Origin of the sequence: Altericroceibacterium xinjiangense (assembly GCF_003958635.1) — a bacterium.
In the GTDB taxonomy this organism is placed as follows: Bacteria; Pseudomonadota; Alphaproteobacteria; order Sphingomonadales; family Sphingomonadaceae; genus Altericroceibacterium_A; species Altericroceibacterium_A xinjiangense.
In genome coordinates this window covers 57,414-164,289 of sequence record NZ_RSEK01000005.1, presented here as the reverse complement: position 1 = coordinate 164,289, position 106,876 = coordinate 57,414, and the positions used below count along the sequence as shown (strand labels likewise).

Annotated in this window: 120 protein-coding genes (2 of these 120 only partly in view); 58 read left to right on the top strand and 62 right to left on the bottom strand. The window is 66.1% G+C overall.

From position 1 onward, the window contains the following. A protein-coding gene (locus tag ELY13_RS07905; protein ID WP_164549742.1) for a hypothetical protein crosses the window boundary here: on the bottom strand, positions 1-402 show its 5' portion. It extends 399 nt beyond the left edge of the window; only the first 402 of its 801 coding nucleotides appear in the window; the start codon lies at positions 400-402; its stop codon lies off the left edge, out of view. Between the two features lie 293 nt (positions 403-695). After that, complete coding sequence (locus ELY13_RS07900; RefSeq protein WP_126173352.1) at positions 696-1,760, bottom strand: ribonucleotide-diphosphate reductase subunit beta; 1,065 nt, start codon at positions 1,758-1,760, stop codon at positions 696-698. 235 nt (positions 1,761-1,995) lie between these two features. Here ELY13_RS07900 and ELY13_RS07895 point away from each other — a divergent pair, with 235 nt between their 5' ends. The 3 genes from ELY13_RS07895 (at position 1,996) to mnmA (ending at position 4,585) form a co-directional block, all read left to right on the top strand. Further along, the gene (locus ELY13_RS07895) at positions 1,996-2,853 is read left to right on the top strand and encodes a hypothetical protein (protein WP_126173351.1); all 858 of its coding nucleotides are present in this window, start codon (positions 1,996-1,998) and stop codon (positions 2,851-2,853) included. 218 nt (positions 2,854-3,071) lie between these two features. After that, the gene (locus ELY13_RS07890; protein ID WP_126173350.1) at positions 3,072-3,347 is read left to right on the top strand and encodes a DUF2171 domain-containing protein; all 276 of its coding nucleotides are present in this window, start codon (positions 3,072-3,074) and stop codon (positions 3,345-3,347) included. An 86-nt stretch (positions 3,348-3,433) separates the two neighbouring features. Continuing rightward, positions 3,434-4,585: a tRNA 2-thiouridine(34) synthase MnmA gene (mnmA, locus tag ELY13_RS07885; RefSeq protein WP_126173349.1), complete on the top strand. Its 1,152-nt coding sequence runs from the start codon at positions 3,434-3,436 to the stop codon at positions 4,583-4,585. Here the strand turns inward: mnmA and ELY13_RS07880 are convergent. Further along, positions 4,582-4,941, bottom strand: a complete 360-nt coding sequence (locus ELY13_RS07880; protein ID WP_206436007.1) for a hypothetical protein — start codon at positions 4,939-4,941, stop codon at positions 4,582-4,584. The two genes, mnmA and ELY13_RS07880, sit on opposite strands and share 4 nt — an antisense overlap. Positions 4,942-4,971: 30 nt before the next feature. Between ELY13_RS07880 and ELY13_RS07875 the strand changes: the two genes are divergently transcribed. After that, entirely contained in the window at positions 4,972-6,105 is a 1,134-nt protein-coding gene (locus ELY13_RS07875) for a serine hydrolase domain-containing protein (protein WP_126173348.1), read from the top strand. A gap of 72 nt (positions 6,106-6,177) precedes the next feature. Here the strand turns inward: ELY13_RS07875 and ELY13_RS07870 are convergent, their stop codons facing one another. Genes ELY13_RS07870 through pdxH form a run of 3 tightly spaced genes read right to left on the bottom strand, consistent with a single transcriptional unit; the run spans position 6,178 to position 8,548 of the window. Further along, positions 6,178-6,975: a PhzF family phenazine biosynthesis protein gene (locus ELY13_RS07870; protein ID WP_126173347.1), complete on the bottom strand. Its 798-nt coding sequence runs from the start codon at positions 6,973-6,975 to the stop codon at positions 6,178-6,180. Next, on the bottom strand, positions 6,972-7,949 hold the full coding sequence (locus tag ELY13_RS07865; protein WP_126173346.1) for a cation diffusion facilitator family transporter: 978 nt from the start codon (positions 7,947-7,949) through the stop codon (positions 6,972-6,974). Before ELY13_RS07865 ends, ELY13_RS07870 begins: the two co-directional genes overlap by 4 nt. Further along, on the bottom strand, positions 7,946-8,548 hold the full coding sequence (pdxH, locus tag ELY13_RS07860; RefSeq protein ID WP_126173345.1) for a pyridoxamine 5'-phosphate oxidase: 603 nt from the start codon (positions 8,546-8,548) through the stop codon (positions 7,946-7,948). The genes ELY13_RS07865 and pdxH overlap by 4 nt, the downstream gene beginning before the upstream one ends. A gap of 98 nt (positions 8,549-8,646) precedes the next feature. Here pdxH and ELY13_RS07855 point away from each other — a divergent pair, with 98 nt between their 5' ends. Genes ELY13_RS07855 through fabI form a run of 3 tightly spaced genes read left to right on the top strand, consistent with a single transcriptional unit; the run spans position 8,647 to position 11,452 of the window. Beyond that, positions 8,647-9,615, top strand: coding sequence for a DnaJ C-terminal domain-containing protein (locus tag ELY13_RS07855; RefSeq protein ID WP_126173344.1), 969 nt, complete (start codon positions 8,647-8,649; stop codon positions 9,613-9,615). Then, the gene (locus tag ELY13_RS07850; protein WP_126173343.1) at positions 9,615-10,652 is read left to right on the top strand and encodes a YihY/virulence factor BrkB family protein; all 1,038 of its coding nucleotides are present in this window, start codon (positions 9,615-9,617) and stop codon (positions 10,650-10,652) included. The genes ELY13_RS07855 and ELY13_RS07850 overlap by 1 nt, the downstream gene beginning before the upstream one ends. After that, positions 10,649-11,452, top strand: coding sequence for an enoyl-ACP reductase FabI (gene fabI / locus ELY13_RS07845; RefSeq protein WP_126173342.1), 804 nt, complete (start codon positions 10,649-10,651; stop codon positions 11,450-11,452). Before ELY13_RS07850 ends, fabI begins: the two co-directional genes overlap by 4 nt. Before the next feature lie 78 nt (positions 11,453-11,530). On the opposite strand, the gene ELY13_RS07840 is transcribed toward fabI, so the two are convergent. The 10 genes from ELY13_RS07840 to ELY13_RS07795 all read right to left on the bottom strand — a co-directional run bounded on the left by ELY13_RS07840 (position 11,531) and on the right by ELY13_RS07795 (position 19,572). Beyond that, positions 11,531-11,926 carry a four-helix bundle copper-binding protein gene (locus ELY13_RS07840; protein ID WP_126173341.1) on the bottom strand — a complete coding sequence of 132 codons (396 nt, stop codon included), beginning with the start codon at positions 11,924-11,926 and terminating at the stop codon, positions 11,531-11,533. 126 nt (positions 11,927-12,052) lie between these two features. Continuing rightward, a complete protein-coding gene (locus ELY13_RS07835; protein ID WP_206436006.1) occupies positions 12,053-12,760 on the bottom strand; it encodes a hypothetical protein in 708 nt (235 codons plus the stop codon). 131 nt (positions 12,761-12,891) lie between these two features. Continuing rightward, positions 12,892-13,389: a demethoxyubiquinone hydroxylase family protein gene (locus tag ELY13_RS07830; protein ID WP_126173445.1), complete on the bottom strand. Its 498-nt coding sequence runs from the start codon at positions 13,387-13,389 to the stop codon at positions 12,892-12,894. A 17-nt stretch (positions 13,390-13,406) separates the two neighbouring features. Then, positions 13,407-13,883, bottom strand: coding sequence for a disulfide bond formation protein B (locus ELY13_RS07825; protein WP_126173340.1), 477 nt, complete (start codon positions 13,881-13,883; stop codon positions 13,407-13,409). Next, on the bottom strand, positions 13,883-15,232 hold the full coding sequence (locus ELY13_RS07820) for a S41 family peptidase (protein WP_126173339.1): 1,350 nt from the start codon (positions 15,230-15,232) through the stop codon (positions 13,883-13,885). Before ELY13_RS07820 ends, ELY13_RS07825 begins: the two co-directional genes overlap by 1 nt. Positions 15,233-15,323: 91 nt before the next feature. Beyond that, on the bottom strand, positions 15,324-15,746 hold the full coding sequence (locus ELY13_RS07815) for a 23S rRNA (pseudouridine(1915)-N(3))-methyltransferase RlmH (RefSeq protein WP_126173338.1): 423 nt from the start codon (positions 15,744-15,746) through the stop codon (positions 15,324-15,326). 250 nt (positions 15,747-15,996) lie between these two features. Next, complete coding sequence (rsfS, locus tag ELY13_RS07810; protein WP_126173444.1) at positions 15,997-16,398, bottom strand: ribosome silencing factor; 402 nt, start codon at positions 16,396-16,398, stop codon at positions 15,997-15,999. 69 nt (positions 16,399-16,467) lie between these two features. Continuing rightward, positions 16,468-17,130 (bottom strand): nicotinate-nucleotide adenylyltransferase, encoded by a 663-nt coding sequence (locus ELY13_RS07805; protein WP_126173337.1) that lies wholly within the window; start codon positions 17,128-17,130, stop codon positions 16,468-16,470. Between the two features lie 28 nt (positions 17,131-17,158). Next, positions 17,159-18,211 (bottom strand): aldo/keto reductase, encoded by a 1,053-nt coding sequence (locus ELY13_RS07800; RefSeq protein ID WP_126173336.1) that lies wholly within the window; start codon positions 18,209-18,211, stop codon positions 17,159-17,161. A gap of 74 nt (positions 18,212-18,285) precedes the next feature. Next, the gene (locus ELY13_RS07795; protein ID WP_126173335.1) at positions 18,286-19,572 is read right to left on the bottom strand and encodes a glutamate-5-semialdehyde dehydrogenase; all 1,287 of its coding nucleotides are present in this window, start codon (positions 19,570-19,572) and stop codon (positions 18,286-18,288) included. A 315-nt stretch (positions 19,573-19,887) separates the two neighbouring features. Between ELY13_RS07795 and ELY13_RS07790 the strand changes: the two genes are divergently transcribed. Beyond that, positions 19,888-20,883: a M23 family metallopeptidase gene (locus ELY13_RS07790; RefSeq protein ID WP_126173334.1), complete on the top strand. Its 996-nt coding sequence runs from the start codon at positions 19,888-19,890 to the stop codon at positions 20,881-20,883. Between the two features lie 151 nt (positions 20,884-21,034). Here ELY13_RS07790 and ELY13_RS07785 read toward each other — a convergent pair whose 3' ends face one another. The 4 genes from ELY13_RS07785 to ELY13_RS07770 form a co-directional block, all read right to left on the bottom strand. Beyond that, positions 21,035-21,745 (bottom strand): DUF1013 domain-containing protein, encoded by a 711-nt coding sequence (locus ELY13_RS07785; RefSeq protein WP_126173333.1) that lies wholly within the window; start codon positions 21,743-21,745, stop codon positions 21,035-21,037. A 95-nt stretch (positions 21,746-21,840) separates the two neighbouring features. Further along, entirely contained in the window at positions 21,841-22,458 is a 618-nt protein-coding gene (locus ELY13_RS07780; RefSeq protein ID WP_126173332.1) for a glutathione S-transferase family protein, read from the bottom strand. Further along, positions 22,455-23,471 carry an LLM class flavin-dependent oxidoreductase gene (locus ELY13_RS07775; RefSeq protein WP_164549741.1) on the bottom strand — a complete coding sequence of 339 codons (1,017 nt, stop codon included), beginning with the start codon at positions 23,469-23,471 and terminating at the stop codon, positions 22,455-22,457. The genes ELY13_RS07780 and ELY13_RS07775 overlap by 4 nt, the downstream gene beginning before the upstream one ends. Beyond that, entirely contained in the window at positions 23,471-24,502 is a 1,032-nt protein-coding gene (locus ELY13_RS07770) for an NAD(P)H-quinone oxidoreductase (RefSeq protein WP_241233595.1), read from the bottom strand. Before ELY13_RS07770 ends, ELY13_RS07775 begins: the two co-directional genes overlap by 1 nt. Positions 24,503-24,600: 98 nt before the next feature. Here ELY13_RS07770 and ELY13_RS07765 point away from each other — a divergent pair, with 98 nt between their 5' ends. From ELY13_RS07765 to ELY13_RS07750, 4 genes are all read left to right on the top strand, one after another. Next, complete coding sequence (locus ELY13_RS07765) at positions 24,601-24,804, top strand: DUF1192 domain-containing protein (protein ID WP_126173442.1); 204 nt, start codon at positions 24,601-24,603, stop codon at positions 24,802-24,804. A 183-nt stretch (positions 24,805-24,987) separates the two neighbouring features. Continuing rightward, positions 24,988-27,360 (top strand): ATP-dependent Clp protease ATP-binding subunit ClpA, encoded by a 2,373-nt coding sequence (clpA, locus tag ELY13_RS07760; protein ID WP_126173330.1) that lies wholly within the window; start codon positions 24,988-24,990, stop codon positions 27,358-27,360. A 133-nt stretch (positions 27,361-27,493) separates the two neighbouring features. Continuing rightward, a complete protein-coding gene (locus tag ELY13_RS07755) occupies positions 27,494-28,495 on the top strand; it encodes a ligase-associated DNA damage response exonuclease (protein ID WP_126173329.1) in 1,002 nt (333 codons plus the stop codon). Further along, the gene (locus tag ELY13_RS07750; protein WP_126173328.1) at positions 28,496-30,106 is read left to right on the top strand and encodes a cisplatin damage response ATP-dependent DNA ligase; all 1,611 of its coding nucleotides are present in this window, start codon (positions 28,496-28,498) and stop codon (positions 30,104-30,106) included. Here ELY13_RS07750 and ELY13_RS07745 read toward each other — a convergent pair. From ELY13_RS07745 to hemB, 4 genes are read right to left on the bottom strand one after another with little or no spacing between them, the layout of a single operon-like run. Then, on the bottom strand, positions 30,103-30,387 hold the full coding sequence (locus tag ELY13_RS07745) for a DUF167 domain-containing protein (protein WP_126173327.1): 285 nt from the start codon (positions 30,385-30,387) through the stop codon (positions 30,103-30,105). The two genes, ELY13_RS07750 and ELY13_RS07745, sit on opposite strands and share 4 nt — an antisense overlap. Further along, a complete protein-coding gene (locus ELY13_RS07740; RefSeq protein WP_206436004.1) occupies positions 30,368-30,931 on the bottom strand; it encodes a gamma carbonic anhydrase family protein in 564 nt (187 codons plus the stop codon). The genes ELY13_RS07745 and ELY13_RS07740 overlap by 20 nt, the downstream gene beginning before the upstream one ends. Further along, positions 30,921-31,499, bottom strand: coding sequence for a GNAT family N-acetyltransferase (locus ELY13_RS07735; protein ID WP_126173325.1), 579 nt, complete (start codon positions 31,497-31,499; stop codon positions 30,921-30,923). Before ELY13_RS07735 ends, ELY13_RS07740 begins: the two co-directional genes overlap by 11 nt. Next, positions 31,492-32,487 carry a porphobilinogen synthase gene (gene hemB / locus ELY13_RS07730; RefSeq protein ID WP_126173324.1) on the bottom strand — a complete coding sequence of 332 codons (996 nt, stop codon included), beginning with the start codon at positions 32,485-32,487 and terminating at the stop codon, positions 31,492-31,494. Before hemB ends, ELY13_RS07735 begins: the two co-directional genes overlap by 8 nt. 192 nt (positions 32,488-32,679) lie before the next feature. Between hemB and ELY13_RS07725 the strand changes: the two genes are divergently transcribed. The 6 genes from ELY13_RS07725 (at position 32,680) to ELY13_RS07700 (ending at position 37,904) form a co-directional block, all read left to right on the top strand. After that, a complete protein-coding gene (locus tag ELY13_RS07725) occupies positions 32,680-35,103 on the top strand; it encodes a helicase-related protein (RefSeq protein ID WP_126173441.1) in 2,424 nt (807 codons plus the stop codon). Next, positions 35,103-35,414, top strand: a complete 312-nt coding sequence (locus ELY13_RS07720) for an RNA-binding S4 domain-containing protein (RefSeq protein ID WP_126173323.1) — start codon at positions 35,103-35,105, stop codon at positions 35,412-35,414. Before ELY13_RS07725 ends, ELY13_RS07720 begins: the two co-directional genes overlap by 1 nt. Next, positions 35,411-35,749, top strand: a complete 339-nt coding sequence (fdxA, locus tag ELY13_RS07715; protein WP_126173322.1) for a ferredoxin FdxA — start codon at positions 35,411-35,413, stop codon at positions 35,747-35,749. The genes ELY13_RS07720 and fdxA overlap by 4 nt, the downstream gene beginning before the upstream one ends. Before the next feature lie 120 nt (positions 35,750-35,869). After that, the gene (locus tag ELY13_RS07710) at positions 35,870-36,715 is read left to right on the top strand and encodes a YihY/virulence factor BrkB family protein (RefSeq protein ID WP_241233594.1); all 846 of its coding nucleotides are present in this window, start codon (positions 35,870-35,872) and stop codon (positions 36,713-36,715) included. A gap of 216 nt (positions 36,716-36,931) precedes the next feature. Continuing rightward, the gene (locus ELY13_RS07705; RefSeq protein ID WP_126173321.1) at positions 36,932-37,462 is read left to right on the top strand and encodes a CarD family transcriptional regulator; all 531 of its coding nucleotides are present in this window, start codon (positions 36,932-36,934) and stop codon (positions 37,460-37,462) included. Between the two features lie 112 nt (positions 37,463-37,574). Further along, positions 37,575-37,904, top strand: coding sequence for a hypothetical protein (locus tag ELY13_RS07700; RefSeq protein ID WP_126173320.1), 330 nt, complete (start codon positions 37,575-37,577; stop codon positions 37,902-37,904). Here ELY13_RS07700 and ELY13_RS07695 read toward each other — a convergent pair. After that, complete coding sequence (locus ELY13_RS07695; RefSeq protein ID WP_126173319.1) at positions 37,901-38,836, bottom strand: L-threonylcarbamoyladenylate synthase; 936 nt, start codon at positions 38,834-38,836, stop codon at positions 37,901-37,903. The genes ELY13_RS07700 and ELY13_RS07695 overlap by 4 nt on opposite strands. Before the next feature lie 26 nt (positions 38,837-38,862). Here ELY13_RS07695 and ELY13_RS07690 point away from each other — a divergent pair, with 26 nt between their 5' ends. Then, positions 38,863-39,735, top strand: coding sequence for a DUF815 domain-containing protein (locus ELY13_RS07690; RefSeq protein WP_241233593.1), 873 nt, complete (start codon positions 38,863-38,865; stop codon positions 39,733-39,735). Positions 39,736-39,742: 7 nt separating this feature from the next. On the opposite strand, the gene ELY13_RS07685 is transcribed toward ELY13_RS07690, so the two are convergent. Then, complete coding sequence (locus ELY13_RS07685) at positions 39,743-41,221, bottom strand: PQQ-dependent sugar dehydrogenase (RefSeq protein ID WP_126173318.1); 1,479 nt, start codon at positions 41,219-41,221, stop codon at positions 39,743-39,745. Between the two features lie 60 nt (positions 41,222-41,281). On the opposite strand from ELY13_RS07685, the gene ELY13_RS07680 reads away from it, so the two are divergent. Further along, a complete protein-coding gene (locus tag ELY13_RS07680) occupies positions 41,282-41,764 on the top strand; it encodes a GAF domain-containing protein (protein ID WP_126173317.1) in 483 nt (160 codons plus the stop codon). 4 nt (positions 41,765-41,768) lie between these two features. Here ELY13_RS07680 and ELY13_RS07675 read toward each other — a convergent pair whose 3' ends face one another. The 6 genes from ELY13_RS07675 to ELY13_RS07650 all read right to left on the bottom strand — a co-directional run bounded on the left by ELY13_RS07675 (position 41,769) and on the right by ELY13_RS07650 (position 47,629). After that, positions 41,769-42,737, bottom strand: coding sequence for a ParB/RepB/Spo0J family partition protein (locus ELY13_RS07675; protein ID WP_126173316.1), 969 nt, complete (start codon positions 42,735-42,737; stop codon positions 41,769-41,771). Continuing rightward, positions 42,734-43,510: a ParA family protein gene (locus ELY13_RS07670; RefSeq protein WP_126173315.1), complete on the bottom strand. Its 777-nt coding sequence runs from the start codon at positions 43,508-43,510 to the stop codon at positions 42,734-42,736. The genes ELY13_RS07675 and ELY13_RS07670 overlap by 4 nt, the downstream gene beginning before the upstream one ends. Positions 43,511-43,515: 5 nt before the next feature. Then, positions 43,516-44,139 carry a 16S rRNA (guanine(527)-N(7))-methyltransferase RsmG gene (rsmG, locus tag ELY13_RS07665; RefSeq protein WP_126173314.1) on the bottom strand — a complete coding sequence of 208 codons (624 nt, stop codon included), beginning with the start codon at positions 44,137-44,139 and terminating at the stop codon, positions 43,516-43,518. Beyond that, on the bottom strand, positions 44,136-45,983 hold the full coding sequence (gene mnmG, locus ELY13_RS07660) for a tRNA uridine-5-carboxymethylaminomethyl(34) synthesis enzyme MnmG (protein ID WP_126173313.1): 1,848 nt from the start codon (positions 45,981-45,983) through the stop codon (positions 44,136-44,138). Before mnmG ends, rsmG begins: the two co-directional genes overlap by 4 nt. A gap of 67 nt (positions 45,984-46,050) precedes the next feature. Continuing rightward, positions 46,051-47,328: a tRNA uridine-5-carboxymethylaminomethyl(34) synthesis GTPase MnmE gene (mnmE, locus tag ELY13_RS07655; protein ID WP_126173312.1), complete on the bottom strand. Its 1,278-nt coding sequence runs from the start codon at positions 47,326-47,328 to the stop codon at positions 46,051-46,053. A 10-nt stretch (positions 47,329-47,338) separates the two neighbouring features. After that, a complete protein-coding gene (locus ELY13_RS07650) occupies positions 47,339-47,629 on the bottom strand; it encodes a DUF6489 family protein (RefSeq protein WP_126173311.1) in 291 nt (96 codons plus the stop codon). An 83-nt stretch (positions 47,630-47,712) separates the two neighbouring features. Between ELY13_RS07650 and ELY13_RS07645 the strand changes: the two genes are divergently transcribed. After that, positions 47,713-48,420 carry a dienelactone hydrolase family protein gene (locus ELY13_RS07645; RefSeq protein WP_126173310.1) on the top strand — a complete coding sequence of 236 codons (708 nt, stop codon included), beginning with the start codon at positions 47,713-47,715 and terminating at the stop codon, positions 48,418-48,420. Positions 48,421-48,480: 60 nt separating this feature from the next. Here ELY13_RS07645 and rho read toward each other — a convergent pair whose 3' ends face one another. The 3 genes from rho to hemE all read right to left on the bottom strand — a co-directional run bounded on the left by rho (position 48,481) and on the right by hemE (position 51,467). Then, positions 48,481-49,737, bottom strand: coding sequence for a transcription termination factor Rho (gene rho, locus ELY13_RS07640; RefSeq protein ID WP_126173309.1), 1,257 nt, complete (start codon positions 49,735-49,737; stop codon positions 48,481-48,483). Positions 49,738-49,966: 229 nt separating this feature from the next. Then, positions 49,967-50,410, bottom strand: a complete 444-nt coding sequence (locus tag ELY13_RS07635; protein ID WP_126173308.1) for a CopD family protein — start codon at positions 50,408-50,410, stop codon at positions 49,967-49,969. 31 nt (positions 50,411-50,441) lie between these two features. Further along, a complete protein-coding gene (gene hemE / locus ELY13_RS07630; RefSeq protein ID WP_126173307.1) occupies positions 50,442-51,467 on the bottom strand; it encodes a uroporphyrinogen decarboxylase in 1,026 nt (341 codons plus the stop codon). Between the two features lie 298 nt (positions 51,468-51,765). Here hemE and ELY13_RS07625 point away from each other — a divergent pair, with 298 nt between their 5' ends. The 10 genes from ELY13_RS07625 (at position 51,766) to ELY13_RS07580 (ending at position 58,351) form a co-directional block, all read left to right on the top strand. Then, complete coding sequence (locus tag ELY13_RS07625; protein WP_126173306.1) at positions 51,766-52,611, top strand: pyruvate, water dikinase regulatory protein; 846 nt, start codon at positions 51,766-51,768, stop codon at positions 52,609-52,611. Between the two features lie 10 nt (positions 52,612-52,621). Then, a complete protein-coding gene (locus tag ELY13_RS07620; protein ID WP_126173305.1) occupies positions 52,622-53,200 on the top strand; it encodes a Maf family protein in 579 nt (192 codons plus the stop codon). After that, positions 53,197-54,072, top strand: coding sequence for a shikimate dehydrogenase family protein (locus ELY13_RS07615; RefSeq protein WP_126173304.1), 876 nt, complete (start codon positions 53,197-53,199; stop codon positions 54,070-54,072). Before ELY13_RS07620 ends, ELY13_RS07615 begins: the two co-directional genes overlap by 4 nt. Next, positions 54,069-54,668 (top strand): dephospho-CoA kinase, encoded by a 600-nt coding sequence (gene coaE / locus ELY13_RS07610; protein WP_126173303.1) that lies wholly within the window; start codon positions 54,069-54,071, stop codon positions 54,666-54,668. The genes ELY13_RS07615 and coaE overlap by 4 nt, the downstream gene beginning before the upstream one ends. Positions 54,669-54,709: 41 nt before the next feature. Beyond that, entirely contained in the window at positions 54,710-55,393 is a 684-nt protein-coding gene (gene dnaQ, locus ELY13_RS07605) for a DNA polymerase III subunit epsilon (RefSeq protein WP_126173302.1), read from the top strand. A 51-nt stretch (positions 55,394-55,444) separates the two neighbouring features. Beyond that, the gene (gene hpf, locus ELY13_RS07600) at positions 55,445-56,035 is read left to right on the top strand and encodes a ribosome hibernation-promoting factor, HPF/YfiA family (RefSeq protein ID WP_126173301.1); all 591 of its coding nucleotides are present in this window, start codon (positions 55,445-55,447) and stop codon (positions 56,033-56,035) included. Positions 56,036-56,148: 113 nt separating this feature from the next. After that, positions 56,149-56,610, top strand: a complete 462-nt coding sequence (locus ELY13_RS07595; protein ID WP_126173300.1) for a PTS sugar transporter subunit IIA — start codon at positions 56,149-56,151, stop codon at positions 56,608-56,610. After that, on the top strand, positions 56,585-57,115 hold the full coding sequence (locus ELY13_RS07590) for a PaaI family thioesterase (RefSeq protein ID WP_126173299.1): 531 nt from the start codon (positions 56,585-56,587) through the stop codon (positions 57,113-57,115). Before ELY13_RS07595 ends, ELY13_RS07590 begins: the two co-directional genes overlap by 26 nt. Then, positions 57,112-57,453 (top strand): DUF1491 family protein, encoded by a 342-nt coding sequence (locus ELY13_RS07585; protein ID WP_126173298.1) that lies wholly within the window; start codon positions 57,112-57,114, stop codon positions 57,451-57,453. The genes ELY13_RS07590 and ELY13_RS07585 overlap by 4 nt, the downstream gene beginning before the upstream one ends. Positions 57,454-57,646: 193 nt before the next feature. Continuing rightward, positions 57,647-58,351, top strand: coding sequence for a cell wall hydrolase (locus tag ELY13_RS07580; protein WP_241233592.1), 705 nt, complete (start codon positions 57,647-57,649; stop codon positions 58,349-58,351). A gap of 16 nt (positions 58,352-58,367) precedes the next feature. On the opposite strand, the gene xth is transcribed toward ELY13_RS07580, so the two are convergent. From xth to ELY13_RS07565, 3 genes are read right to left on the bottom strand one after another with little or no spacing between them, the layout of a single operon-like run. Further along, positions 58,368-59,141, bottom strand: coding sequence for an exodeoxyribonuclease III (gene xth, locus ELY13_RS07575; protein ID WP_126173297.1), 774 nt, complete (start codon positions 59,139-59,141; stop codon positions 58,368-58,370). 2 nt (positions 59,142-59,143) lie between these two features. Next, the gene (gene erpA, locus ELY13_RS07570) at positions 59,144-59,473 is read right to left on the bottom strand and encodes an iron-sulfur cluster insertion protein ErpA (RefSeq protein WP_126173296.1); all 330 of its coding nucleotides are present in this window, start codon (positions 59,471-59,473) and stop codon (positions 59,144-59,146) included. Positions 59,474-59,513: 40 nt separating this feature from the next. Further along, positions 59,514-59,942, bottom strand: a complete 429-nt coding sequence (locus tag ELY13_RS07565; RefSeq protein WP_126173295.1) for a CBS domain-containing protein — start codon at positions 59,940-59,942, stop codon at positions 59,514-59,516. Positions 59,943-60,068: 126 nt separating this feature from the next. Between ELY13_RS07565 and ELY13_RS07560 the strand changes: the two genes are divergently transcribed. After that, positions 60,069-60,359 carry a hypothetical protein gene (locus ELY13_RS07560; RefSeq protein WP_126173294.1) on the top strand — a complete coding sequence of 97 codons (291 nt, stop codon included), beginning with the start codon at positions 60,069-60,071 and terminating at the stop codon, positions 60,357-60,359. On the opposite strand, the gene ELY13_RS15340 is transcribed toward ELY13_RS07560, so the two are convergent. From ELY13_RS15340 to ELY13_RS07540, 4 genes are read right to left on the bottom strand one after another with little or no spacing between them, the layout of a single operon-like run. Next, complete coding sequence (locus tag ELY13_RS15340) at positions 60,353-60,736, bottom strand: (2Fe-2S) ferredoxin domain-containing protein (protein ID WP_126173437.1); 384 nt, start codon at positions 60,734-60,736, stop codon at positions 60,353-60,355. The genes ELY13_RS07560 and ELY13_RS15340 overlap by 7 nt on opposite strands. A gap of 7 nt (positions 60,737-60,743) precedes the next feature. Then, a complete protein-coding gene (locus ELY13_RS07550; RefSeq protein WP_126173293.1) occupies positions 60,744-61,163 on the bottom strand; it encodes a DUF2497 domain-containing protein in 420 nt (139 codons plus the stop codon). Between the two features lie 8 nt (positions 61,164-61,171). Continuing rightward, positions 61,172-62,743 carry a TolC family outer membrane protein gene (locus ELY13_RS07545; protein WP_126173292.1) on the bottom strand — a complete coding sequence of 524 codons (1,572 nt, stop codon included), beginning with the start codon at positions 62,741-62,743 and terminating at the stop codon, positions 61,172-61,174. Positions 62,744-62,745: 2 nt separating this feature from the next. Further along, positions 62,746-63,345, bottom strand: coding sequence for a protein-L-isoaspartate O-methyltransferase family protein (locus ELY13_RS07540; RefSeq protein WP_126173291.1), 600 nt, complete (start codon positions 63,343-63,345; stop codon positions 62,746-62,748). A gap of 245 nt (positions 63,346-63,590) precedes the next feature. Between ELY13_RS07540 and ELY13_RS07535 the strand changes: the two genes are divergently transcribed. Together ELY13_RS07535 and ELY13_RS07530 are read left to right on the top strand one after the other, a co-directional pair. Beyond that, positions 63,591-64,817: a sensor histidine kinase gene (locus tag ELY13_RS07535; RefSeq protein WP_126173290.1), complete on the top strand. Its 1,227-nt coding sequence runs from the start codon at positions 63,591-63,593 to the stop codon at positions 64,815-64,817. Then, positions 64,814-65,551 carry a LytR/AlgR family response regulator transcription factor gene (locus ELY13_RS07530; protein WP_126173289.1) on the top strand — a complete coding sequence of 246 codons (738 nt, stop codon included), beginning with the start codon at positions 64,814-64,816 and terminating at the stop codon, positions 65,549-65,551. Before ELY13_RS07535 ends, ELY13_RS07530 begins: the two co-directional genes overlap by 4 nt. 120 nt (positions 65,552-65,671) lie before the next feature. Here the strand turns inward: ELY13_RS07530 and ELY13_RS07525 are convergent, their stop codons facing one another. Next, on the bottom strand, positions 65,672-65,974 hold the full coding sequence (locus ELY13_RS07525) for a UrcA family protein (RefSeq protein WP_164549739.1): 303 nt from the start codon (positions 65,972-65,974) through the stop codon (positions 65,672-65,674). Positions 65,975-66,153: 179 nt separating this feature from the next. On the opposite strand from ELY13_RS07525, the gene ELY13_RS07520 reads away from it, so the two are divergent. From ELY13_RS07520 to ELY13_RS07510, 3 genes are read left to right on the top strand one after another with little or no spacing between them, the layout of a single operon-like run. Continuing rightward, the gene (locus tag ELY13_RS07520; RefSeq protein ID WP_241233591.1) at positions 66,154-66,459 is read left to right on the top strand and encodes a hypothetical protein; all 306 of its coding nucleotides are present in this window, start codon (positions 66,154-66,156) and stop codon (positions 66,457-66,459) included. Positions 66,460-66,494: 35 nt separating this feature from the next. Beyond that, positions 66,495-67,349: a diacylglycerol kinase family protein gene (locus ELY13_RS07515; protein WP_126173287.1), complete on the top strand. Its 855-nt coding sequence runs from the start codon at positions 66,495-66,497 to the stop codon at positions 67,347-67,349. Continuing rightward, the gene (locus ELY13_RS07510; RefSeq protein WP_126173286.1) at positions 67,342-68,199 is read left to right on the top strand and encodes a metallophosphoesterase family protein; all 858 of its coding nucleotides are present in this window, start codon (positions 67,342-67,344) and stop codon (positions 68,197-68,199) included. The genes ELY13_RS07515 and ELY13_RS07510 overlap by 8 nt, the downstream gene beginning before the upstream one ends. Positions 68,200-68,217: 18 nt before the next feature. Here the strand turns inward: ELY13_RS07510 and ELY13_RS07505 are convergent, their stop codons facing one another. From ELY13_RS07505 to ELY13_RS07480, 6 genes are all read right to left on the bottom strand, one after another. Continuing rightward, entirely contained in the window at positions 68,218-68,892 is a 675-nt protein-coding gene (locus tag ELY13_RS07505; protein ID WP_126173285.1) for a protein-L-isoaspartate(D-aspartate) O-methyltransferase, read from the bottom strand. Positions 68,893-68,984: 92 nt separating this feature from the next. Next, a complete protein-coding gene (locus ELY13_RS07500) occupies positions 68,985-69,701 on the bottom strand; it encodes an SIMPL domain-containing protein (RefSeq protein ID WP_164549738.1) in 717 nt (238 codons plus the stop codon). 154 nt (positions 69,702-69,855) lie between these two features. Continuing rightward, the gene (rpsI, locus tag ELY13_RS07495; RefSeq protein WP_126173283.1) at positions 69,856-70,428 is read right to left on the bottom strand and encodes a 30S ribosomal protein S9; all 573 of its coding nucleotides are present in this window, start codon (positions 70,426-70,428) and stop codon (positions 69,856-69,858) included. After that, positions 70,428-70,907, bottom strand: coding sequence for a 50S ribosomal protein L13 (rplM, locus tag ELY13_RS07490; protein ID WP_126173282.1), 480 nt, complete (start codon positions 70,905-70,907; stop codon positions 70,428-70,430). The genes rpsI and rplM overlap by 1 nt, the downstream gene beginning before the upstream one ends. A 133-nt stretch (positions 70,908-71,040) precedes the next feature. After that, complete coding sequence (gene cutA / locus ELY13_RS07485; protein WP_126173281.1) at positions 71,041-71,388, bottom strand: divalent-cation tolerance protein CutA; 348 nt, start codon at positions 71,386-71,388, stop codon at positions 71,041-71,043. Continuing rightward, positions 71,385-72,470 carry a COX15/CtaA family protein gene (locus ELY13_RS07480; RefSeq protein WP_126173280.1) on the bottom strand — a complete coding sequence of 362 codons (1,086 nt, stop codon included), beginning with the start codon at positions 72,468-72,470 and terminating at the stop codon, positions 71,385-71,387. Before ELY13_RS07480 ends, cutA begins: the two co-directional genes overlap by 4 nt. Positions 72,471-72,570: 100 nt before the next feature. Here ELY13_RS07480 and ELY13_RS07475 point away from each other — a divergent pair, with 100 nt between their 5' ends. The 3 genes from ELY13_RS07475 to ELY13_RS07465 all read left to right on the top strand — a co-directional run bounded on the left by ELY13_RS07475 (position 72,571) and on the right by ELY13_RS07465 (position 74,937). Then, complete coding sequence (locus ELY13_RS07475; protein ID WP_126173279.1) at positions 72,571-72,984, top strand: MerC domain-containing protein; 414 nt, start codon at positions 72,571-72,573, stop codon at positions 72,982-72,984. Then, complete coding sequence (thiS, locus tag ELY13_RS07470; protein WP_126173278.1) at positions 72,959-73,939, top strand: sulfur carrier protein ThiS; 981 nt, start codon at positions 72,959-72,961, stop codon at positions 73,937-73,939. The genes ELY13_RS07475 and thiS overlap by 26 nt, the downstream gene beginning before the upstream one ends. Positions 73,940-74,370: 431 nt before the next feature. Continuing rightward, the gene (locus ELY13_RS07465; protein WP_126173277.1) at positions 74,371-74,937 is read left to right on the top strand and encodes a DUF1993 domain-containing protein; all 567 of its coding nucleotides are present in this window, start codon (positions 74,371-74,373) and stop codon (positions 74,935-74,937) included. A gap of 61 nt (positions 74,938-74,998) precedes the next feature. On the opposite strand, the gene ELY13_RS07460 is transcribed toward ELY13_RS07465, so the two are convergent. The 3 genes from ELY13_RS07460 to ELY13_RS07450 are packed head-to-tail and all read right to left on the bottom strand — an operon-like array spanning position 74,999 to position 79,649. After that, positions 74,999-76,798: an AMP-dependent synthetase/ligase gene (locus tag ELY13_RS07460; protein WP_126173276.1), complete on the bottom strand. Its 1,800-nt coding sequence runs from the start codon at positions 76,796-76,798 to the stop codon at positions 74,999-75,001. Between the two features lie 56 nt (positions 76,799-76,854). Beyond that, the gene (gene ggt / locus ELY13_RS07455) at positions 76,855-78,594 is read right to left on the bottom strand and encodes a gamma-glutamyltransferase (protein ID WP_126173275.1); all 1,740 of its coding nucleotides are present in this window, start codon (positions 78,592-78,594) and stop codon (positions 76,855-76,857) included. A gap of 11 nt (positions 78,595-78,605) precedes the next feature. Further along, positions 78,606-79,649, bottom strand: a complete 1,044-nt coding sequence (locus ELY13_RS07450) for a quinone-dependent dihydroorotate dehydrogenase (RefSeq protein WP_126173274.1) — start codon at positions 79,647-79,649, stop codon at positions 78,606-78,608. A gap of 179 nt (positions 79,650-79,828) precedes the next feature. On the opposite strand from ELY13_RS07450, the gene ELY13_RS07445 reads away from it, so the two are divergent. The 9 genes from ELY13_RS07445 to ELY13_RS07405 are packed head-to-tail and all read left to right on the top strand — an operon-like array spanning position 79,829 to position 86,308. Next, entirely contained in the window at positions 79,829-80,293 is a 465-nt protein-coding gene (locus ELY13_RS07445) for an RrF2 family transcriptional regulator (protein ID WP_126173273.1), read from the top strand. Next, entirely contained in the window at positions 80,290-81,771 is a 1,482-nt protein-coding gene (sufB, locus tag ELY13_RS07440; protein ID WP_126173272.1) for a Fe-S cluster assembly protein SufB, read from the top strand. Before ELY13_RS07445 ends, sufB begins: the two co-directional genes overlap by 4 nt. Then, complete coding sequence (locus ELY13_RS07435; protein WP_126173271.1) at positions 81,768-82,283, top strand: endonuclease domain-containing protein; 516 nt, start codon at positions 81,768-81,770, stop codon at positions 82,281-82,283. Before sufB ends, ELY13_RS07435 begins: the two co-directional genes overlap by 4 nt. Continuing rightward, positions 82,267-83,010 carry a Fe-S cluster assembly ATPase SufC gene (gene sufC / locus ELY13_RS07430; RefSeq protein WP_126173270.1) on the top strand — a complete coding sequence of 248 codons (744 nt, stop codon included), beginning with the start codon at positions 82,267-82,269 and terminating at the stop codon, positions 83,008-83,010. Before ELY13_RS07435 ends, sufC begins: the two co-directional genes overlap by 17 nt. Beyond that, a complete protein-coding gene (locus ELY13_RS07425) occupies positions 83,007-83,759 on the top strand; it encodes a SufD family Fe-S cluster assembly protein (protein ID WP_126173269.1) in 753 nt (250 codons plus the stop codon). Before sufC ends, ELY13_RS07425 begins: the two co-directional genes overlap by 4 nt. After that, positions 83,756-84,970, top strand: a complete 1,215-nt coding sequence (locus tag ELY13_RS07420; protein WP_126173268.1) for an aminotransferase class V-fold PLP-dependent enzyme — start codon at positions 83,756-83,758, stop codon at positions 84,968-84,970. The genes ELY13_RS07425 and ELY13_RS07420 overlap by 4 nt, the downstream gene beginning before the upstream one ends. Then, positions 84,967-85,446, top strand: a complete 480-nt coding sequence (locus tag ELY13_RS07415) for an SUF system Fe-S cluster assembly protein (protein ID WP_126173267.1) — start codon at positions 84,967-84,969, stop codon at positions 85,444-85,446. Before ELY13_RS07420 ends, ELY13_RS07415 begins: the two co-directional genes overlap by 4 nt. Next, positions 85,443-85,955, top strand: a complete 513-nt coding sequence (locus ELY13_RS07410; RefSeq protein WP_241233590.1) for a GNAT family N-acetyltransferase — start codon at positions 85,443-85,445, stop codon at positions 85,953-85,955. The genes ELY13_RS07415 and ELY13_RS07410 overlap by 4 nt, the downstream gene beginning before the upstream one ends. Next, positions 85,952-86,308: a HesB/IscA family protein gene (locus ELY13_RS07405; RefSeq protein ID WP_126173266.1), complete on the top strand. Its 357-nt coding sequence runs from the start codon at positions 85,952-85,954 to the stop codon at positions 86,306-86,308. Before ELY13_RS07410 ends, ELY13_RS07405 begins: the two co-directional genes overlap by 4 nt. Here the strand turns inward: ELY13_RS07405 and ELY13_RS07400 are convergent. After that, positions 86,298-86,765 (bottom strand): hypothetical protein, encoded by a 468-nt coding sequence (locus tag ELY13_RS07400; protein WP_126173265.1) that lies wholly within the window; start codon positions 86,763-86,765, stop codon positions 86,298-86,300. The two genes, ELY13_RS07405 and ELY13_RS07400, sit on opposite strands and share 11 nt — an antisense overlap. A 104-nt stretch (positions 86,766-86,869) precedes the next feature. On the opposite strand from ELY13_RS07400, the gene ELY13_RS07395 reads away from it, so the two are divergent. Next, positions 86,870-87,865 carry an adenosine kinase gene (locus ELY13_RS07395; protein ID WP_126173264.1) on the top strand — a complete coding sequence of 332 codons (996 nt, stop codon included), beginning with the start codon at positions 86,870-86,872 and terminating at the stop codon, positions 87,863-87,865. Between the two features lie 52 nt (positions 87,866-87,917). On the opposite strand, the gene purD is transcribed toward ELY13_RS07395, so the two are convergent. Then, positions 87,918-89,192 carry a phosphoribosylamine--glycine ligase gene (gene purD / locus ELY13_RS07390; RefSeq protein WP_126173263.1) on the bottom strand — a complete coding sequence of 425 codons (1,275 nt, stop codon included), beginning with the start codon at positions 89,190-89,192 and terminating at the stop codon, positions 87,918-87,920. Between purD and xseA the strand changes: the two genes are divergently transcribed. The 3 genes from xseA (at position 89,191) to ELY13_RS07375 (ending at position 91,909) form a co-directional block, all read left to right on the top strand. After that, a complete protein-coding gene (gene xseA, locus ELY13_RS07385) occupies positions 89,191-90,654 on the top strand; it encodes an exodeoxyribonuclease VII large subunit (protein WP_164549737.1) in 1,464 nt (487 codons plus the stop codon). The genes purD and xseA overlap by 2 nt on opposite strands. Before the next feature lie 107 nt (positions 90,655-90,761). Beyond that, positions 90,762-90,965, top strand: coding sequence for a DUF2093 domain-containing protein (locus tag ELY13_RS07380; RefSeq protein WP_126173261.1), 204 nt, complete (start codon positions 90,762-90,764; stop codon positions 90,963-90,965). After that, the gene (locus ELY13_RS07375) at positions 90,962-91,909 is read left to right on the top strand and encodes a M23 family metallopeptidase (protein ID WP_126173260.1); all 948 of its coding nucleotides are present in this window, start codon (positions 90,962-90,964) and stop codon (positions 91,907-91,909) included. The genes ELY13_RS07380 and ELY13_RS07375 overlap by 4 nt, the downstream gene beginning before the upstream one ends. Before the next feature lie 20 nt (positions 91,910-91,929). Here the strand turns inward: ELY13_RS07375 and ELY13_RS07370 are convergent, their stop codons facing one another. Continuing rightward, entirely contained in the window at positions 91,930-92,448 is a 519-nt protein-coding gene (locus ELY13_RS07370) for a hypothetical protein (RefSeq protein ID WP_126173259.1), read from the bottom strand. Positions 92,449-92,701: 253 nt separating this feature from the next. Here ELY13_RS07370 and ELY13_RS07365 point away from each other — a divergent pair, with 253 nt between their 5' ends. The 4 genes from ELY13_RS07365 (at position 92,702) to ELY13_RS07350 (ending at position 100,334) form a co-directional block, all read left to right on the top strand. Next, positions 92,702-95,848 (top strand): TonB-dependent receptor domain-containing protein, encoded by a 3,147-nt coding sequence (locus ELY13_RS07365; RefSeq protein ID WP_126173258.1) that lies wholly within the window; start codon positions 92,702-92,704, stop codon positions 95,846-95,848. Positions 95,849-95,955: 107 nt separating this feature from the next. After that, entirely contained in the window at positions 95,956-97,482 is a 1,527-nt protein-coding gene (locus ELY13_RS07360) for a putative 2OG-Fe(II) oxygenase (RefSeq protein WP_126173257.1), read from the top strand. Next, entirely contained in the window at positions 97,479-99,338 is a 1,860-nt protein-coding gene (locus ELY13_RS07355) for a tetratricopeptide repeat-containing sulfotransferase family protein (protein WP_126173256.1), read from the top strand. Before ELY13_RS07360 ends, ELY13_RS07355 begins: the two co-directional genes overlap by 4 nt. A gap of 21 nt (positions 99,339-99,359) precedes the next feature. Further along, entirely contained in the window at positions 99,360-100,334 is a 975-nt protein-coding gene (locus ELY13_RS07350; protein WP_126173255.1) for an esterase-like activity of phytase family protein, read from the top strand. Between the two features lie 70 nt (positions 100,335-100,404). Here the strand turns inward: ELY13_RS07350 and rpmB are convergent, their stop codons facing one another. Beyond that, the gene (gene rpmB, locus ELY13_RS07345; protein WP_126173254.1) at positions 100,405-100,692 is read right to left on the bottom strand and encodes a 50S ribosomal protein L28; all 288 of its coding nucleotides are present in this window, start codon (positions 100,690-100,692) and stop codon (positions 100,405-100,407) included. A 145-nt stretch (positions 100,693-100,837) separates the two neighbouring features. On the opposite strand from rpmB, the gene ELY13_RS07340 reads away from it, so the two are divergent. Further along, complete coding sequence (locus ELY13_RS07340) at positions 100,838-101,260, top strand: nucleoside deaminase (RefSeq protein WP_126173253.1); 423 nt, start codon at positions 100,838-100,840, stop codon at positions 101,258-101,260. Between the two features lie 12 nt (positions 101,261-101,272). Here the strand turns inward: ELY13_RS07340 and ELY13_RS07335 are convergent, their stop codons facing one another. The 6 genes from ELY13_RS07335 to ELY13_RS07310 all read right to left on the bottom strand — a co-directional run. Then, positions 101,273-101,701: a hypothetical protein gene (locus ELY13_RS07335; protein WP_126173252.1), complete on the bottom strand. Its 429-nt coding sequence runs from the start codon at positions 101,699-101,701 to the stop codon at positions 101,273-101,275. Between the two features lie 70 nt (positions 101,702-101,771). Beyond that, positions 101,772-102,626, bottom strand: coding sequence for a carboxylating nicotinate-nucleotide diphosphorylase (gene nadC, locus ELY13_RS07330; RefSeq protein WP_126173251.1), 855 nt, complete (start codon positions 102,624-102,626; stop codon positions 101,772-101,774). 327 nt (positions 102,627-102,953) lie between these two features. Further along, a complete protein-coding gene (locus ELY13_RS07325) occupies positions 102,954-103,748 on the bottom strand; it encodes a LytR/AlgR family response regulator transcription factor (protein WP_126173250.1) in 795 nt (264 codons plus the stop codon). Then, positions 103,745-104,926 (bottom strand): sensor histidine kinase, encoded by a 1,182-nt coding sequence (locus ELY13_RS07320; protein WP_126173249.1) that lies wholly within the window; start codon positions 104,924-104,926, stop codon positions 103,745-103,747. The genes ELY13_RS07325 and ELY13_RS07320 overlap by 4 nt, the downstream gene beginning before the upstream one ends. 80 nt (positions 104,927-105,006) lie before the next feature. Next, positions 105,007-105,702: a DsbA family protein gene (locus tag ELY13_RS07315; RefSeq protein ID WP_241233589.1), complete on the bottom strand. Its 696-nt coding sequence runs from the start codon at positions 105,700-105,702 to the stop codon at positions 105,007-105,009. 9 nt (positions 105,703-105,711) lie between these two features. Further along, positions 105,712-106,876: the 3' portion of a M48 family metalloprotease gene (locus ELY13_RS07310; RefSeq protein ID WP_126173248.1), read on the bottom strand. Its footprint extends 191 nt past the window's final position; the window shows 1,165 of its 1,356 coding nt (coding positions 192-1,356); the start codon falls outside the window, past its right edge — the gene reads right to left on this strand; its stop codon occupies positions 105,712-105,714.

Here is a 106,876-nt window from a genome sequence, read left to right as displayed (position 1 = left end):
AATGAACTCCGCAGCCGCTGGAAACTTTGTTCTGAGCGAAGCCTTTTGGATGACGGCTTCTACGCTTTCGGGATTCCCCCGGGGGAGCGTACCCTTACCGGCTTCACTATCGATCGCACGCCTGAGCCCCATCCAGCAACAGTCTAGGGCAGATCGCAAGCTAAACACGATATCGCCAGCAAGGCAGGAATAGAAAGGATCGACAGGAGCGTTTCCAATTGCGAATTGTCCCGCTTTACTGTTGTAGCTTGCGCCGCCGCTTTTCTGAAACTCCTTAGTAAGATCGGCAAATTTTTTCTCTAGGTAAATGAGATTAAACTTTGCCCAACTGACCTTAGCTCTTGCGTCTGCGAATGACCGCTCGGGTTCGTCCGGATCTCCTACTCGAGATGATTCCTGCATAGCCATCTCCCGCCATTGATGAGCGCATTCACGAGTGGCCTTATCGCCACAGCGCCTGTTGATCAGGCACCCTTCGCTTCTATCTTCAAACCTCCAGCTTCCAGACCTCAAAGGTTTTGCACAGTCGCTTTTGGAGGAACTGCCCCTTGGCCTCAGAGTGCAAAAAGGCTTCATGATGAATGTGGTACGGCTAAGCAGCCGCACTGGCCTTCGTCCGTGACCTAAAAAGAACAGGGTCATCGAGTCCGGGGCGTAGTCGATCTCGCGGATCGCCCCGGACTCGACGGTGACCGTTACTCGGCGGCCTGGATGCCGCTGATCGCGCCGAACATGTCGGGTTCGCCGGCTTCCTCCACCTCGTTGGCGGCGTCGGAATTGCGGGCGTTGCGGCGCTGGTCGAAGTTGGACCACACGTCGTTCCAGTTGCCGCGGGTGGCCGCCTTGGAATATTCGGTGGCGCGGGTTTCGAAGAAGTTGGCGTGCTCCACGCCGTTCAGCAGCGGGGCGAGCCACGGCAGCGGGTGATCCTCCACCATGTAGATCGCCGGCAGGCCCAGCTGGCCCAGCCGCCAGTCCGCGATGTAGCGGATGTACTTCTTGATCTCCTTGGCCGTCATCCCCGGCACCGGGCCTTGTTCGAACGCCAGATCGATGAAGGCATCTTCCAGCCGCACGGTCTTTTGGCAGCAGTCGATGATGTCTTCCTTCACCGCCTTGGTCAGGCACTGCCGTTCCGCGCAGAAGGCGTGGAACAGCTGGGTGATGCCTTCGCAGTGCAGGCTTTCATCGCGGACCGACCAGCTGACGATCTGGCCCATGCCCTTCATCTTGTTGAAGCGCGGGAAGTTCATCAGCATGGCGAAGCTGGCGAACAGCTGCAGGCCTTCGGTAAAGCCGCCGAACATCGCCAGCGTGCGTGCGATATCCTCGTCGCTGTCCACGCCGAACTGCTGCAGGTAATCGTGCTTGGCCTTCATCTCCTCATATTCGAGGAACATGCCGTATTCGCTTTCCGGCATGCCGATGGTGTCCAGCAAGTGGGAATAGGCCGCGATGTGGATGGTTTCCATGTTGCTGAACGCGGCCAGCATCATCTTGACCTCGGTCGGCTTGAACACCCGGCCGTACTTTTCGTGGTAGCAATCCTGCACTTCCACGTCGGCCTGGGTGAAGAAGCGGAAGATCTGCGTCAGCAGGTTCCGTTCGTGATCGGACAGCTTCTGCGCCCAGTCGCGGCAGTCTTCGCCCAGCGGCACTTCCTCGGGCATCCAGTGCACTTGCTGCTGGCGCTTCCAGAACTCGTACGCCCACGGGTATTCGAAGGGTTTGTAGGTCTTGCGGGCTTCGAGCAACGACATCTTGTGTCTCCGTGGGGAATAGCAGCCGGTTGATATAGGCGCTGAGGGCCCGGATGTGGAATCGGGAAAGGCCCTTGGGTGGGGAAAACTTTTCTCGCAGCCCCTCCCCGCCCTTCCGGGAACTCGCCCTGCCGCAAGGCGGGGGCGCATGGGCGTTCGGCGGGCCGGGCCGTGGAACGGGGGACCGGCGCTACTGGTTGATCGGTAAAGGAAATACCGAAAAAGGAGTACTCCGATGGGTGAATATGAACCCGATGACCGCCGCAACATGGACCGCAGCACGAACTCGGTCGGCAACGCGCCGAAGCACGGCTGGCATGACCGCGAGAAGACGCAGGACGAAGCGCGCAAGCAGCCCCCGACCAAGGTGATCCGCGAGGAAGTCGTCACCGAACGCATCGTTCCGGTGCCCGTCCCGGTTCCTGTTGGCACCCCCGAATCAGGTGCGGAGCCGCAGGATGAAGTGCGCGGGCAGGCTCTGGAGCGCGCCGCGGCCGAGCAGGGCCGCGCGCCCTTCACCGATCCGCCGCAGGACGATTTCGTACAGCACAGCCCGCAGGCGACCACGCATGCGGACCATCAGACCCCCATGCGCCGCGCCCCCGTCGGCTCACCGGGCGGACGTGCCGAAGCGATGAACGAGCAGCGCCAGGACGGCTACCGCGCCGGGCGGGCATCCCCGGAATTCACCCAGTCCCGCGACGGGGTGGGCCAGACGGTGCAAGGCGGCGTCAACAGCACCAACTACAAGACGGCGCAGCAGCAGGAACAGCAGGCTAGCCCGCGCCCCGGGTCTGAAGCGACCACCGGCGGCCCGGACGATCCGACGCTGAGCGGGAACGACGCGGTGCGCCGGGCGCAGGCCCAGATGGGTGAGCAGGCCGGGTACGGCAATCCGCCCCGGCAGATGACCGACGATGCGCCTGCGGCAAGCGGAACGGGGCAGAAGGGGGCCGGGAAGCAGGACTCCGGCAAGCAGGACAAGGGCCTCGGCTACGGTGCCGATGGCGGCGAGGAAATGCGCGAAGCCCCTGACGTGACCCAGCGCGGATACGGCGGACGCGGCGAAGTGGCGAAGGAAAGCGAGCGCTAAGGCCGCTCCTCCTCTCCCACACGCAATGCAAGCGGCTCTGGAGCCGCGCAGGAAAGGCGCCCCCCCGATGTTCGACGGGGCGCCTTCTCGTGCGTCGGCGGGGGTGGGGCATGCGGCGTGCGGTTCGACCAGCGGGGCGAAATGCAAGGTCACCGGCTGCATCGATTCGCTTGCCCGTGCGTTGGTCAGGCGAACCTCAAATGTTAAGGAGACGCCACATGGCCAACACCAGCGAACTCAAGAGCCAGATCAAGGAACACATGGAAGTGATCGGCGCGGACGGCGTGCACGTCGGCACCGTGGATCACCTCGAGGGTGACCGGATCAAGCTGACGAAGAAGGATTCCGCCGCGCAGATCAAGGGCGGCGAAGGCGAGCATTCCGGGCACCACCATTACATCTCGGTCGGGCTCATCGCCGATGTCGAAGGCGACAAGGTCCGCCTGAGCGCAACCGGTGCGAACGCGCAGCTGTTCGAAGAAGAACAGAAGTAAGCCTTCCCCCTTGCAGGTAAGGTCCGGGCGCGGCCCGGACCGCCTTGCTTTGCGAGTCGGGCCGCGGGCGTGTATGGGCCGGTGCGATGAATGCGCTGATGCCCCTTGATTTGCCGATCGAACCCGCGAGCCTGTTCGACCTGCCGCGCCCCGCGAAGGAGTGCCGGATCGTGGTCGCGATGTCCGGCGGGGTCGATTCCTCGGTCGTCGCCGCGCTTGCTGCCGCGAGCGGGGCGGAGACGATCGGCATCACCTTGCAGCTGTACGATTACGGCGCTGCCACCGGGCGCAAGGGCGCCTGCTGCGCGGGCGATGACATCCGCGACGCCCGCGCGGTCGCCGACCGGCTGGGCGTGGCCCACTACGTGTTCGACCATGAGAGCGCGTTTCGCGAAGACGTGGTCGAAAAGTTCGCCGACGAATACCTCTCCGGCCGCACGCCGATCCCCTGCATTCGCTGCAACATGGGGCCCAAGTTTACCGACCTTCTGCGCATGGCGCGCGACCTCGGGGCCGATTGCCTCGCGACCGGGCATTATGTCCGCCGCGTAATGGGGCCAGCCGGCTCCGAGCTTCACCGCGCGATCGATCCTGCGCGGGACCAGTCCTATTTCCTGTACGGGACAACCGAGAAGCAGCTCGATTTCCTGCGCTTTCCGCTGGGCGGGCTGCCCAAGCAGGACGTGCGGCGGATTGCCGACCAGTTTGGGCTGGCGGTGGCGATGAAGCCCGATAGCCAGGACATCTGCTTCGTCCCCGATGGCGATTACGCGAAGATCGTGCGCAAGGTCCGCCCCGAAGGCGCGCGGGCCGGCAGCATCGTCCATGCCGAAACCGGCGAGGAGTTGGGGCGGCACGAAGGAATCATCCACTATACGGTCGGCCAGCGGCGCGGGCTGGAGATCGGCGGCCAGCCGGAACCGCTTTATGTAACCGGGCTCGATGCTGAAAGCGCTCAGGTCCGCGTCGGCCCCCGCCGCCTACTGGCGGTCAGCGCGGCTCGGATCGTCGAAACCAACCGGATAGGCCCGCTTCCGGATGGACCGTTAACCGCCAAGGTTCGGTCCCTGGCGAAGCCGGTGCCGGTTTCGCTGGACGGTTCGTTCGGCGAAGGCGCTTCGGCCACGATCCGCTTCGCCAATCCCGAATACGGCGTCGCGCCGGGACAAGCGGCGGTGCTTTATGCCGGGGACCGGGTGGTCGGCGGCGGGTGGATCGACGGGACCGAGGCCGCCTAGTCCTCCCACCTTTCCAGCACGCAGCCGTAGCCTTCGCGGAAGGTTGCGGTCTGGCTGGAGAGCAGGGGCACGCGGGCGGTGACGCTTTGAGTTTCCGCGTCTTCACTCAGGAACACGATTTCCATCCCGGGCTCGAAGTCCTTTTGGCAATCGCTGAGTTCCCGCCCGGCAATGAAGCGGCAGGCGCAGGCAGTGCGGGCGCCGAAGGATGCGCCGGTCAGGGTGTAGCCGCGAATCGGCTCCCGATAATACCAGCCGATTGCGGCCATGACCGCCAGCGCAAGCGCCAGCAGGGTCAGCCAGCCGGACCGGCGCGCGCCGGAAGCCTTCGCGGTTCGTCTGTTTGCGGTTGCCATGGATGCGTGCCTGAAGGAAAGGGCGCCGGGATGACGCGGCGCCTTCTCCCTAGCTTCTGTCTTGCGGCTCTGCCAGCCCTGCTGCTGCCTGTGCTTCTGGCTGCCTGTTCAGGCGGCAACGAACCCGACCCTTTGCCGCCCGAGGCAATGGCGGCGGTAGCGGAAGACCCCGACGTGGACCGCGAAAAGCTGGCCCGCGCGGTGGACGACGTGTTTACCCGCGAAGGCATCGGGGAAACCCGGGCGGTGATCGTGCTGCACAACGGCCGGATCGCCGCCGAACGCTACGCCGAAGGATACGGGCCGGAGACGAAGTTCCTTGGCTGGTCGATGTCGAAGACCGTCACCGCCGTGCTGACTGGGCTGCTGGTGTCCGAAGGGCGGCTGGACCTCGATCGTTCGCCACCGATCGATCGCTGGCAGCGCCCGGGCGACCCGCGCGGGGAAATCACCTTGCGCCAGTTGCTGCAAATGCGATCGGGCTTGCGGCACGAGGAGAAGGCGGAGCCGGTCTATACCTCCGACGAGGTGCGGATGATGTTCCTCGATGGGCGGGACAACATGGCCGACTGGGCCGAATCGCAGCCGCTGGAGCATGAGCCGGGGCGGGTGTTCGCCTATTCCACCCCCAGCGCGGTAATCCTGGCCGATATCGCCGCCCGGGTGCTCGCGCCCGAGGGATCGCCGGAAGAGCGCCGCAAGGCAGTGCAGGACTTCATCGATTCGCGCCTCGTGGTGCCGCTGGGAATGACCTCGCTCACCCCGGAATACGACCGCGCCGGGACGATGATCGGCGGGGCGATGATCTGGGCCACCGCGCGCGACTGGGGCACGTTCGGTGAGTTTCTGCGCCACGGCGGATCGGTCAAGGGGGCGCAGATCGTCCCGCGTGGATGGATCGACCTGATGAAGCGCCCCAGCCCGCGCGCGCCCGACTACGGGGCGATGCTGTGGCTCAACCGCGATTCGGAAACAGACCGGCAGATCCTGGCCCCCGATGACATGCCGGAAGACGTGTTCGCCGCGGTCGGCCACCTTGGGCAATACATCGTCGTTTCCCCGAAGCGGAACCTGACGGTGGTGCGGCTCGGCAAGACCGACCAGGCCGACCGCCCCGCACTGGTCGAAGCGCTGGCCGACGTGGTCGAGGTCTATCGGCGGTAGAGCGATCTCGAAGCGGGCGGGATCACCTGCTGACTCGGAAATCGCGGCAAGGAAAGGGTGGGACCATCCGCCTTACGGAAGGTAGAACGTGCCTTCCACCACCGTCACGCAGGATCCGCCGAGCCAGACCCGATCCGCTTCCAGCCGGCAGGCAAGACGGCCGCCGCGGGCCGAAGCCTGAAAGGCGGTGAGCACATCGCGCCCGAGCCGCGGCGCCCAGAACGGGGTCAGCGCCGCGTGGGCCGATCCGGTGACGCTGTCTTCGTCCACGCCTTCACCCGGCACGAACACGCGGGAGACGATGTCCGTGTCCTGCCCCGGCGCGGTGCAGATGAACTGGTGCCCGCGCAGGGCGGCAAGCCCGCGCAGATCGGGCGTGAGCGTGCGCACCTCGTCTTCGGACGCGTAGAGGAAGATGTCGTACCCGTCCGGGTTGCGCCAGACTGCGCGCGGCTCTGCGCCCAGCAAGGCCACCGCTTCGGGCCATTCGCCCCGTTCGGTCGATATCGCCGGAAGCGCCAGTTCGTACCCCGCTTCGCTGCGCCGCACTTCGAGCACGCCGGAATGGCGGGTGCGGAAAGTGACGCGGTCGCCCCCCTCCCGCGCGAGCACGGCATGGCCGCTGGCGAGCGTCGCGTGGCCGCACAAGCGCACTTCGCAGACCGGAGTGAACCAGCGCAGCTCATAATCCGCCGTCCCGCTCGTATCCCGCACCAGAAAGGCGGTTTCGGCGAACATGTTCTCCTCCCCGATGCGCGTGAGGACGGCGTCGGGCAGCCAGTCATCCAGCAGCATGACCGCCGCCTGATTTCCGCCGAAGACCTGTTCGGCAAAGGCATCGACGTGGATGTAGGGAACGGGCGTGGTCATCGTCTTGGCTCCAATCGGGCGAATTCATCGTTTTCGACCAGCGGGTTGTCCGGCATGTCGATGTGGCCTTCCGGGTCGATGTGGATCAGCAGCTCCATCCGGGGGAAATGCCGCAGCAAGTCGGCTTCCACTCGCTCTATGATGTCGTGCGCTTCGGCGACGGTCATCGCTGCGGGCAGGTCCACGTGGAACTGGACGAAGTCACGGTCCCCGCTGGTGCGGGTGCGCAGATCGTGCAGGTTGGACAATTCGGGATGGCGAGAAGCCAGCTCAACGAACCGGCGGCGCTCTTCCTCCGGCCATTCCCGGTCCATCAAATGGTTCACCGCCTCGCTCGACGCGCGCCATGCGCCAAACAGCAGCCACCCCGCGATAGCGAGGCCGAACAGCGGATCGGCCATGCCGAAGCCGAGATACTGGTCCAGCGCCAGCGCCGCGATCACTGCGAGATTGAGCAGCAAGTCCGACTGGTAATGCACGTTGTCGGTCGCAATCGCGACCGAGCCGGTCTGCCGGATCACGTGGCGCTGCCACCCGATCAGGGCGAAGGTGGCCACAATCGCGAGGGCGGAAACGACGATCCCGTCCGTGGCGGCCGCGGTTTCCTGTCCCCGGGCCAGTTGCCCGGCCGCGCGCGCCGCGATGCCGAAGGCCGAGACCGCGATCAGCAGGACCTGGAAGATCGCGGCCAGTGCCTCTGCCTTCCCGTGGCCGAAGCGGTGTTCCTCATCCGCCGGGCGAGCTGCGATCCACACTCCGACCAGCGTCGCAACGCTGGCGACGAGATCGAGCGCGGTATCCGCCAGGCTGCCGAGCATCGCGGTGGATGAGGTGCGCCACACCGCCCATGTCTTCAGGCCTGCCAGCAGCAGCGCCACCGCGATGGAGGCGAAGGCGGCGCTGCGGGTGAGCCGGGCGCGCGCCTTGGCGTCAGGCCCCGGTGGAGCAGCGGCTGGGGCGTCAGGCTGGCTCATGGATAAAGCAGGGTGCTGCTCCAGCCGTCACCGGTGCGGACGAAACGGCGGCGTTCGTGCAGGCGGTTCGGGCGGTCGATCCAGAACTCGATGGCAGTGGGCGCAAGGCGGAAGCCGGTCCAGTGGGCCGGGCGCGGGATGTTGCCGGTAGGAAACCGCTCATCCAGCGCGTCCACGCGGGACAAGTAGGTTTCGCGCGATGCCAGCGGGCGCGACTGGTCGGACGCAGCGGAGCCAAGCTGGGACACGCGCGGGCGGCTGTGGAAGTAAGCGTCCGCTTCATCGCTGCTTACTTCGCTCAACGGGCCTTCGATGCGTATCTGGCGGCGCAGCGACTTCCAGTGGAACAGCAGCGCGGCCTGCGGATTGGCGAGGATTTCCGTGCCTTTGCGGCTTTGCGCGTTGGTGTAGAACACGAACCCGTCCGGCCCGTGGCCTTTCAGCAGCACCATCCGCACCGAAGGCGCTGCGTCAGGGGTGGCGGTGGCCAGCGCCATGGCGTTGGGATCGTTCGGCTCTGCCTGCAGGGCGTCGGCAAACCATTCGTCGAACAGGGCGAAGGGATCGTGGCCGGAAATCGCATCCTGGTCCGCATTCATCGCGTTATCCTCACATCACGGTGCATATTTCCAACCGGCCCCTGCTCTACGCGTTCCGCCGCTTGCGCGCACGCGGCGCTCCACCTAGCTAGAACGGCATGGCCGACCCTTATACGACCCTTGGCGTAGCCCGTAGCGCGAGCGAGAAGGACATCAAGTCCGCCTATCGCAAGCTGGCCAAGGAGCTTCACCCCGACCGCAACGCCGACAACCCGAAGGCCGCCGAACGGTTTTCGGAAGTGACCCGCGCCTACGATCTCCTGTCCGACAAGGACAAGCGCGCGCGGTTCGACCGGGGAGAGATCGACCAGGACGGCAATCCCCGGAGCCCGTTCGGCGGCGGCGGGTTCGGCGGATTTGGCGCAGGACAAGGCCGCGGCTCACGCTCCGGCGGGTTCTCGACCGAGGATCTGGGAGCAGACGGCGCGGATCTGGGCGACTTGTTCGAAGGCCTGTTTGGGCGCGGCGGGCGTTCGCCGGGTGGCGGCTTCGGCGGCGGCGGGTTCGGCCGCGGAGGGGCGAACACCTACCAGCGCCGGCCTCCGCCGATGGGTGCCAACGTGCCTTACCGCCTGCGAGTGCCCTTCACCGATGCGGCCGCGCGCAAGGACCAGCGGATCACGCTGGGCGGCGGCGCGGCGATCGACCTCAAGCTGCCGGCCGGGGTCGAGGACGGCACGCAGATGCGCCTCAAGGGCAAGGGCGAACAGGGTCCGGGCGGCGCGGGCGACGCGCTGGTGACGATCGAGATCGAACCGCACCCGTTCTTCCGCCGGGAGGGCGACGATGTCCGGCTCGACTTGCCGATCACGCTGGATGAGGCGGTGAACGGGGCCAAGGTCAAGGTGCCGACCGTCGATGGGCCGGTAATGCTCACGATCGCGGCAGGCTCCAGCTCGGGCAAGGTGCTGCGGCTGAAGGGCAAGGGTTTCTCGCGCAAGAGCGGCGGGCGCGGCGACCAGCTGGTCACGCTGGAGATCCAGCTGCCCGCCGATGTTTCGGAACTGGCCCGGCGGCTGGACGGTTGGAGCGATTCGAGCGGAGTACGCAGCAGACTGGGAGTGTAATGACGGCGCCGCCGCCCCACGACGAAGAGCCCCCCTCGGCCACCCCGCTCGCGCCGGACCTTACCCCGGAAAACCGGCGCCGGAACGCGCGCAAGCGGCTCGGGCACGGGCTGGAAGTCGTTCGCGAGGAAATCGGGCCCGGCACCCGGTTCTTCAACGTTGCCAAGCGCGCGGCGATCGGCGCCTACACCGACGGGTTCACCCATGCCGGAAACCTTGCCTACATGGCGATGCTGGCGATTTTCCCGTTCTTCATCCTGGGTGCGGCGATCTTTTCCCTGATCGGGGAGGAAAGCCAGCGCGCAGCGTCGGTCAACGCGGTGCTGATGGCAATGCCGCGCGACGTGCGGGACGTGATCGGGCCGGTCGCGAACAGCGTTGTCGAACAGCGCAGCGGATGGGTGCTGTGGGCTGGCGGCGCCTTTGCGCTGTGGACCGTCAGCAGCCTGGTCGAATCGATCCGCGAGATGCTGCGCCGGGCCTATGGCACTCCGGCAACGATGAGCTTCTGGCGTTATCGCCTGCGCAGCGCCGGGATCATCCTGCTGGGCGTGTTCCTGCTGCTGGTATCGCTGATCTCGCAAGTGCTGATCGGCACGGCCGAACAAATGATCGATGCTTACTTCCCGCAGCTGAACGACATGGTCGGGCAGTTGGCGCTGTACCGGATCGTGCCGGCAATCGGCCTGTTCGGCTCGCTTTACCTGATATTCTACTCCCTCACCCCCGCGGCCTACCGTCTGCGGCGCTATCCCAAGTGGCCGGGCGCGCTGCTGGTGACGGTGTGGTGGGTGGGGGTGACGATTGCCCTGCCCCCCTTGCTGCGCAGCGTGTTCAGCTATGATCTGACGTACGGAAGTCTCGCCGGAGCGATGATCGCGCTTTTCTTTTTCTATCTCGTGGGACTAGGGATGGTCGTGGGGGCCGAACTGAACGCCGCGCTGGCCGAAACGCCGGAAGAAGAGGCCCTGAAAGGCGGGACCGGCGAGCCGGACCGGGACGATACCGGACAAGAAAGGGAGAATGCGCCGACATGACCGGTCTGATGCAGGGGAAACGCGGGCTGGTGATGGGCCTTGCGAATGAAAAGTCGCTGGCCTGGGGCATTTCCCGCAAGCTGGCCGAGCACGGCGCCGAAATCGCCTTTTCCTACCACGGCGACCCGCTGCGCAAGCGCGTGCAGCCGCTGGCCCAGCAGCTTGGGTCCGATTTCCTGATCGAATGCGATGCCTCGAACATGGATTCGCTCGATGCCGCGTTCGACCAGCTGAAGGCCCGCTGGGACACGATCGACTTCGTGGTCCACGCGATCGGCTTTTCCGACAAGAACGAACTGCGCGGGAAGTTCGTCGATACCAGCCTGGAAAACTTCCTGCTGACGCTGAACGTATCCGCCTACAGCCTGGTGGCCGTCACCAAGCGCGCGTGCGCGATGATGCCGGACGGCGGATCGGTCCTGACGCTGAGCTATTACGGCGCGGAAAAGGTGATCCCGCACTACAACGTGATGGGCGTGGCCAAGGCCGCGCTGGAAGCCAGCGTCAAGTACCTTGCCAACGATCTGGGGCCGGAGAACATCCGGGTCAACGCGATCTCCGCCGGTCCGATCAAGACGCTGGCAGCCAGCGGGATCGGCGATTTCCGCTACATCCTGAAGTGGAATGAGCTGAACAGCCCGATGCGCCGCAACGTCAGCATCGACGATGTCGGCGGCGCGGGCCTCTACATGCTGTCCGATCTCGCGTCCGGCGTCACCGGGGAAATCCACCACGTGGACGGCGGCTACAACGTCGTCGGCATGAAGCAGGAAGACGCGCCCGACATCGCGCTGGCGTAAGCCATCCGCTCACGGGAACGGGACCATGCAGGGGTGCCAGGCTGATCGATCAGCCTGGCACCCCTGGCCCGATCGGGATCAGGCGTTGCCGACGGTCGCCAGCGCCTGCTTGCAGCCGTCCGCGCATTCGCGGCACATCTTTGCGCAAAGCTGGCAATGCTCTGCCTCGTGCTTCTCGCACTCGGCGGCGCAGCGTTCGCAGGCAAGGATGCACATCTCCAGCATGGCCCGCAGGGTTTCGACGTTCTGATCGCTGCGCCGCACGCCCAGCCGGGCAGTCGTGGCGCAGACATCCGCACAATCGAGGCAGGAGCGGATGCACGCCGCCATGTCCATCTCCTCCACCACGCAGGCATCGGCGCAGGACGTGCAGAACAGCGAGCACAGCATCGCATGACGGGACGCCTCGACCAGCGTCTCGTTGACGTTGCCGCCGACTTGCGGATGAAGGGAAACCATCTTTACCAGGGACATGAAACGAACGCTCCCGTTTGAGTGAAACACGGTGCGGGAACGGGGCGGCGGAACGCGGGTTCCGCGGCGTGCGGCGACCGGTCCCGCGCCGGGGACCGGTCGTTCGCAGCGCAGCCTGAAAGGGTCTTACTGAGGGTTGATTACCGTCGGGATGTGCGGGGCCACTGGCCGGGGAAGGTTGTCTTCCGGCGCAGGATCGACCAGCGGAGGCGGCACACCGACGTCGGTCGTCGAAACCGGCGGGGTGATCGGAACTTCCTCCCCGATGGGAGCCTGCTCGAAGCGCGAAACAACGGTATCCGCCGTGCCGTCTTCCCGCGCCTGCCGCAGCCGTTCGGCGTACTGCCGCTCAATTTCCTCGACTCGCGCCTGGGTATCGGCGGCGTCCTCGTCGATCGTGGCGAGCCGCTTTTGGCGTTCTTCCTCGATCAACTGGCTGAACCGCACCCCCGGAGCCTGGGCCCGTTCCTGGTACGCGGCCTCGATCAGCTGCGCGGTGCAGCCGAGATTACCGCCTGCGCCCACCGCGGTGCAGGACATCGGACCGAAATCGCCCACCGTTTCGAACGAGCGCACGCGTGTGGCCCAGGCTTCGTTGGTCGGGCCTTCGTTCTGCCGCAGGACTTCGGGCACACGGTAGCGCTCCCCTTCGTCCATCCGGGCGCAGACCACGATTTCGCCGGGATTGGACTGCGGGCATTGATCGTCGCCGTAGATGATCAGTGTGTTGACCTTGTCTCCGCCGCTATCCTGCGCAGAGGCAGGTGCGGACGAGCCGGCCAGCCCCGCAAGGGCGGCGATGGCCGAGGCAGACGATACGATCAGGCGGTTCATGATAAATCCTTCGCTTCCCGGGTCGGCCGCGCGGCGCAACACGAACGAACAAGCGGCACGCGCGGTGAACCCATTATGAAGCGAACGGAACCGGCGCCGAGTTCCCAAAAGGTCGGGCGCCGATTTTCCCGTCAGACCTTTTCGGAAAGGCGGATCGCCGCGCGGCAGCCGAAACGGATCGCCGCGGAAAGCAGGGGATAACCGGGCGCGCGTTCCGCCCCGGCGCGCAAGGCGGCCTCGCGGTGCTCCCGCTCATCTTCGCGGAATTCCTCGATCATCCCGGCGAGTTCAGGGTCGTCCCCGGCCGCTTCCAGATCATCGAGCTGGTGCGAATAGTGCCGGTCGATTTCCTCCTCGACCGCGGCGGTGCAGGCCATAGCGGCTTCCGGTCCGATCAGCGCGGTCCCGGCGCCAAGGGCAAAGCCGGCCACGTCCCACAGCGGTTGCAGCGCGGTCGGGCGCACGCCGCGGCGGACCATCAGCGCATCGAAGCGGGCGCGGTGGCCTTGCTCCTGTTCCGCCATTGCACGGATTTCGGCGGACAAGGGTGTGCGGTCCCCCATCACCGCCAGCTGGCCGGCGTAGATGCGGGTCGCGCCGTATTCGCCCGCCTGATCGACGCGGATCATTTCCGAACGGTCGGGTTTCACACTCGGTCCTTTCGTGCCAGCAGCCAGAAGATCGCTGCTGCGGTAACGCTCGAGAACAGGAAGTTCCACCCGGCGAGCGAAATCGCCGCCACGCTCCACTGCACCTGGTCGCAGCGGACCAGCGGCGCCTCCATGATCGCATCGAGCGCGTTGCCGGCGCCCGTCAGGCTGGAACAGGTCGTGATCCCTTCCCACCAGCCGTATTCGACCCCGGCGTGGTAGGCGCCGATCAGCCCCGAGATCAGGATTGCCAGCCCCGCAAGCGCGATCCACACCCGTTTCGGCGCTGCGACAGTGGAGATCAGCCCCAGCGCGATCGCGGCAAAGTGCGGATAGCGCTGCCACCAGCACATCTCGCACGGGTAGAGGCCGAAGCCGTATTGCGAGATGTACGCCCCGGCCAGAAGCAGCGCCGGCACACCCAGCGCGAGCCGCTGGGCGAGCCGGGTCGAAGGAGCCAAGCGCGTCCGCATCAGCGGCGGGCGGCAGGCTGCGCGAACGCCATGGCGGTCCGGGTATGACGCAGCGTATCGAGGGCGTAGCTCAGCTGGAAGTCCTCGATCCCCTTCGCCTTCAGCTCCTCCGCCGTGGCGGTGAAGCGCGGGTCCGGCTTGTTGTCGGCTTCGACCGCTTCATCCTTGAGGTCGATTTCATTGACCAGGTGGCGGCGCAAGTCGGATTCGCGGTACGAATACTTGGCTCTCAGCGCAGCGTCCGGATCGGACAGCTGCGGCACGCGGATATCCGGCTGGATTCCGCCTTCCTGCACCGACCGCCCCGAAGGCGTGTAGTAGCGGGCCGTCGTCAGTTTCAGCGCGCTTTCCCGGGTCAGCGGCAGCAGCGACTGGACGCTGCCCTTGCCGAAGCTGCGCTCGCCCATCACCACGGCGCGTTGCTGATCCTGCAAGGCACCGGCGACGATCTCGCTGGCCGAGGCCGAACCGGCATCGATCAGCACCACCATCGGCACGCCCTTGGCGACATCGCCGGGGAACACGCTTTCGGCATCGTAGTAGATCGTGTCGCGCCGGGTGCGGCCGCGCTGGGAGACGATCTGGCCTTCGTCGAGGAACAAGTCCGACAAGGCGACCGCTTCGTCCAGCGAGCCGCCCGGATTCTTCCGCATGTCGAGCACGAGGCCGTTGAGCCGTCCGCCCGCTTCCTTGCGCATCGTGCTGATCGCAGCCTGCACGTCGCGGCCGACATCGCGGCTGAATTCGTTGACGCTGACGTAGCCGATCCCGCCGTCCTTCAGTTCATGGGTCACCGGCTCAAGCTCGATCACGCCGCGGGTGACAGTGACGTCGAACGGCTCATCCCGACCGGTGCGGAACAGCGACAAGGTCACGCTGCTGCCCGACGGGCCGCGCATCTTCTCAACCGCTTCGTCCAGCTCCAGGCCGTAGATCAGTTCTCCGTTCAGGTGCGTGATGTAATCGCCTGCCTTGATCCCGGCATCTTCCGCCGGGCTGCCCTTGAACGGCGAGACGACCTTGACCGCGCCGTCGTCCATCTGGACCGAAATCCCGAGGCCCTGGTAATTGCCGTCGATCATCGATTCCAGCCGCTTGAGATCGCCGCCGTCGATGAACGAGGAATGGGGATCGAGCGAGGCGAGCATGCCGTCGATGGCGCCGCGGATCAGCTTTTCGTCGTCCACTTGTTCGACGTAGTTCGACTTGATCATCTGGTAGGTGGCGAACAGCTTCGCGAATTCAGGCGATGCCCGGCTTTCCACCTGGGCCATGCCGGCCGTGGCGGCGGGAACCAGCGCGACGGCAGAGAGCAAGGCGGCGGCACGCAGGGCGGGAGCGAATTTCATCAGGCGAACCTCTCGATTGATCGCGAGTGTATAGCGACCATGCGCTGAACGCCAGATGAGGATGGTTGGTGCCGCAAGTCTCTAAAATCGCTTACCCGGAGCGGTGATAGGGATGGCCGGCAAGGATGCTGACGGCGCGGAACAGCTGTTCCATCAGCATTGACCGCACCAGCAGGTGCGGCCAGGTGGCGGGTCCGAAGGCGAGCAGGAGATCGGCCTCCGCCCGCTCCCGCTCCTCGTGCCCGTCGGCCGCGCCGATCGCGAAACGTGTTTCGCGGATGCCGTCATCCCGCCAGCGGCCCAGCAGGGCGGCGAAATCTTCCGACGCCATCGCCTTGCCGCGCTCATCCAGCAAGACTGTGCGGTACGGGGTCAGGGGATCGGGAATGCGGCCGCCGGTTTCCGGCAGCTCGGTCAGCTTCAGCGGCCAGGTAATCCGCTTTTCGTAGCGCGCCACAAGGTCGGCTTCGGGCGAACGGCCAAGCTTGCCGCGCGCGATGACGTGGAGGAGCATGGCGTATCCGTCCTCATGCGCCGGAGCCGACATCCGCCGGTTTGGCTATCCTCGCACCCTTTCGGGCGCTGCGGGCGGCCGGTCGGCCTTGCGGTCCGCTGGTCGCGGGTTTTGTCTGACCCTCAGGCGCCGGCGCCGACATCCGTCGGCTAGGCTGTCCTCGCACCCTTTCGGGCGCTGCGGGCGGCCGGTCGGCCTTGCGGTCCGCTGGTCGCGAACCGGGGCACGCCTGCCGCCACGGCGTTGCCGGTCAGGCTTGTCCGGCCACGGCTGCCTCGTCGCCGAAGCCCCACATCCGTTCAAGGTTGTAGAACCCGCGCACTTCGGGGCGGAACAAGTGGACGACCACGTCTCCGGCATCGACCAGCACCCAGTCGGCGGCTGGCAGGCCTTCGATCCGGGGGGCACCATGGCCCGCTTTTTTGACGCGTTCCGCCAGCTTGACCGCCATCGAGGCCACCTGGCGCGTGGAGCGCCCGGTCGCGATTACCATGTGGTCGGCGATGCTCGACTTGCCTTGCAGCGGAATCGAGACAACGTCCTGCGCCTGGTCTTCATCGAGGCTGCCGAGAACCAGCGCGTGAAGCGGGTCCGTCTCCGCAGGGGAGGAAGAGGTGTCAGTCACGGGAACGCCGGCCCGTGCCGGCGACATCTGCGTATGATCCATCGCAGCAATATGGGCTCCTGAAAGGACAATGGAAGAGCAGGGAGGAACGACGCATCATGCGCCGGGGTCCCGATCCGGAAAAATTGGAGAATGCGTGACCGCGTCCCTGGCCGCTGTGCCGGACAAACGGCTGGCCCAGTCGGGATCCGTCAGCCGGATGTCGGTGGCTGAACGCGGATCGGGGTCGAAACGCAATTCTATCAGCGCCGGTGCGCTCCATCGGTGCCGGTTCTTCATGGTGGAAGCGGATAACCGGTAGCGCCGCAACCACGCCATCGCGGGGCTCGCGATAGCAGCGGTATCATACCCCGGGCGGGCTACCACCGCAATCGGCATTTCCCGCGCGATCCTCCGCCAGTCGCGCCAGAGGTGGAACTGGGCGAGATTATCGGCCCCCATGATCCAGACGAAGCGGCGGCGCGGGTACCGGCGTTTCAGCGCGCGCAGGCTGTCGATGGTGTAGCGCGTGCCGAGTTCCCGCTCGATCGCGGTTACTCGTATCGGCGCGCGCCGGGCCTGCCGCCGGGCGGAGGCGACCCGCGCCGCCAGCGGCGCCATGCCGGCACGGGGCTTGAGCGGATTGCCGGGGGACACCAGCCACCAGCATTCGTCCAGCGCCAAGGCGGACAGCGCGACCAGGGTGATCTTGCGGTGTCCGCCGTGCGCCGGGTTGAAGCTGCCGCCGAGCAGGCCGGTGACGGGGCCGGTTCGGTTCATTCAGAGCAAATCATTTGGGCAGAGCAAATCATTTGGGCTGGCGCCGCTCCGACATTTTGGAGGCGACGTAGTTTTTCTGCAGGTCGATCATCCAGCCGGGGTATTCGGCCGGAAGCGCGCTCAGGCGGCCGAGTTCGTCCATCTCGGCCCGGCTCAGCTCCACGTCCACCGCCGCAAGGTTATCGGCCAGCTGGTCCGCTCGCTTCGCGCCGACAATCACCGTGGAGACAACCGGCTGGTAGAGCAGCCAGGCGAGCGCGATGCTGGCGACCGACACCCCGCGATCTTCCGCCATGCGGCGCATCGCGTCGATGATGGGGAACGCGCGATCGAGATCGACGGGGGGAAAATCGAAGCTGGCGCGGCGCCCTTCGCCTTCGGCACCGTCATCGGTCCGGGAATACTTGCCGCTGAGCAGTCCGCCCGCCAGCGGCGACCAGACCATCAGGCCCAGCCCTTCGGCCTGCAGCATCGGTGCAAGCTCGCGTTCCAGATCCCGCCCGGCCACGGTGTAGTAGGCCTGAAGGGAAATGAACTTCGCCCAGCCGCGCCGTTCGGCGATCCCCAGCGCCTTGACGATCTGCCACGCCGCCCAGTTCGATACTCCGACATAACGGGCGCGGCCGGACCGGACGATGTCGTTCAGCGCCTCCAGCGCTTCCTCGATCGGGGTGGCCGGGTCCCAGCCGTGGATCTGGTAAAGGTCCACGTGGTCGAGCTGCAGCCGCTTCAGGCTGGCGTCGATCTGGTCGAGCATGTGCTTGCGCCCGGTCCCGGCGTCGTTCGGCCCTTCCCCCATCGTGCCCATCGCCTTGGTGGCAACGACGATGTCCTTGCGGGCAATGCCAAGCGCTTTCAGCGCCCCGCCGACCATCTGTTCCGACTGGCCTTCGCTGTAGACGTTGGCGGTGTCGATGAAGTTGATCCCGCCATCGACCGCTTGCTTGACCAGCGCGGTGGCCCCGTCCTGATCCAGCCCGGTGATGCTGCCCCAGCGCCCTTCGTTGGTGCCGAAGGTCATCGCGCCAAGGCACAATTCGGAAACGGTCAGGCCGGTCTGGCCGAGACGGTTGTAGCGCATGGGGTTCTCCTGTTTCTCCGCCGCTCTACGAGCGGGCGGAGAAAAGGTTCAAGCCCCGCTCACGCTCGCCTGCGTCACGCCCGCGCCTGGCCTTCGCCGCGCACTTGCCACTTGTAGGTGGTCAGCCCTTCGAGCGCGACCGGGCCGCGCGCGTGGAGCCGCCCGGTAGCAATGCCGATTTCCGCGCCAAGTCCGAATTCGCCGCCATCGGCGAACTGGGTCGAGGCGTTGACCATCACGATCGCGCTGTCGACTTCGTTGAGGAACCGCTCCGCCGCGGCATCCTCAGCCGTGACGATCGCGTCGGTGTGGTGGGAGGAATGGCGGTCGATGTGCGTCAACGCGGCGTCGAGGCCGTCCACCACCGCGACCGACAGCACCGCGTCGAGATACTCGGTGTCCCAATCGTTCGCGCTGGCCGGCTTGACCCGGGGATCGATTGCCTGGGCGCGGGCATCGCCGCGCAGTTCGCAGCCCGCGTCGATCAGAGAGTCCAGCACGCCGTGGGCGGCGGGGAACGCAGCATCGAGCAGCAGCGTCTCGGTCGCCCCGCAGATGCCGGTGCGGCGCATCTTGGAATTGAGCGCCAGCTTTTGCGCCATGTCCGGATCGGCCGAGGCGTGGATGTAGGTGTGGCAGATCCCGTCAAGGTGGGCGAGCACCGGCACGCGGGCATCGGCCTGCACCCGGGCGACCAGCCCCTTGCCCCCACGCGGCACGATCATGTCGATCAGCCCGGAGGCTTTCAGCATCGCGCCGACGGCCTCCCGGTCCTGCGTCGGCAGCAACTGGACCGCTTCGGCGGGAAGGCCGGCTTCCGCGAGCCCGGCGGCCATCGCCGCGTGGATCGCGCGGTTGGAATGAACCGCCTCGCTTCCGCCGCGCAGCAACACCGCATTGCCGGCCCGCAGGCACAGCGAAGCGGCATCGGCGGTGACGTTGGGGCGGCTTTCGTAGATGATCCCGATCAGCCCGATCGGCACCCGCACGCGGGACAATTTCAGCCCTGAGGGCGCGGTGCTGTGGTCGATCACCTGGCCGGCGGGATCGGGCAAGGCGGCAACCGCTTCGATTGCGGAGGCAATGCCTTCCAGCCGCTGCTCATCCAGCTTCAGCCGGTCAAGCAGAGCGCCGGTCAGGCCGTTCGCTTCGCCGGCGGCGATGTCGCGCGCGTTTTCGGACAGGATCTGCGGGGCCGAGCGGCGGAGCGAGGCAGCCGCGGCGCGCAGGGCGGCGGCTTTCTCCTCGTCGGTGGCGCGGGCAAGGACGCGCTGGGCGTCGCGCCCGGCGCGCGCCAGGCGCTCCACCAAGGTGGTGCAATCTTCGGATGTGGTCGCGTGTGCGTTGGAAACTGTAGCCATCTGCGCGCCTTAGCAGTGCCTCCCCGGTTTGTCAGACCCTAATCCCGGCCGGAATGCCCGCTCGAATCGAGCCAATCCTGCCGATCCACGCGGAACTTCTCCACTGGTTCCCGGCGATTTTCACATTTCATCGCCCCGACGGCTCACCCCATCCCGAATAATGGGGATGCGTGTCGATTTTCATCCTGCACCCGCTAACTCCCCCGTCACCAGAGACGGGTGGGGTATTTTTTCTTGAGCACACGACTTACCAGCTTGCCGGCGCGTGCGCCGCAGACGGTTCTTGCGGCTAAGCCAGTTTTTCCTGCCGTTTCCATGCGCTTGGCGCTGATCGCAGCCGCGGTCGTGATTGCGCTGGCTGCCCTTGTTCTGACGGTGATCGCGCTGGATGGGCGCAACGAGGCGGAAGCGGCTCGTCTCCGGGCACGGGAACAGCAGACCCTGCAGGCCGAACAGCGGCTTGCCGCTTACCGGCAGGAACTGGACGCCCTGGCCGACGATCTTCAGCGGCGGCAGGATTTCATCGAGCAGGTCCTGCCGATGCTGCCCGCCGACGTGAAGGCAGAAGACGTGGCCGAAGCCGATCCCGCCGTGACCAAGGTCAGCGCGATCCTGCCGGAAGCCGCGGCGCTGTCCCGGCTTGAGGCGCGCCAGTTCGCCTTCGTTGCAAACCTCACCCGTTACGCCGATGAGCGTTCGGCCCACACGGAGGCGGCCATTCGCCAGCTCGGGCTCGATCCCAAGGCGATCGTCCGCTCCTCCCGCACCGCCCAGGGTGGTCCGCTGGAACGGCTTTCCACCAGCAAGGACGGATCGATCGATCCCAAGTTCGAACGGCTCGGCCTCGCGCTTGCCCGGATGGATGCGCTGGAGCGCGGCCTCCAGGGCATTCCGCAGGTGATGCCGGCGGACATCCGGATGATTTCCTCGGGCTTCGGCTTCCGCCACGATCCGTTCAACGGCCACGGCGCGATGCACGCCGGGCTGGATTTCCGCGGCGCCACCGGGTCCCCGATCCATGCCGCCGCCGATGGCAAGGTCAGCTTCGTCGGCGTGCGCGGCGGCTATGGCAACGTGGTCGAGATCACGCACGGCAACGGGATGATGACTCGCTACGCCCACATGTCGGCGTTCAAGTCCAAGGTCGGCCAGACGGTCGGCGCCGGCGACGTGATCGGGCTGATCGGCAGCACCGGCCGTTCCACCGGGCCGCACCTTCACTTCGAAGTGCGGATCCACGGCCGGGCAGTCAATCCGCGCCCCTTCCTGGAAAACGCGCCGCAGATCCTTGAAGAAGCCCGCGCCGCGTAAGCCTGACTTCAGGGTAGTTGGCTGACCCGAGGTAATCGGGGCTTGATGTTCGAACGCAAAAGCGCCCGATCCGACAGTCTCGGATCGGGCGCTTTTGCGTTGGTCAGTCTGAAGAAGCCGCCGAGCGCTGATGCCGCCCGGCGGGAGGGGTTCAGCTCTCGCCCTGCGCCTCGGACGCGCGCTTGGCTTGCAGCCAGGCTTCGGCTTCGGCTTCCTGCGCTGCCTCGACCGCGGCCCGGGCCGCTTCGATCCGTTCCGCCTGAAGCTCGGCGATCAGGCTTTCGCGCCCGTCGCCCGGCTGGGTTTCACGAACGGTTTCCTCTTCCCCTTCGCGAGCAGGCACGTTCTTCGCCGCCTTGGCGACTGCGCTGTCCAGTTCCCGCTGGGAGCACAGGCCAAGCGTGACCGGGTCTTTCGGCTGGATGTTCTGGATGTTCCAGTGGCTCCGCTCCCGGATCGCACCGATCGTGGTGCGGGTCGTGCCGATCAGCTTGCCGATCTGCGCGTCGGAGATTTCCGGGTGGTTGCGGATGATCCACGCGATTCCGTCGGGCTTGTCCTGCCGCTTGGACACGGGCGTGTAGCGCGGGCCCTTGGTACGGCTGACCTCGACCGGGGCGCGGTGCATCTTCAGCCGGTAGGCGGGATCGGCCTGCCCCTTCTCGATCTCCTCGTGCGTCAATTCGCCCGAGTGGACCGGATCGCGGCCGGTGTATTTCGTGCTGGCGAGATCGTCCGCCATCGCCTGCACTTCAAGGATATGCAGGCCGCAGAACTCGGCGATCTGTTCAAAGCTCAGGGATGTGCTGTCGACCAGCCAGGAAGCGGTCGCATGCGGCATCAGGGGGGTGGGCTGGGCCACGGCAGGTCTCCTGGAAAAAGAAGGGCCGCCCCTCACGGAGCGGCCGAACGTGGCTGAAAGGTAGGGCCTTTGCCGCAAGACGGCAAGGAAAAGCGTTATTTCATCGGCACGAAGCCCGGCAGTCCGCTCACGCGATCAAGCCAGGCGCGCACGTGGGGGTGGTCCTGCAGCCGGAAACCGCCTGCCTCGCACACGTGGGTATAGGCGAACAAGGCGACGTCGGCGACGCTTGGCCGGTCTCCCGCGAACCAGGGCTGCTGTTCCAGATGTTCATCCATCAGCGCCAGCGCGCCCTCGCCCGCGATCCGCTTGGCCGCGATCTGCCCGCGCTGCTGGTCCGACAGGTTCGCCTCTCCCACGAAAAGCAGCCAGAAGCGCAGCGTGGCGATGTTCGGCTCGTGGTTGTACTGTTCGAAGAACATCCAGCGCAGCGCATTGGCGCGCGTGAAGCGGTCCTGCGGGATCAGCGGGCTTTCTTCGGCCAGATACCAGCACGCGGCGTTGCTTTCCGGCAGGAAGCGATCCCCCACCTGCAGCACCGGGATGCGCCCGTTGGGGTTCACGTTTGCGAGGAAATCGGGGGTGCGGGTTTCCCCCTCCATAATATCGTATTCCCGCCGTTCCAGCGGCAGGCCGAGCAGCGCGGCGGTGAGCCGGATCTTGTAGCAGTTCCCGCTGCGGGGGTCCTCATGCAGGATCAGCGGTTCCATCATCCCTCCGCATCGGCGGGGGCGAACGCAGGCATGACTTCGGCCGCGAACAATTCCGCGCTGCGGGCGACTTCGGCTTCCGACAAGTCCCCGAAGGCGAGTTCCAGCGCCATGTAGTTCGCGCCCGCCGCGTGCGCCTCCGCCACGAAGTCGCGCGCCGAAGCGGGCGAGCCGGCAAAGGCCATGCCCCGCTTTACCGCGTCGGCATAAGTCGGCGCGATCGGGGCGGCGGGTCGTCCCAGCCGGTTGACCAGCCAATTGAACGACTGGACGAACTTCGCCCAGCCGCGCTCGGCAATCCGTTCGGCCTCGGCATCGGTGTCGGCGACGACCATCTGGCGGGCAAGGCCGATGAACGGTTCCTTCGCACCCGTCTTGCCGAGCCGGGCGAGATGATCCCGGTAATCGGCAAAGATCGCGGCGGACCGCTCATTTGGGGTGAGGCATAGCAGATTGACGTCGTGCTGCGCCGCCCAGGCGTTGCGGTGGGTCGATCCCGTTCCGTACCACAAGGGGGGATGGGGCTGCTGCACTGGGCGGATCAGCAGCGGCGTCTCGGGCAGCGACCAGTAGCGCCCTTCGTGCGCCACCCGCCCCTCATCCAGCCCCTGCATCACGATCTCCAGCGCTTCCTCGAACATCGGGCCGAGGTCTTCTTCCGCCAGCCCGAAGCGGGAATGTTCCGCCGGTTGCCCGCCGCGCCCCACGCCAAGCTGGAAGCGCCCGCCGGACAACTGGTCGAGCATACCGATTTCCTCCAGCAGGCGCACCGGGTGGTGCAGCGGCAGGATATAGATCAGCGTGCCGATCCGCATGCGCCGGGTCCGCTGGGCCACCGCCGACAGGAACACGCTGGGTGAGGATCCGCGGCCCAGTTCGGTCGCGTGGTGTTCCGTCAGGTGGTAGCAGTAGAACCCGAGCGCGTCGTAGCGTTCGGCCAGCGCCAAGCGCTGCTCGTACTGCTCCCCCACCGCCATGCCGTTGCTGTCGATGTGATCGAAGACTCCGAAGTGCATCAGCCGCGAACCTCCAGCACGATTTTTCCAATATGCTCGCCCGCTTCCATCCATCGGTGGGCCGCGGCGGCATCGCGCAAGGCATACGTGCGGTCCATCACCGGGAGCAGGCGGCCTTGTTCGACGAATGGCCAGACCTTGTCGGCGATATCCTGCGCCAACGCGGCCTTGAACGCATCCGAGCGAGGGCGCAGCGTCGATCCGGTCAGCGTCAGGCGCTTGACCATGACCTGCGCCATGTTGACGGTCGCCTTCGCACCGCCAAGCACCGCGATCGTCACCAGCCGCCCGTCAAGCTTCAGGCACTGGATGTTGCGCGCGGTATAATCGCCCGCAACCATGTCGAGCACCAGCTCCACCCCGGCGCCATCCGTGATTCGCTCGACTTCCGTCACGAAGTCGGCGGCCTTGTAGTTGATCGCGTGGTCGGCCCCGATGCGGCGCGCCGCTTCGCACTTCTCCTCGGTCCCGCAAGTGACGATCACCGTGAGGCCGAGCAGCTTGCCCAGCATCGTCGCCATCGTGCCGATCCCGCTGGTGCCGCCGTGGATCAGCAGGGTCTCGCCTTCCTTCGCTTGTCCGCGCTGGAACACGTTGTGCCAGACGGTGAACAGCGTTTCCGGCAGCGCCGCCGCTTCGGCCAGCGTCAGGGTATCGGGCACCGGCAGGCAGTGCCCGGTCGGCACGGTGCAGTATTCGGCATACCCGCCCCCCGGCACCAGCGCGCAGACCGTTTGTCCGCGCAGCGATTCGCTCACGCCTTGTCCCAGGGCGACGATTCGGCCCGAGACTTCGAGCCCCGGCAGGGGCGAGGCGCCGGGCGGTGGGGGATAGGCGCCCTGGCGCTGCAGCACGTCGGGCCGGTTCACCCCCGCGTGCGACACCTCGATCAGCACTTCGTTCGGGCCGGCGCGTGGCACCGGCACTTGGCGCACGGCCAGGACATCCGGGCCTCCCGGCTCATCGAACCCGGCTGCCGCCATCGTTTCCGGGATCGTTTCGGGCACCGCCGCGGCTGTCGTTTCCGCCATCCTGCCTCCCTGTGGCAATCGCGCCACGCTTACGGCGCATTACGGACGTACCCGTGACCCGTATTGACAGCAAGCGGACCGCACCCGATCTTTCGTGCATGGACGACGATCTCCCCCGACCCCGCGGAGATGCAGCGAGCCGGCTCGCCGGCGAGAGCCTCGACAGCTACTCGCAGGACGAGCTGATGGCCCGGATCGGGCTGCTCGAGGCAGAGATCGGCCGAATCCGGCGTCATCACGCGAAGGCCGCCGACAGCCGCAAGGCAGCGGACGCCCTGTTCGGGTCAAGAAGCCCGGATTAGTGGCGCGAACGGCGCCTTTTCGGGCCACCGGCCCCGCCCTCTCGCAATCGCGCAGCGCCGTCCCATATCTGTTTTATCAGACGTTTGTCGGTTCATTTGGGCCGCATTCATTACCGCTCCGTTACGAAGGGCGGATCAAAAACAATCTTGCGGATCGTATCCTCTCGCCATTGGACACAGTTTATGCCTAGTTTCGCCCAGAGCCTCGAAAAGACCCTCCACAGCGCGCTGCAGAACGCGAGCGACCGAGCGCACGAGTACGCGACGCTCGAACATCTGCTGCTGGCGCTGGTGGCCGATCCCGACGCTGCCGAGGTGATGACCGCTTGCGGCGTCGACCTTGGGGAGCTGACCGGGGTCGTGAAACAGTACCTCGATCAGGAATATCAGTCCCTCAAGACCGACGACGGCAGCGATCCGCAGCCGACCGCCGGGTTCCAGCGCGTGATCCAGCGCGCGATCCTGCACGTTCAGTCGTCCGGCAAGGACACCGTCACCGGCGCCAACGTGCTGGTTGCGCTGTTTTCCGAACGGGACAGCTACGCGGTCTACTTCCTGCAGCAGCAGGACATGAGCCGGCTGGATGCGGTGAGCTTCATCAGCCACGGGATCGGCAAGGGCGGCCGCCAGGCCGAAACCCGCGCCGCGCCGGGAGCCGAGGAACCGCAGGGTGAGAAGGCCGAGGAAAAGTCCGACAAGAACAAGAAGGATTCCGCGCTCGACCAGTTCTGCGTCAATCTCAACACCAAGGCACTGGACGGCAAGGTCGATCCGCTGATCGGCCGCGGGCCGGAAGTGGACCGCACGATCCAGATCCTGTGCCGCCGGTCGAAGAACAACCCGCTTTATGTGGGCGATCCGGGCGTCGGCAAGACCGCCATCGCGGAAGGCCTCGCGCGCAAGATCGTTGAGGGCGAAGTGCCCGACGTGCTGACCAAGGCGGTGATCTACTCGCTCGACATGGGCGCGCTGCTGGCCGGCACACGCTATCGCGGCGACTTCGAGGAGCGGCTGAAGCAGGTCGTCTCCGAGCTGGAAAAGATGCCCGAAGCAGTGCTGTTCATCGACGAGATCCACACCGTGATCGGTGCCGGCGCGACCAGCGGCGGGGCGATGGACGCGTCCAACCTCCTGAAGCCGGCGCTGTCGGGCGGCACGATCCGCTGCATCGGATCGACCACCTACAAGGAGTTCCGCAACCACTTCGAGAAGGACCGCGCGCTGCTGCGTCGCTTCCAGAAGATCGACGTGAACGAACCCACGGTCGAAGACACGGTGAAGATCCTCAAGGGCCTGCGCACCGCGTTCGAGGAGCACCACAACGTCAAGTACACGCCGGACGCGATCAAGACCGCGGTCGAGCTGTCCGCTCGCTACATCAACGACCGCAAGCTGCCGGACAAGGCGATCGACGTGATCGACGAAGTCGGCGCGATGCAGATGCTGGTGCCGCCAAGCCGGCGGAAGAAGAAGATCACCGCCAAGGAGATCGAGGCCGTGATCGCGACGATGGCGCGCATTCCGCCCAAGTCCGTCAGCAGCGATGACAAGAAGGCGCTCGGAACCCTGGAAAAGGATTTGAAGCGAGTCGTCTTCGGGCAGGACAAAGCCATCGAGGTGCTCTCCACCGCGATGAAGCTGTCCCGCGCGGGTCTGCGCGATGCGGACAAGCCGATCGGCAGCTTCCTGTTCTCGGGCCCGACCGGCGTCGGCAAGACCGAGGTCGCGCGGCAGCTCGCCAGCATCATGGGTATCCCGCTGCAGCGGTTCGACATGTCGGAATACATGGAACGGCACAGCGTATCCCGCCTGATCGGCGCGCCTCCCGGCTATGTCGGGTACGACCAGGGCGGCCTGCTGACCGATGCCATCGACCAGCAGCCGCATTGCGTCCTGCTGCTCGACGAGATCGAGAAGGCCCACCCCGACTTGTTCAACATCCTGCTGCAGGTCATGGATAACGGACGCCTGACCGACCACCACGGCAAGACGGTCGATTTCCGCAACGTCGTGCTGATCATGACGACCAACGCGGGCGCGGCCGACATGGCGCGGCAGGGCATCGGCTTTGGCGACGTATCGAAGGCGGATGCCGGCGATGAGGCGGTGAAGAAGATGTTCACCCCCGAATTCCGCAACCGTCTGGATGCGATCGTGCCGTTTGCCTACCTTGGCCAGGACACGGTCAGCCGGGTGGTGGACAAGTTCATCCTGCAGCTGGAGCTCCAGCTGGCGGACCAGAACGTCCACATCCAGTTCGACAGCGACGCCCGGGCATGGCTGGGCAAGCGCGGCTATGACAAACTCTACGGTGCCCGGCCGATGTCGCGGCTCATCCAGGAGAAGGTCAAGCAGCCGCTGGCGGAGGAACTGCTGTTCGGCAAGCTGTCGGCAGGCGGGGAGGTCCACATCAGCCTGAAGGACGACAAGCTCGCCTTCGAGCTGGCTCCCGCCGCGCCGAAGGCCGCCAAGCCCAAGAAGCGCAGGACGCCCGCGAAGAAGAAGCCGGAGGAACAGACCGGCGAAGGTTCGACCGGCACCACGGGCGAAGAGTAAGCCTGCTCTCCTGCGGGAGGAGCAGACGCACGCCGGGCCCCTCGGGGTCCGGCGTAGTCGTTTCTGGACCAAGCCGGGTGGAACCACGGGGTCGCCCTGCCCATTTCTCCTTCATGCCGCACTGCTTTCCCGCATGATCGCCGACTTCGCCTGGATCCGGCCAGAGCCGCACGGCATCCATGTGGTCCCTGCCGATTCCTGGATCGATCCCTCGCAGCCCGTGGAGCGGGCGCTCGTCACCCACGGCCACGCCGACCACGCGCGCGGCGGGCACGGGCAAACGGTCGCCACCCCGGCGACGCTGGCGATCATGGACTTGCGCTACCAGACGAAGAACGGACTTCCGGCCGAATACGGGGAGACGATCCGGCTGGCTGGCGGGGTCGACGTGACGTACCTTCCCGCCGGGCATGTGCTCGGCTCAGCCCAGATCCTGCTGGAACATGCCGGGGAGCGGGTGATCGTGACGGGCGACTACAAACGCCGAGCGGACCCGACGTGCCCGCCGTTCCTGCCCACCCCCTGCGACATCTTCATTACCGAGGCGACGTTCGGCCTGCCGGTGTTCGTCCATCCCCCGATCGCGGGCGAGATGGCGAAGCTGCGGACGGTTCTGGCGGAAAATCCCGACGCCTGCGTGCTGGTCGGCGCCTATGCGCTGGGCAAGGCGCAGCGCGTGATCGCGGAACTGCGCGCCCACGGCCACCACGATCCGATCTACCTCCACGGCGCGCTGGAGAAGATGTGCCGCCTTTACGAGGATTTCGGCATCAATCTGGGGGAGCTGCGGCTGGTTTCCGAGGCGAAGAAGGACGATCTGCGGGGTCATGTGGTCGTCTGCCCGCCGGGTGCGCTCAACGACCGGTGGAGCCGCCGCTTGCCCGATCCGATAACCGCGATGGCATCGGGCTGGATGCGGGTGCGCCAGCGGGCGCGGCAGCGCAACGTGGAACTGCCGCTGATCGTGTCCGACCACGCCGACTGGTGTGAGCTCACCGACACGATCGCTGAGGTGAACCCGCATGAAACCTGGATCACCCACGGACGCGAGGAAGCGCTGCTGCGCTGGTGCCAGCTCAATCAGCGCCGCGCCCGCGCGCTTGCGCTGGTGGGGTATGAGGATGAGGACGACTGAGTGCAGGACTTCGCCGCCCTCGTCGATCGGCTCGTCTACACCCGCAGCCGTAACGGCAAGCTGGACCGGATCGCGGATTACCTGAGGTCCACCGCCGATCCGGATCGCGGCTGGGCGCTCGCCGCGCTGACCGGGGCCTTGAGCTTTGCCGCAGTGAAAAGCTCCACCATCCGCAACCTGCTGATGGAGCGAGTCGATCCGGTGCTGTGGAACCTCAGCCGCGATTTCGTGGGCGACACGGCGGAGACCGCCAGCTTGCTGTGGCCCGACCCGGCTTACGACGTCCCCCCGCCGCCCAGCTTGTCCGAAGCGGTCGAAACGCTGGACCGGATGACGCGGGCCTCCGCGCTCAGCGAATTGCCCAAGCTGCTCGACCGGCTCGATCCCCCGGGGCGTTATGCCTTGCTCAAGCTGGCCACCGGGGCGATGCGGATCGGAATTTCCGCGCGGCTGGCCAAGCTCGCCTTCGCGCAGGCGTTCGACGTGCGGGTCGAGGATGTGGAGGAATACTGGCACGGCCTTGCTCCCCCGTACGAAGCGCTGTTCGCCTGGGCTGCCGACGGGGCCGAGCCGCCCGATACCGGCAACATGCCGCTGTTCCGCCCGTTCATGCTCGCCCATCCGCTGGAGGATGCCCGGGTCGATCTGGCCGACTATGCCGCCGAGTGGAAATGGGACGGCATTCGGGTGCAGCTGGTGCATGCGGGCGGCGAGACCCGGCTCTATTCCCGCACCGGGGACGACATCACCGGCAGCTTTCCCGAAATGGCCGAGGCCTTGCCCTTCGCCTGCGTGCTCGATGGTGAACTGCTGGTGCGCGGCAGCCATCAGGGCGGAGAGGCCAACGAGCGGATCCAGGGCGGCGCGGCCAGCTTCAACGCCTTGCAGCAGCGGCTGGGGCGCAAGACCGTGTCCAAGGCGATGCGCGAACAGTACCCCGCGTTCGTCCGGCTGTACGATGCGCTGATCGTGGAAGACGAGGACTTGCGCGAACTGCCGTGGGAGGACCGCCGCCGCCGGCTGGAAGCGCTGCTGCCTCGCTTGCCGCAGGACCGATTCGACTTGTCCTCCACCGTCGAGGCGGCGGATTTCGAGGAACTGACCCGGATTCGCGCCAGTGCCCGGGACGATGCGATCGAGGGGCTGATGCTCAAGCGGCGCGATTCGCCTTATGTCGCCGGGCGCAGGGTCGGCTTGTGGTACAAGTGGAAACGCGACCCGCTGCTGGTCGATTGCGTGCTGATGTACGCCCAGCGCGGCAGCGGCAAGCGCTCGAGCTTCTATTCCGACTACACCTTCGGCTGCTGGGACGGCGATCCCGATCAAGGGGCCGAATTGCTGCCGGTCGGCAAGGCCTACTTCGGCTTCACCGATGAGGAACTGAAGAAGATCGATCACTACGTCCGCCAGCACACCACCAATCGGTTTGGGCCGGTGCGCGAAACGGACAAGAGCCTGGTGTTCGAGGTCGCCTTCGATTCGGTGCACGAAAGCAAGCGCCACAAGTCCGGCCTCGCCATGCGGTTTCCCCGCATTCACCGCATTCGCTGGGACAAGCCGGCCGAAGAAGCCGACAGGATCGATGCACTCCGGGCTTTGGTGCGGGACTAGGCAGGCGGCAACTGGACCAGCTTGTCCCGCCCGGTCGCCCCGCGCAGCAACTGCAGGCGGGACGGCGCGGAGCCGAGCGCCTGCGCCAGCAGCGTGAGCACCGCCTCGTTCGCCTCACCATCCTTCGGCTTGGCCCGGACTTTCACCAGCAGGTGATCGGCGGCAAGTTCGATCCCCTCTGTCCGCGCACCCGGCGTGACGCGCAGCCTCAGCCGCCCTTCGCCGTCCGCCCGCGCGCGGATCGCATCGGCAGGGGGAAGCTCAGGCCTGGCTCTGGCCATCCAGCGCCGCGCGGTGCCGCTTGGCAAGCTCGACATAGCGGGCGGTCTGGAAGCCGATCTTGGCGACTTGCGCTTCGTCCTGCACGCGGAGGAACTTCGCGGGCCGGCCAACCCAGATCTCCCGCGCGGGGATGCACTTGCCGGGGGAAAGCAGCGCGCCTGCCCCCAGCATCGCCCCTTCCCCGATCCGGCAGGCGTCCATCGCCACTGCCCCCATGCCGACGAAGGCCTTGTTCTCGAGCGTACAGCCATGGACGACCGCCATGTGCCCGATCACGCAATCGTCCCCGATGATCGTCGGGCAGCCATCGGTTTCCGGACGCGGGCCTTCGACGTGGATCACGGTGCCGTCCTGCACGTTGGAGCGGGCGCCCACCTCGATCCGGTGAATGTCCCCCCGCAGCACGCAGTTGTACCAGATGCTGGCGTTGGGTCCGATCGTCACGTCCCCGATGATCCGCGCGCCCGGCGCGATGAAGGCGGTTTCGTGGATCCGGGGCACTTTGCCTTCGAACGGCAGGATCGTTGCGCCTTCATGCCGCATTGAACAGTCCTTCCCACTCATCCCGGTTGATCGAATAGATGATGATCGGCCCTTCATCGGCGCCGAAGTCCTCGCTTTCGAAATCGAGGTCCGGCCGGCGTTTCATGCCCAGCCGCTTCATCAGGCCCCAACTGGCGGTGTTGCCGTTGACCGTCAGCGCGATCACGTGCGGCGCGTTGAACCGTTCGAACGCCGCGTTCATCGATGCGACCGCCGCCTCGCGGGCATAGCCGTGCCCCCAGGCGTCCTCCCGAAACCGCCAGCCGATCTCGAAGTCGCCGATCGGCGCGCCTTGCTGGTTGGCGCGCTTGAGGCCGCAGAAGCCGAGAAGTTCGCCCGACAAGTGACCGCCGTCGGCCTTGCGCTCCACCGCCCAGAACGTGTGGCCGTAATCGCGCCGATAGGCATCGACCCGTTCCCACATTGCGCGCCTGCCGTCCTCGTCCAGCAAGCCGTCGAGCCAGCGCATCACCGCGGGCGTGTTGGTGTGGCGGAAGAACGGCTCCCGATCCGCGTCCTGCCAGTCGCGCAGGACCAGCCGCTCGGTCTCCAGGCGGAACTCAGCCATGGAGCAGTCTCGCCGCCAGGGGTGCATGATAGGTCAGCACCCCGGAACACCCGGCACGCTTGAAGCTCATCAGCGTTTCCAGCACCAGCGCGTCGCGCTCTCCCGCGCCGGCAGCCGCCGCGGCCTCGATCATCGCGTATTCCCCACTGACCTGATAAGCGAACACCGGCACTTCGAACCGCTCCTTCACCCGCCGGACGATGTCGAGGTAAGGCAGCCCGGGCTTGACCATCACGCTGTCGGCCCCTTCGGCAAGGTCGAGCGCGACCTCGCGCAGCGCTTCCTCTCCGTTCGCCGGGTCCATCTGGTACGCCTTCTTGTCGCCCTTCAGCAGCCCGCTTGAGCCGACCGCATCGCGGAACGGGCCGTAGAAGGCAGATGCATACTTCGCGGCGTAGCTCATGATCTGGACGTTGTGGTGCCCGCCCATTTCCAGCGCCAGCCGGATCGCGTGGATCCGCCCGTCCATCATGTCGGACGGGGCAACGATGTCGGCGCCTGCCTCGGCCTGGTTGACCGCTTGGTCGACCAGCATCGCCACGGTATCGTCATTCACGACGTAGCCGGCATCGTTCACCAGCCCGTCCTGCCCGTGGCTGGTATAGGGATCGAGCGCGACGTCGGTCAGGATGCCGATGTCGGACCCGCAGGCATCGCGGATCGCCCGGATCGCGCGGCACATCAGGTTATCGGGATTGAGCGCCTCTGCCCCGTCGTCGCTCCGCTTCTCGCGCGGGGTGTTGGGAAACAGCGCAAGGCAGGGAATGCCGAGGCCCACCGCTTCCTTCGCACGGGCGACAATCCCGTCGGCCGACCAGCGCGAGACGCCGGGCAGCGACCCGATCGGTTCTTCCACCCCGGTCCCCTCGGTCACGAACAAGGGCCAGATCAGGTCCGCCGGGGTCAGCAGGGTTTCGCGATGGAGCGAGCGGCTCCATGCGGTTGAGCGAGTGCGGCGCAGGCGCAGGGCGGGATAGGAGCCAGTCATGTCTTCGACACCTGCCGCAAATTGCCCCGCGTCGCAATCGCACCCGATCCCCTGCGGGGTATTCCCGCCTTGCGGCACGGCGCCCGAAGCGCCACATTGCATTGTATTGTGAATGTTTCGGCCAACGACAGCCGTGTGCGGGCCGTGCTTGGCCCGACCAACACCGGCAAGACCCATCTCGCGATTGAGCGGATGTGCGCCCATTCCAGCGGAGCCATCGGCTTCCCGCTGCGGCTGCTGGCGCGCGAGGTTTACGACAAGGTACGCGCGATCAAGGGCGACAAGGACGTCGCGCTGATCACCGGGGAGGAACGGATCGAGCCGGAAGGCGCGCGCTACCTCCTCTGCACCGCCGAAGCGATGCCCCGCGACGGCGGCGGGCGCGCGTTCGTGGCGCTGGACGAAGCGCAGCTTTCCGCCGACCGTGAACGGGGGCACATCTTCACCGATCGCCTGCTGAACGCGCGCGGACGCGACGAAACGATGATCCTCGGTTCCTCGACGCTGGAGCCGATGGTCAAGGCGCTGATCCCCGGCGTTTCGGTGGAGGAGCGGCCGCGCTTTTCCACCCTGACCCATGCAGGATCGACCAAGCTGTCCCGCCTTCCCGCGCGATCCGCGATCGTCGCCTTCTCGATCGAGCAAGTCTATGCGGTGGCCGAGATGCTGCGCCGCTTCCGCGGAGGGGCGGCAGTAGTGATGGGCGGCCTCAGCCCCCAAACCCGCAACCGCCAAGTGGAATTGTTCCAGTCGGGCGAAGTCGACTACATCGTTGCCACCGACGCAATCGGCATGGGGCTGAACCTCGATGTCACCCATGTCGCCTTCGCCTCGCTTTCCAAATTCGACGGCATTCGCCAGCGGCGGCTTACGCCGGCGGAAATGGCCCAGATCGCGGGCCGCGCCGGGCGTCACCAGCGCGACGGCAGCTTCGGCACGCTCAGCGGCAGCAAGGCGGGCGCCGGGGTGGAATTCACCGAGGAAGAAATCTACGCGATCGAGGAGCACCGGTTTCCGCCGCTGACCCACCTGTTCTGGCGCGATTCGCAGCCGCGGCTGACCTCGCTCGGGGTGCTGATCGCCGATCTGGAAGCCAAGCCTGCGGTTCCGCAACTAATCCCGGCGCCCGAGGCGATCGATCTGGCGGTGCTCAAGCGCTTGACCGGAGATCCGCAGATCGCGGCGGGGGTAAAAGGAGCAGGCGGGGTCCGCCGCTTTTGGGAAGCGTGCCAGCTGCCCGATTTCCGTCAGCAAGGCGCGGACATGCACGCCCGCTTCGTCGCCCGGCTGTGGCAGGACTTGCGCGATGGATACCTTGGCGCGGACTTCGTCGCGGCCCGGATTTCCGAGCTCGACCGGACGCAGGGTGACATCGACACGCTGCAGGGCCGGATCGCGGCTGTGCGCAGCTGGGCCTATATCTGCCAGCGGCCCGACTGGGTCCTGGCCCGGGACGAAATGGCTGCTCGCGCCCGTGCAGCGGAGGCACGGCTGTCCGATGCGTTGCACCAGCGGTTAACGGAACGTTTCGTCAATCGCCGGACTGCGGTATTGATGCGCACCATGGGTAAGGATGCAGGATTGTTGCGCGTAGCGCTGGAAGAAGACGGAACCGTCACCGTCGAGGACGAAAAGATCGGCCATCTGGAGGGATTCCGCTTCGTGGTCGATGCCGATGCCAGCAAGGAGGACAAGCGCCTGATGCTGGCGGCGGCGGAAAAACACTTGCCCAAGCTTCTGGCCGACAAGGCGCAAAAGCTGGTGGCCGAGGAACTGGGCGAGCTGGAAATTCGATCCGGCAAGGTCCTGCGCGATGGCCAGCCGCTTGCCGAGCTGGCGCCCGGCAAGTCCGCCAGCCGTCCGCGGCTGGAATTGACGAAAGACCTGCGCGCGCTCGATCCCGCCAACCACAAGCGGCTGGCCGAAGCGCTGGACGTGTGGCTGGAAGGCCAGCTCTCCGCCCTTTCCCCCTTGCGCGCCATAGAGCAAGCCGCCCACGATCCCGAAGCCGGGACGGAAGTGCGCGCCTTGCTGCTGACGCTGGCGGACCGTGCCGGAACCGTGCAGCGCGAAGCGGCCGGCCTGGCGCAGATCCCCAAGGAAAAGCGCCCTCTGCTGCGCAAGCTCGGGGTCACGATCGGCGCGCTCGACGTGTTCATGCCAGCCTTGCTCAAGCCTGCCCCCCGCCGCCTGCTGCGGGAAATCGGCGCGGACCGCCGCCCCTTGCGTGAAGCGATGGAAGCGGTGATCGAGGGCGGCAAGCATGTTCCCGCCGGCTATCGCCGCGCCGGGAAGCAAGCGATTCGAGTCGACATGGCCGAAAAGCTGTTCCGCGCCGCCTACGAAGCCCGCGCCAAGGCAGGCGGGCGTCTGTTTCCGGTCGATACCGCGCTGCCGACTTCGATGGGTCTGCTGCCGGACAACTTCATGGGCCTGATGCGCGATGCCGGTTTCCGGCAAGTTCCGGGCAAGCCGCTGGCCGAAGGCGCGTTCGGCCCGCCCGCTCCCGCCCTGTGGAACTGGCGCCCGGTCGGCAAGGACCGGCAGCCGCGCAAGCCCGCCCCTCAGGTGCGCGAAGGCAGCGCGTTCGCCGCGCTGGCCAACCTCGTCCGGTAATGCGAATCGACAGATTGCTGTGCTTCCTGCGGTTCGCCAAGACCCGCAGCCTTGCCCAGCGATGGATCGGAGAAGGGCACATCCGTCGGAACGGACAGCGCGTGGTGCGCTGCGATCAGGCGATCGCCCCCGGCGACGTATTGACCCTGCCGCTGGCGCGCAGCGTGCTCGCGATCCGGATTCTGGCCCTGCCGCACCGGCGCGGACCGGCGGACGAAGCGCGTGCGTGCTATCGCGCGCTTGACGCTGGGGGCGCAATCGCCATAGCAGGCGGCGAACGGCCGCCAGAGGAAGGAACAAAGCAGCCATGACCTATGTCGTCACCGACGCGTGCATCCGCTGTAAGTATACGGATTGCGTGGAGGTTTGCCCGGTCGACTGCTTCTATGAGGGCGAGAACATGCTCGTCATCAATCCGTCCGAATGCATCGACTGCGGTGTGTGCGAGCCGGAATGCCCGGCCGAGGCGATCCTGCCCGATACCGAAGGCGGGCTTGAGAAGTGGTTGGAACTCAACACCAAGTATTCCGCCGAATGGCCGAACATCACCGAAAAGAAGGATCCGCCTGAGGACGCCGACGCGCACAAGGGTGAGGACGAGAAGTTCGACAAGTACTTCACGGCCGCTCCCGGCGAAGGCGACTGATCGAGGCTGCGGGCACAAAATCGCCGTTCGGCCGTATGAATGGCCGTGAACGGAACAACGACCACTGCTCGCACCCCCGATTCTGCCTCTGAAGGCACTCCCTCACTCACGAACGTGTCGATGGGTGACTGGAAGGACGCGTTCGTCGCCAGCTACAAGGAGGCGAACGACGACAACCTGGCCATCGTCGCCGCGGGAGTCGGGTTCTACAGCTTCCTTTCGCTCGTCCCGCTGCTCGCATCGGTCGTGCTGATCTACGGATTGGTCGTCGATTCCGAAACCGTGGCGCGGCACGTTTCCTCGATGTCCAGCATGCTGCCGGGTTCCGCGACCGAGCTGGTCCGCACGCAGCTGGAATCGATTGTTTCGGGCCCCGACAGCAGCAAGGGCTTCGGTCTTGTCGTCGCCCTCGGACTGGCGCTGTTCTCCGCTCGCAACGCGGCAGGGGCGGTCATAATCGCCCTCAACATCGCGTACGACGTGGAGGACGACCGCAGCTTCTTCAAACGCGTCCTGCTGGCGCTGGCGATCACGATCGGCGGCATCCTGGGTGCTGGTCTGGTGCTCGGCGCCACGACGGCGATCACCATGCTCGGATCGCTGATGCCGGACCTGGGAGGCGGAACTCAGATCGCCCTCAAGATCGGGACTTACGTCTTGCTGTTCCTCCTTGGAATGGCCGCGGCCGCCACGCTTTACCGATTCGGTCCCAACAGGGCCGAACCCCGTTGGAAGTGGGTGACCCCGGGTTCGTTTTTCGCGGCCGCCGGCTGGCTGCTGGTGACGATCGGGTTCGGCATCTACGTCAACAATTTCGGCAACTATGACGCGACTTACGGCACGCTTGGCGCGGTCGTGGTGCTGATGACCTGGATGTGGCTGTCCGCCTATGTCCTGCTGTTCGGCGCAGAGCTCAACGATGCGGTCCGCAAGCAGGCGAAGGAAGACGACGAAACCGCTTCGTAGCGCCTGTCGCCATCCTTCTCCCCGGCAGGGGTGGCACTTTTGCCACGCATCTGCTATATTCTGTGCCAACGGCTTCTCTCACCTTCGTGAGGTGCGGCCGGAACAGGAAGGCAGGCCCCTCACTCCACGCCCGGTCGCCGTTGCCAGCTACCTCTCGGTGGTGCGGCATCCGGTGGTTTGGCGTTTTTTACGGGGCTGCACAGGAAAGGACTTTCAATGGCCAATGCGCCCGCCTTCGACGTCGGCGACTATGTTGTCTATCCCAAGCACGGTGTCGGCCGTGTTGTCGAGCTTCAAAAAGAAGAAATCGCCGGGATGCATCTTGAGCTTTACGTCCTGCGCTTCGAGAAGGAGCGGATGACGCTCCGCGTGCCGGTGAACAAGGTCGAATCCATCGGCATGCGCAAGCTCTCAAGCGACAAGACGCTCAAGGAAGCGATGGAGACGCTCAAGGGCAAGCCCAAGGTCAAGCGCACGATGTGGTCGCGCCGCGCCCAGGAGTACAAAGCCAAGATCAATTCGGGCGATCTCGTCTCGATCGCTGAAGTGACCCGCGACTTGTTCCGTCCGGAAGACCAGCCCGAACAAAGCTATTCGGAACGGCAGATCTTCGAAGCGGCCTCCAGCCGCCTTGCCCGCGAACTGGCGGCGATGGAAAAGACCGATGAGCCGGCGGCTCTCCGGAAGATTCTCGACGTGCTGAAAGAGCACGCACCCCAGTACTACGAAAACAGCGAAGAGGCCTGATCGCGCGGGCTGATCGAAAACAGGGGCTGCCCGTAATGGGCGGCCCTTTTTTTGTGGCGTATACACGGCCGGGTAACCGTCTGCTGACCGATCCGGTTCGAAAGGAACCTCCATGCGCGCCGCTTTCCTGATGGTGCCTGCGTTCTCCCTGATGTTGGGGGGCTGCCTGGCCAAGACCGCCATCGACCTGGCCACCGCTCCCGTGCGGATGGTGGGCAAGGCCGCCGATCTTGCCACCACCAGCCAGTCCGAAGCGGACGAGAACCGCGGGCGCGAACTGCGCCGGCGGGAAGAACGGCTGGGCCAGCTCCAGCGGGATTACGAAAAACAGTCCCGGAAATGCGTCGATGGCGATCGGCGCGCCTGCGCGCAAATGCAGATGGATTATCAGGAAATCCAGCAGCTCCTGCCGACCGTCCCGGTGGAGCCGCAACGCCGTTAGACGGCGGCCCGGCGCAGGCGGTCGTTGATCGCGGCGCCTATCCCACTGTCCGGCACCGGCGCTATCGCGATGCTGGGCTGCGGGGCCGCCGCTGCGCGGTGGAGGCAGGCGTAGAGCCGCGCCGCCGCTTCGGCGAGATCGCCACGTTCCGACAGCGAGCAATCCCCTGTGATGGGGCCAAACCCGATCAGAAACTCGTCCGCCCTCGCCTCACGCGCATTCAGCCGCACGGGCTTTCCTGGGGCGTAGTGACTGGCCAGCTGGCCCGGCGCTTCGATCCCGCCTTGGTGACGCGTAGAGGGGCCGAGGAGTGCCGTCAGCTCCGCTTCCGGTATCGGACCCGGGCGCAACAGGTTCCAGCCCCCCTGCGGGCGCAGGGCGACGATGGTCGATTCCACCCCGCTGCGGCACGGCCCGCCATCAAGGATCGCCTCCACCCGCTCCCCCAATGAGGTAAGGACATGCTCCGCGGTCGTCGGGCTCACCGCGCCGCTGCGGTTCGCCGATGGAGCCGCGAGCGGAACCCCGGCTGCGCGCAGCACCGCCTGCATCACCGGGTGATCGGGCAGACGCAGCGCAACCGTCGGCAAGCCCGCGGTAACCGCCGGCGCGACCCCATCCTTCAGAGGCAGGACCATCGTCAGCGGTCCGGGCCAGAACCGGGCGGCAAGGTCTTCCGCTCGCTGGTCGAAGGCGGAAAGCGCACGGGCCTGATCCAGCCCGGCGACGTGGACGATCAGCGGATTGAAATCCGGCCGTCCCTTGGCGCGGTATATCCCCGCCACCGCCTCGGCACTGTCGGCCCGGGCAGCAAGGCCGTAGACCGTTTCGGTCGGCAGGGCGACGCGCTTGCCGGCGCGCAGCAGCTCGGCCGCCCGGACGATGCCCGCTGCGTCTGCGTTCAGCCGTTCCGGTGCCTGCTTGCCGCTCATGACCGGGGGCTATAGGCCACCGGTCCATGAAAGACCAAGCCGAAGCCCCATCTCCGCCCGCCTCGTCCCCCTTGGCGTCACCCGACGTGCTGGCGCGGATCGCCGATGCGCTGGAGCGGCTGGCCCCTTCCGCTGCGCCGCCGTCCGACTGGTCATGCGCCCCTGCCTACGTCTGGGATGGGCAAACCGCGCGTCCGGTGGAGCGGATCGAGGCCCCTGCGCTTCCCCTGTTGCAAGGCGTGGACCGCCAGAAGCAGGCGGTGGTGGAAAACATGCAGCGGCTGGCCGCGGGGCATGCGGCCCACGACATGCTGCTGTGGGGCGCGCGCGGGATGGGCAAGTCGGCGCTGGTCCGATCGGCGGTGCGCGCGGCGCAGCAGGACCGGCCGCAAGCGCTGGCGCTGATCCAGGTCGGGACGGACGGGCTTTCCTCGCTGGCTCGCCTGTTCGCCGCGCTTGGCCGGGTGGATCGCAACTTCCTGGTGTTCATCGACGATCTGGGATTTGCCGATGACGACACCACCGGACCGCGGCAGCTGCGATCATGGCTGGAAGGCGGGGTCGAAGCCCGGCCGGGCAACGTCCGGCTGGCGGTTACCGCCAACCGGCGGGCCATCGTGCCGCGCCAGATGGGTGAACAGGACGATCCGATCAATCCGCGCGACGCCGTGGACGACAAGCTGGCGCTGGCGGACCGCTTCGGTCTTTCCCTTGGCTTCCATTCGTGCAGCCACGACGATTATCTCGCGATGATCCGCGGCTACGCCGAAGAATACGGCCTTGCCTGGGATGAAGCCGAAGCTCTGGAATGGGCGCGGCGGCGCGGCGCCCGGTCCGGGCGGATCGCCTGGCACTTCATCACGGAGCTGGCCGGGCGGGCCGGGAAACGGCCCGCCTGACAGCCTGTCAGAACGCGCCGGGCTGGATGTCGGCCGGCGGCGATTCGAACGCGCGGGAGGGATCCCCGATGAGTTCGCGCCGGGGCGGCAGCGATTCGCCGCGAATGCGCGTCGGTTCCGGCGCCGGCGTCGCTCCCGGAGCGCTGATGCGCCAGATGATGTTGGCGGTATCGTCGCTGACCAGCAGCGCGCCCGTCTTGTCCCAGGCGGTCCATGTCGGCCGGCCGTAGGTCTTGCCCTCGCCGGCAAGGAAGCTGTTCAGCACCTGCACTGGCTTGCCGGTTGGGTTGCCGCGCTCATCGAACGGGACATAGACCACATCGTATCCGGACGCCGGCTTGCGGTTCCACGATCCGTGCCGCGCGATGAAGGCGCCGTGGGAGAATCGTTCCGGCATCGCGCTTCCACCCTGGGTGAACACCAGCCCGAGCGCGGCGACATGCGGGCCGAGCGAGTACTGCGGCCGGCGCGTGTACTGGGTCAGGTAGTTGGGCATCGGCGCTTCGACGCGTTCGTCGAAGGTATCGCCCCAGTAGACCCAGGGCCAGCCATAGTGGGCGCCGACCGGCACGTTGGTCAGGTAATCGGGCACGAGGTCCGATCCCAGCTGGTCTCGCTCATTCACCGTGACCCACAATTCGTCGGACCAGGGATTCCACGCGAGCCCATTGGGGTTGCGCAGGCCCGCCGCGTATTCACGCCACTTGCCGGTTTCCAGGTTGTATTCGACGATAGCGGCACGCCCTCGTTCGATCTCCATGCCGCCTTCGCCGATGTTGGAGGCGGAACCGATCGCGATGTAGATCCGCGTCCCTTCCGGATTCAGCAGGATGTTGCGCATCCAGTGATTGCCGGCCGGGGGCAAGTCCATCAGCTTGACCGGAGCGCTGGTGAGCGCCGTCTGCCCCAGTTCGTAATCGAAGCTCAGCAGGGCGTCGTGGTTGGCGACGTAGAGCTTGCCGTTGCCGTAAGCTATCCCGGAAGGCGAGCTGAGACCGCTGCCCAGCACGGTGCGCTGTTCGGCCACGCCGTCCCCGTCGGCATCGCGCAGCAGCACCAGCCGGTCAGCCGAAGGAACCGCCGCGCCCGCCTTGCGGAACAGGAATCCGGCAACAAGGTTGGTGATCCCCCCCATGATGCCGCCGCCGCCGGTCACCACGCGTTCCGGCGCGTTGCTTTCCGCGACGATCACATCGCCGTTCGGCAGGGTGTAGATAACCCGCGGATGTTCGAGCCCGGCGGCGAAGCGCTGGACCACCAATCCTTCCGCAGCTTCCGGAGTGGCGCCATCCGGCCAGCCGATCGGCGTGGCGACCTGCACGGTCGGGATCGTTTCGGGATCGGGCTCAGCCAGCAGCGGATCGTCGCCGGTTACCTGAGCCATGTTATAGTCCGCCGTGTCGCCTCGCGTCACCCACCAGCCGAGAGCGGCCAGGATCAGGAACACGATCGCAAGGGCGATAAGGATCTTTTTCCACGTCTGCATGAAACCTGATTAGGCGAGCCGAACGCTTGCGGCAATTGCCCAGCAAGCTAAGCGGGCGCGATGTACGATTTCACAGCCGATCCCGCCCAAGCCAAGCCCGATCTCTACCGCGACCTGCTCGGCGCCGCCGATGCCCTTACGCAAGGAGAGCCGGACGCCGTCGCCAACATGGCCAACGTCGCGGCCCTGATCTGGCAGCTTGTCCCCGACCTCAACTGGGCCGGATTCTATCGCATGGTCGAAGGCGGACTGGTGCTCGGCCCGTTCTGCGGCAAGCCGGCATGTATCCGCATCGCAGTCGGTCAGGGAGTGTGCGGAGCAGCAGCCGAAAGCGGGCAGACCCAGCTGGTCGAAGACGTTCACGCCTTCCCCGGCCACATCGCCTGCGACGCAGAGAGCCGGTCCGAACTGGTCGTTCCGGTCGTGCGCGATGGAGCGGTCATCGCGGTGATCGACCTAGACAGCCCGGTAAAGGGGCGCTTCGATGCTGAGGACCAGGCCGGAGTGGAAGCGCTGGCGACGCTCCTTTCCTCCCGGATCTGAAACGTCAGATATCGCCGCCGGTCAGGCGCTGGCAGATCAGGTCCAGTTGATCGAGCGTGCGGTAGCGGATGGTGACCGTGCCGGCGCGCGGATCGGCTTCGCTGGCAATCCTTACGGAGAGCCCAAGGAATTCCTCCAGCTGGTTCTGGATCGCGGCAAGGTCCGCGTCCTGATTCGGGTCGCGCGGCTCGCGAGCACGGCGCGGGGCCGCGGGCTGGATCCCGCGCGTCTGGCGGCGGACCAGCTTTTCCACTTCGCGCACCGACAGGTTGTTTTCGATCGCTTCGGCGGCAAGCGCTTCGCAATTGTCCTGCCCGATCAGCGCCCGGGCATGACCCATGGTCAGGCGCCCGTTCTCCAAGTGCTGGAGAACCGGGTCAGGCAGCGCCAGCAGCCGCTGCAGGTTGGCCACGTGGCTGCGCGACTTTTCCACCAGCCGGGCAATTTCGGCCTGGGTCAGGCCTTCCTGATCGGCCAGGCGCTGGTAGGCGCGCGCTTCTTCCACCGGGTTCAGGTCTTCGCGCTGGATGTTCTCGATCAGAGCGAGCGCCATCACGTCGCGCTCGTCGAGTTGGCGGACGAGTGCCGGGATTTCGGTGAGCTGCGCCTTTTGCGCGGCGCGCCAGCGGCGTTCCCCGGCGACGAGCTGGTAACGTCCGCCAGCCAGCGGGCGCACGATCACCGGCTGGATGACTCCGCGCGCCGCGATCGAGGATGCAAGCTCCTCCAGCGCGGCTTCATCGAAATGGCGCCGCGGCTGATCGGGATGCGGTTCGATCGCGGTTACCGGCAGCGTGGTCAGCGCTTCCTTGCCTTCTGCCGCTTGCGGCTGAGCCAAGTCCCGCACGACGGGTTCCTCGCGCCGGGTTTCACCGAGCAACGCGCCCAACCCCTTGCCGAGGCGGCGGGGCTTGGCCTGCCCCTCCTCGCGCCCGGAAACAGGCAAGCGGACCGGATCGGCAGAGGGATTCATGCGGCTTTCCTTTGTTCGGGCAGGCGGCCGATCAGTTCACGAGCCAGCGCGATATAGGCGCGGCTTCCGGCGCAGGCGTTGTCGTAAATCAGCGCGGGCAATCCATGGCTGGGCGCTTCGGACAAGCGCACGTTGCGCGGAATCACGGCATCGAACACCAGTTTGCCAAGGCATTCGCGCACGTCTTCCGCCACTTGATCGGTCAGCCGGTTGCGGCGGTCGAACATCGTCAGGACTACGCCGACGATGCCGAGATCGGGATTGAAGCGCTGCTGGACGCTGTCGACCGTCTGCAACAGCTGACTAAGCCCTTCCAGCGCGAAGAATTCGCATTGCAGCGGGACCATCAGCATATCCGCGGCGGTGAGTGCGTTCAGCGTCAGCAGGCCCAGCGATGGCGGGCAGTCGATGAAGCAGATGTCATGGCCATTGTGCCCCTTCAGCGCGTCCCGCAGCCGCCCGGTGCGATCCCCCATTCCGACGAGTTCCACCTCGGCCCCGCTCAGGTCCTGTGTAGCGGGGACGACATCGAGGCCAGGAATCGTCGTAGGGTGAATGCACTCGTCGAGCGGCGCCTGCTCGATCAGAAGGTCATAGCTGGACCGGTCGCGGTCGGCGGCGTCGATGCCGATCCCGGTCGAAGCATTGCCCTGCGCGTCCAGATCGATCAGCAGGGTTCGCCAGCCGGCGGCCGCCATGGCGGTGGTGATGTTGATGGCAGTCGTCGTCTTGCCGACCCCGCCCTTCTGGTTTGCGATGGCTATGCGCAGCACGGCGTCTAGAGCCTTCCCTTGAATGTGCCGACGATGATTCCCGCCGTGTCATCCGTAACAGATTGTTCCACGTGAAACAGCGCCCGCGTATTTGGACTTAGTTCATCCAGCTCGTGCGCTGCGGAACGCCCCTTCGGCAACAGCCAACAGGTAGATGGCCCTGAAAAACGGGCAGACAGGCTGAGCAACTTGGGCAGTGGAGCGAATGCGCGGGCGGAAATCGTACCCGCCGTGAAGCTGTCGACCAGTTCCAGCCGCTGGGCAATGATACGGCAGTTTGTCAGCCCCAGTGCCTTCCCGGCCGTTTCCAGCCATTCGGTGCGGCGCTTGCGCGATTCCACAAGTCGCACATCCCACTCAGGCCGCAGAGCTGCGATGACCAACCCGGGGAAGCCCGCCCCCGTGCCTAGATCGAGCCATGGCTGTGTTCCACGTGGAACGTGACTCAGCAACTGGGCACTGTCGGCGATATGCCGCTGCCACACCGAATCGAGCGTCGCCTTTGAGATCAGGTTCTGCCGCTGATTTTCCTCCAGCAGCAGATGGACCAATTGTTCCAGCCGCTCCATCGCCTCGGCGTCGGCAAACTGGCGGCAGTAGTCTCGCGCTTGCGCTTCGCTGGTGATCATGCGGCGATCCGCCGCCGGGCGTGGACCAGCAAGGCTGCCAGCGCAGCCGGAGTGATGCCGCGCACCTGCCCCGCCGCCGCCAGCGTTTCCGGTTGCGCCGCTGTCAGTCGCTCCACCATTTCGCGCGAGAGCCCGGGAACATGATCATACGGGAAGCCAGCGCCAAGAAGCACCGACTGGCTGGCGCGAAGATCCCGCAGCTCCGATTCCTGCCGTTCGAGGTACGGCGCATAAAGGGCATCCTCGGCCACTTCTTCAGCCAGGTCGCTTGCCGGGTCCAGTCCGTCCGGCAGGAACGGCGCAAGATCGGACAAGCCCAGATCATGCCGCAGCCAGGTCGAAAGCGGTAGCGCGCCTGCGTCGCGGCGAACCGGCAATCCGTAAGCAGCCAGCTCGGTTGCACGAACGTCCCGCGCCAGAGCCTGACACCAGTCCGCCCGCTGCTGTTCACGCTGTTCGAACCAGGCGCGCCGCTCCTCCCCCACGCAGCCGGCTTCTATCGCGAGCGGGGTCAGCCGGGTGGACGCATTGTTGGCCCTTAGCCGCAAGCGGTACTCCGCGCGCGCGGTAAGCATCCGATAAGGCTCGCTCACGCCGTGCAGCGTCAGGTCATCGATCATCACGGCCATGTAGCTGTTCGCCCGGTCAAGCTGCACCGGTGTGCGCCCGAGCACGGCCGCGGCGGCGTTCATGCCGGCAACCAGTCCTTGCGCCGCCGCTTCTTCATACCCGGTGGTGCCGTTGATTTGGCCCGCGCAGTAGAGACCCGGGATCGCCGACAACTCCAGCCCCGATGACAGCGCGCGGGGATCGACGTGATCGTATTCGACCGCGTAGCCCGGCACGGCCATCTCGACTTGCGCCAGGCCTTCGATGGTCCGCAGCATGGTGAGCTGCACATCGGCGGGCAGCGAGGTGCTGATCCCGTTGGGGTAGACGAGATGCGTGTCCAGCCCTTCAGGCTCCAGGAACAACTGGTGCCCGTCCCGATCGGCAAACCGATGGATCTTGTCCTCGATCGACGGGCAGTAGCGCGGACCGGTCGCGCCGATGGCTCCTGAGAACAAGGGAGAGCGATGCAGGTTGGCCCGGATGACGTCGTGCGTGTCCGGATTGGTGCGCGTTATGGCGCAGAACACTTGCGGGTTTGCTCGCCGCTCCGTCAGCGGCGACATGGTCCAGGGCTCGGGATCGGACGGCTGTTCGGCGAGGCGGGCCCAGTCGATGGTTCGCCCGTCGAGCCGGGGCGGCGTTCCGGTCTTCAGCCGGGCGAGCGGCAAGTCCGCCCCGCGCAACTGCTCGGCCAGCCGCTGCGCCGAGGACTCATCGATGCGCCCGCCGGTCAGCCGCTCTTCGCCCCGAAACAGCGTACCACCCAGGAACGTGCCGGTGCACAGGACCACGGCCGGGGCACGGATCGCTTGCCCCTCCCCCAGTCGGATTCCGGCGACGCGGCCCTGCTCGAAAATCAGTTCCGCCGCTTCGCCAGCGATTTGTTGAAGGTTCGGGTGACGCCCCAGCATTCGCTGGATGGCGGCCTTGAACAAGGTCCGGTCCGCTTGCACGCGAGGACCCCAGACCGCGCTCCCCTTCGACCGGTTGAGCATTCGGTAGTGAATCGCAGCGGCATCGGCGGCGCGGCCGATCAAGCCGTCGAATGCATCGACCTCGCGCACGAGGTGGCCTTTGCCCAAGCCACCGATCGCGGGGTTGCAGCTCATGGCGCCGATGGTGTCGAGATCGAAGCTGACCAGCGCCACGCGGGCGCCCATACGGGCAGCCACGGCAGCGGCTTCGCAGCCTGCATGGCCCCCGCCGACCACCACTATATCGAATTCGCGCATCAGCGGGCCTTTAGGCAGGCGGGAGGGTCCGGTCAAAGGGGCAGAGATGTTCCACGTGAAACACCGCTCACTTGCCGATGCAGAATCGGCCGAACAACGTATCGAGCACGTCCTCGGTGGAACTGCGTCCGACAAGGCGATCGAACGCCACGCGCACCCGCCGCAAGTGCTCCGCCAGGATCAGCGGATCGTTGCATCCCTCTGCCGTGCGGAGCGCTTCGGCTGCTTCGGACAGGATATCCCGCTGGCGTTGTCCCAAGGCGGCCTGCCCGGGCTTGGGCATCGCGCCGCGCGCATGGGCGATCAGGGCAACCTTGAGATCTTCCAGTCCCGCTCCGGTTACTGCCGACAAGCGGAAGGCCGGGTTCTGCTTGGGCGGATGATCGGTCCGGTCGCATTGAGCCTCAACCTCCCAGGCGCCTTGCGGCCCTTCCCCTTCTGGTCCGAGCCAGAGGACGAGATCGGCGCGGGCAATCTCTTCCCGTGCGCGCGCGATGCCGATTGTCTCGATGACGTCCCCGCTCTCATCCCGCAGCCCTGCCATGTCGACGAAGCTGAACGGGATCCCGGCCATGGCGACTGGCCGCACCAGGATATCGCGCGTGGTCCCGGCGATCGGCGCGATGATGGCCGCCTCGCTTTCCACCAGGGCATTGAACAAGGTGGACTTGCCCGCATTCGGCGGTCCGGCGAGCGCCACGCGAAATCCCTCCCGTAGGGTCTCGGCTCGCGGCGCGGCGAGCCAATCTTCCAGCTCCCTGTGCATGACTGCAATCTGCTGCAGGAACTCTGAGGGCAGCGCCGCGACATCGTCCTCATCGGCGAAATCGAGCACGGCCTCGACTTGCGCCGAACACGCCAGCACCCGCTCCCTCCAGCCTTCCACGGTGTGTGAGAGGGTTCCGCCTGCCAGCGACACGGCAGAGCGGCGCTGAAGCTCGGTCTCGGCAGACAGGAGATCGGCCAGTCCTTCGGCTTCCATCAAGTCGATCCGCCCGTTGGCGAAGGCACGGCGGGTGAACTCCCCCGCTTCTGCCTTGCGTAATCCGCCAAGGCCCTGCAGCGCGGCTTCCACCGCAGCTATGACCGCCCGGCCGCCATGGAGGTGCAGTTCGGCCAGATCCTCTCCCGTCACGCTGTGCGGTCCCGGAAACCAAAGCACCAGCGCGTGGTCCAGCAACTCTCCTTGCGGGTCGGACAGCCGAGTGTAATGGGCGCGGCGCGGCGGCGGCAGGGAGCCGGACAGCCGGACCAGCGCATCCCCGGCAAGCGGGCCGCTGATCCGGACGACGGCAATACCGGCCGGCGGCGCCCCGCTCGACAAGGCGAAGATCGTATCCATCAGGAAAGCCGGCTCACGAGGTGGGCTTGTCGCCTTTTCCCTTGCCCGGGCCAGTCGCCGAGCCCGTACCGGGGTCCCGCATGGCCGCGCCGCCTTCCATGAAGTTCTGGAACAGCTTCATGCCCAGCTGGCCCATCGGAGCGAGCTGCTTGGCGTATTCCTGCAGCTGGTCGGCGTTGGAAACGCCCTTCATCGCCTTGGCGATAGTGTCGACATAGATTTCGTTCGCCTTGTCGACATCCGGCAGGCCCATGAAACGGCGGGCTTCCTCAGGCGAGCATTCGATTTCGATATGCACTTTCATGGTAGATTCTCCGGCAGGAACGCAGGCGCCCGCGAACGCGTATCATTGGCTTGAAGGTGCACGCCACAGCGGGAGGATGCAATATGAGCGAGACGGTGCAAATTTCCACTCTGGACGACGACGGCCAGTTCGATTGCTACGTCGCGCGCCCGGCGAAACAGCCGAAGGCCGCAATCGTGGTCATCCAGGAAATCTTCGGCGTGAACGAAGGGATCCGCCGCAAGTGCGACAAGCTGGCGGAAGACGGCTATCTCGCTCTCGCCCCCGACTTGTTCTGGCGGCTGGAGCGGGGGATCGAACTTGATCCTGACGTCGAGCCGGAGTTCCAGCGCGCGCTGGAGTTGATGGGGCAGTTCGACCAGGACCGCGGCATCTACGATCTGGAAGCGGCGATCAAACATGCCCGCGGAACGGAAGGCTGCGACAAGGTCGGCGCGGTCGGGTACTGCCTGGGCGGCCGGCTCGCCTACATGGTGGCGGCCCGGACGGACAGCGATGCGACGGTCGGCTATTATGCGGTCGGGATCGACAACCTGCTGCGGGAAAAGGACGCGATCGCCAATCCGCTAATGCTGCACATTCCGAAACAGGACGATTTCGTTGGGCCGGACGTGCAGCAGGCGATGCACGAAGCGCTCGACCCGCATCCCAAGGTCACGCTGCACGATTACGAAGGGCTCGACCACGGCTTCGCAACCGAGTTCGGCAAACGGCGCAATGAACAAGGCGCGCAGCTGGCGGACACGCGGACGGCGGAATTCTTCGCCCGGCACCTGAAGCCGGAATCCTGAGCGCATGAAGAAGGGCGGGGTTTGTCGCCCCGCCCTTCTGCTTCGCGGACTGGCCGCGCGTTACTGGTTCATCGTCGCGAAGAAGTCTTCGTTGGTCTTGGAATCCTTCATCTTGTCGAGCAGGAATTCCATCGCGTCGATCGTGCCCATCTGCATCAGGATGCGGCGCAGGACCCACATCTTCGACAACTGGTCCTTGCCGGCCAGCAGCTCTTCCTTGCGGGTGCCGGACTTGCCGACATCGAGCGCGGGGAAGATGCGCTTGTCCGCGACCTTGCGGTCCAGCACGATTTCCGAGTTGCCGGTGCCCTTGAACTCTTCGAAGATCACTTCATCCATCCGGCTGCCGGTGTCGATCAGCGCAGTGGCGATGATCGACAGCGATCCGCCTTCCTCGATGTTACGTGCCGCGCCGAAGAAGCGCTTCGGCCGCTGCAGCGCGTTGGCGTCGACACCGCCGGTCAGCACCTTGCCCGAACTGGGCACCACGGTGTTGTAGGCGCGGCCGAGGCGGGTGATGGAATCGAGCAGGATCACCACGTCCTTCTTGTGCTCGACAAGGCGCTTGGCCTTCTCGATCACCATTTCCGCGACTTGCACGTGACGGCTCGCGGGCTCGTCGAAGGTGGAGGAAATCACCTCGCCCTTCACGGACCGCTGCATGTCGGTAACTTCCTCAGGCCGTTCATCGACCAGCAGCACGATCAGGAACACTTCCGGATGGTTGTCCGTGATCGCCTTGGCCATGTTCTGCAGCAGAACCGTCTTGCCGGTACGCGGCGGGGCGACGATCAGCGCGCGCTGGCCCTTGCCCTGCGGCGCGATCAGATCGATCACTCGGGCCGACTTGTCCTTGACCGTGGGATCGACGGTGTCGAGCACCAGCCGCTCATCGGGATAGAGCGGGGTCAGGTTGTCGAAGTTGGTCCGGTGACGCACCGCGTCGGGATCGTCGAAATTGACCTTGAGCAGCTTCGTCAGCGCGAAGTAGCGTTCCCCGTCGCGCGGGGCGCGGATTTCACCTTCGACCGTGTCACCGGTCCTCAGGCCCATCTTGCGGACCTGGTTGGGGGAGACGTAGATATCGTCCGGCCCGGCAAGGTAATTGGCTTCCGGCGACCGCAGGAAACCGAATCCGTCCTGCAGCACCTCGATCGTGCCGACGCCGAGGATTTCCTCCCCGTCTTCGGCCACTTCCTTGAGGATGGCGAACATCAGGTCCTGCCGGCGCATGGTCGATGCGCCTTCGACGCCCAGCTCCTCGGCCATCGAAACGAGTTCGGCCGGCGTCCTTTTCTTCAATTCTTTCAAATGCATGTGGGTATTCCAGTGATGGGAGGAAGCCGGCAGTCCTGAAGGGCTTGGAGAAAGCGGGACCGGCCGCTCGGAACGGCGGCCTCAGCCGGATCGGGCGCGAAAATAGGCGCTGAGCCGCCCAGCGTCAATTCGTGAATCGCAGGTCGCAAAATTCCCGGAGCGGCCGCTCTGCCTGGCTGTTTTTACCGCGATTCCTGATCAGCCGGTGGTTCACCTGCCTCGAGATCGCTCAGAAGGGCTTGATCACCACCAGGATCACGATCAGCGCCACGGTGATCCCCGGAATCTCGTTGAGCAGGCGCAGGGTCTTGCCCTTCATCGGACGTTCTCCCCGGGCCAGCTTCTTCGCATAGCCGGCCATCCACCCATGGAAGGCGCTGAGAATCAGCACCAGCAGCAATTTGGCGTGCAGCCACGGCTGGTCCCAGGCGTCGGTCGCAATCGCGAGCGCGATGCCGAATCCCCACACCGCCAGGATCGCGGGCAGCAGGATGATCTTCAGCAGCTTGCGCTCCCGGTCCACCCACAGCGCGTTTTCGGGCGATCCCTCGGCCGCTTCCTGGTGATAGACGAAAAAGCGCGGGAGCATGAACAGCCCGGCCATCCAGAAGATCACGAAGATGATGTGGCCGGCCTTGAGCCAGAAATAGAGCATCGAGAGTAAGTCCTGCATGGGAGTGATCTACTGGGCCGGGGCCCGCGCGTCACCCCTCCCAGTTGCGTACGGTTTCAACCAGCCGTTCGACATGGGCGATCGGGGTATCCTTGTGGATTCCGTGGCCGAGGTTGAACACGTGCGGCCGTCCGGCGAAGGCATCGAGGATCGTGCGCGCCCGCCCCTCCAGCGTTTCTCCGCCGGCAAGCAGCAGCAAGGGATCGAGGTTGCCCTGCACGGGCAGGTTTTCGGGCAGCGTGGCCGCCGCCCAGAGCGGATCGATCGTTTCATCGAGCCCGATCGCGTCGGCTCCGGTTTCCTGCGCGTAGGCCGCCAGCTTGGCCCCTGCTCCCTTTGGAAAGCCGACCACCGGCACGTCCGGATGCCGTTCATGCAAGGCCGCGATGATCGCGGCGTTGGGCGCGATCACCCAGCGCTCGAATTCGTCAGGCGCCAGGCTCCCCGCCCAGCTGTCGAACAATTGCACGGCTTCGGCCCCGGCGCGAATCTGGCCGTCGAGGTAGTCCACCGTCAGGTCGGCGATGGCGTCGATGATCGCCCGGAACGCGGACGGATCGCGGTAGGCCATCGTCCGCGCCTGCAAGTGATCGCGGCTGCCTGCACCGGCGATCATGTAGGTCGCGACCGTCCATGGGCTGCCCGCAAAGCCCAGCAAGGTGGTTTCCGGCCCCAGTTGCTCCCGCACCAGGGACACGGTCCGGTAAATCGGATCAAGCCGCTGTGGCACCCCTTGGAGCGCCGCCAGCGCATGATCGACCAGCGGGGGCGAGAGGTGCGGTCCTTCCCCGGCCAGAAACGCGAGATCCTGTCCCATCGCATAGGGCACGATCAGGATATCGGAAAACAGGATCGCTCCGTCGAACCCGAAGCGCCGGATCGGCTGCAGCGTGACCTCGGCCGCGGCCTCGCAGTCGTAAACCAGTTCGAGAAAGCCGCCCTTGTCCGCGCGGAGTTCGCGGTATTCCGGGAGGTAGCGCCCCGCTTGCCGCATCAGCCAGAGCGGGCGGCGGGGTCCGATTTTTCCGTGGAGGGTCTCAAGAAGCAAGCCAGGCATCGGGTCCAATCCAACACAATAAGATCTTTATAAAAGGATGAAGGAGTCTGTTGGTCCTGTGGATTGTGGGGAGAGCGCGCTCCTGCCCGATTTCTCCCGCGATGAACAGGGTCTTGGGGGCGATGCGAATCCGGATGGCTCTTGAGTCAAGCGACGGTTATCCCCGTTGTCCCCAGCCAGTGGACGAAATCCACAGCCTGTCGGCAAGCCCGAGCGGGAATCACCTGTCAGTGGGCACAGCTTCCTGTCCCGAACTTGTCCCCAGGCTCATCCCGTGGTTTATGCAGGACTTCTCCACATGACCCGACTGCACCTTCATCTTCTCTCGGACTCGACTGGCGAAACGCTGGAAATGATCGCCAAGGCGGCGCTGGCCCAGTTCGACCATGCCGAGGTGATCCGCCACTTCTGGCCGATGGTCCGGTCCCTGCAGCATCTGGAACGGATCGCGGAGGAGCTGGCCGCCAATCCGGGCCTGGTGCTCTACACCCTGGTCAATCCCGAAACCCGGATGAAGCTGGAGGAATTCTGCCGTGCGCGCGGACTGCCCCACATCGCCGCGCTCGATACCGTCACCGCGGTGCTGGAAGACCTGCTGCAGGAACAAGCCAAGGGGCGTCCCGGACGCCAGCACGTGCTCGACGATGCCTATTTCGCCCGGGTCGACGCGATCCAGTTCACCATCGCGCATGATGACGGGGTCCTGTTCGAACACTGGGAGGAAGCCGACATCGTGCTGGCCGGGGTCTCGCGATCGTCGAAGACGCCGACCAGCATCTATCTCGCCAATCGCGGGTACAAGGTGGCCAACATTCCGGTCGTGGTCGAAAGCCCGCCCCCGCCCGAATTGTTCGAACTGCGCAAGCCGCTGATCGTCGGGCTGACCACGGCGCCGCGCCGCTTGATCGAAATTCGCCGCAACCGCTTGCTGACGCTGAACGAAACGCCCGACACTGCCTATGTCGATGAGCAGCGGGTGGCGGAGGAACTGGCGTTCGCCCGCCGAATGTTCGCCGACAACGGCTGGCCGGTGATCGATGTCACCCGCCGCTCGATCGAGGAAACCGCCGCGGCGGTCATCCGGCTGTACAACGAACGCGCCATGCAGGACGGTTCGCACCAGACGGGCATCAAGCCGATATGATCGTACCGGCATGATTATCCTTGCCTCGAAAAGCGCCTCGCGCGCCGCGATGTTGCAGGCCGCTGGCGTTGCGTTCGAGCCGCGGCCCGCTTCTATCGACGAGCGTGCGCTCGAAGCCCGGCTGGGCGATGCTTCGCCGGACGCGGTCGCCCTTGCACTCGCCGAAGCCAAGGCACTCGCCCTTGCTGAGCCGGAACGGCTGGTGCTGGGCAGCGACTCACTGGTGGTGGTGGACGGCCGGCGGTTCGACAAGCCCGACAGCCGGGAGGATGCGGCGCGGCACCTGGCTTTCTTCTCCGGAAAAACGATGGAGCTGCATTCAGCGGCCGCCCTCGCGCGCAGGGGAAAGACCGTTTGGAGCCACGCCGCCGTCGCCCGGCTGCACGTGCGCGCGCTGTCGCCCGCCTTCATCGATCGCTATCTCGACGCGGAATGGCCTGAGGTGGCCGGCTGCGTCGGGGTGTTCCGGATCGAAGCCCTTGGCGTGCAGCTGTTTGAGCGGATCGAAGGCGACACGTTTACCATTCTTGGAATGCCGCTGCTCCCGCTGCTGGGCGCGTTGCGGCAGATGGGGGAATTGCCGGCATGAGCGTTGAAGGAACCGAAACGCTCTATGCTGAAGTGATCGGCGATCCGATCGCGCAGTCAAAGTCCCCGGCGATCCATGGCTTCTGGCTGGAAAAGCTTGGGCTGCGGGCGGAATACCGCGCCTGCCATGTACGCGCCGAGGAGCTTGAGGAGTACTTCGCGCTAAGGCGCAAGGACCCGCGGTGGCGCGGCTGCAACGTCACCATGCCGCACAAGCAGGCGGTGCTACCGCTGCTGGATCGGATCGATCCGCTCGCCGAGCGGATCGGGGCAGTGAACACCGTCACGCGCGGTGAGGACGGGACGCTGACTGGCTACAACACCGATGCCGCCGGGTTTCTTGAACCGCTGCGGCCGCTGCTGGAACGCACGCATTTGTTCCGCATGGCCCGCGTGCTTGGCACGGGCGGCGCGGCGCGGGCGATCGTCGCCGCGCTCGCTGCCCAGAACGTGGTAATCGTGCTGGCCGGACGCGATCCCGGAAAAGCGCGAGCGCTGCTGGATGAACTCGATCCCGGGGGCGAGCATCACGTGGCGCCCCTCGCCCATTTTTCCGAACCGACCGATTTCGCGTTCGACGACCGCGCGGGCTGTTTCGACCTGATCGTGAATGCCAGCCCACTCGGCATGGCGGGCCAGCCGCCGCTGGCGTTCGATTTCAGCCATGCCCCGCCGGGCAGCGTGGTCTACGACATCGTCACCCACCCGCTCGACACCGAATTCCTGCAAGCCGCGCGTGCAGCGGGCTTCGTCACGCTGGACGGGCTGACAATGCTGATCGGTCAGGCGGCGGAGGCGTTCGGCAAGTTCTTCGGGGCCGAGCCGCCGAGGGCCGATGGTGATGCCGAATTGCGGCGCCTGCTGACGGCGTGAGCCGGCCGTTCATCCTCGGCCTGACCGGCTCGATCGGGATGGGCAAGTCGACCGTCGCGAAGATGTTCGACCGGCAAGGCGTGCCGGTGTTCGATGCCGATGCGGAGGTGCGCCGGCTGCAAGGCCCCGACGGGGCGCTGTTGCCGGCAATCGAGGCCGCGTTTCCCGGCACCACCAGCTCGCAGGGGGTGGACCGGGCGAAGCTGGGGGCAAGCGTGTTTGCCGATCCCGCCGCCCTCGCCCGGCTTGAGGCAATCGTTCATCCGGCGGTGCGCGCCGCGCGGGACCGTTTCCTGGCCGAACACGCCGACGCTGCGCTGGTGGTGTTCGACATTCCGCTCCTGTTCGAAAAGGGCGGCGCGGATGAAGTGGATGCGGTCGCGGTCGTTTCCGCACCGGCCGAAGTGCAGAGCGCCCGCGTGCTCGCTCGGCCGGGAATGACTGCCCGGCGTCTGGCCGAAATCCGCCGGCTCCAGTTGCCGGACGCGGAAAAACGGGTTCGGGCCGACTGCTTGATCGATACCGGCACGTCCTTGGCAGAGACCGAGGCAGCCGTTGCCGAACTGGCGGCTCGGCTGGCCACCCAGAGGCGCTGATCCCCCTTGCCAGCGCGCCGGCTCCGGCCGATATTCGCGCCATGCGGGAAATTGTCTTCGATACGGAAACCACCGGGCTCGATCCGGTGAGCGGCGACCGGCTGGTGGAAATCGGCTGCATCGAGCTGGTCAACAAGGTGCCGACCGGGAGCCGGTTTCACGCCTATTTCAACCCTGGCCGCTCGATGCCGCTGGCGGCGGAGCGAGTCCACGGATTGTCCGACGTGTTCCTGGCCGACAAGCCGCAATTCGTGGAACACGTGCTGGAGCTGCTCGAATTCCTGGGTGATGCGCCGCTGGTGGCGCACAACGCACAATTCGACTTCGGCTTCCTCAATCACGAACTCGGCTTGTGCGGTCATCCCGAAGTGGGAATGCACCGGATGATCGACACCCTGTCCCTTGCCCGCCGCCGGCATCCCGGGGCGAAGCACACGCTGGATGCGCTGTGTTCCCGCTACGGTGTCGACCGCAGCCACCGCGTGCTGCACGGGGCGCTGCTCGACGCGGAACTGCTGGCGCAAGTCTATGTCGAGTTGACCGGCGGACGGCAGATCGGGCTGGAACTGGCTGCCGAGTCCTCGCAGACGGTGGTCGAAGTGGCGGTTGTAAGCACGCGTCGCCGCGAGTTCCGCCCGCCTCGGCTCCATGCGCCTTCCGCGGCCGAACTTGCCCGGCACAAAGCGTTTGTCGGAACGTTGGACTCTCCACTCTGGGCGCAATGAGTTTTTCTCTCGCCCGAGCGGTCGATAACAAAAAAGGAGGTCTTGCGAGCGATGGAAATCCGGATTTCAGGTCACCAGGTCGAAACCGGTGAGGCGCTTCAGGACCACGCCACGGCGCGCCTCAACGCAATCGTCGAAAAGTACTTCAGCCGCGCGCAAACCGCGGTCGTAACCCTCGGCAAGACGCCGCCCAACGCCTTTGCCTGCGACATCGTGATGTACGTGGTGAACGGGCTGGTGCTCAAGAGCCGCGCCGAATCGCCCGATGCCCACCAGGCGTTCGACGGCGCGGCCGACAAGGTCGAAAAGCAGCTGCGCCGCTACAAGCGCCGCTTGAAGGACCGGCATGAGCGGGCCTCCTTCGTAGCCGAGGCGGAAGACGCTGCCTACACCGTCTTCGCCCCGCGGGAGGAAGCCGAATCCCAGGACGAAGAGGATGATGGCGCGCAGGAGGCGGACTATGCCTCCCCCGTGATCGCCGAAACTCGGGTCGATATTCCCGAAGTCAGCGTGTCGGATGCCGTGATGATGCTGGACTTGCGGCACACCAACGCCTTGTTTTTCAAAAACGCTGGCACCGGGCGGCACAATATGGTCTATCGCCGGGACGACGGCTCGATCGGGTGGGTCGAACCTTCCTGAACGCGCCGGCCTCGGCCGGAAACAACAGCCCAAGCGGTCAGGCCTGACCGGCGGAGTTCCCGCCGCGTCGGGCTGTCCCTTGGCAGAGTTCGTACAGCGACTGATAAGAAGCCATGAATCCCCTCTTTTCCATTCACCCGGATGCGGTTGCCGAGGTCGAGGCCAGCAGCAAGCGCACGATTCTGGACCAGCTCGCCCGTACGTTTGCCGCCGGGTACGGGCTCGATCGCGCACATGTCCTGGACCAGCTGGAAGAGCGGGAAAAGCTCGGCAGCACCGGTTTCGGCCGCGGCGTGGCCATTCCGCACGCGCGCGTACGCGGCTTGCAGCGTCCGGTGGTCGCGCTGCTGAAGTTGTCGGAGCCGGTGGATTTCGCGGCGGCGGACGGTCTGCCGGTCGATCTTGTCTTCGGCCTGCTTTCCCCGGAAAACTCGGGCGCAACCCATCTTCACGCACTGGCCGCGATTTCCCGGCTGGTGCGCGACGAACGCATGCATGAAGCGCTGAGCGAGGCGCCGGATTCCGAGGCGCTTTACGCCCTGCTGACGAATGTCACGGACCGCGACGTCGCCTGACCCCCGACCAGACGCCGGGCCTGGCTCCGCGCCGGATGCGCCTCGCGCGGGCGGTTCGGGCGCGGCGCTGCATTATCGGGCGCTTGAATCGCTGTACGCTTCGGCGCCGATCAACGCGCTGTTCTCCTCCCGGCTGGAAATCGTTGGCGAAGGGCATGCCCGGATCCGCTTCACCGTGGATGACCGGCTGCACCACGCCGCGGGCGCGGCGCACGGGACGGTCTACTTCAAGATGCTCGACGATGCGGCATTCTATGCGGCCAACACGCTGGTGACCGATCGCTTCCTGCTGACCACCGGCTTCAACCTCCACTTCACCAAGCCCGTCAGGGGCGGAGCGGTCATCGCCGAAGGACGCTGGGTCAGCGGCAAGCGCCGGGTGTTCGTAGCCGAAGCTCGCTTGGTCGATCAGGACGGGGAGGAGATCGGCCGCGGCACCGGCACCTTCATGCGCTCCCGCATTCCCTTGTCGGGGCTGCCCGGTTACCGGGCCGATCCTGCGTGAGCGAGCGGCTCCCGGCCCACCTTGAGGCAGCAGGGCTGATCCGCAGCGTCGAAGCAGCGGGCGGGTTCGCCGTGGTTCTGGCGAAAGGAGAGCGCGACGCCGGTACGATCCTGGTAGTATGCCTGGAAAATGGCGCAAACGCGCGGCTTTATGAGCGGATGCCGCAGCGTGACGGCACCCGCAGTTGGGTTCTTGCCCGCAGCGAAGACCCCGAAAACCCGCTGGATTTCTCCGAGTATTGCCAGCGCCGCAAGCGGCAGGACCCGGATTTGTGGATAATCGAACTGGATATCGCAAACGCTGAACAGTTCATCGACGGGTTGGGAACTTCAGGTTGATCGCCTGAGCGAAACGTTTAGGGGCCCGGTTCCTCCAACAGCGCAGGCGATTCGCAGCACGGCTTTTCGGCCGTGACGAATTAGCGCGCAGACGGGGGACGGCCGGCAGGCGGTTTAATGTGGACGATCGCAGTACCCGTCGCCCAAGGCGGCACGCGATTGTCAGTCTGCGTCAGGTCCGTCCACCGCCGTGATGACGGAACATATGAGCCGCAAGACTCACCGCGCGGGCGCCTTTGCCGCCATTGCCATGCTTGTTACCTCTTTCTTCGGCGCCGCCAGTTCCGGCGCCTTCGCTGAAGACCCTGTTTCGCTCCAGCCGGCCGTGATTACGGCCCAGAGCGAAGTCCAGAGCGAAACCGAGATCACCCCCGGCCCGCGCTTCGTGGCCCAGGAAGTGGTCCAGCCCCTGCCGGCGACCCCCCTGCCCGACAGCGCGGAACTGCCCGCTGAAGAGGCAGAAAAGGTCGATGCTCCCACAGCTTCTCTGGTCGAGCTGGTGGCCGAAATCCCTGCCGACGATGCATTGTCGCGCGACATGACCTGCCTGGCCGAAGCCGTCTATTTCGAAGCGCGCGGAGAACCGCTCGATGGTCAGATCGCCGTCGCGGAAGTGATCGTGAACCGCGCGCAATCGCCGCTATTTCCCGATGACTACTGCGCTGTCGTGACCCAGCGCTCCCAATTTTCCTTTGTTCGTAACGGACAGATTCCCGAGCCGAAACTCGGCTCACCCGAATGGCGCAAGGCCAAGGCGGTTGCCCGTATTGCGCACGAGGAATTGTGGGATAGCCCGGCAAGCGACGCGCTGTTCTTTCACGCGACTTATGTGAAGCCGAAATGGGCCCGCACCAAGCTCGCCGCCGCGACCATCCAGCGGCACGTGTTCTACAAGTAACAGGAAGGCCGGCGCATCAGCCGGCCAGTTCGACCCACACAGGGGCGTGATCGCTGGCTTTTTCCCGCCCGCGATGCGCCTTGTCGACCCCGGCGGCGACCAAGCGGTCGGCCGCCTCGGGCGACAACAGCAAGTGGTCGATCCGGATACCCAGATCGCGCGGCCAGCAGCCGGCCTGATAGTCCCAGAAGGTCCATACCCCGCCGCGCGGGTTGAGCGTGTCGATCGCGTCGGTCCAGCCTTCGTTGAGCAGCCGGCGGTACGCATCGCGCGACTCCGGCCGAAACACCGCGTCCTGCGCCATGGCGCGAGGGGACCAGACGTCCTTGTCATCCGGCGCGACGTTGTAGTCGCCCAGCACGACGGTCGGCACTTCGCGGGCCATCAACTCCTGCATCCGCTGGTGCAGCCGTTCCATCCACGCCAGCTTGTAATCGAACTTTGGGCCCGGCTGCGGGTTGCCGTTGGGCAGGTAGAGGTTGGCCACTCGCAGGCCCTTCACGTCGGCCTCGAGGTAGCGCGCCTGCTCATCCTCCTCGTCTCCGGGAAGGCCCCTCAGGACCTCAACCGGCGCTTCACCGTCGGCAAGGATCGCCACGCCGTTGAAGCTCTTCTGGCCGTGCCAGATCGCCTTGTACCCAAGCTTCTCGAATTCCTCGGCCGGAAACACATCGTCCGGGCACTTGATTTCCTGCAGGCAGGCGACGGCGGGGCGGGTTTCCTCCAGCCATTCGAGCAGGCGCGGCAGGCGCGCCTTGGTGCCGTTGATGTTGAAGCTGGCGATGCGCAAGGTCAGATCCCGAAGCTGGAGCCGCAGCCGCAGCCGGCCGAAGCGTTGGGATTTTCCACCCGGAAGGCAGCCCCGCCCAGCGATTCGACGTAGTCGACGACACTGCCGTCCACCAGATCGAGGCTTATTGGATCGACCACCAGCCTGACCCCGTCGGTTTCGCTGACGATATCGTCAGGCTCCGGCGCTTCGGTCAGGCCGAACTTGTACTGAAAGCCCGAGCAGCCGCCGCCTTCCACGGCCAGCCGCAGGATCGCGGGCTTGTTCTGTTTTTGAGCGATCCAGCCGACGCGCGCGGCGGCGGATTTCGTGAGAGAGAGGGTTCCGGCCATGCCTCCGATGTAGGAGGCGCAGGCCACGCCCTCAAGCGGTTCAGACGGTGCGGATATATTCGCGCATCTGCCGGGCTTCGGTTTCCACCTTGTCGAGCCGATGCTTTACGAGGTCTCCGATCGAGACGAAGCCCGACAGCCGTCCCTTGTCGACTACCGGCAAGTGGCGAATCCGCCGCCGCGTCATCAGCTCCAGCGCATCCATCACGCCGGTGGAGGAGTCGACGGTGATCGCGGGCGCGGTCATTACTTCGCTGACCGGCCGCCGCAGCACGTCCGCACCTTCGTGGGCAATGCAGTACAGCAAGTCGCGTTCGGAAAAGATTCCGATCGGCTTGCCGCCATCCAGCACCGGAAGTGCGCCGATCCGGTTTTCCGCAAGCTTGCGTGCGGCGTGTTCAACGGTAGCGTCGGCGGTGCAGCTGATGATGGTCTGGTCGCGGTTTTCGAGTACCTGGGCGATGGTCATGGCTTCTCTCCCCTGCTGAGGGCATCATGCCATGACTCGCCCGTTCGGCAAAATGCTTGGCCGCTTCGGCGGAAATCGGGGCAGAGACTGTTTGCCAACCCGCGTTCCGGCGGGCATCAGGGCGCGATGACGCGCCGTTCCCCGCTCGACGACCCGGAAAAGGCCGCCCACGCCTGGCGGCGGTACCGGCGCCTGATGCGCTTCATGTTCCTGGTGACGGTTGGCGTGGTGATCATCGCGCTGCTGCTGTTCTACCGGGAATTCGGCGCGATCTCGATCCACTTCTTCATCGCAACCGCGCTCGGCATCGGGCTGATGATGCTGCTGATGTCGGCGCTGATGGGGCTGGTGTTCCTGTCGAGCGGGACGGGTCACGACGAGTCGGTCGACTCAAGCCTGGAGGACGAGGATCACTGATCGGAGGCGCTAAGCCGGTATTCCTCGACCGGGCGGCCGCCGATCAGGTGTTCCTGGATGATCCGCTCCAGCACGTCTTCGGTGCAGGAATGGTACCAGACCCGGTCAGGCCAGACGACCGCGATCGGGCCGGCCGCACAAATTTGCAGGCAATCCGCCTTGCTGCGCTGTACCCCGCCGCACCCGCGAGACTTTGGTCCCGCGAGCCGCAGTTCCTTGAGCCGCCGTTTGAGGTACTTCCACGCCCGCTGCCCGGTTTCCCGGGAACAGCATTCCTGCTTTTCCGCCAGGGCGCAGAGGAAGATATGCCGCTCGATCTCCTCGCCGCCAATCTTGGCGAGCGCGCGTTCGGCCTTCGTCAGTTCGGAACCGAAAATAGCGCGCTTAGCCTTTCTTGCCGGCGATACGCGCGATTTCCGCCTTCACCAGCCGCTCCACGATCGGGGGCAGATGGGCATCGAGCCACTGGGCCAGCATCGGGCGAAGCATTTCGCGGACCATGCTTTCCAGCGAAGTTTCGCCGGAGCGGACGATCTGGGGCGATGCGCCCGGTTCCGACAGGACCGCCAGCGCAGCGAGCGATTCGCGCATTGCCCGGGCAGAGCGTTCCGCCGTCAGCGGCGCTTCGTCGTCAGCCGATTCGGCGTCGGAAAACTCATCCGCTTCGCCGAGGTCGAGCACATCCTCGTCCTCCTCCGCGTGTGGCTGGCGCAAGGCGCGCGCGCTTTCGCGGTTGTCCCGCGCGATCACCTTCTTGATGGATTCGAGGATCTCTTCGACTGAAGGTTCGCCGTCCTGAGGCATTGGCATTCTCACTGTGGCTGCTCGCGGATATCCACGTCCGAGGGAGGGACATCGGTTGTCCGAATTCCGTAGGGCGCCCCGAATGTAGTGGGTGAGAGAGGTTCGTCAATCAAGGGAAGCTCTTCCATTCCGCCGGGAATGTCCGCGGTCTGGGCCGGGATCTCGATCGTGCGGGTGGCGCGGGTCTCCGGATCGGGGTCCCTGCGCCAATCCCAGATCGACCCGCGCACGTCTTCGTAATACACGGTCGGATCGTACAGCGGGCCCGCCTCGGCAAGGTTGAGGTCTTCAGCCTCGGCCCGGCCCATCGCGGCCAGAAGCGTAAAGCCGGCGACGTATTCGGTCCGCCGGGCAGTGACGAGCTGCGCCCGGGCCTGGAGCAGTTCCTGCTCCGCGTCCAGAACGTCGAGGATCTGGCGATTGCCGACGGTCTGTTCCGCCCGCACGCCTTCCAGGCCAAGCTCGGCCGCGCTGACCGCCGCCTGGGTCGATGCGATGATCGCGTTGGCCGCCAGCCATGCGGCGTAGGCACCGCGAACCTGCTGGATCACGTCGCGTTCGACCGCCACCACTTGTTCCAGCGCCTGCGAGGCCCGGGCCTGCGCCTGACGCTCCTGCGCGGCGGGACGCCCGCCTTGATAGAGCGGGATCGTCGCCCGCACGCCGGCTTGTACCGTCGTCTGCACTTGCGGGATCGGTACGTTGATCACGCCAGCGCCGAGAGAGTTCAGGAAGTTGGTGTAGCCTCCCGTCGTGAACGCTTCGAGCTGGGGCAGCCGGCCCGCTCCGGCCACGTCGATATCGTAGAACGCGGCATCGGCGCGTTCCTGCGCGGCGATCAGGTCGGGGTTGTTTTCCAGCGCCGCCGCCACCGCCACCGCCACCGAGTCGGGCAGGTTGGGCAAGGGGGGAGGGGCTTGGAGATCCGTCGGTGCTTCTCCGACCAGCGCGATGTACGTTTCGCGCGCGGTGATCAGGTTGGCCTGCACCGTTCTGAGATCACTTCGGGCGAGCGACAGCCGTGCTTCGGACTGGGCGACGTCCGTGCGAGTGAGGTCGCCGATCTGGAAGCGGTCCTGTGTCGCCTGGAGGTTGATCCCCAGCACCTCCACGTTATTGGCGTTGAGGGCGACCAGCGCTTCCTGCAGGATCACGTCCATGTAGGCGGCGACCACTTGGCTGAACAAGGCGCTTTCGGTTCCGCGCAACTCGGCCCGTCCGGCCAGCACCCGGGTCTCCGCCGCACGAACCGCGTTTCGGATCGCTCCGCCGGAATAGATCGGCACAGCCAGGTTCAGCTGCCCGGTCAATGAACGCTCCGGCGCCGTGAAGGACGCGGCGTTCTGCTTGACGAATTCCGTGTAGGTGCCTTGTGCGCTGGCGGATGGCCGCCCCCCCGATCGCTCGATCGCGACCGTTTCGTCGGTCACGCGCTGCTGGGCGCGTGCGCCCTCGATCGTAGGGTTGGTGAGGTAAGCCTGCCTCAGCGCTTCTTCCAGCGTATCCGCCTGCACCGGCGCCGCGATGGCGCACAGGCATGCAGCCGCAACCGGTCCCGCGCGCAGCCCCCTCCCGGCCATGCTCAGAAGCTCCAGGCTTTCGGTGCAGCGAATTCCCGCAGGACCGGAATGCCCATCTCGGCCAGCGGAAGCAGGGCGGCATCGCCCAGCGCCTTGCGCCCGTAAGCGAGGCGGGTCAGTTCGTTTAGCACGATCCCCGTGACCACCCGGCCGTCATCGGCCAGCCGTTCCATCAGCGTGGAAGGCAGCTTCTCGACTGCGCCGTCGACCAGCAGCAGCGTAAAGCCGCTCGCGCCGCCCGGCTGGAACGCCGCAGCCGGATCGATCACCTCAACCGTGCCGACCAGCGTATCGAGCAGCCGCGGCAGGTATCCGCTGCCTCCGTCCACCACGAGCGCGCGGTCCTGCAGAACCGGAAGGGCTTCCTGCAGCATCGTTCCATAGAACGCCGCAGGCGCCAGATAGCGCCCGTCGCCGAGCGCAATCGAGCGATCGATATAGGCGAGGCTCTTCGCCGATTCCGGAACGAAATCCTCACGCGGGATGCTGCCCATGCGCTTGAGGACAAACGGGGCATTCACGCCGCTTGGTCGAAGCTGGCTGTCGACCATCGCCTTGCGTGCTACTTCAAATCCGGCGAGCCGGTTTTCCACCATGGTCATCGCAAAACTCTCTTGGGGGTTCGGCAGGTGCTTTAGGTGCTAGACCCGCGCAGGCCAAGCGGTTTGACCATAGCGATTGCCGCGCGCCGTGACCTCATCGTTCGACCGGGGGGAATTCGTTTCCGACGAGCGACGTGCAGGGCCTTTTCGCCTGCCTGCGTGCGTCCCTGCCTGATCGACCGGAAGACGACAGCGTTCGACCATGGTGTTGGCGCTGGCAGGCAGCGGCGGGCTAAGAAGTCGAAATGGAAGTCTCGGAGCCTGAAGTCCACTACGCCCGCGTGTCGTTCGAAACCGTACTGGCTTCGATCGCCGGGCTGTGGCTGTGCTATTTCGTGCTGACGACGCTGCGGGCCGAGATCCTCGATCTCGGTTTCGAGAACCAGCTGCTGGGGCGGCGAGCCCTTGCATCCCTTGCCGGAGCGGCGATCACCCTTGGCTTGTGGGTGATCCTGCAGCTGTTCGACAATCGCCCGCTCTGGACGAAGATCGCCGCCGCCCTGCTGGTTTCCGCGCCCGTGGCGCTGGCGCAGGCGCTGGCCAACCAGGCGGCCTTTGCCGACATGGAGCAGGCGATCATACAGCGGGTTGCCGAACAGCAGGGTATCCGGGTGCGGCAGACCGAAAGCGGCGATCTTCTGGTCGAAGTACCCGCGACCGGGGTTTCCAGCCTTGCCGGTCCCGATGCCCCGCACGGGACGATCACCATCGACCGTGACGCGCAGCGCTTGTCCGCGTGGCAGGAAATCACAGAGGTCGCGTTCGGGCGCTACTTCATGATGCTGGCCTGGTCCGCGTTGTACCTCGCGCTGCTGACGGGCGAAAAGGCACGAGCGGCGGAACGGCGCGAAGGCACCTTCCGGCGCGCGGCCAAGGCGGCGGAGCTGCGATCGCTGCGCTATCAGGTCAATCCGCACTTCCTGTTCAATACGCTCAATTCCCTTTCGGCGCTGGTGCTGACGGGCCGGACCGAAGCGGCCGAGCGGATGATCCAGACGATCTCCACCTTTTACCGCCGCAGCCTGGCCGACGATCCCACGTCCGACGTGCCGCTGCGGGAAGAAGTCGCACTGCAGCGCCTGTACCTTGAGGTGGAGGCAGTCCGCTTTCCCGACCGGCTGCGCGTGGACATCCAGCTTCCTCCCGAACTCGCGGACGCGAAGGTGCCCGGCATGATCCTGCAGCCCCTGGTCGAGAATTCGGTGAAGCACGCAGTTGCGGTCTCGTCCGGACAAGTGACCATCGCGATCCACGCGCGGGAGGAATTCGGCCAGTTGGTCGTCACGGTGGCGGACGACGGGCCGGGGGCTTCCGGTACGATTGCGCCGCGCCCCGGTCACGGAATCGGCCTTGCCAACGTACGGGACCGGCTGGAAGCCCGCTTCGGCCGGCAGGCCAGCCTCGTTTCCGGGCTGGTGCCGGAAGGCTATGTCACCACCATTCGCGTTCCCTTCGATCCGGAGAAAGCATGAGCGAGACCGACGGCCAGGCGCTGCGAACGCTGATTGTCGATGACGAACCGCTGGCGATCGAGCGGATGCAGGTGATCTGCGCGGGGCTGGAAGGCCTGGCGGTGGTCGGCACCGCCAGCGACGGCGCGGCCGCGCTGCGGCTGGCCGGAACGCTCAAGCCGGACTTGCTGCTGCTCGACATGACCATGCCGGGGGTCGACGGACTGGCCGTCGCGCGTGAACTGGGCCGCGGCGATTTGCGGCCGGCGGTAATCTTCGTGACGGCACATGACAGCTTCGCCGTGGAAGCGTTCGATCTCGATGCGGTCGACTATGTCCTGAAGCCGGTGACGCCCGACCGGCTGGAGCGCGCGATCGAGCGGGCGATTTCCCGCCGGGGTACACGGGCCAAGGCGGCTGGCGAATGGCTCACCGAGTTCTGGGTGCCGCACCGGTCGGAATTGCTGCGGATCGATGCCGGGCAAGTGGAGCGGATCGATGCCGAACGGGATTATGTCCGGCTGCATGTCCCGGACAACAGCTATCTCCTGCTTCAGACGATCGCGGGGCTGGAGCAGAAACTGGATCCCCGGCAGTTCATCCGCATCCACCGCTCCACCATCCTGCGCCGCGACTGCATCCGCGGCTTCCGGCATGAAGGACTGGGCGTGTGGTCGGCAGAGCTCGCCAACGGCGAAATGCTGCGGATCGGGCGCACATACCTGCGCAAGGTGAAGGCTATGGCAGGCCGGTAGGGGCAGGCCGGCAGGGGCCCGGCGGCAACGCCGAGCGCTCGCGCTGTTCAGGAATGTTCGGCGCCTTGGGCCGGGCAGGTCGGTGCCTGACCCAAGGCGCTACGGCTCAGCCGTCATGGCTCAACCGAGGCGGTTCTTCTGGGCCATCGCCGCAATGTGCTGCTTCAGCTGGTCTTTGGTTTCCTTGTAGCAGAGGCGCGATTCAGTGTCCGGAATGCGGGTGCCGGTCTTGGTGGCGTTGAGGTTGCAGACCTGGCGGGCTGCCTTGTCGAGCCGGCGATCCAGCTCGGCCATGCCTTGCGGGGAGGACAAGTCGAGATCGCGGTACTGGACCTCGACCGAGTTCCCGGCCGGCTGGGCGGCGAAGGCAGGAGCGGCAAGGGCAAGAGCGGCAGCTGCGGATACGAGCGTGAAAATCTTCATGGCGGTCATCCTTCCTCATTGCGCCAGGTCCGGGCAGGGGGTTCGGCTTGAACCTTGGCGTGAAACAGGATTAACCCACCTAGACCCCGGATTCCCGTGCTTCCCGACCATCGATTGAAGCCAGCCGACGAACGAATCGCGCTATCGACCAAAGACTGGCGCGGACCGGCGAAACGCGTTTGGCAATCGACGAAGGAAGCGCCACATTGGCAGGCGTAGTGGCTGTCGTGCTGATCCTGATCCTGGGAGTCGCGAATTTCGCGCTCCACAAGGCCGTGCTCGAAAGCGGGCATCCCCTGCTGGGGCGGGTTCCGTGGTTCGTGCACCTGCTGGGCGGGCGAATCAGCCTGGCCACGGAATTCCTGCTGCTGCTCGCCGCTCTGCTGCTGACGTCCCAGGGGCTGGTCGTCTGGGCTTGGGGTTACCTGGCCTACACCGCGTTCAACGCCGCCGCTGCCTGGTTAATCCTTTCGAATAGGGTTTGACGGGAACCGGCGGGCATGCAGCGCGCTGTAGGGCCATGGCGCGGCAGGGTTCCTTGTGGCTGGTGGTCAACGAAGCGAGCGGCAGCAACGATGCGGCAGCGCTGGAAGCGCTGAATTCTTGCTGCGGCGATGCCGGCTTCCATGTCGCCCGGACGATCTGTTTTCCCGAAGATCCACTGCCCACCGCTGCCGAACTGGATGCGGCAGGAGTAGGAGTGCTGGCGGTGTTTGCCGGAGACGGGACCACCAGCGCAGTCGTGACCTCGCTCTATGGCTGGAACGGTGCGATCCTGGTCCTGCCCGGCGGAACGATGAACCTGCTTTATCACCGGCTTCATGGAGAAACGGCGCTTGAAGCGGTGGTGCACACGGCCGCCAGCGGCCTGGCTCAGCCTGTCCGCCCCCTCATCCTGCGATCACCTCATGGAGACGCCCTGGCCGAGCTTCTGGCGGGTCCGGGAACGGTCTGGAGCGAAGTGCGCGAAGCCATGCGCTCGGCGGACGTCGTCGCCCTGACCGACCGAGCTGCCCAGGCGATCGAGCAGTCGGTCGCCGCCCCCATGATCGCGTGTATCGAGCCGGAAATGGGGCGGGATCAAGGCTATCCGCTGCTCATGCTGTGCCCGCGGGAGAAAGGGATCGAGGTGAACGGCTACTATTCCGACACCCTGGGGGATTATTTCAACCACGGGCTCGCCATGCTGCGGCACAATTTTCGGACCGGACCACATGACGAGCTTGGGCTTGCGGAGGCCCTGCGAATCGTCAGTCTTGGGGGAGGGTCGTTCGGGTTGGCGTTCGACGGGGAGCTGAAGGAAGGCGGCCCGGCGGAAACCTTCCGGCTGGCGCGGTGCGAGGTCGATCTGCTAGCGACACACTATCATGGCTGAACCAACGCTGCTCTTCCACATCAGCGATATCCACTTCGGGCTGGAGGACAACCGCTCGCTCGACTGGGTAAAGCAGGAAATTGCCGAACAACGGCCTGCGGCCGTCGCCATCACCGGCGATTTGACGATGCGGGCCCGGCAGCATGAATTCGATGCCGCCTGCCGCTGGATCCAGTCGCTCGATGTGCCGGTGACGGTCGAAATCGGCAATCACGACTTGCCCTACTTCAATCTGCTGGAGCGGTTCACCAGCCCTTACAAGCGTTTCAGGGCGATCGAACATCTGGTTGAGCGTGAGATCGACTTGCCCGGCATCGCCGTGGTCCCGCTGAAGACGGTGCGTCGCTGGCAGCCCCGCTGGCCGTGGTCCTACGGCTGGATTACCGATGAGGCTCTGGCGCGGACGCTCGGGGCGATCGATGCGCTCCCCTCGGGCACGCGCGCGCTGGTTGCCTGCCATCACCCGCTGGTCGAAGCCGGAACCCGGGGCCACGCGCTGACTCACGGCGGCGATCATGCCCTGGCTGAACTTGCGAAGCGGAACGTGGTGGGAGTGCTGAGCGGGCATGTCCACGATGCCTTCGATCTTCTGCGGGAAACCCCCAACGGGCCGGTGCGGATGATCGGTGCGGGAACGCTGTCCCAGCGGATTCGATCAACCCCGCAGAGCTTCAACGAACTCCGGTGGGACGGGGAACGGATCGATGTCCGCGTCCGCTCGATCGAGGATATACCGACACCGGACATGCAGATCGACGACGTGCCCGAAGACGCGCTGCCTCCGCGTACCCCGGAGGAGCCGGTGGCGCCGGTCCAGCATGTTCCGCGCACCGATCCCCCGGTGCACTGACCCGGACCGTGCGTTCGATCAGCCCGCGACTTCCAGCTGTGTAAAACGGGCAGGGATGATTGCGCGGGTCTGAAAGGAGCCGTTCGGCCGCTTTTCGACCACGCTCAGTTTCTGGACATCGGCCCCTCCAAGCGGAAGCACGATGCGCCCTTGGGGGGCAAGCTGTTCGACCAGGTCCGGCGGAACCTCCGATGCGGCGGCGGTCACCAGGATGGCATCGTAAGGCCCGTGATCGGCCCATCCGCGCGAGCCATCTCCCACGCGGACCTCGATATCGTAACCAAGCGCCAGGAACTGGCTTTCCGCCGTTTCTGCAAACTCCTCCACCACCTCGACGCTGAACACTTCCGCACCCATTTCGGCCAGGATCGCGGCTTGGTATCCGAGGCCGGTTCCGATCTCGAGCACGCGCTGCCCGGGCTCGAGATCCAGCAGGTCTATCATCAAGGCGCCGATAAACGGCTGGGAGATGGTCTTTTCAAAGCCGATCGGCAGCGGTGTGTCCTGATACGCCACCGCCATGAGCGGCTGAGGCACGAACAAGTGCCGCGGCACTTCCATCAGGGCGCGGCGCAAATCGGGACTGAGCACGCTCTTGCCGATTTCGTCGCTGGCGAGGTCGAGATGCATCTCGACGATCTCGACCATGTGCCTGCGAAGAATCGCAAGGTGCTTTTCGGTCAGGGGCTTCATGAATTCCTCCGGCTCTGATCCGAATAGCGGACCCGCCGGGGCTTTGTTCCAAGGATTGCGGGGACTCGGTGGTGAGGTTCGGCAGTTTGCGGTTACTTCGGCTGGAGCAGGAACTCCGCGTGGACCGTCACCTCGGACGTGATCTCTCCCGGTTCGATCGGTGTAACGCCAATCCTTGATCCGGTAACGACGATCATCTGGCGCTCATCGCTGCGAAAGCTGCGATCGGACACCCGAACCACCCGGGAAACTTTCATCCCGAGGGCGTCGGCATAGTTTTGCGCCTCATGCAGCGCTGCGGCGACGGCGGCCCGTTCGGCTTGCCGCTGTACAGGCGTGGGATTGCGAAGGGAAAAGACCGGTCCGCGAATTTCATTCGCCCCCGCTTCGAACAGGAGGCCGATGAGTTCGCTGGCCTGGGCGACTTGCACCAGCTCGATCTCCAGCGAGTTGCGGGCGATATAGCCGGTAATCCGGGGAGCCTGCTCTTCGCTTTCGTCCCGGTTCCGGTTGCCGGCAAAACGCGGGTTCACCGACAAAGATGCGGTCTGGAGTGTCCCTATCGGGATCCCTGAGGCTTTGACGGCCCCGATCATCCGGCCGGCGAGCTCATCGTTTCGGTTGAGCGCCTCGATCGCCGTCGACCCGGTGGTAACGATGCCGGCGGTTACCGTCATGACGTCCGGAGCGGCCCGTGCAGTGCCCGTCGCTTCGATCTGGAGCAGGGTGCCCGAAGCGGCGGGAACTTCCGGGATAGCCGACTGCGCCAGAACCGGCGGACTGGTTGCAAACACAACCGAGGCGGCCATGGTTCGCCACATCTGTCCCATACCGTCTCCCCCGCAAGCACTGCCAGTCTAGCGGGGGAAGCACTGTTCGCAAGCGACTGGAAGGGGCGACAGGCGCATACAAAAAGGGCGGCCCGTTTCCGGACCGCCCCTTGATTGCGAAATTTCGCTTCGCTTAGCGCTTCGAGAACTGGAAGCTGCGGCGAGCCTTGGCCTTGCCGTACTTCTTGCGCTCGACGACGCGGGGGTCGCGGGTCAGGAAACCGGCGGCCTTGACGGTGCTGCGCAGCGCCGGTTCGAACTTCGACAGCGCCTGGGCGATGCCATGCTTGACCGCGCCGGCCTGGCCGGAAAGCCCGCCGCCGGTGACGGTGCAGACCACATCGTACTGACCGTCGCGGCCGGCGATCCCGAACGGCTGGTTGATCACCAGGCGCAGGGTCGGACGGGCGAAGTAGACTTCCTGGTCACGGCCATTGACCGTGATCTTGCCGCTGCCGGGCTTGATCCACACGCGGGCGACTGCGTCCTTGCGGCGGCCGGTGGCGTAAGCGCGGCCCTGCGCGTCAAGCTCCTGCTCGCGCAGCGGGGCGTTGCTGACCGGGATGATCGGGGCAGCCGCGGCATCTTCGGACGACGCGTCGCTGGATGCATCGGCGGAAGCGGCAACCGCCGTGCGGAGATCCGCCAGGTCGGAAAGGGTGCCGGTGTTGGTGCTGCCCGTGTCGGGGGTGGTTTCGTCGGCCATCACTTGGCTGCCTTGTTCTTGCGGTTCATCGAAGCAACATCGAGCGGCTGGGGCTGGGTGCCCGCGTGCGGATGCTCGCTGCCGGCATAAAGGTGCAGCGCCTTCATCTGCTGACGGCCGAGCGGGCCGCGCGGAATCATGCGCTCAACAGCCTTTTCCAGAACGCGTTCTGGAAAACGGCCTTCCAGCACCTTCTGGGCGGTCACTTCCTTGATCCCGCCGATATAGCCGGTGTGCTTGTAATAGACCTTCTCACCCAGCTTGTTGCCGGTGAAACGGACCTTGTCGGCGTTGATCACGACAACGTGATCGCCGCAATCGACGTGCGGGGTGAAGCTGGGCTTGTGCTTGCCGCGCAGCAGGTTGGCGACGATGGCGGCGAGGCGGCCGACGACCAGCCCTTCGGCATCGATCAGGTGCCAGTTCTTTTCGACCTCGGCCGGCTTGATCGACCGGGTCGCTTTGGTGAGCGCCTTCATGGCTGTTCTTGTCCTTGTTCAATCCGTCCGCGCAGCGTGCCGGCGGCATCGGCGCGAGAAGGGCGCCATTTGTTCTTTTGGACCTCTCAAGTCAAGCGATTCTGCGCCTTTGGGGGGAGGTATAATAATACCTTCAGGATTTATCCGCCAGCAGCGCACCCAGCCACAGCGCGGTGGCCGGCGTGCTTTCGGCGCATCGCCAGCCGAGGATCGCGGGGTCCTGATAAGGGTGGATTTCCGCCAGACGGGCGCAGGCGCGCTCCAGGAGGGCAGCATCAGTCTTCAGCAGTGCGCCGCATTCACGCGATTCGCCCCGTTCGCCCTGCCAGCAGTAGAGGGAGCGCATGGGCGGGAGGATGTTCGCGCAAGCAATCAACCCTTCGTCGAGCAGGGTCGAGGCCGCGGCTGCTGCGCTGTCCTCATCCGCGAAAGGGCACCAGACCAGCGCAGGTCCTTCCGGCTGCCCGGGGGCCGGACTCACGCCGGTCGCCGCCCGAGCACATGGACGCCCCAGGCCACCGCCGCGACCAGCAGGGCGCCGACCAGCTGGTGCGCGACTGCCAGCCACAAGGCGACGCCCGACCAGACGGTGGCGATGCCCAGCAGGATCTGGATGCCGAAGGCGCTGTGGATCGCGACCGAGGCCTTGCGCGCCGGACGGCGGATCCGGCGGGCGAGCACCACCAGCAGCGCCACGACCACCCACGCCCCCCAGCGATGGACGAAGTGAACCAGGAAGGGATCGGTCAGGAACGCCTGAAGGACGCCGCCTGCCCAGTAGACACCTTCGGGAAAGAAGCTGCCCTGCATCAGCGGCCACGAATCCCAGCTGAACCAGCCGCCCCCAGCGACCACGCCGGAGCGCATTCCGGCAACCTGCGCGCCGAAGAACAGCTGGATCGTCAGTATGATCAGCACGAGAGCGCCGAAGCCCGTCAGGCGCGCTTCCTCTTCGCCGCGGGCGAGCGCCCGCAAGTCCAGTGCGGTCCAGATAAGGCCGCCGAGCGTGAACAGTGCCACCAGCAAATGGGTCGCCAGCCGGAAGTGGCTGACCCGGTCACCGGCATCGGCGGAAAGGCCGGAGGACACCATCCACCAGCCGATCACTCCTTGCAGCCCGCCGAGAGCCAGCAGGGCGACAAGCCGCGGCTTGTACCCGGCGGGAATTGCTCCGCGAATCCAGAACCACGCCAGCGGCAGCGCGAAGGCGAGCCCGATCGCCCGGCCGAGCAGCCGGTGGAGCCATTCCCAGAAGTAGATGAACTTGTAGTCGGCCAGGGTCATCCCGGCGGGACCGTTGACCTCGATGTATTGCGGAATGCGCTGATAGGCCGCGAATTCCGCCTGCCACTGCGCGTCGGTCAGCGGGGGAAGCGCACCAGTCACCGGCTTCCACTCGGTGATCGAAAGCCCCGATTCGGTCAGGCGGGTGATCCCTCCGACCGTCACGATCAGCACGACGAGCGCGGCGATCACCAGCAGCCAGTTGGACACGGCGATCGGGCGCAGCGCGCGCGCGGGAATCGCGGGCGCGCCGTCGATTCGTCCAGTTGTTGCAACCATGCCGCGCCCCTGCGCCGCGCGAGCGCGAATCGCAAGTGTTCTGCGACCAGCCGCCGTCGCGATTGAACTGTGGAGCTTCGGTCCCTACACGAATCGCGCTATGCGGGCCCTCCACTACTTGCGCGACCGGCTGGACCGGGCCGGAATGCTCCTGTCCGGGCTGTGCGTTGTCCATTGCCTGGGCACGCTGGTGCTGGTCGCCGGGCTTGGCATCGGCGGCGGATTGCTGCTCGAACCCTCGATCCACCGGGTCGGGCTGGGGCTGGCGGCAATGATCGCGGCGTTCTCGATCGGCATGGGGGCGCTGCGCCATCGCCGGGTTGCGCCTTCCGTCGTTGCGATCGTCGGGCTGGGCTTCATGGGCGCCGCGCTGCTGGTCCCGCACGGGAGCAAGGAAGCGGTGCTGACCGTGATCGGCGTCTCGCTCGTCGCCGTGGGCCACGTGCTCAACTTGCGTCGCGCGAAGGAACCGCTATCGCCTGAAGGCGATGACTGCGCTATCCCTAACTCTTAACGGCCAGGCCCACCGGACCTCGGCTTCGACCATCGCCGCTCTCGTGCGGGAGCTGGAGCTCACCCCCGAAAAGGTTGCGGTGGAGCGCAACGGCGAAATCGTGCCGCGCTCCACGCTGGAACACGCGCCGCTGAGCAATGGCGACGTGCTGGAAATCGTCCACTTCGTCGGCGGCGGCGATCATGAGGACGATACCTGGACCGTCGCGGGCCGCACCTTCCGGTCCCGCCTGATCGTCGGCACCGGAAAGTACAGGGACTTCGCCCAGAACGCGGCTGCCGTGGAGGCGAGCGGGGCCGAGATCGTCACGGTCGCGGTGCGCCGGGTCAACGTATCGGACCCCAAGGCGCCGATGCTGACCGACTTCATCGACCCGAAGAAGATCACCTACCTGCCGAACACTGCCGGCTGCTTCACCGCCGAGGACGCGATCCGCACGCTGCGGCTGGCGCGCGAGGCGGGCGGCTGGGACCTGGTGAAGCTGGAAGTGCTGGGCGAGGCGCGCACGCTGTATCCCGACATGCGCGAGACGCTGCGCGCGACGGAAACCCTCGCGAAAGAGGGGTTCCTGCCAATGGTCTACTGCACCGACGATCCGATCGCGGCCAAGCAGCTGGAAGAAGCCGGCGCGGTTGCGGTGATGCCGCTGGGCGCGCCGATCGGATCGGGGCTGGGCATCCAGAACCGGGTGACCATCCGCCTGATCGTGGAAGGCGCCAGCGTGCCCGTGCTGGTCGATGCCGGGGTCGGCACCGCGAGCGACGCGGCCGTGGCGATGGAGCTGGGCTGCGACGGCGTGCTTATGAACACCGCCATTGCCGAGGCGAAGGACCCGATCCGCATGGCCCGCGCGATGAAGCTGGCGATCGAGGCCGGGCGCGAGGCTTACCGTTCCGGGCGCATGGCAACCCGCAAATATGCCGATCCCTCGAGTCCGCTGGCGGGAATGATCTGAACGTTCGGCTTTGGCGCGGGGAGGGGCAGGACGGCTCCCCCTTGGGCCAAGGCGAAACGGCCCGCTGAGGTTGACACACCTGACATGTCCTACAGCCGGGTGTCACGCTGTGAACCTGCGGAGTTCTGCGGGTTTGCGGTCAAAAATCGACGAAATCGCGCGAACGTAAAAATTAAAATATCCTTTCGCCCGGGAGCAACAAGCAGCAAGCTTCCACCCGAGGTCTGCATGATCGCAGGAGTGGCTGGAAGCGGCGGAAACCACGATGGCAAAGAGCGCATCGGGTTTGCCGGGGCGCCCGGTCTGTAGGGAAGCGGGAATGTCGGCTTGCGGCCCATTCGTGACATTTGCGCCAGGTGTAGAAGCGACCCATTGCAGAGGGTGGATGGACGCGGCAGGATCCGGGCTGTGGCTCCAGCGAAAGTAACCCCATGCGTCTGACAACCCTATTGGTTCCAACCTACACGAACATGCTGAAAGCGCTGTCGGGTTGGTTGAGGAAGGCACAGGCGCAGATGCCGGAAGCTGAGGCGGAGGCGCTCCTGCTGGCGCGCCTCGCACCAGACATGTTCCCACTTTCGACCCAGATACGCTTCGCCTGCGTGCAGGCTCAGGAAGCCGCTCATCGCCTCCAGGGATTGCCTTTCCCGGCTTCGATCGGCGAATTGATCGAGGAGGGACGCAACGCAAGCGAAAGCCCCGGTTCGCTCGCGGACGCACAGGACCGGATCAGCGAGACGGTCGCCTTACTGGAAGCACTTCCGCCCCGCGCGCTCGACATGGAGCCGGACAGTCCGATCCCGCACGAAATTCCTAGCGGGATGATATTCGATCTGACTGCGGAGCAATATGCCCGCGACTGGACGGTGGCCCAGTTCTATTTTCACGTCATGACCGCCTATGCGATCTTGCGCAGTGAAAAGGTGGAGCTTGGGAAAGCCGATTACATTCCCCACCTGATCCCCCATCTGCGTCCTGCTGCGGAGCCAGAGGGGTAAGCCGCTGTGCGCGAGCGGCTGGCCTGAATAATTGCCTTCCAGCCATTCCGGACAGTCCGCCTCAGGCCTTGTACAACCGCTCCAGCCGGTCGGCATAGCGTTCGCGCAGCTTGTGGCGGCGGATTTTCAGGCTGGGGGTCAGTTCTTCGTTTTCGATGGTGAACGGTTCGTCCGCGAAGGCGAACTGGCGGACTTTTTCGGTGACGGGCACGTCCTCGTTCATCCGGTCAACCGCGCTGCGGATCGCGCTGCGGAACGGGGGGAGGTGTTGCAGGTGGGTCAGGTCGAACGGCTCGTTCGCGGCCTGGGCCCATTCGAACGCCCATTCAGCATCGGGCACGACCAGCGCGACGACGTAAGGCTTGCGGTCGCCGTGGACCATCGCCTGGCCGATTTCGGGCTGCAGCGTCAGCATGCCTTCGATCTTCTGCGGGGCGACATTGTCGCCCTTGTCGTTGACGATGATGTCCTTCTTGCGGTCGGTGATGACGATCCGCCCGCCATCGTCGAGATGGCCGACATCCCCGGTGTGGAGCCAGCCGTCTCGCAGCGCATGGGCGGTTTCCTGCGGATTGTTCCAGTAGCCCTTCATCACCACTTCCCCGCGCACGAGGATTTCCCCGTCCTCCGCGATCCGGACCTTTGTGCCCTTGAGCGGCGGACCGACCGTGTCGAGGCGAATGCCGGCCGAAGGATAATTGCAGCTGATGACCGGCGCGGCTTCGGTCTGGCCATAGCCTTGCAGCACGGTGATCCCGAGAGCCTGAAAGAACCGGCCGACCTCCGTGTTGAGCGGGGCGCCGCCGGACACCAGCGCGTGGATGCGTCCGCCGAAGCGGTGACGGATGCGGGGGCGCAGGGTGCGGTCCAGCACCTTGTCGAGCAAGCGGTCGCCCGGGCGCTGCCGGCCTTCGGTCTGCCGTTCCCCCAGCGCCAGCGCCTGATCCATCAGCCAGCGGGCAATCCGGCCCTGCCGGCAGACTTCGCGGATGATCTTGGTCCGCAGCATCTCGAACAAGCGGGGGACCACGACCATGAAGGTCGGCTTCACCTCGGCAATGTTGGCGGCGAGCTTTTCAAGGTTCTGGGCGTACCAGATCTCCGCCCCCATCCCGATGGGCAGGAACTGGCCTGCAGTGTGCTCATACGCATGGCTCAGCGGCAGGAACGACAGGAAGCGGTGCACTTCCCAGCCGTAGTCGGTGACCAGCACGGTGGCCGCGCCGTCCACGTTGGCGAGGATCGCCCCGTGGGACAGGATCACCCCGCGCGGCGTGCCGCCGGTGCCGCTGGTGTAGATGATGCAGGCCGTGTCCCGCCTCCCGATGGCGGCAAGGCGGGCCGCGACCGCTTGGCGGGCCGTCGTTTCTTCTCCCGCAAGCAAGTCGGCCCAGGGGTGGAAGGCGAAGGAGGGGCCTTGCGCGTCGTCCAGCTCGATCCCGATGACGTGTTCCAGCAAGGGGCAATCGGCGGCGGCGGCGAGCAAGGGGCCGGCGAGCGCGGGGTTCGACACGATTGCCGCCCGCGCGCCGGAATCGGTCAGGATGTGCCGGTGATCGCGCTCGGTGTTGGTGGTGTAGGCGGGGACGGTGATGCAGCCCGCAGCCATGATCGCCAGATCGGCGAGGCACCATTCGGGCCGGTTTTCGGACACCAGCACCACCCGGTCTCCGTCCTCAAGGCCAAGCGCGCGCAGGGATTCGGCGATCCGGCAGACGTGCCCCGCGGCTTCGCGCCAGGTCAGCGCGTGCCAGTCACCCTTGTGCTTGGCGAACAGAAAGGGGGCGTCCCCCAGCTCGTCCGCCCGGTCAAGGAACAGCTGCACGAGGTTGTTCGCCGCTTCGAAATCCGCCAGCTGCACGTGTATGCGTTCTCCCTGTCCCTTGGGTTTAGGGGCGCGGGCGGGGCGGCACAAGCTTACTCGCGCACGGCGGCGCCTTCGCTGCGCGGATCGGCCGCGCCGACCCAGCCTTGCGCGGTCCGCTGGGCGCCGTTGGCCTTCAGCGGAAGCGGACGCGTGACGATCTCCGCATGGCCCATCGCCTTCAGCGCCGGGATCATCGTTTCGAGCGAGGTGCCTTGCTCCACCAGCAGCGTATTGCCGGGGGCGAACAGCACGGGCAGTTCGAAAGCGCGTTCCAGCGGCAGGCCGAAATCGAGCACGCCGATCAGCGCGCGGGCGACTTGCACCGGGATCGTCGCCCCGCCGGCCGCGCCGACAGCGAGGTAAAGATCGCCGTTCGCGTCATAGACCAGTGTCGGCGCCATCGAACTGCGCGGGCGCTTGCCGCCTTCGACCCGGTTGGCGACGGGGCGGCCTTCCCCCGTGGGCGCGAAGCTGAAATCGGTCAGCTCGTTATTGAGGAAATAGCCGCCGGCGACGATGCCCGATCCGAACAGGCCTTCGATGGTCGAGGTGTAGCTGACGGCGTTGCCCTCCCCATCGATGGCGACGAAGTGGGAGGTGCCGCGCTCCTCCGGCTCAAGCCCGTCCGGCGGCGCGAGGGCGATGCCGGGCGGCGTGCCGGCTTCCACCGTCTCAAGCGCGCGGTCGGGCGCGATCAGCGCGCTACGCGCGGCGAGGTACGCGGGATCGCCCAGTCCCGCGACCGGGACGGAGACGAAATCGGTGTCGGCCAGATACCGCTCCCGGTCGGCGTAGGCGAGGCGCTGGGATTCGGCGAACACGTGCCAGAACACCGGCGAATCCGGCCCCATCGCGGCAAGATCGAACCGCTCCAGCTGCTTGAGCATCGCGAACACGGTGGTCGCGCCGGAAGACGGCGGGCCCATTCCGCAGATGCGGTAGACGCGGTAGGTCCCGCAGACCGGTTCCCGCTCCTTGGCCCGGTACGCGCCGATGTCGGCGGTGGTGAGGGGGCTGGGGCGCGGAGTTTCGGCCGCGACCCTGCGGGCGATTTCCGCCGCGTTCGTGCCGGTGTAGAACCAGTCGGGCCCCTGGGCAGCGAGCTTTTCCAGCGTTTCGGCCAGCGCCGGGTTGCGGATCGTGGCGCCGACTGGCAGCGCTTCGCCCGAGGCATCGTAGAACAGTGCCCGGCCTTCCGGGTGGCGGCCCGCGCGGTTCCTTGCGCTGACGAGGAACTGGCGCCCGCGTTCCGACAGCACGAAGCCTTCGCTGGCGAGGCGGATCGCGGGCTGGAACAGCGTGGCCCACGGCAGCTTGCCGTAGCGCTGGTGTGCCGCTTCGATCAGGCGGAGATTGCCTGGAACCCCGACGCTGAGGCCGGAGCGGACGGCGTCCATGAACGGCAGCGGCTTTCCGTCCGGGCCGAGGAACCATTCGGGCGTGGCGCCCGCCGGGGCGGTTTCGCGTCCGTCGAACGAAGTGACCGTGCCATCCGCGTCTCCGTGCAGCAGGAACCCGCCGCCGCCGATGCCGGAGCTTTGCGGCTCGACGACCGTCAGCGCCAGCATGGTCGCGATTGCGGCGTCGGTGGCGCTGCCGCCGAGGCGCAGCATTGCCGCCCCGGCTTCGGCCGCGCGCCGGTCAGCGGCGGAGACGACCCCTTCGGGCGCCAGCGGGACTGGAGGCGCCAGAGGACCGGGGGGCGCCAGCGGGGCGGTGGAGGCGGGAAGGGTGGCGCAGCCTGCAAGCAGCAGCGGCGCGGTAAGCGAAGCGAGGAAAGTTTGAACCATCGCCCCGCGTGCTATTCGCTTCCCACGGCCTCTGCAATGGACGCGAACCCGTCCCGCTGCATCAGGTACGTCAGATCGCGGACGATCCGCCGGGCGATGCCGGGTCCCTGGTACACCAGCGCGCTGTAGAGCTGCACGAGGCTGGCGCCGGCGCGAATCCGTTCCCACGCGTCCATTCCGTTGGCGATTCCGCCGACCCCGACCAGCGGCAGCGCGCCGCCGGTCGCCCGGCGGAAATCGCGCAGGCGTTCCAGCGCCAGATCCTTGATCGGGGCGCCCGACAGCCCGCCGGTTTCGCCCGCGTGGCGCGATTTCAGCGCGGGCCGCGAAATCGTGGTGTTGGAGACGATCAGCGCATCGAGCCGCTTGTCGAGCGCGATGCGGGCGATCGCGTCGATATCGGCGGGCTGCAAGTCCGGCGCGACCTTGAGGAAAACCGGCGGGCCGCCTTCGCCGCGGGCATTCAGCACCGCGTCAAGCAAGTCGGCCAGCGCGCCCTCATCCTGCAGTGCCCGCAAGCCGGGGGTGTTCGGGCTGGAGATGTTGACCGCGAGGTAGCTGGCCAGCGGCGCCATTTCCTGGGTCATCCAGGCGTAATCGGCCACCCGGTCCGCTGAATCCTTGTTCGCGCCGATGTTCACGCCGACGATGCCGGGTCGGCCGGCACGCGCCCGCAGCCGCAGGCGCGCGGCTTCGGCTCCGCGGTTGTTGAATCCCATGCGGTTGATCACCGCGCCGTCCTCCGCCAACCGGAACAGGCGCGGGCGCGGATTGCCTTCCTGCGGGCGCGGGGTGACCGATCCGACTTCGGCAAACCCGAACCCGAGCCCCAGCAGCGCGTCGGGCACTTCGGCGTCCTTGTCGAACCCGGCGGCCATTCCCACCGGGTTGGGAAAGCGCAAGCCGGCGACATCGATCGCCAGCGGACCGTCGGCGGCGAGCGGGCGACTGGCGCGGTTCCGGGGAGTGCGGTTCTTCAGGGCCCGCATCGCGAAGCCGTGCGCGGTTTCGGGATCGAGCGTGAACAAGGCAGGGCGAATCAGGCGGTACAGCATCGGCGCGCCTTTGGCAGTCCGGCCGCGGCCTGTCGATTGGCGGCCTGCCGATATATCCGCGCGCTCAGGATCAGCAGAAATGCAAACGACTCGCAGCAAGGCTTTGCGGTTGAAACCCTTCAGGTGCGCTCTTAGGTGAAAATCGGAACGAAACACTCCGATTACCCGCAGGAGCCGCAATGCGCTTGTCCAGCATGGCCGATTACGCCGTCGTCACGATGAGCGCCGCCGCGCGCCATTGCGGCTCCGCATCGCTTGTCGATGCGGATGGCAAGAAGCGTGCGCGCGTTTCGGCGGCCGAGCTGGCGGAGGAAACGGGCTTGCCCGCGCCGACGGTGCAGAAGCTGGTCAGCAAGCTGACCGCCGCGGGCCTGCTGCGGACGATGCGCGGAATGGGCGGCGGACTGACACTGGCCCGCCCGGCGGCGGCGATCACGCTGGCGGACATCGTCGAGGCAGTGGAAGGGCCGATTGCCCTTACCAGCTGCGTCGAGCCGACCCGCCACGATTGCGCGCTGGAATCCAGCTGCACCGTGCGTCCGCACTGGCCGCTGGTAAATGAAACCCTGCGCAGCGCACTGGCGCAGATCACCCTGACGCGCCTTGCCGCGACCGAACGGGCCGAAATGGAAGTCACCGCATGAACGAGCAAGTGGAAATCAAGGATCAGGCTGCGCGAGACGCCGCCGCCCGGGCCGCCGACTACGAGCACGGCTGGTCTTCGGGGATCGAGCAGGAATTCGCGCCCAAGGGCCTGTCCGAGGACACGGTCCGCTTCATCAGCGCCAAGAAGAACGAGCCGGAATGGATGCTCGAATGGCGGCTGAAGGCGTTCCGCGTGTGGCAGGGCATGGAAGCGCCGGACTGGGCGAAGCTGAACATCGCGCCGATCGATTACCAGAACGCGTATTACTACGCCGCGCCCAAGAAGAAGCCGACGCTCAGCAGCCTCGACGAACTCGATCCCGAGATCAAGGAAGTCTACGACAAGCTGGGCATCTCCCTGGAAGAGCAGAAAGTGCTCGCCGGGGTGGAAGGCGCGCGCAAGGTCGCGGTGGACGCGGTGTTCGACAGCGTCTCGGTGGCCACCACCTTCCGAGAGGAGCTGAAGAAAGCCGGCGTCGTTTTCCTGTCGATTTCCGAAGCGATCCGTGAATACCCGGACATGGTGAAGAAGTGGCTGGGGCGCGTGGTGCCGCAGCGGGACAACTTCTTCGCCACGCTGAACAGCGCGGTCTTTTCCGATGGGACCTTCGTCTACATCCCCGAAGGGGTGCGCTGCCCGATGGAGCTGTCCACCTATTTCCGGATCAACGCCGAAAATACCGGCCAGTTCGAACGCACGCTGATCGTTGCCGAAAAGGGCAGCTACGTCAGCTATCTCGAAGGCTGCACCGCACCGATGCGCGATGAAAACCAGCTCCACGCCGCGGTGGTGGAACTGGTCGCGCTCGACGATGCGGAGATCAAGTATTCCACCGTGCAGAACTGGTATCCCGGCGATGCCGAAGGCAAGGGCGGGATCTACAACTTCGTCACCAAGCGCGGATTGTGCCAGGGCGCGCGCTCCAAGATCAGCTGGACCCAGGTGGAAACCGGCAGCGCGGTGACGTGGAAGTATCCCTCCTGCGTGCTGAACGGGGAGGACTCGGTCGGCGAGTTCTATTCCGTGGCCCTGACCAACAACCATCAGCAGGCCGATACCGGCACCAAGATGATCCACAACGGCAAGGGCAGCCGCTCCACCATCGTGTCCAAGGGCATCAGCGCGGGCAAATCGAACAACACCTATCGCGGCCTTGTTCGCGTCGGGCCGAATGCGGACAACGTGCGCAACTTCACCCAGTGCGATTCCCTGCTTCTGGGCAGCGAATGTGGCGCCCACACGGTGCCGTACATCGAGGTGCGCAATCCGACCGCGCAGATCGAGCATGAGGCGACCACCAGCAAGATCAGCGATGACCAGCTGTTCTACGCGATGCAGCGCGGGCTGGGGCAGGAAGAAGCCGTGGCGCTGATCGTCAACGGCTTCGCACGGGAAGTGATGAAGCAGTTGCCGATGGAATTCGCCGTCGAGGCGCAGAAGCTGCTGGCGATTTCACTCGAAGGGAGCGTGGGATGACCGCCGAACGCAAGAAACTGTCTCTCGGCGCCGTGGGTGAACGGGCAGAGGAACGCGCGGCCGGCGATCGTACCGCCGCGTGGAACATCTCGCCCGCCCGCGCCGAGGCGCTGAAGGAACGCGCCCGCGATCAGCGCCGCAACCCGACCGAGGCGCAAAAGGCGCTGTGGGAACGGCTGAAGGACAAGCAATGCGGCTTCACCTTCAACCGCGAGGTGGTGATGGGCAGCGCGGTCGTCGACTTTGCCTGCCGCACGCGCTGGCTGGTGGTCGAAGTCGGGGACACCGAAGGCCCGTCGGCGACGATCGCCGAATTGAGCGACCGCAAGCTGCGCGAAGTCGGCGTGCGGGTGATGCGCTTTGCGGAAGCCGATGCGCTCGAAAACACGGACAGGATCGTCAAGGCGATCAAGGACGAGCTGCAGAAGCCGTTCGAAAAGCCGGCGCAGGCCGGAACGCAGGCCAGAAGCCATGCCGGAACCCAGGGAAATGCCTATGCTCGAAATCGCTGACCTCCACGCCGAAATCGACGGCAAGCCGATCCTCGACGGCCTCTCGCTTACGGTGAATGCCGGCGAGATCCACGCGATCATGGGGCCTAATGGGGCGGGCAAGTCGACCCTCGCCTACGTGCTGGGCGGGCGGCCCGGCTACGAGATCACCCGGGGATCGGTGACGTTCAACGGGCAGGACCTGCTGGACCTGGAACCGCATGAACGGGCCGCGGCCGGGGTGTTCCTCGGCTTCCAGTACCCGGTGGAGATTCCGGGCGTTTCCAACGTCCAGTTCCTGCGTGAGGCGCTGAACGCCCAGCGCAAGGCCAAGGGGGAAGACCCGCTTTCGGGTGGCGATTTCCTGAAGCTTGCGCGGGAGAAGGCCGGGCTGCTGAAGCTGGATATGGACATGCTCAAGCGGGCGGTGAACGTCGGGTTTTCCGGCGGCGAGAAGAAGCGCGCCGAGATGGTGCACATGGGCATCCTCGATCCTGCGTTCGCCGTGCTGGACGAAACCGACAGCGGGCTCGACATCGATGCGCTGCGCGTCGTGGGCGAGGGGATCAACGCGATCATGCGCGCGCCGGACAAGGCCGTGCTGCTGATCACGCACTACCAGCGGCTGCTCGATTACGTGAAGCCGGACAAGGTGCACGTGCTGGCCAAGGGCCGCATCGTGACCAGCGGCGGGCCGGAACTGGCGCTGCAGCTGGAGAGCGAAGGCTACGAGACGGTGCTGGCGTGAGCGATCTTGCCCTTCCCACCAAGCGTGACGAAGACTGGCGCTACGCCGATTTCGAGGCGCTGGAACGGCTTGCGCCGGACGATTTCGGCCAGTGGCGGGACATCGCCGTTCCGGCGGGCGAAACCTGCCGGGAATGCTTCGTGCTCGATGGTTCGGACGCCGACTTGCGCCGCGTGCGGGTGACCGTGGGTGAGGGCGGCCGGTGTGAACTGTTCGCGGTGAACGCCGGCGGCGACTATTCCCGGTTCGAAGCGGACGTGACGCTGGCGCGAGGCGCGCATTTCGAATTCGGCGGGGTGACCATCGGCGGCGGCGAGACGACGCGCGAGTTCGTCACCCGCCTGAACCACGCCGAACCGGACGCGACATCCGCGCAAGTCATCCGGGCAGTGCACTGGGACCGGGCGACCGGGAACTTCCTCGGCCGGATCGAGGTGGCGCGCGATGCGCAGAAGACCGATGCCGCGCAGGATTTCAAGGCGCTGCTGCTCAACAAGGGCGCGGCGGCCAACGCCAAGCCGGAACTGGAAATCTTCGCCGACGACGTGAAGTGCGCCCATGGCGCCGCGATCGGCCAGATGGACGAAGCCGCACGGTTCTACATGGCCGCGCGCGGATTGCCGCCGGAAGTGGCGCGCAAGCTGCTGGTCCGCGCTTTCCTGGCCGATGCCTTCGTCGCGCTGGAAGACGAGGCGGAGCAGGAGCGGATGCTGGAGACGGCCCTGTCCGTCCTGGGAGAGGCTGTGTGAGCGAAACCGCCACCCTTACTCGCAAGGCCGATTTTCCCGGCCTGCTCAACGCCGACGGATCGGCGTGGCATTACCTCGATTCCGCCGCGACCGCGCAGAAGCCGCAGGCGGTGATCGATGCGGTGGCCCGCGCGATCGGGGCGGATTACGCGACGGTGCATCGCGGCGTCTACACCCGCTCGGCCGAGATGACGCTGGGGTACGAGGCGGCGCGGCGCAAGGTGGCGCGGTTCATCGGCGCGGCGGAGGACGAGATCGTCTTCACCCGCGGCGCGACCGAGGCGATCAACCTTGTCGCGCAAAGCTGGGGACTGGCGAACCTCAAGGCCGGGGACCGCATCCTGCTGTCGCTGCTGGAGCATCATTCCAACATCGTTCCGTGGCAATTGCTGCGGGACCGCACCGGCATCGAAATCGACGTCTGCCCGCTGACCGAGGACGGGCGGATCGATCTCGACACGGCGGAGCGGATGCTGACGCCCGCGCACAAGCTGGTCGCCTTTGCCCATGTCTCCAACGTGCTCGGCTCCGTGCTCGATGCGAGCCGCGCGGCGAACCTTGCCCATGCGGTGGGCGCGAAGCTGCTGCTCGACGGATGCCAGGCGGTGCCGCGCCTGAAGGTCGACGTGCGCGATCTTGCTTGCGATTTCTACGCCTTTTCGGGCCACAAGCTTTACGGGCCTACGGGCATCGGTGCGCTGTGGGCGCGCAAGGACATCCTGGACGCGATGCCCCCGTGGCAGGGCGGCGGGGCGATGATCGACCGGGTGACTTTCGACAAGACCACTTACGCCCCCGCGCCGCAGCGGTTTGAAGCCGGAACGCCGGCGATCATCGAGGCGATCGGGCTGGGCGTGGCGGCGGAGTACGTCGAGGCCATCGGGCCGGACACGATCCACGCCCACGAGACGCGGCTGGTCGCCGCCACGCGCGAGGCCTTGCGCGGGATGAACGATGTTCGCCTGCTGGGGCCAGAAGACAGCGCGGGGATTGTCAGTTTCGTGATTGACGGGGTTCACCCCCACGATCTCGGCACCATATTGGACGAAGAGAACGTCGCGATCCGGGCCGGGCACCACTGCGCCCAGCCGCTGATGGATCACCTCGGCGTGCCCGCCACCGCGCGGGCGAGCTTCGGCCTGTATAGCGATGAAGACGATGTAGCCGCGCTTGTTCGCGGGATCGAACGAACGAAAAGGATCTTCGGATGAACGAAGAGGCAGACCGGACTTTCCGGGTCGAAGAAGTAGACAGCGTATCCCCGCCGCCGCGTGCGCGGGTGGAAGATGCCGAAAGCGACGCCGAGAAGCTGGGGCGCAAGAAGGATTACCTCGAAGGATTCCTGGCGAAGAAGCCGGACAGCGTCCCTGCCGGGGAGCCCGGCGGCGCGCTGCATGACGCGGTAATCGATGCGCTGAAGGACATCTTCGATCCCGAAATCCCGGTGAACATCTACGACCTCGGGCTGATCTACGGGGTCGATGTGACCGGCGAGGGCGATGTCGCGATCAGCATGACGCTGACCACGCCGCATTGTCCGGTGGCCGAATCGATGCCAGGCGAAGTCGAGCTGCGCGTCGGCGCGGTTCCCGGCGTGCGCGACGCGCAGGTCCAGATCACCTGGGATCCGCCGTGGGATCCTTCGAAGATGAGCGACGAGGCCCGGCTGGAACTGGGGATGCTGTGACCACGCTTGGCCTTGCCCCGAACCGTGCGCTGACCATCGCGCTGGCGGACTACGCCGATCCGCAGGACGCGGCGGCGCTGGTTGCCTTGCTCGATGCCTATGGGCAGGATCCGATGGGCGGCGGCGAGCCGCTGGCGGGCGACGTGCGGGACCGTCTGGTCCCCGCGCTTTCCGAGCAGCCCGGCGCGTTCTCGCTGATCGCGTGGCAAGATGGGAAGCCGGTGGGGCTGGCGAACTGCCTTACCGGATTTTCGACTTTCGCCGCGCAGGCGGTGATCAACATCCACGACATTGCCGTAGTCCCTGCTGCGCGGGGGCACGGCGTCGGCAAGGTGCTGATGGCCGCGATCGAGCACGAGGCCCGCGCGCGCGGCGCCTGCAAGATCACGCTGGAAGTGCTGAGCGGCAACGAACCCGCGCGGGGGCTTTACGCCTCGCTCGGCTATGGCGACTACACGCTCGATCCCGCAGCCGGACACGCGCTGTTCTGGCAGAAGAGGCTGACATGACCGATACGAAAACCCGCACCCGCCCCGCCGCCGTCATCCTGACGCCCAGCGCGGAGCAACGGATTGCCGACCTGATGGCCAAGGCGCCCGAAGGCACCATCGGGGTCAAGCTGTCCACCCCGCGCCGGGGCTGTTCGGGCCTTGCCTATTCGGTCGATTACGTCAGCGAAGAAAACGCGCTCGACGAGAAGATCGAGACGCCGGGCGGCGTGTTCTACATCGACGGGGCGAGCGTGCTCTACCTGATCGGATCGACAATGCAGTGGCGGGAGGACGATTTCACCGCCGGGTTTGTGTTCGAAAATCCGAACGCGAAAGGATCCTGCGGCTGCGGCGAAAGCTTCATGGTGTGACGCGGCTCAGCGCGGCGACATACGTCGCGCGGTCCACGTCCAGCCCGTCGCTTGCCCGCCGGGCATCGACATAAGTCGCCACCGGCTCCGCTCCGGGTCTGAGCGGATAGAGAAACACGTCGAGCACGCAGGGCGCTCCGGTGAACTGAAGCTTGCGCACGTCCCCTTCGCGCACGTCCAGCCGGGGCTGGCCGAACCGGCGGACCAGCGCGGCGGCGTTCTGCTCGATCACCCCTTCCAGCCCCGGCGCACGCATGATCTTCGGCGTCTGGAATACCGGATTGGGCCGGGGCGGGGCCGGGCGTGCCGGCGGGACGCGAGTCGCGGGCCGGGACGGCGGCGGCGCAGGCCGGGGCGATTCGGCCGAAGGCACGGCGACGCAGGCGGCGAGCAGCGGAAGCAGCAAGGCCGGGCCAAGGCGAAGCCCCGGCGCTTTTCGGTGGACGATCCCGGTCATCATCGCTTGCGATTGCCCGCGCAGCGGGCCAAGTCAACGCCCCTGCCGCCGCCGGGCCTTCGTCCGGCGCACTTCTGCAACGACAAATCTCTTTGAGGAACCGGATGACCGAACCCCGCTACGACGTAATCGCGATCGGCAACGCCATCGTCGATGTGATGGCCCCTTGCGAGGATTCGCTGATCCAGGAACTGGGCCTTACCCGCGGCGGGATGGAACTGGTCGACGCGGATCGCGCCGATGCGCTGTACCGGGCGATGGGCCCGGCGCGGGAGATTTCCGGCGGATCGGCGGCCAACACGCTGGCCGGACTTTCGGCGCTGGGCGCGCGGTGCGCCTTCATCGGCCAGGTGGCGGACGATCAGCTGGGTGAGGTCTTCGCCCACGACATCCGGGCAAGCGGGATCGATTTCGACACCCCTTCGCGCCCCGGTCAGCCGCCGACCGCGCGGTGCCTGATCTTCGTCACGCCCGATGGGCAGCGGACGATGAACACCTTCCTTGGCGCAAGCCAGTTCCTGGCGCAGGACCGGCTGGATGAAGACGCCGTCGCCGGCGGGTCGATTCTCTACCTCGAAGGCTATCTGTGGGACCCGGAAGAGCCGCGCGCGGCGATGCGCCGGGCGATCGAAGCCGCACGGGCCGCAGGGCGCAAGGTGGCCTTCACCTTGTCCGATCCGTTCGTGATCAGCCGCCACGGCGACGATTTCCGCCGCCTGATCGATGCTGGCCAGATCGACATCCTGTTCGCCAACCATCTTGAACTTGCGGCGCTGACGGGCACGGACGATTTTCAGGCGGGGCTGGACAGCCTTTCACCGAAGGTGCCGGTTCTCGTCGTCACGCGGGGCGAACACGGCGCGTCGGCCATCGCCAGGGGAGAGCGGGCCGATGTTGCCGCCGAGCCGGTGGAGCGCGTGATCGACACGACCGGGGCGGGCGACTTGTTTGCCGCAGGGTTCCTGTTCGGCCACGTCCGGGGTGAGAGCCTGGAGCGGTGCCTGCGCCTTGGCGCCATCGCGGCGGCGGAAATCATCTCCCACTACGGCGCGCGTCCGGAAGCCGACTTGCAGGCGCTGGTGGCCGACAAGCTGGGGTAAGGGCGGTTGGAAGCGGCCGATCCCGCAGATCGGATCGGCCGCTTCGAACGCGTCAGCCCGTCCGGGCGATTTCGCGCCAGCCGATGTCCCGGCGGCAGAATCCCGAAGGAAAGTCGATCTTGTCGACCGCTTCGTAGGCGCGCTGCTGCGCTTCGGCGGTGTTCTGGCCGGTTGCAGTGACGTTGAGCACGCGCCCTCCGGAAGCGACCAGCGATCCGCTGGCGTCGAGCGAAGTTCCGGCGTGGAACACCTTCGCGCCCGTTTCCTCCGCCGCATCGAGCTTGCCGATCGTTCCGCCCTTCTGGGGCGTTCCGGGATAGCCTTCGGCCGCCATCACCACCGTCAGGGCGCTGTGGTCGGAAAACTTCGGCGGCGGCATCGTACCAAGGCGCCGTTCGGCGCAGGCGAGCAGATAGTCCGCCAGATCGCTTTCCAGCCGCATCATCAGCACCTGGCATTCGGGATCGCCGAACCGGCAGTTGTATTCGACCAGCTTGGGTCCCTGGTTCGTCAGCATCAGCCCGGCGTAGAGCACGCCCGAATAGGGCATGCCTTCGTCCGCCATCGCGCGGATTGTCGGGGCGATGATGCGCTGCATCGCTTCTCCGCGGATCTGCGGGGTCAGGATCGGGGCGGGGCTGTAAGCGCCCATCCCGCCGGTGTTCGGGCCGGTATCGCCGTCGCCCACCCGCTTGTGGTCCTGCGCCCCGCCAAAGGCGTAGATCGTCGCCCCGTCGGTGATGGCGAAGTAGCTGGCTTCCTCGCCTTCCATGAATTCCTCGATCACCACTTCCCCGCCGCCGGAGAACATGTCGCGCAGCGTCTCCTCTGCCTCAGCCCGAGTTTCGGCGATGACGACGCCCTTGCCGGCCGCCAGACCATCGGCTTTGAGGACGTACGGCGCGGCGAAGCGGCCGAGCGCGGCCAGGGCCTCGTCCAGCGCCTTGGTCCGGACATAGCCGGCGGTGGGGATGTTGGCCCGGGCGCACAAGTCCTTGGTGAAACCCTTGCTGCCTTCGAGCTGCGCGGCGGCGCGGCTGGGGCCGAACACGGGAAATCCGCTGGCCCGCAGCGAATCGGCCAAGCCATCGACCAGCGGCGCTTCGGGGCCGATCACCACCAGGCCGATGGACTGCGCGGCGCAGAACGCCGCGACTTCGCCGTGGTTTGCGATGTCGAGGGTGACCAGCTGCGCGTGCCCGGCTATCCCGGGATTCCCGGGCGCGGCGAAGAGCGTTCCGCCTTCTTCCGCGATGCAGCGGGATTGCGCGAGCTTCCATGCCAGCGCATGTTCACGCCCACCCGATCCCAGCAAGAGTATGTGCATGCCCGGCTTTTCCTTCGATACAGAATCTGGTGACGATACAGAATCTGGCGGGCTCGTAGCCAAGGGTTCGCGGGGGGACAACGCCGCACCGCTCAGCATCACCGAGATTTCGCAGCTTCTGAAGCGGACGGTGGAGGATCGCTTCGGCTTCGTCCGGCTTCGGGGGGAGTTGTCCGGGGTGAAGCGGGCGGCGTCCGGCCACTTCTACTGCGCATTGAAGGATGAAGGCGCGGTGATCGACGGGGTGATGTGGCGCGGCAACGCGGGGCGCCTGACGTTCCGGCCCGAAGACGGGATCGAAGTCGTCGCGACCGGCAAGCTGACCACTTACCCTGGCCGCTCGAAATACCAGATCGTGATCGATTCGATGGCGATTGCGGGCGAGGGCGCATTACTCGCCTTGCTGGAGAAAACCCGCCGCCGGCTGGAAGCCGAAGGGTTGTTCGCCCAGGAGAGGAAGCGGCCGCTGCCGTTCCTGCCCAAGGTGATCGGGGTCGTCACCTCGCCCACCGGGGCGGTGATCCGGGACATCCTGCACCGGTTAGCGGACCGGTTCCCCAGCCACGTGATCGTCTGGCCGGTGCTAGTCCAGGGCCAGGGCTCTGCCGAGCAAGTCGCTGCGGCGCTGCGGGGATTCGGCAGCCTTGCACCCGGCGGCGCGGTGCCCCGGCCCGACTTGCTGATCGTTGCACGGGGCGGCGGCTCGATCGAGGACTTGTGGGGCTTCAATGAAGAAGTCGTCGTCCGCGCGATTGCCGATTCGCCGATCCCCGTCATCAGCGCCGTCGGGCACGAGACGGACACGACGCTGGCCGATCACGCCGCCGATCGCCGCGCGCCGACTCCCACGGCGGCGGCGGAAATCGCCGTCCCGGTGCTGGGCGAACTTGCGGCGGCCATCGCCGAGTTCGGCCTGCGGCAGCGCAAGTGTGCCAAGCGGCCGGTCCAGCTTGGACGGGAACGGCTGGAAGCGCGCGCCCAGCGCCTGCCGAAACCCGAAGCCTTGTTGCAGGGCCCGGCGCAGCGGCTGGACGATTTGTCGGAACGGCTGCGGCGGGGACTCGCCGACCGGGCGGTAAAGGCGCGTGAGCAATTGTTGTCCGATGCAGCTCGGTTGTCCGCGCCCCTGCTCGCCGGGCAATGGCGCCACGCCCGGCAGCGGCTCGACAGCGCGCGGCTTTCTCCCGCGTTGATTGCGCGCCCGATTGCAGAAGGAAGAAACCGGCTGGACGCGCTCGAGCGGTTGCGGCGGCAACTGGATCCGAAAGCCCCGCTCGCCCGCGGCTATGCCCTCGTCAGCGCCCCGGACCGTCCGCTGATCGCAACGCGTGAGGATGCGGCGGGGCAACCGGTCCTGACCCTGGAATTCGCCGACGGCACGCTGGACGTGCTCCCCGCGTCCGGACGGGGCGGCAAGCCGCGGCGTCCGGCACCCAAGCCGGGGCAGGGCGACTTGTTCTGATCCGGGAGCGCGTGCGGCGGTCTTTTCGCAAAGCTGTCTTTCTTTCTTCGCGCACCAGGCCTCCGATCCCGGTTGCCGAGCGGGAGACCAGTGCCTAGATGGCAGGAATGCTGATGTCCTCTGCCGATCGCGCCGCTACGCTTATCTATGGTCCCAACGGTTTCCGGGTCGTGAAGAACGGAACTTTCGTGCCCTGCGCGGTAACCGGGGAGCCGATTCCGCTTGAAGAGCTCACCTACTGGAGTGTTGAACGGCAGGAAGCCTACTCGTCCGCGGAGCTTTCCACCAAGCGCCTGCTGGGCGAGGCATGAATCGAGCCCGGCTTGCCCTGATCGTCGCAGGCACCTTGCTGTCTGCCTGCGTGGCTGCCCCGCAAGGCAGCGAAGGAGCGGTCCCGGCTGCGGCGCCTGCTGCCGCTGGCGCCCTCGCCTCGGTTCCATCCCCGCCACCCCCACCATCGGTTTCCCGGCCGACGCCTGCGCCGGCTCCGGCTGAACCGGCGCGGTTTGTCTTTTCAGGGGAGCTGACCCAGGGCGGCTGGATCAGGGGGGAGGTTCCACGTGGAACACTCTCCGCCCGGCTGGATGACACCGAAATCGCAATCGGGCCGGACGGCCACTTCTTTGCCGGGTTCAACCGCGATGCGGAACCTGCGGCCGTGCTCTCGGCAACGCTGGCCGATGGCCGCACCGTCACCGAGCAGCTGACGATCGCTCCCCGCGACTGGCGGCTTGAGCGAGTCAACGCCGATTTCACCGCCGGGGTACCGAGCGAAAGCTTCATGAAGCGCCGCCGGCCCGAACTGGAAGCCATCGCCGCGGCGCGCACGGCCGAAGCCGAAGCCGAGGGTTGGCAGCAGAACTTCATCTGGCCCGCGAGAGGGCGAATCTCGGGCCGGTTCGGGTCTCAGCGGATCTATCGCGGCGGCAAGGAGGGGAGCTACCACAGCGGGCTCGACATCGCCGGGGGCGGCGGCACGCCGTTCGTCGCGCCAGCGGACGGGGTCGTGGTTCTCGCCGCGCAGGAACCGTTCACGCTGGAAGGGCACCTGATCATTGTCGATCACGGGCACGGCCTGAACAGCGCGTTCCTTCACGCTTCAGAGATCGACGTGCGGGAAGGGGACCGCGTCCGGCAGGGCCAGGTGCTTGGAAAGATCGGGGCCAGCGGACGCGCCACCGGGCCCCACCTTCACTGGAGCCTGATGTGGCGCGGCGCGCGGCTCGATCCGCTGCTGATCCTGGGTGAGGACTAAACCCGAGGCAGGAGGCGGCTTTACCGCTCCCGCCGGACCTTGATCGCCCGCTGCCCGTCGATAGAGGCGGAATAGGTGCCGAGCGTACCTTCGCGAATGACGATCCGGCTCCCCGGCTTGGGGTCGAATATCGGCCGCTTTCCGCTGATTTGCCGCCAGACCGCACCATCCGGCAGGGCCACGAGCCACTGTCCTTCCGGATCGAGCCTGGCAGAGGCGACCGTGCTGTCGATCTCCTTCACTTCCGGGACTTCCCGGGTCAAGGCGGGCTGCACGGGTGAAGGGGAGTCGGGAAGGCCGAACTGTTCCCGCCGTGCTTCGGCCAGCGCCTTCAGCTCGGTTATGACCACTCGCTTTTCCGCAACGGCGGAGCGCAGCTCTCCGGTGTTCCGTTCAAAGCAGGAAAGCCGTTCCTCCGCAGCCGGCAGGGACTGACAAGCCAGCAGCCGATCGACGATAGGCGAAGGAGTTTCTGCCACCTGCGCAAGGGCGGGAGAGGGCAGCGCGGCAAAGGCAAGAAGCAAGGCGGCAAGACGCATCTTCGTTTTTCCAAGAAACTGCGGGTTTCGCATTCGTAATGGGCTCGGTTCCCGCGCGGCGCAACATACCAGAGGTGTGTTGCATAGAGGTTACAGAGGAAACAAAAACCCGCCACCTAGCCTGAACCTCACCTTTACAGGGGGTCGGGCTTGCCGCACGGAACTGCCATCCCGGCCTGCGAATGTGGATTCGCGGCCGTCAGGGCGAAAAGCGGTTCCGTCCTGCTATTCAGGGTAAGGGGTTTATCGACCAATGAAAAAGCTCTCCATTTTGAAGGCGGGGTCCGCCCCGCTGGCGATCGGACTCGCGATCTTCGCTACTCCGGCTTTCGGCCAGGCGACGCCTCCGGCTGCTGCGCCGCTGGAAACGCTGACCGAGAATGCCGACGGTTCCGATCCGATCGAAACCCAGTCGATCATCGTCACCGGTTCGCGCCTTGCGCAGCCGAATCTCGTATCCACCAGCCCCGTCACGGTTGTTGCGGCCGAGGAACTGCGGGCGACCGGCACGACTCGCGTCGAGGATCTCGTCAACTCGCTGCCGCAGGTTTTCGCCGGGCAGGGCGCCACGATTTCCAACGGCTCCACCGGTACGGCGACGCTGAACCTGCGCGGCCTCGGTTCCGAGCGCACGCTGGTGCTGATCAACGGCCGCCGCGCGATTCCGGGTGACCCGAGCACGTCGGCTGCCGACATCAACATCATCCCCGGTGCGCTGGTGAAGCGCATCGACGTCCTGACCGGCGGCGCTTCCTCCGTATACGGTGCTGACGCCGTTTCGGGCGTCGTCAACTTCATCATGGATACCGACTTCGAAGGTTTCCGGATCGACGCACAGGGCGCGTTCTACCAGCACGACAACGACGCGAGCGGCGCGATCACCGACGCGCTCGACGCCCGCGGGTTCACCTATCCGAGCGGCAACGTCGTCGATGGCCGTTCGATCGACGTCACTGCATCGTTCGGTGCCGGGTTCGACGATGGCCGCGGCCATGTCACGGCCTACGCCGGGTACCGCAAGATCAACGCGATTCTGCAGGGCGCACGCGATTACTCGTCCTGCGCGCTGAACGCCGGTTCTGCCACCGCGTCTTCCCGCTTCAGCTGCGGTGGTTCGCTGACTTCGCCGAACGGCTCGTTCATCGTGTACGACAGCTTCGGCGATCCGACGGACGTCGAGGGTGGTGGGCCGGAAGGCGATCAGCCGGATGGCATCGCGGATGCGTTCACCTCCACGTTGTACCAGATCGGCAACAGCCGGGCGTTCATTCCCGGTGCCACGACCTACAACTACAATCCGCTGAACTACTTCCAGCGCCCGGACGAGCGGTATACCGCCGGCCTGTTCGCAGACTACGAGATCTCGGACGCCGCGCGCCCGTACCTCGAGTTCATGTTCATGGATGACCGCACGGTCGCCCAGATCGCCCCGTCGGGTAACTTCGGCAACACCTTCTCCATCAACTGCAACAACCCGCTCCTGAGCGCGCAGCAGCTGGCGATCGTCTGCGACAACGAAAACCTGCTGGTCAGCGCAAGCCCCAGCCGCGCTTTCGACGTCGTCGGCAACACGGGTGAAGCCGCGTTCGACTTCATCGATCCCACCACCGGTGACACCTACAACCGCGGTTTCGCGCAGATTCTGCGCCGTAACGTGGAAGGCGGCGGCCGCCAGGATGACCTGCAGCACACCAACTATCGTGCTGTGATCGGCATGCGGGGTGAGCTCAGCCCGATCTGGTCGTATGACGCGTTCTACCAGTACGGCCGCACGATCTTCGCGCAGACGTATCTCAACGACTTCTCGGTCACGCGCCTGACGCGCGCGCTCGACGTCGTGACCGATCCGGATTCGGGTGCGGCGGTCTGCCGTTCCACCCTCGACGGGACGGATGCGAACTGCGTGCCCTACGACATCTTCGCTCCGGGCGGGGTGACGGACGCGGCGCTGAACTACCTGCAGGTCCCCGGCTTCACGCGCGGGCTCAACACCACGCAAGTGGCCAACGCCGCCATCACGGGCGACCTGACCGAGTACGGGTTCGCGTCTCCCTGGGCAAACTCGGGTGCGGCTCTCGCTCTCGGTGTGGAATACCGCAAGGAAACGCTGGACTTCAAATCGGACGTCTCGTTCCAGATCGGCGACCTCGCCGGTCAGGGTGCGCCGACGCTGCCGGTTGCGGGTGCGTTCGACGTGAAGGAAATCTTCGGCGAACTGCGCATTCCGCTGATCCAGGACAGCTTCATCTACGATGCGTCGATCACGGGCGGCTATCGCTACTCCAGCTATGACGTGAGCAGCGGCCGGTCGTTCAGCACCGACACCTACAAGATCGAAGGTGAAATCGCGCTGACCCCGGACATCCGCTTCCGTGGCGGCTACAACCGCGCGGTCCGCGTGCCGACGCTGCAGGATTTCTTCGCTCCGAACCGGGTCGCCCTGCAGGGCACGACCGACCCGTGCGCAAAGACGGACGCGGATGGCAATCCGGTTGCGATCGCGCCAGGGGACGTTGGCTGTCTGGCTCAGGGTCTGTCCGTCGGGCAGATCGTCGCGGAGAACCCGTCCAGCCAGTACAACGGCCTGATCGGCGGCAACGTCGACCTGATGCCGGAAACCGCCGACACCTACACCGCCGGTGTGGTGTTGAGCCCGCGCTTCGTGCCGGGTCTGGCGATCAGCGTCGATTACTTCGACATCACGGTGGATGACGCGATCCAGGCAATCGGTGCGGACACCATCGTAACGCAGTGCACCAACACGGCCGATCCGTTCTTCTGCGATCTCGTCAATCGTGACGCCTCCGGATCGCTGTGGCGGACCCCGCAGGGCTTCGTGGTCAACACCCAGCAGAACATCGGTAGCGCCAGCACCAGCGGCGTCGACGTGAACGCTGGCTACACCCGGACCCTCGGCCCGGGCCGCTTCACCAGCAGCTTCGTCGGTACCTGGCTCAACGATCTGACGACCGATCCGGGCGTTGGCGGGGCTTACGATTGCGTCGGACTGTATGGCGCAAACTGCGGCACCCCGAATCCGGAATGGCGCCACCAGATGCGCGTCGGCTTCGAACTGCCGTCGGGGATCGGCACGTCGGTCCGCTGGCGGTACTTCTCCTCGGTGGAGCAGGACACCACCAGCGACAATCCGGCGCTGGAGGGCACTGTACAGCCTGCGAACGCCAAGATCCCGTCGGTCAACTACATCGACCTGACGCTGACCTACGACATGAACGACGAAACCAGCTTCCGGATGGGTGTGAACAACCTGTTCGACAAGGCTCCGCCGATCATCGGTCAGCAGGCCTGCTCGCCGGTGTTCTGTAACGGCAATACCTATCCGGCGGTCTATGATGCGCTGGGACGCTATGTCTTCGTTGGCTTGACGCTCGACCTGTAAGTCGACTCAACACTGCGATTACACAGGGAGGCGGGGCCATTGGCTCCGCCTCCTTCTTTTTGGGCCTGATCGACAAACCCCGGTGCGGGCCTTATTCCGAGAGGCGAATGGCAGGCCTTCCCCTGATATCCGCCCGTCTGGCCGACGCCCGGTCTGACGATTGCGCCGCGCTCCACGCGGCGGCTAAGGAAGCGGTGGTTCACGGCGCCTATGAGGCCGTGCGCGACCGGCTCCGCCCGCTGCTGTCTGCTGTGCACCGCGGAGACGCGGGCCTGTGGCAGCTTTATGCCCTGGCGCTGCGCGGGCTCGGCGAAAGCGCCGAGGCGGCACAGGCGTTCCGCCGCGCCGCCGACCTCAATCCCGGCGATCCGCTGCTAACCCACAGCCTTGCCCGCACCACGCTGGAAGCCGGGGATGAGGCCGTGGCCTTGTTCGATGTGGCGATCGCTCGCGCCCCGGCAGACGCATCGGTGCGGCTTGGCCGTGCGGCGGCGCAGCTGGCTTCCGGAGCGGGGGAGAACGCGCGGGCCGATCTGGCGGCCCTGCTGCTGCAAACGCCAGGTTGGCTGGCTGGGCACGCGGCTTATGCCAACCTCACCGCGATGATTGCACCGGGCGAAGATCCGCTTGCGACGATTGATGCTGCCGTTGCCCGGTTTCCGGCAGACCGCAGCCTGATCGACGATGCCATCGCGCTCGCCATGCGGGCCGAAGACTACACGGGTGCACTGATGCGCATTGCGCGGGCGCGCGAACGGTTCGGCCCGGACGCCGCCCTGGCCGCGCGCGAAGCAGCTTGCCTCGCCGAAACCGGCTCCGCAGCGGAAGCGCTGCGCGTGTTCGGCACCGTCCCCGTGCAGTCCGCCGGAGATGTCATCTGGCGGGTGCGCACCCTGCTGCGGGTGGCCCGTCCCGACGAAGCTGCCGCGCTGCTGGAGCGACGCTGGCCGGACGGAGATCGGGCCTTGTGGCCTTACCGTGCGCTGGTCTGGCGCCTGACCGCCGATCCTCGGTGGCATTGGCTTGAAGGCGACGAACGGCTGATCCGCACATACGACATTGCCGGTGAACTCGGCGATCCGGAGGAACTGGCTGACTGCCTGCGCGCGCTTCACTGCAACGCGGGGCAGCAGCTCGATCAGTCGGTGCGCGGTGGCTCGCAGACGGACGGCAACCTGCTGGTCCGCGCCGAACCGCCGCTCCGCCGCTTGCGTACGGCTTTGCTGCACGCGGTTGGCGAGTACGTTGCACAGCTGCCTCCGCCAGTGGACGGGCACCCGACCCTGATAGCTGACCGCGGGCCGCTGCGGATCGCCGGATCGTGGTCGGTTCGGCTGACCGACGCCGGACTGCACGTCGACCATGTCCATTCGCATGGCTGGCTCAGTTCGGCATTCTATGTTGCCCTGCCGGAGCCAGACAAGGATCGGGATACGCCGCAGGCGGGATGGCTCGCTTTCGGGGAAAACCGCGATCTCGCGCCCGATTTGCCCGCCTTTCGCCTGATCGAGCCCAGGGCTGGAACGCTGGCGCTGTTCCCGTCGATCACCTGGCACGGGACGCGTGCTTTTGCCCAAGGGGAACGGATGACCGTCGCCTTCGACATTGCCTTGCCTGCAGGCGCGCGGGAATGACGGCCGAGCACCACCGGGCGCGAGCCGCGTCCGCGCTGCAACGCGGCGATTTTGCCGCTGCGCTGGCTGAGGCGGAGCAGGGACTGGCGCATGCTCCCGCTGAAGGCGCGCTGCTGGCGCTTGGCGGGCTGTGTGCCTTGCAACAGGGAGATGATGCGCGAGCCGAGGACTTGCTTGGGCGGCAAATCGCCGTCGCTCCAACCGATCCGGCGCCGCGGACCAATCTGGCCATGCTGCTGACCCGGCAGGGGCGGCTGGAGGAAGCGCTCGGGGTGCTGGAAGCGCATGCGGACGGCAGTGCGGGCAGCCCGAAAGCGCGGCGCCTGCTGGCTTATCTCCTGCAGGAAAACGGCCGCGAAGCCGAGGCTGTGCCGCTCTACCGCCAGCTGACCGCCGAAGCGCCGGGCGATTTCGAGTTATGGAACAACCTGGGCAATGCGCTACGCGCAACCGGGGACACAGCGGGTGCGATCCAGGCTTTCCAGCGGGCCGTCCACGCCGGAGCCGCACCGGAGGTTTTCCTGAACCTCTCCGAATTGCTCACCCGGCAGGACAGCCGTCACCGCCGCCTGCAGGTGATGGAAGCGGCACGGCGCCGGTTTCCCGGCCATCGGGGGATCGCGCTGGAATATGGTCTGGCCCTGGCTGCAGCGGATTCGCCGGAAGGCGCGGTCGATTTGCTGCGGCCGCTCGCCGATACCGAGGACGAGTTGGGAGAGGCGCACGTCGAGCTTGGCTTGCTTTATGAAAACCTCAACCGGCTGGACGATCTGCGGGCGTTGATCGAGAGTGCGGAACGGCGCGGGCTGGAAGCTCCGGAACTGGACTTCCTGCGGGCCTGGCTGCTGCGGCGGGAAGAACGTTTTGCCGAAGCCGAAGTATTTGCTGCCCGGGTGCCCGAGACGATCAGCGTCTTGCGCCGCGCCCAGCTCTCGGCTGAGATTGCCGACCGCCTCGGCAAGACGGGAGAAGCGTTCGATCACTATCGCCGGATGAATCGGGAGGTCGTTGCCAGCCGCCCGGCGCCGGACGGACCGAACTATCGCCAGACGATTGAGCAGGTCACGGCGGAGATGGTCGCGCCGCCGCCTGTCGAATTGCCCGACGATGACTGGCGCGATCCGGTGTTCGTCGTTGGGTTCCCGCGATCCGGCACGACCTTGCTCGACACGCTGCTGTCCGGCTTTCCCGAACTGCGCGTGTTCGAGGAAAAGCCGATGCTGTCCGAAACCGCCGCGGCTTTTCCCGGGCTTTCCCGGTCCGCCGATCCGGCCTTGATCGCTGCGGCGCGGACGGACTATTTCATGCGGGCGGAGCGGCACGGCCCCCCACTTGAAGGTCGCTGGCTGGTCGACAAGCACCCGCTGCACATGGCGCAGATGCCGCTGATCCAGCGCCTGTTTCCCAGGGCGCCAATCGTGATGATAGAGCGGCACCCCTGCGACGTGGTGCTCAGCTGCTTCATGGCGAACTTCACTCCGAACTTCGCGATGCGCAGCTTCACCGATCTTGAGGAAGCGGCCCGGACCTATGACGCGGTCCTGTCCTGCTGGACGCGGGCGTGCGCCCTGCTGCCGCTGACGGTGAAGGCCGTCCGCTACGAGCAGATGATCGAGGATCTTGAGCCGACCGTCCGCACGCTGGCGGACTTCCTTGGCCTGGTATGGAGGGACAGCGTGCTCGACCACCGGGCGAGCGCGGCCCGGCGCGGTCCTGTCCGCACCGCGAGCTACGCTCAGATCGGCCAGCCGATCTATCGCCGGGCAGTCGGCCGCTGGAAGCGGTACGAGGAGGAGCTTGCCCCGATTCGCCCTGTCCTGGAGCCGTGGATCCGCCGCCTCGGCTACGAAAGCTAGCCGCCGCAGGGCAGATCGACTGTGCGCCGGATAATCCCAACCCTCCTGCTCTGCGCCGCGCTTGCGCCTGGATTGTGGCTGCGCGATCCGCCGCAAGCCGTCGCAACCGATGAGCGGATAACCGCCACGCTGCTGCCGATAGATGCGGATGCCGTGCGCCTGCCCGGCATGCGTCTGCTCGGGGTGTGGCAGATGGGCAGCCGGAATTCGTTCTTCTACGGTTTCTCGGCGCTCCTGTGGCGGCCGCCGGGGCAGCTTATGGCGTTCAGCGATGCGGGCTACGTCGTGCGCTTCGGCGATCCCCATGCCTCGATATCGCCCACCTTCATCGGAAAGGTGGGGCAGCTGAGCGGGGAGGCAAAGGCCAACCGGGACATCGAAGCCGCCACCCGCAATCCGGACACCGGGCAGATCTGGATCGCGCTGGAGCGGTCCAACTCCATCTCCCGGACAAACGATTCGCTGACGGATTGGAGCACGGTCCGGCCGAGGGCCATGCGGGGCTGGCCCAACAACGAGGGGCCTGAGGCGCTCACCCGGTTGCGGGACGGGCGCTTTCTTGTGCTGTCGGAGACCCGGAGCGGTTCTGATGCATGGGAAACCCCGGGATTGCTGTTCCCGGACGATCCCCTGAAAAAGGTTCGGCCGATCGGCTTCCGCTTTGCACCGCCGGATGGTTTCCGGCCCGTGGATGCGGCGACGCTGCCTGATGGGCGCGTGCTGATCCTGTTGCGCAAGCTTGAGCTGTCCCTGCCACCGGGCTTTCGCTCACAACTGGTGCTGGCCGACCCGGCCGATATCCGTGCTGGCCAGCTGTGGCCATGGAATCCGGTGGGCCGAATCGACCATCCGCTGCCGCGCGACAACTACGAAGCGCTTGCGGTGACGCCGGAAGCGGATGGATCGGTGGTGGTCTGGCTGATGTCGGACGACAACCAGTCGGTGTTCCAGCGTACGCTGCTGGTCAAGCTGCGCTGGCAGGTTCCGCCGCGCTGACGCGCAAAAGCGCGCGAGGGTGCCCCCGCGCGCCTGCAATACTCCCACTTCCGCCGCAATGCGGCCGGAATCAGGCTGCCTGGTTGACCTTGGCCAGCTCGCGCTTCACCTTGCGGGCGCGCGGGGAAAGCTTGGCTTCCGCCGTCTTGAGCAGCCAGTTGTCCAGTCCGCCGTTGTGTTCGACGGAGCGAAGCCCTTGCGTCGAGACGCGGAACTTGAAGCTGCGGTCCAGCTTTTCGGACAGCAGGGTCACGTTCTGCAGGTTCGGCAGGAAGACCCGCTTGGTCTTGTTGTTGGCGTGGCTCACATTGTGGCCGACTTGGCGGCCCTTGCCGGTCAGTTCGCAGATGCGCGACATTTGGTTTTCTCTCGAATGCAAAAGCGTGATGGAAAGCGGGGCCCTTAGCTCCCGCAGGGCGCGGCGTCAAGTTTTGCGCCGGTTGCGCAAGCCGCGTTGAATCGCTAGCTCGCCCTTTGTGAGCCGATGGCCGCTCCCTCCTCCGATGCGCCGCGCGATCGAACTGGCGCGGCAAGCCGCCCTGGCCGGTGAAGTGCCGGTAGGCGCGGTGGTCACGCGCGGCACCACGGTGATTGCCGAAGGGCACAACCTCCCTCGCGCGCTGGCCGATCCGACGGCCCATGCCGAAATCCTCGCGCTGCGGCGGGCCGGCGAGAAGCTGAGCAACGAACGGCTCGACGGGTGCGACTTGTGGGTCACGCTGGAACCGTGCGCGATGTGCGCGGGCGCGATTTCCCACGCCCGCATCCGGCGGCTGTACTTCGCGGCTCCCGATCCCAAGGGCGGTGCGGTCCACCATGGGCCGCACTTGTACGATTTCCTGTCCCACCGACCGGACGTCTACTCCGGCATCGGGGAAGAGGAAGCAGCCCGCCTGCTGCGGGCTTTCTTCGCGGAACGGCGCTGATAGGATCCGGCGTTAGTCCAGCCCGGGAGGGTCGGCCGGGTCCTCTCGCCGCAGCCAGGCCTTCGCGTCCTCGCGGAACAGGAAAACGAGCGCGGCCACTTCCAGTGCGGTGACCAGCAGGCCGAAGACGGTGCCCCAGGTGAAGGGCGCGGAGAGGGCAGAGGGGAGCGTTGTCAGTCCGATCGCGACGAGTGCGATCAGGATCCACTTGGCGATTGCCGATCCCTTGCGCGCGATCAGGAACCACAGCAGCAGGTAAACCGCCAGGCTGAGGGAGAACACGCCAATCGCGAATCCGCCGGTAAGGCCGAGTTCCGACAAGCCGGGCTGGCGGGCCAGCTCGTCGGCCACAGCCTGATAGCTGAAGACGAACCCCAAGACGTTGAGCGCCATGGCGGCGAGGAACAGGCGTTCGAACATAACGATGGAATGAGGCCGCATCGGCATTTCCCTCCCGGTGGTTTTCTTCAGCTTATCCCGCGCCTGCGCCTTGCGCACAAGATCAGGGAGATCACAGCGGTGTGAAGTCGAGCCCGATGTCGGCCGCAGGGGCGCTTTGCGTCAGGCGGCCGACCGAGACGAAATCGACCCCGCTGGCGGCAATCGCGCCGATCGTGTCCAGCGTTACGCCGCCAGACGCTTCGGTCTGAGCCCGTCCGGCGATCAGGGAAACCGATTCGCGCAAGCTCGCCGGGTCCATGTTGTCGAGCAGGATGTGCGTGGCTCCGGCAACCAGCGCGGGCTCGATCTGGTCGATCCGGTCGACCTCGCAGATGATCCGCGCCACCCCGGCATTACGCGCGCGGCCGACGGCTTCGCCCACGCTGCCGGCGACGAGGATGTGGTTGTCCTTGATCATCGCTGCGTCCCAGAGGCCCATGCGATGGTTTTGCGCACCGCCCATTCGGGTGGCATACTTTTCCAGCACGCGCAGGCCGGGGATCGTCTTGCGGGTGTCGAGCAGGACCGCGCTGCCCTCCATCGCATCGACATAGCGGCGCGTAAGGGTGGCGATGCCGGAAAGGTGCTGCACGCTGTTGAGCGCGCTGCGCTCCGCCGTCAGCATGGCCCGGGCGTTTCCGGAAAGGCGCATCAGCTTGGTTCCAGCCGGGACGCTCTGGCCTTCGTCGGCCAGAAGCTCGATCTCCATGGCGGGATCGAGCGTGCGGAAAAACGCGGCGGCGATCGGCAGCCCCGCAACGGTGATCGGATCGCGGCTGTCCATCACTCCGGAAAAGCGAGCATCGGCCGGAATGACGCTTTCCGCGGTAACGTCCCGGCCGCCGCCCGAAATGCCCTCACCCAAGTCTTCCGCCAGCGTTTCGCGGACGAAGCGGGAAAGGTCGAAGTGTTCGAGCTGAAACATCACGTGGCCCCTCGCAGGTAGTAGGACTTCTGCGTCGTCCGGTGGCGGAAAGACGGCCCTTCCACAAGCTCAAGGCAGCCGATCAAGCGGCTAAAACCTCCGAACAGCAGAACCCGGGCCGCGACCAGCGGCCCGCAAGGCCGAACGGCGGTCCGCAGCGCCGCAGGCGCGAGGAAAGCCAAGCGGGCGGATGCCCGCGCCGGCGCTTGAGGCAAATACAAACCTCGCGACCAGCGGCCCGCAAGGCCGAACGGCCGCCCGCAGCGCCGCAGGCGCGGGGAAAGCCAAGCGGGCGGATGCCCGCGCCGGCGCTTGAGGCCAACCAAATCAGTGTACGAAGCGGGCCACCACGTCGCGGTAGGAGCGGCTGACTTTCACCTCGGCACCCGAATCGAGCACCAGGAAGCACTCGCCGTTGGTGTGCGGCTTTACCTGGCGAACCTGGTCGAGATTGACGATGGTCGAGCGGTGGACGCGCTGGAACACCCGCGGATCGAGCCGCCGTTCGAGGTCCTTCATCGTCTCGCGCAGGATCAGCGAATTATCGCCAGTGTAGATGCACATGTAGTCGCCAGCGGCCTCGATGTGCTCGATCGTGTCGACATCGACCCGGAAGATTTGGCCCCGGTCCTTCACGTTGATCAGCTTTTCGTACCGGCTGGCGCTTTCGTCTTCGGCCGAGAGGTTCTCGATCGCGTCGGGCGCAACTTCGGCGAGTACGTCCTTCAGCTTTTCCGCTTCTTCCGCCGAACGCTTTTCGGCAAGGCGCGTGCGGACCCGCTCAAGCGTGTCGGCCAGCTTGTCCTCGTCCACCGGCTTCATCAGGTAGTTGACGGCGTTCGCCTCGAACGCGCGGATCGCGTGTTCCTGATACGCGGTGACGAAGACGAACAGCGGCGGATCGATCTCCATCACGCCCTTGACGACCGAGAAGCCGTCAAACCCCGGCATCTGGATGTCGAGGAAAACAAGATCGGGCTTTTCCGTCTTGATCGTGCGGATCGCCTCGCGGCCGTTGGCGCAAGTGCCGATCACTTCGACATCGGGAAACTTCTCCAGCCTGAGCTGGAGTCCTTGGATGGCGAGCTTTTCGTCATCTACGATAAGTGTTCGAATGGTCATGCATCAAATCCCAGTGCCCGCGAACGGGGCATTGCGGTAACGGACGTCTGCCCAGTCGGTTTCGAAAACGGTTCGTCCTTCTCGGCTTCCTCAAGCGGAATCTCGACGATCACGGTGAATCCGCCCTCTGGCGGCGTGCGGATTTCGAACCGGTGATCCTCTCCGTAAGCCTGCTGCAGCCGGTTGCGGATGTTGGCGAGGCCGACCCCGGTGGAGACCGCCTGCGTCCCGAGATAGCTTTGCGCGCCTTCCCCGGGGCGGCCGGCTTGCGCGCCGGGGCCGGTGTCGGAAACCGTCACGCGTAGATGCGGCCCGATCGCCTGGGCAAGAATGCTGATCCGCGCGCCTTCCTCCTGCGGGGAGACCGCGTACTTGATCGCGTTTTCTACCAGAGGCTGCAGCAGCAGCGACGGGATCTGCGCGCCGGCGGCGGCCGGATCGATGCGGAAATGGGTTCGCAGCCGTTCCTCGAACCGCATCCGCTCAATGTCGAGATAGAGCTTGAGCGTCTCTATTTCCTGCGCGACCGACACCTTGCCGCCCGGCTGGCTGACCAGCGTGTGGCGCAGGAAGCTGGACAAGCGGGTGAGCATGGCGTTCGCGGGCTCTGTCTGCTTGAGCAGCACCAAGGTGGAAATCGAGTTCAGCGTGTTGAACAGGAAATGCGGGTTGAGCTGGTAACGCAGCATCGCCAGCTGCGCGCTGGTGGCCTGTGCTTCCAGCCGTTCCAGCCGGTCCGCCTGTTCTTCGACCTGCAGGTAGTAGTTGATCGCGTAGTAAAGCGCCGACCACGCGCCGAGCAGCGTCAGGTCGATATAGAACACCCCGATCACCAGCTGGGCGAAGCTGGACTGGCTATCGGCCTGATAGAGGCTGAGCGTCCAGCCGTTGATGAAGGCGGAAATCCCGACGGCGGCGGCCAGCGCCAGCGCGGTGACGCCCCAGGTGACCAGCGGCCGGCGGCGGATCAGCTTGCCGTAGATCACCGACAGCACCAGCGTGACCGAAAAACCGGCGATCGACGCAATCAGCACCAGCACCAGGAAGGACAGCGGCTTTCCGTTGGCGATGCTGGTGATCGCCCGCAGCAGGAACGCTCCGCCCCAGCCGATGAACTGCAGGCGCCAGAAAGCGCGGTTCTTGTCCGCGAAAAACGGGATCGGGCGGAAGGGCAGCATGCCCGGTCTGCGGGTGGCCGAAGAAAACCGATCCGGCGCAGGGTTCCGCGACCGGCCGGAGGCGGAAAGAGCGAGCCGCTTCAGGAGCTGCGCTCCTGCTCGATAGCCTCGGCAAGCGTCGCCTGGCCCACCGCGCCGGCAATCGCCCGGTCTCCGATGACCCAGGTCGGCGTTCCCTGGAACCCGAGCCGGGTGGCGAGCTGCACGTTTTCCTGCAGCTGCCGGTCGAACACGCCTGAAGCGATTGCCTCCTGCGCTCGGGGCACGTCGACTCCGGCCTCCCGCGCGGCCTGCGCAATGGTTTCGGCCGACGGCGGACCGAGCCGGAACATCGCATCGTGGAATGCGGCGTAGCGGCCCTGCTGCGCGGCGGCGAGCGCCATGCGCGCCGCGTCCGCGCTTTCCGGCGCAAGGATCGGGTATTCCCGCACAACGACCTTGAGATCGGGATTGGCCGCGATCAGCGCCTTTACGTCTTCCACGCTTTGCCGGCAGTACCCGCAGGCGTAGTCGGTGAATTCGACCAGGGTGACGTCGCCGTTCGGGTTGCCGAGCACCGCGCCGGGGAAGGGCCGTTGCAGTTCCGCCCGGACCGGCGCAATCTGCGAGGATTGCTGCCGCTGCTGGAGCAGCGCGATCGCTTCAGGCAGGACTTCGGGGTTAGCCAGCAGGTACGCGCGGGTGGAGTTGCCCGCCCAGGGGGTCTGGTCCCACAGTGCGGCACCGGCAAATCCCCCGACAAGGGCAAGAACGATCGTGAGAATCCAGCGCATCATGGCTCTGGCCTATCGGCGCTTGTCTTCGCGTTCAAGCTCTGCCCGGGCCTGAAGCGCAATGTCCTGCGCGCGGATCCAGTCGGGCGAGCCCTTCGGCAGGGCGCTTTCGGCGGCCTGGGCGCTGCGCAGCGCCTCGCGCGGCTGGCCGCTCATGATCTGCTGTTCGGCGGAAGCGAGCCGGGCGCGGGGCATGTCGCCGCGGGCGGCATAGACTACCCCGAGCTGGTACCAGGCAAAGGGATTTTCCCGGTCGCGGCCGACTGCGGTCCGCAGCACTTGCTCGGCCTCCTCGAAATGGCTCTTGTCCTCGGTCGCGATCAGGGCATGGCCGAAGGTGGCGGCGATCAGGGGCTCGTTCCCGGTCATCTGCGTCGCGCGGCGCAGAGGCTCGACCGCGTCGGCCGGGCGGCCGGATTCGAGCAGCACCTGGCCTTTCAGCTCAAGGAAATAGGGATCGTCGGGATCGGCGGCGATCAGCGCATCGGCTTCCCGAAGCGCATCGTCCATCTTCGCCTGCTTGTGATAGGCATAGGCCCGGGCATAGCGCGCCGGGATTCCCGTCAGCCGGGTGGGATAGGAATTGAGGGTGTCGGCTGGCTCGGCCAGATAGCCGTAGAGCTTGGCCCGGGCGCGTTCGAACCGCTGCTGCAGTTCCGGATCGGGCTGCTTGTCCCATGCGGGATCGACCTTGAAGTCCCCCTCCAGCCGCTGGATACGCTCACTGGAAAGCGGGTGGGTCCTGGCGAAGGCGGCGTCCTCGCTCTGGCTGTAGCCATAGCGGAATTCCAGGTTCTGCAGCTTGCGGAAGAAGCTGAGCGATCCCTTTCCGGTGATCCCGGCGGTGGAAAGATACTGCGCGCTGGCGGCGTCCGCGCTCGCTTCCTGGACCCGGCTGAACGCAAGATAGGAACCGAGCGCCGCCTGCTGGCCCAGCGCCATCGCGCCCATCGCGGCGTTCCCCGCCCCGGCAAGGGCCGCTGCGAGGCCGAGCAGCATCGAGACGACGGAGATCCGGGTCGCCTTGCTGGCGCCCTGGCTGCCGGTGATGATGTGCCCGCCGATGATGTGCCCGAGTTCGTGCGCCAGCACGCCCTGTACCTCGTTGGCGCTATCGGCTGCGTTGATCAGGCCGCTGTGGATGTAGATCCGCTGCCCGCCGGCGACGAAGGCATTG

What these genes read in the sequence shown, in the direction of transcription:
- thiS (WP_126173278.1), top strand. Translation starts at nt 72,959, where the DNA reads ATGACTGCGCTATCCCTAACTCTTAACGGCCAGGCCCACCGGACCTCG.
- ELY13_RS07340 (WP_126173253.1), top strand. Translation starts at nt 100,838, where the DNA reads ATGCGCCGCGCGATCGAACTGGCGCGGCAAGCCGCCCTGGCCGGTGAA.
- ELY13_RS07395 (WP_126173264.1), top strand. Translation starts at nt 86,870, where the DNA reads ATGACCGAACCCCGCTACGACGTAATCGCGATCGGCAACGCCATCGTC.
- mnmA (WP_126173349.1), top strand. Translation starts at nt 3,434, where the DNA reads ATGAATGCGCTGATGCCCCTTGATTTGCCGATCGAACCCGCGAGCCTG.
- ELY13_RS07360 (WP_126173257.1), top strand. Translation starts at nt 95,956, where the DNA reads ATGGCAGGCCTTCCCCTGATATCCGCCCGTCTGGCCGACGCCCGGTCT.
- ELY13_RS07650 (WP_126173311.1), bottom strand. Translation starts at nt 47,629, where the DNA reads ATGAAAGTGCATATCGAAATCGAATGCTCGCCTGAGGAAGCCCGCCGT.
- ELY13_RS07405 (WP_126173266.1), top strand. Translation starts at nt 85,952, where the DNA reads ATGACCGATACGAAAACCCGCACCCGCCCCGCCGCCGTCATCCTGACG.
- ELY13_RS07735 (WP_126173325.1), bottom strand. Translation starts at nt 31,499, where the DNA reads ATGGCTGAGTTCCGCCTGGAGACCGAGCGGCTGGTCCTGCGCGACTGG.
- ELY13_RS07890 (WP_126173350.1), top strand. Translation starts at nt 3,072, where the DNA reads ATGGCCAACACCAGCGAACTCAAGAGCCAGATCAAGGAACACATGGAA.
- ELY13_RS07320 (WP_126173249.1), bottom strand. Translation starts at nt 104,926, where the DNA reads ATGCTGCCCTTCCGCCCGATCCCGTTTTTCGCGGACAAGAACCGCGCT.
- ELY13_RS07500 (WP_164549738.1), bottom strand. Translation starts at nt 69,701, where the DNA reads ATGGCCGCCTCGGTTGTGTTTGCAACCAGTCCGCCGGTTCTGGCGCAG.
- ELY13_RS07325 (WP_126173250.1), bottom strand. Translation starts at nt 103,748, where the DNA reads ATGACCATTCGAACACTTATCGTAGATGACGAAAAGCTCGCCATCCAA.
- ELY13_RS07840 (WP_126173341.1), bottom strand. Translation starts at nt 11,926, where the DNA reads ATGTCCCTGGTAAAGATGGTTTCCCTTCATCCGCAAGTCGGCGGCAAC.
- ELY13_RS07895 (WP_126173351.1), top strand. Translation starts at nt 1,996, where the DNA reads ATGGGTGAATATGAACCCGATGACCGCCGCAACATGGACCGCAGCACG.
- ELY13_RS07560 (WP_126173294.1), top strand. Translation starts at nt 60,069, where the DNA reads ATGACGCGCCGTTCCCCGCTCGACGACCCGGAAAAGGCCGCCCACGCC.
- ELY13_RS07380 (WP_126173261.1), top strand. Translation starts at nt 90,762, where the DNA reads ATGCTGATGTCCTCTGCCGATCGCGCCGCTACGCTTATCTATGGTCCC.
- ELY13_RS07870 (WP_126173347.1), bottom strand. Translation starts at nt 6,975, where the DNA reads ATGACCACGCCCGTTCCCTACATCCACGTCGATGCCTTTGCCGAACAG.
- ELY13_RS07535 (WP_126173290.1), top strand. Translation starts at nt 63,591, where the DNA reads ATGGAAGTCTCGGAGCCTGAAGTCCACTACGCCCGCGTGTCGTTCGAA.
- ELY13_RS07565 (WP_126173295.1), bottom strand. Translation starts at nt 59,942, where the DNA reads ATGACCATCGCCCAGGTACTCGAAAACCGCGACCAGACCATCATCAGC.
- fdxA (WP_126173322.1), top strand. Translation starts at nt 35,411, where the DNA reads ATGACCTATGTCGTCACCGACGCGTGCATCCGCTGTAAGTATACGGAT.
- erpA (WP_126173296.1), bottom strand. Translation starts at nt 59,473, where the DNA reads ATGGCCGGAACCCTCTCTCTCACGAAATCCGCCGCCGCGCGCGTCGGC.
- dnaQ (WP_126173302.1), top strand. Translation starts at nt 54,710, where the DNA reads ATGCGGGAAATTGTCTTCGATACGGAAACCACCGGGCTCGATCCGGTG.
- mnmG (WP_126173313.1), bottom strand. Translation starts at nt 45,983, where the DNA reads ATGCGCGAATTCGATATAGTGGTGGTCGGCGGGGGCCATGCAGGCTGC.
- fabI (WP_126173342.1), top strand. Translation starts at nt 10,649, where the DNA reads ATGACCGGTCTGATGCAGGGGAAACGCGGGCTGGTGATGGGCCTTGCG.
- ELY13_RS07725 (WP_126173441.1), top strand. Translation starts at nt 32,680, where the DNA reads ATGTGCGCCCATTCCAGCGGAGCCATCGGCTTCCCGCTGCGGCTGCTG.
- ELY13_RS07705 (WP_126173321.1), top strand. Translation starts at nt 36,932, where the DNA reads ATGGCCAATGCGCCCGCCTTCGACGTCGGCGACTATGTTGTCTATCCC.
- ELY13_RS07315 (WP_241233589.1), bottom strand. Translation starts at nt 105,702, where the DNA reads ATGATGCGCTGGATTCTCACGATCGTTCTTGCCCTTGTCGGGGGATTT.
- rpmB (WP_126173254.1), bottom strand. Translation starts at nt 100,692, where the DNA reads ATGTCGCGCATCTGCGAACTGACCGGCAAGGGCCGCCAAGTCGGCCAC.
- ELY13_RS07690 (WP_241233593.1), top strand. Translation starts at nt 38,863, where the DNA reads ATGAAAGACCAAGCCGAAGCCCCATCTCCGCCCGCCTCGTCCCCCTTG.
- ELY13_RS07800 (WP_126173336.1), bottom strand. Translation starts at nt 18,211, where the DNA reads ATGCGCTACAACCGTCTCGGCCAGACCGGCCTGACCGTTTCCGAATTG.
- ELY13_RS07550 (WP_126173293.1), bottom strand. Translation starts at nt 61,163, where the DNA reads ATGCCTCAGGACGGCGAACCTTCAGTCGAAGAGATCCTCGAATCCATC.
- clpA (WP_126173330.1), top strand. Translation starts at nt 24,988, where the DNA reads ATGCCTAGTTTCGCCCAGAGCCTCGAAAAGACCCTCCACAGCGCGCTG.
- ELY13_RS07815 (WP_126173338.1), bottom strand. Translation starts at nt 15,746, where the DNA reads ATGCTCCTCCACGTCATCGCGCGCGGCAAGCTTGGCCGTTCGCCCGAA.
- ELY13_RS07595 (WP_126173300.1), top strand. Translation starts at nt 56,149, where the DNA reads ATGAATCCCCTCTTTTCCATTCACCCGGATGCGGTTGCCGAGGTCGAG.
- rsfS (WP_126173444.1), bottom strand. Translation starts at nt 16,398, where the DNA reads ATGTCGCCGGCACGGGCCGGCGTTCCCGTGACTGACACCTCTTCCTCC.
- ELY13_RS07635 (WP_126173308.1), bottom strand. Translation starts at nt 50,410, where the DNA reads ATGCAGGACTTACTCTCGATGCTCTATTTCTGGCTCAAGGCCGGCCAC.
- ELY13_RS07435 (WP_126173271.1), top strand. Translation starts at nt 81,768, where the DNA reads ATGACCGCCGAACGCAAGAAACTGTCTCTCGGCGCCGTGGGTGAACGG.
- ELY13_RS07375 (WP_126173260.1), top strand. Translation starts at nt 90,962, where the DNA reads ATGAATCGAGCCCGGCTTGCCCTGATCGTCGCAGGCACCTTGCTGTCT.
- rplM (WP_126173282.1), bottom strand. Translation starts at nt 70,907, where the DNA reads ATGAAGGCGCTCACCAAAGCGACCCGGTCGATCAAGCCGGCCGAGGTC.
- ELY13_RS07515 (WP_126173287.1), top strand. Translation starts at nt 66,495, where the DNA reads ATGGCGCGGCAGGGTTCCTTGTGGCTGGTGGTCAACGAAGCGAGCGGC.
- ELY13_RS07795 (WP_126173335.1), bottom strand. Translation starts at nt 19,572, where the DNA reads ATGGCTACAGTTTCCAACGCACACGCGACCACATCCGAAGATTGCACC.
- ELY13_RS07875 (WP_126173348.1), top strand. Translation starts at nt 4,972, where the DNA reads ATGACGCGGCGCCTTCTCCCTAGCTTCTGTCTTGCGGCTCTGCCAGCC.
- ELY13_RS07590 (WP_126173299.1), top strand. Translation starts at nt 56,585, where the DNA reads ATGTCACGGACCGCGACGTCGCCTGACCCCCGACCAGACGCCGGGCCT.
- ELY13_RS07335 (WP_126173252.1), bottom strand. Translation starts at nt 101,701, where the DNA reads ATGCGGCCTCATTCCATCGTTATGTTCGAACGCCTGTTCCTCGCCGCC.
- sufB (WP_126173272.1), top strand. Translation starts at nt 80,290, where the DNA reads ATGAACGAGCAAGTGGAAATCAAGGATCAGGCTGCGCGAGACGCCGCC.
- hpf (WP_126173301.1), top strand. Translation starts at nt 55,445, where the DNA reads ATGGAAATCCGGATTTCAGGTCACCAGGTCGAAACCGGTGAGGCGCTT.
- ELY13_RS07830 (WP_126173445.1), bottom strand. Translation starts at nt 13,389, where the DNA reads ATGATCCGCGTCGATCAGGCGGGCGAATACGGCGCGACCCGCATCTAC.
- ELY13_RS07865 (WP_126173346.1), bottom strand. Translation starts at nt 7,949, where the DNA reads ATGAGCCAGCCTGACGCCCCAGCCGCTGCTCCACCGGGGCCTGACGCC.
- ELY13_RS07880 (WP_206436007.1), bottom strand. Translation starts at nt 4,941, where the DNA reads ATGGCAACCGCAAACAGACGAACCGCGAAGGCTTCCGGCGCGCGCCGG.
- pdxH (WP_126173345.1), bottom strand. Translation starts at nt 8,548, where the DNA reads ATGAATGCGGACCAGGATGCGATTTCCGGCCACGATCCCTTCGCCCTG.
- ELY13_RS07685 (WP_126173318.1), bottom strand. Translation starts at nt 41,221, where the DNA reads ATGCAGACGTGGAAAAAGATCCTTATCGCCCTTGCGATCGTGTTCCTG.
- ELY13_RS07625 (WP_126173306.1), top strand. Translation starts at nt 51,766, where the DNA reads ATGACCCGACTGCACCTTCATCTTCTCTCGGACTCGACTGGCGAAACG.
- ELY13_RS07820 (WP_126173339.1), bottom strand. Translation starts at nt 15,232, where the DNA reads ATGAAATTCGCTCCCGCCCTGCGTGCCGCCGCCTTGCTCTCTGCCGTC.
- ELY13_RS07850 (WP_126173343.1), top strand. Translation starts at nt 9,615, where the DNA reads ATGACGGCGCCGCCGCCCCACGACGAAGAGCCCCCCTCGGCCACCCCG.
- xseA (WP_164549737.1), top strand. Translation starts at nt 89,191, where the DNA reads ATGCCCGGCTTTTCCTTCGATACAGAATCTGGTGACGATACAGAATCT.
- ELY13_RS07755 (WP_126173329.1), top strand. Translation starts at nt 27,494, where the DNA reads ATGATCGCCGACTTCGCCTGGATCCGGCCAGAGCCGCACGGCATCCAT.
- ELY13_RS07415 (WP_126173267.1), top strand. Translation starts at nt 84,967, where the DNA reads ATGAACGAAGAGGCAGACCGGACTTTCCGGGTCGAAGAAGTAGACAGC.
- ELY13_RS07510 (WP_126173286.1), top strand. Translation starts at nt 67,342, where the DNA reads ATGGCTGAACCAACGCTGCTCTTCCACATCAGCGATATCCACTTCGGG.
- ELY13_RS07770 (WP_241233595.1), bottom strand. Translation starts at nt 24,502, where the DNA reads ATGGCGGAAACGACAGCCGCGGCGGTGCCCGAAACGATCCCGGAAACG.
- ELY13_RS07680 (WP_126173317.1), top strand. Translation starts at nt 41,282, where the DNA reads ATGTACGATTTCACAGCCGATCCCGCCCAAGCCAAGCCCGATCTCTAC.
- ELY13_RS07400 (WP_126173265.1), bottom strand. Translation starts at nt 86,765, where the DNA reads ATGACCGGGATCGTCCACCGAAAAGCGCCGGGGCTTCGCCTTGGCCCG.
- ELY13_RS07835 (WP_206436006.1), bottom strand. Translation starts at nt 12,760, where the DNA reads ATGAACCGCCTGATCGTATCGTCTGCCTCGGCCATCGCCGCCCTTGCG.
- rho (WP_126173309.1), bottom strand. Translation starts at nt 49,737, where the DNA reads ATGCATTTGAAAGAATTGAAGAAAAGGACGCCGGCCGAACTCGTTTCG.
- ELY13_RS07720 (WP_126173323.1), top strand. Translation starts at nt 35,103, where the DNA reads ATGCGAATCGACAGATTGCTGTGCTTCCTGCGGTTCGCCAAGACCCGC.
- hemB (WP_126173324.1), bottom strand. Translation starts at nt 32,487, where the DNA reads ATGACTGGCTCCTATCCCGCCCTGCGCCTGCGCCGCACTCGCTCAACC.
- ELY13_RS07675 (WP_126173316.1), bottom strand. Translation starts at nt 42,737, where the DNA reads ATGAATCCCTCTGCCGATCCGGTCCGCTTGCCTGTTTCCGGGCGCGAG.
- ELY13_RS07475 (WP_126173279.1), top strand. Translation starts at nt 72,571, where the DNA reads ATGCGGGCCCTCCACTACTTGCGCGACCGGCTGGACCGGGCCGGAATG.
- rpsI (WP_126173283.1), bottom strand. Translation starts at nt 70,428, where the DNA reads ATGGCCGACGAAACCACCCCCGACACGGGCAGCACCAACACCGGCACC.
- ggt (WP_126173275.1), bottom strand. Translation starts at nt 78,594, where the DNA reads ATGGTTCAAACTTTCCTCGCTTCGCTTACCGCGCCGCTGCTGCTTGCA.
- ELY13_RS07525 (WP_164549739.1), bottom strand. Translation starts at nt 65,974, where the DNA reads ATGAAGATTTTCACGCTCGTATCCGCAGCTGCCGCTCTTGCCCTTGCC.
- ELY13_RS07545 (WP_126173292.1), bottom strand. Translation starts at nt 62,743, where the DNA reads ATGGCCGGGAGGGGGCTGCGCGCGGGACCGGTTGCGGCTGCATGCCTG.
- ELY13_RS07740 (WP_206436004.1), bottom strand. Translation starts at nt 30,931, where the DNA reads ATGCGGCATGAAGGCGCAACGATCCTGCCGTTCGAAGGCAAAGTGCCC.
- ELY13_RS07855 (WP_126173344.1), top strand. Translation starts at nt 8,647, where the DNA reads ATGGCCGACCCTTATACGACCCTTGGCGTAGCCCGTAGCGCGAGCGAG.
- ELY13_RS07370 (WP_126173259.1), bottom strand. Translation starts at nt 92,448, where the DNA reads ATGCGTCTTGCCGCCTTGCTTCTTGCCTTTGCCGCGCTGCCCTCTCCC.
- ELY13_RS07620 (WP_126173305.1), top strand. Translation starts at nt 52,622, where the DNA reads ATGATTATCCTTGCCTCGAAAAGCGCCTCGCGCGCCGCGATGTTGCAG.
- ELY13_RS07745 (WP_126173327.1), bottom strand. Translation starts at nt 30,387, where the DNA reads ATGGCCAGAGCCAGGCCTGAGCTTCCCCCTGCCGATGCGATCCGCGCG.
- ELY13_RS07825 (WP_126173340.1), bottom strand. Translation starts at nt 13,883, where the DNA reads ATGCGGACGCGCTTGGCTCCTTCGACCCGGCTCGCCCAGCGGCTCGCG.
- ELY13_RS07900 (WP_126173352.1), bottom strand. Translation starts at nt 1,760, where the DNA reads ATGTCGTTGCTCGAAGCCCGCAAGACCTACAAACCCTTCGAATACCCG.
- ELY13_RS07580 (WP_241233592.1), top strand. Translation starts at nt 57,647, where the DNA reads ATGACGGAACATATGAGCCGCAAGACTCACCGCGCGGGCGCCTTTGCC.
- ELY13_RS07480 (WP_126173280.1), bottom strand. Translation starts at nt 72,470, where the DNA reads ATGGTTGCAACAACTGGACGAATCGACGGCGCGCCCGCGATTCCCGCG.
- sufC (WP_126173270.1), top strand. Translation starts at nt 82,267, where the DNA reads ATGCTCGAAATCGCTGACCTCCACGCCGAAATCGACGGCAAGCCGATC.
- ELY13_RS07765 (WP_126173442.1), top strand. Translation starts at nt 24,601, where the DNA reads ATGGACGACGATCTCCCCCGACCCCGCGGAGATGCAGCGAGCCGGCTC.
- ELY13_RS07695 (WP_126173319.1), bottom strand. Translation starts at nt 38,836, where the DNA reads ATGAGCGGCAAGCAGGCACCGGAACGGCTGAACGCAGACGCAGCGGGC.
- rsmG (WP_126173314.1), bottom strand. Translation starts at nt 44,139, where the DNA reads ATGATCACCAGCGAAGCGCAAGCGCGAGACTACTGCCGCCAGTTTGCC.
- purD (WP_126173263.1), bottom strand. Translation starts at nt 89,192, where the DNA reads ATGCACATACTCTTGCTGGGATCGGGTGGGCGTGAACATGCGCTGGCA.
- ELY13_RS07615 (WP_126173304.1), top strand. Translation starts at nt 53,197, where the DNA reads ATGAGCGTTGAAGGAACCGAAACGCTCTATGCTGAAGTGATCGGCGAT.
- ELY13_RS07790 (WP_126173334.1), top strand. Translation starts at nt 19,888, where the DNA reads ATGCGCTTGGCGCTGATCGCAGCCGCGGTCGTGATTGCGCTGGCTGCC.
- ELY13_RS07445 (WP_126173273.1), top strand. Translation starts at nt 79,829, where the DNA reads ATGCGCTTGTCCAGCATGGCCGATTACGCCGTCGTCACGATGAGCGCC.
- ELY13_RS07775 (WP_164549741.1), bottom strand. Translation starts at nt 23,471, where the DNA reads ATGCACTTCGGAGTCTTCGATCACATCGACAGCAACGGCATGGCGGTG.
- ELY13_RS07710 (WP_241233594.1), top strand. Translation starts at nt 35,870, where the DNA reads ATGGGTGACTGGAAGGACGCGTTCGTCGCCAGCTACAAGGAGGCGAAC.
- ELY13_RS07700 (WP_126173320.1), top strand. Translation starts at nt 37,575, where the DNA reads ATGCGCGCCGCTTTCCTGATGGTGCCTGCGTTCTCCCTGATGTTGGGG.
- ELY13_RS07780 (WP_126173332.1), bottom strand. Translation starts at nt 22,458, where the DNA reads ATGATGGAACCGCTGATCCTGCATGAGGACCCCCGCAGCGGGAACTGC.
- hemE (WP_126173307.1), bottom strand. Translation starts at nt 51,467, where the DNA reads ATGCCTGGCTTGCTTCTTGAGACCCTCCACGGAAAAATCGGACCCCGC.
- ELY13_RS07805 (WP_126173337.1), bottom strand. Translation starts at nt 17,130, where the DNA reads ATGAACCGAACCGGCCCCGTCACCGGCCTGCTCGGCGGCAGCTTCAAC.
- ELY13_RS07540 (WP_126173291.1), bottom strand. Translation starts at nt 63,345, where the DNA reads ATGACCATGGTGGAAAACCGGCTCGCCGGATTTGAAGTAGCACGCAAG.
- nadC (WP_126173251.1), bottom strand. Translation starts at nt 102,626, where the DNA reads ATGTTTCAGCTCGAACACTTCGACCTTTCCCGCTTCGTCCGCGAAACG.
- ELY13_RS07365 (WP_126173258.1), top strand. Translation starts at nt 92,702, where the DNA reads ATGAAAAAGCTCTCCATTTTGAAGGCGGGGTCCGCCCCGCTGGCGATC.
- ELY13_RS07645 (WP_126173310.1), top strand. Translation starts at nt 47,713, where the DNA reads ATGAGCGAGACGGTGCAAATTTCCACTCTGGACGACGACGGCCAGTTC.
- ELY13_RS07530 (WP_126173289.1), top strand. Translation starts at nt 64,814, where the DNA reads ATGAGCGAGACCGACGGCCAGGCGCTGCGAACGCTGATTGTCGATGAC.
- ELY13_RS07450 (WP_126173274.1), bottom strand. Translation starts at nt 79,649, where the DNA reads ATGCTGTACCGCCTGATTCGCCCTGCCTTGTTCACGCTCGATCCCGAA.
- ELY13_RS07355 (WP_126173256.1), top strand. Translation starts at nt 97,479, where the DNA reads ATGACGGCCGAGCACCACCGGGCGCGAGCCGCGTCCGCGCTGCAACGC.
- ELY13_RS07505 (WP_126173285.1), bottom strand. Translation starts at nt 68,892, where the DNA reads ATGAAGCCCCTGACCGAAAAGCACCTTGCGATTCTTCGCAGGCACATG.
- ELY13_RS07465 (WP_126173277.1), top strand. Translation starts at nt 74,371, where the DNA reads ATGCGTCTGACAACCCTATTGGTTCCAACCTACACGAACATGCTGAAA.